The organism is Saccharopolyspora sp. NPDC045941, assembly GCF_056431445.1.
This window is the reverse complement of record NZ_JBWKKU010000012.1, coordinates 1-82,947: the sequence shown is the minus strand read 5'-3', so window position 1 is coordinate 82,947 and position 82,947 is coordinate 1. Positions and strand designations below refer to the sequence as shown.

Genomic DNA, 82,947 nt, shown 5'->3' with positions numbered 1-82,947 from the left:
GGGGCACAACCTGGGGGGGTGCGAAACCCCCCCGTCGTCGGCGGGGAAGGAAAAGTTTTGTTGCGGGGCGAAAACCCCCCCACCGCGGGTTCGCCCCCCCGCCCCCCCCCCCCGCGACCATTTCGCCATCACCAGCCGGGCGCCGAGCCGACGCCCGTCGGGCGCGAGCATGGGAACCTTCCTGTCATTCCGGGCGCGAGCTTGGGAACCTTCCTGTCACCGGATTCCAGGAGGTCGGGTCTTGGTTGCGCAGGCGGGCCGGTGTCTGGCTTGTGATCTCTCCAGCGGCGCAGTCGGCCTCCCGGGCGGGAGATCTCCACGAGACGGCTTCCTGGGTGGTGGAGCACTGCGTGGGTCCGTTGGGCATTGGCACGCTGCTGGTCAAGCCGTTCCGCCACGTGCTGCATATCGCGGAGCTGACCGAAGAGGAGAGCGCCGAGCTCGGTCCGCTGCTGCGGCGCGTGTCTGCAGCGGTCGAAGACGTCGTGCGCCCGGAGCAGGTCTACGTCTGCCTGTGATCGCATTCCGGAGGCGTGCCGGGACACATCCACTTCGTCGTGCAGCCCGCCACCTGCGACCTGATGGAACGGTTCGGCGGCTACGGGCCCGCACTGCAGATGGCGATGTTCACCGAAGGCGACATCCCGGACGAAGCAGAGGTCGAAGCGATCTGCGCCCAACTCAGAGCGGCGCTGCACCCTTCGGCTTCCTGACGCAGGCCCTTGCTGCCGGCTGCGCAGCCAGATGGGTCCGCCCGGGCCTGGAGTGACAGGAAGGTTCCCTTGCTCCCGTCGGGCGGGCCGTTTCGGTTCCTGCGGTGACAGGAAGGTTCCCTTGCACCGCTCCCGTGGCCGGCGGGAGCGGGCCGCGACCGAGCGTCTGATTTCACCTCCACTTCACTTTTGCGAGCGTTTACTTGCATTCGAAAAATGCGAGTGTTTGCTCGCATGTTCTTCCGAGTTGGTAACGACACCGCCAGCAGCCAAGAGAGGGACTTCTCGCGATGCTTGATTCGGGCAACAGTCCGCCCCCCGAACCCGCGTTGGCGCGCCTCGGCCGATTCGTGATCTGGCGCCGGTGGTGGACCCTCGCGGTCAGCCTGGTCATGTTCGCCGTGGCACTGGTCGGTGCCTCCGGCGCGATGAGCGCGCTTTCGCTGTCCCGCTTCGAATCGCCGGGCAGCGAGTCGCTGGTCGCCGCCGACGTGCTGGACCGCGAGTTCGGCACCGGCGGGCCGAACATGTCACTGCTGGTCACCGCCAAGAACGGAAACGTGGACGATCCGGTCGTCGCCGCGGCAGGTCGGGCGCTGACCGACGAACTGGCCGCCCGTCCGGAAGTGGCCGAGGCCGACTCCTACTGGTCCCGCGGGGCCAGTCCGTCGCTGCGGAGCGCCGACGGACGGCAGGCCCTGGTGTTGGCACGGGTTCCGGGCGACGCGACGCAGACCCGCGGCATCCTCCGCAACCTCTCACCGCAGTTCACCCGCGACACCGTGGACATCGCGGTCGAGGTCGGTGGCCGAGAGGAGGTCTTCCGGCAGGTCGGCGCGCAGGCTGGGCAGGACTTCATCCGGGCCGAAGCGCTGATCTTCCCGCTCGTGTTCGTGCTGCTGGTGCTGGTGTTCCGCGGATTCGTCGCGGCTCTGCTGACGCTCGGAATCGGAGTGTTCGCGATGGTCGCCACCATGGCGGCGTTGCGCGTCACGGCCGCCTTCACCGAAGTCTCCACGTTCGCGCTCAACATCACCCTCGCGATGGGATTGGGGCTGGGAGTCGACTATTGCCTGTTCGTGATCAACCGGTTCCGGGAACGTCTCAGCAGCGGCGACACCCAGCACGACGCGATCATCCACAGTGTGCAGACCGCCGGGCGAACGGTGCTGTTCAGCGGGCTGACCGTCGCGATCTCGCTGCTGGGGCTGCTGTTGTTCCCGTTCCCCTTCCTGCGGTCCTTCGCCTACGCGGGGTTCTTCGTCGTGCTGTTCAGCGCCATCGGGGTGCTCTTCACCCTCCCGGCCGCGCTGGCCCTTGTCGGACGTGCGATAGGCGGAGGCATGCTGCGGCGTCGCCGCCCCGGGCCGAGTCGCGCCGGCTTCTGGCACCGCACGGCCCTGATCGTGATGCGCCGACCAGTCGCCTTCGGCGGCGCCGTCATCGTCATCCTGTTGGTGCTGGGATCACCGATCCTCGGACTGCGGTTCGGCCTGCCGGACGACCGAGTGCTGCCGCCCAGCGCATCGAGCCGGCAGGTGTCCGAGCGAATCCGGGCCAACTTCGGGGTCGAGGAGTCCGACGCGATCCACCTCGTCGCCCCGTCCGCCGGTGACCCAAGTGGACTGCGGCCGCAGGTCGAGGGTTATGCGACCGCGCTGTCCCGGCTGGAAGGGGTGGTGCAGGTCGATACCATGGCTGGCCGGTTCGTCGATGGGCAGCGCGCGGCCGGTGTGCCGGCCGAATTCGACCGGTTCACCAGCGGCACCGGAACGTGGCTTTCAGTCGTGCCCAGCACCGCGATCCTGGAGGCGGACCCGCTGGGCTTCGTGCAGGACGTCCGCGACGTCCCCGCGCCGTTCGCCGTGCAGGTGGGCGGTTATCCCGCCGAACTCGCGGACTTCCGGGCGGCGCTGCTCGACAGGGTGCCGCTGGCGTTGCTGGTGATCTTCGGGGTCACGTTCATCATCCTGTTCCTGATGACCGGCAGCCTGGTGCTGCCGCTGAAGGCGACAGTGCTGAACCTGCTGAGCCTGTCGGTCATGTTCGGTGCGCTGGTCTGGATGTTCCAGGAAGGGAACCTGTCCGACGTCTTCGGCTTCACCGCCACCGGAACGCTCGAAACCAGCATTCCGATCCTGATGTTCTGCATCGCGTACGGGCTGTCCATGGACTACGAGGTGTTCATGATGTCCCGGATCAAGGAGGAGTACGACCGGACTGGTGACAACGAATCGGCTGTCGCGGTGGCGATCGAACGCAGCGCACCGCTGATCACCGCTGCCGCAGCGATCTTGGCGGTGTCCTTCGCGATGTACGCGTCTTCGGGCGTGCTCTTCCTGAAAATGCTCGGGCTCGGCCTGGCGTTGGCGGTGCTGGTCGATGCCACGTTGATCCGGGCTGTCCTGGTGCCCGCGTTCATGCGGCTCGCCGGAAACGCCAACTGGTGGGCCCCCGCACCGCTGAAGCGAATCCACGCCCGGTTCGGCATCAGCGAAGCAAGCCCATCGCAGTCGCCGACCGCGCAATCCCTGGCCGGAACGCGCTAGCGCCCGACCATCGGCGCTCGCTCCACAGCTGTGCGGGCGGGCGCCGTGACAGGAAGGTTCCCTTCCTGTCACGGGTTCAGCAGCGCATGACCGGCGAAATCTCCGCGCGACCTTTTGAAGCTGGAGTGCGTGGCCCGGGGCAGATCAGTCGCCGACCAGCGGTGCCAGGGAGGCGTGGAAGATCCGCTTGAGTTCGCGGACGACCGATGCTCGCTCGTCTCCGGTCGACGTGATGATCAGGGGCAGGACGCCGCGGAACGCTCCGGTCAGCACCCGCGCGGCGCGCACCCTCTGATCCTCCGGCAGCTCCGGGGCGCGCGCGGCGAAGATCGTGCTCAGCCGGTCGATCACCGCTTCGCGGATGTGCAGGGGTTTCGTCGCCACCTCGTCCGGGGTGTTGAACAGGGCTTGGAAGCCCGGGTTCGACAAGTTGAAATCGATCATCGGGTCCAGCATCGCGTCGATCAGCTCGGCGAGCGGGAGGCCGGCGTTCTCCACGGTCAAGGCGGTGCGGTGCGCCTCCTGCAACTGGCGGAGGTACCGCTCGGCAAGGGCGCGGGCGATCTCCTCCTTGTTCGGGAAGAACTGATAGAGCGAGCCGGGGGAGGACCCGGCGCGAGCCGCGATCGCGTTCGTGGTCGCGGCGGCGAAGCCGACCTCGCTGAACACCTCGGCGGCGGCGTCCAACAGCAACTCGATGCGCCGTTCGCCTCTTGCTTGCCTGCGACGCTGCGGCGGCCGATCCGCCATCCCTGCCACCTCCTCCGCGCGGCCGCCACCAGCCCCGGCGAAGATGCGACCGTTCGTTCACATTCTCCGCGGACGGTATCCGGTCCGCGGTGGTAGGGGCGGCTGGGAACCTTCCTGCCGCCCCTCGGGTGCTGGATGCGAGGAAGGGAACCTTCCTGTCACGCGGCCCTTCGTGCGTGGAGGTGACAGGAAGGTTCCCATGCTCGCACCGCCCCAACCCCCATCCGGGCGCAACTGATCGTTCGGCAAGCCCCACACCCATTGACTGTGACAGTGTTGGTGTCACACTCTGGGTGGAGCACCTGCCGCAATGAGGAGGCACGCCACACATGTCCGAGGCGTTCGTCTACGACGCGATCCGCACACCACGCGGTCGCGGCAAGAAAACCGGGTCGCTGCACGGGGTGAAGCCGATCAGCCTGGTGGTGGGCCTGATCCAGGAGCTGCAGCGCCGCCACCCGGACCTGGACCCCGCGCTGATCGACGACGTCGTGCTCGGCGTGGTCTCGCCCGTCGCCGACCAGGGCGGCGACATCGCCAAGACCGCCGCGCTGGCCGCGGGCCTGCCCGACACCGTCAGCGGCGTGCAGATCAACCGCTTCTGCGCGTCCGGCCTGGAGGCCGTCAACATCGCCGCCCAGAAGGTGCGTTCCGGCTGGGAGGACGCCGTGCTCGCCGGCGGCGTCGAATCCATGTCCCGGGTATCGATGGGCTCCGACGGCGGAGCCTGGGCGATGGACCCCGAAACGAACTTCGCCACCTCCTTCGTGCCGCAGGGCATCGGCGCCGACCTGATCGCCACCATCGAAGGCTTCGACCGGTCTACTGTGGACGCCTATGCCGCCGAATCGCAGACCCGCGCCGCCAAGGCCTGGGCCGACGGCCGCTTCGCCCGCTCCGTGGTCCCGGTGACCGACCGAAACGGCGGCACCGTCCTCGACCGCGACGAACACATCCGCGCCAACACCACGGCCGACAGCCTCGGCGGGCTGAAGTCGTCCTTCGCCGACATCGGCGAGCTCGGCGGATTCGACGCCGTCGCGCTGCAGAAGTACCACTGGGTGGAGCGCATCGACCACGTCCACACGGCCGGCAACTCCTCCGGCATCGTCGACGGCGCCGCGCTGGCGCTGATCGGCAGCGAATCCCTCGGCGAACGCACCGGGCTGCGCCCCCGCGCCCGGATCGTCGCCGCGGCGCTCAGCGGCGCCGATCCGACGATCATGCTGACCGGCCCCGGCCCGGCGGTCCGCAAGGCACTGGCCAAGGCCGACCTGAGCATCGACCAGATCGACCTGATCGAGATCAACGAGGCCTTCGCCGCGGTCCCGCTGAAGTTCATGAAGGAATTCGGCGTCGCCCACGACAAGGTCAACGTCAACGGCGGGGCCATCGCCATGGGCCACCCGCTGGGCGCCACCGGGGCGATGATCCTGGGCACCCTCATCGATGAGCTGGAACGCCGCAACCAGCGCTACGGCCTGGCCACGCTGTGCATCGGCGGCGGCATGGGGATCGCGACTGTCGTCGAACGGATCGGCTGAAGGACACATCACACATGAGCGAGCAGAACACCATCCGCTGGGAGTCCGACGCCGACGGCATCGTCGTGCTGACCCTGGACGACCCGCAGCAGCAGGCCAACACCATGAACGAGCGCTACCAGCGCTCCATGGACGAAACCCTGCAGCGCCTGGAAGCCGAGCGCGACAACATCACCGGCGTCGTCCTCACCTCCGCGAAGAGCACCTTCTTCGCCGGCGGTGACCTGCGCGAGCTGGTCCAGGCCCGCCCCGGCGACGCCGAACGGGTCGCCGAAACCACCACCGGAGTCAAGCGGCAGCTCCGCCGCCTCGAAACCCTCGGCGTGCCGGTGGTCGCCGCGCTCAACGGCACCGCCCTCGGCGGCGGCCTGGAGATTGCGCTGGCCTGCCACCACCGCATCGCGCTGAAGGACCCCAAGGCCCGCTTCGGTTTCCCCGAGGTCACCCTCGGCCTGCTGCCCGGCGCCGGCGGCGTGGTCCGCACGGTCCGCCTGCTCGGCATCGCCGACGCCCTGCTGAACGTGCTGCTGCAGGGCCAGCGGCTGCGCCCGGAGAAGGCCGCGGAGATCGGCATCGTCGACGAGCTCGTCGACACGCCGGAGCAGCTGATCGCGGTCGCCAAGGACTGGATCAAGGCCAACCCCGAGGCGGCACAGCCCTGGGACCGGCCGGGACACAAGATTCCCGGTGGCACGCCGTCGAACCCGAAGTTCGCCGCGAACCTCCCGGCGTTCCCCGCCAACCTCCGCAAGCAGCTCAAGGGCGCGCCACTGCCCGCCCCGCGCAACATTCTCGCCGCCGCGGTGGAAGGCGCGCAGGTCGACTTCGACACCGCGCTCGCCGTCGAGGGCCGCTACTTCGTGGAGCTGGTCTGCGGCCAGACCGCCAAGAACATGAGCAAGGCGTTCTTCTTCGACCTCCAGCACATCAACTCCGGCGGCAGCCGCCCGGCCGGCGAACCCGAATGGCGCGCGAAGAAGGTCGCGGTGCTCGGTGGCGGGATGATGGGCGCGGGCATCGCCTACGTGTGCGCCAAGGCCGGCATGCAGGTCGTGCTCAAGGACATCTCGCTCGCGGCGGCCGAGAAGGGAAAGGACTACTCGGCGAAGCTGCTGGAGAAGGCCATTGCCAAGGGGCGTTCGACGCAGGCCAAGGCGGATGAGCTGCTGGCCCGGATCACGCCCACCGACCAGATCGACCCGCTGACCGGCTGCGACCTGGTCATCGAGGCCGTCTTCGAGGACACGAAGATCAAGCACCAGGTGTACTCGGAAGTGCAGGAGGTCATCGACGGCGACGCGCTGATCGCCTCCAACACCTCCACGCTGCCGATCACCGACCTCGCCGAGGGCGTGCGCCGCCGCGAGGACTTCATCGGCCTGCACTTCTTCTCCCCGGTCGACAAGATGCCGCTGGTCGAGATCATCTGCGGTCAGCACACCAGCGACCGGGCCTTGGCGCGCGCGTTCGACGTGGTGCAGCAGATCAACAAGACGCCGATCGTGGTCAACGACAGCCGCGGCTTCTTCACCAGCCGCGTCATCGGCACGTTCGTCAACGAGGGCGTCTCGATGCTCGCCGAAGGCGTGCACCCGGCGTCCATCGAGCAGGCCTCCGCGCAGGCCGGATTCCCGGCGCCCGTCCTGCAGCTGTTCGACGAGCTGACCTTGACGCTGCCGCGCAAGATCCGCGACGAGACCAGGCGCGCCGTCGAGGCCGCCGGCGGGACCTGGACGCCGCACCCGGCCGAGCTGGTGCTGGACCGCATGGTCGACGAGTTCGACCGCAAGGGCCGCTCCAGCGGCGCCGGCTTCTACGACTACGTCGACGGCAAGCGGGTCGGGCTGTGGCCGGGACTGGCCGAGCACTTCGGCGCGGCCGAGCGCGATCCGTCCGAGGTGAGCCTGACCGACCTCAAGGAGCGGATGCTGTTCGTGGAGGCGCTGGAAACGGTCAAGTGCCTCGACGAGGGCGTGCTGCGGTCGGTGCCGGACGCCAACATCGGCTCGATCTTCGGCATCGGGTTCCCCGCCTGGACCGGCGGAGTCGTGCAGTACATGAACGGCTACTCGGGCGGGCTGGCCGGATTCGTCGCGCGCTGCCGGGAACTGGCGGAACGCTACGGCGAGCGGTTCGAGCCGCCGGCCTCCCTGGTCCGCCGCGCAGAGGCGGGGGAGCCGTTCGACCTCGGCGAACCCGACGGGGACATCGTCGCCGCCACTGCGGCGTGACGCGCGAGGCTTCGTAGCCGTCGAACTCGCGGACGTGAAAAAGCGCCGGGCCAATGAGGGCCCGGCGCCTTTCGGCTGGTCCTGCTCAGCGCTTGGGGTGGTCGATGATCGGCGCGTTGACGCAGTTGTTGATCTGCGGCGACAGGATCGGGACCACGATGGCGGCGACGGCAACGTTGTTGCCGCACAACTGCACCGGAACGGCGCTGACGTTGTTGTCGTCCAGCAGGTTGATGCCGTTGTTGTTCGCGCTGTCGGCGAAGGCCGGGGAGGCGATGGCCATCATCGCAGCGGCGGCTGCGGCAACACCAGCAATACGAGCACCGGTACGCACTGTGCTTCTCCTTAGGTGACTGAACATTGCGGGTTCATCCCATGCGGTGACCGGGAAAACGCGGGAACAGGCCCCGTGCAACGGCGACCGCGCGGCAGAGTTTGCGCCATTCCCGCAGGCGAAGTCGAACCGCTCCGGGCGTGTTCCGGCAAGTTCCCACGATGGAGTGAGAAATCCATTGTGGAGCGTTGCTTGTTCGTTGTGCGGACACGAAAAAGTGGTCCCGGAACGATTTCCGGGACCACTTGATCAGATCGTGCTCAGCGCAGCGTGCGGGCCACGTCGCCGATCGACGGGAGCTGACCGGTGATCCGGTGCACCGGAGCATTCGGAAGGCCGCCGGTGACCTGCTGCGCGACGTCCCTCGCGCCACCGCCGAGGCCGCTGTTGAGCTCCGACGTCACCGGGGTCTTCTCGATCGCAGGCACGAGCTTCTCGGGCTGCGGCAGGGCGACCTGCTTGCCGGAGTTCTGCAGCGGGTTGCGCTGCAGAGCGGGGGCGACCGCGCCGACCGGGTTGGCCAGCGGTTCCGTCGCGTAGCCCTGGGCCGCGGTCAGGTCGACCGCGGTGTCCAGCGTGGACGTGCCCTGGTGTCCGGGCTCGCGCGGTCCCACCTCGGCGTCCAGCAGCGTGGCTTCCGGAATGCGTGCGGAGGCCACACCGAGGTGGCCCGGGGTCACCGAGCCGCCGATGGTCGGACGGGTCTTCGTCATCTGCTCGACGCGGGTGGTCTCGGCGAAGACGTGGCCGAGCACGCGGTTCGGCTTGCCGGGCGCGAGCACCGGACGGCCGTCCCGCAGCTCACCGCCAATCCCGTGGCCGGTGGTGGTGATGTCCGCGCCCACCTTCTTGACCAGGTTCGGGGTGTTCGCGTACAGCTGGGTGTCCGCGCACGGAGCCTTCGTCGGGATGTACCCGGGCCCGTTCTGCATCTGGCAGGCGTTCAACGGGGCGAGGACCCCGACGTTGTCCGGAACGGACGACAGGTCCGGCTTCGGGAGGTCGGTGCTCTCCGCGGCAGAGGCGGCACCGGTTCCGACAGCGGCGAACCCCGCGGCCACAACGGCTGCCTTTACTGTGCGCGTGGTCCAGGGGCGCAAACTGTTCTCCTTGGGTCTGACGTGTTGGCACGGCTGACTCGGTATCGGAGAACGTTCGGTGGATCTTGACCCCCAATTCTCGACCACCGCCCGAACGAGTGAAGTTCGAGAGGTGCGACCCGCTGCTCAGGTCGGAACCGAGGCCCCTGCTGTCTCGGCATTCCGACCCCCGCGATCTCGCGCCGACAACACACTCGCGGCGCTCCAGCTCAGGGACGGATGACAGAAAGGTTCCCATGCTTCAAAGGTGCGGGGGTGCGCTCGGCGTGAGGTGACAGGAAGGTTCCCATGCTCCAAAGGCGCAGCCCTGCGACCGGCGTGGAGTGACAGGAAGGTTCCCATGCTCCAACCGGCGCCCCAGGGTCGTCGGCGGCTGGGCCGCCTTGAGGGCGGGTGGTGTCAGGGGACTGGGGTGAGGCTCGGGGCGAACAGCGCCATCAGGTGTCCGGTGGCTTGTTCGGCGGTGATTTCCGGGCGGCGGTCCCGCCACAGGGCGAGGCGTTCGCAGGCGCCGATGATCGCCTCCGCGAACGCCTCCAGCTGCACCGGATCGAGGTCGGGGCGCGCGGCGCCCATCAGTCCCGAGGTGAACTCCATCTGCTGCATGCGGATCGATTCCAGCTCGCTGCTCACCGATGAGCTCGGCACCGCGGACTCGTTGCGCAGCAGCGCCCAGGCCTGGGCGTGATCGTCGCTGAACTTGAAGAACGCCAGCAGGCAGTCGTGCAGCAGTTGCTCGGGGGTGGCTGCGCCGGCCGCCGCGACCGTGGTCGCTTCCAGCAGCTCGCGCTTGGCCCGTTGCAAGCAGGCGAGCAGCAATCCCTCCTTGGAACCGAAGTACTCGTAGAGCATCGGCTTGGACAGGCCGACCCGTGCCGCGATGTCGTCCATGGACGTGCCCTGGTAGCCGTCCGCCGCGAACACCTGCTCGGCGACGGCGAGGATCTGGCGTTCCCGTTCGGCTCGGGGCATCCGCTTGCGTCCGGTGGTCGGTGCCTGCTGCGTCTCCACGGAAACACCCTACCGCAAGTAACCTACTCGTAGTAAGCTACTCCCGGGTAGTCAGTCGTTCCGGTGTCGGAGGAGGACCTGATGGTGCAACGGCAAACGCAGGACCAACGCAAATACCGGACCTCGGTGATCATCGTCGGGACCGGCTTCTCCGGGCTCGGGATGGCGATCCGGCTCAAGCAGGCCGGGATCAGCGACTTCATCGTGCTGGAGAAGTCCGCCGACCTCGGCGGCACCTGGCGGGACAACACCTACCCGGGCTGCGCCTGCGACGTGCCGTCCCTGATGTACTCGTTCTCCTTCGAGCAGAACCCGTCCTGGTCCCGGATGTTCGCCAGGCAGGGCGAGATCTCCGACTACCTGCAGCACTGCGCGGACAAGTACCGGGTCCGCGACCACATCCACTACGGCGTCGAGTTCACCGGCGCCGAGTACGACGAGGACGCCAGCACCTGGACGGTGTCCACTGCGGACGGAACCGAGTACGAAGGCCGCGCGCTGGTGTCCGGCGTCGGCGCATTACACATCCCGAGCTACCCGGAACTGCCCGGCGTGGAAGGCTTCGAGGGCGAGGTGTTCCACTCCGCTGAGTGGAACCACGACATCGACCTGGCGGGCAAGCGGGTCGCGGTGATCGGCACCGGGGCGAGCGCCATCCAGTTCGTGCCGCGCATCGCCAAGGAAGTGGCGCAGCTGCACCTGTTCCAGCGCACCCCGCCGTGGATCCAGCCCAAGCCCGACCGGCCCATCCCGGAGTCGGTGCAGCGCCTGTTCCGCAACGTCCCGCTGGTCCAGCGGGCGGCCCGCGCGGCGCTGTACTGGACCCTCGAAGCGCGCTACTTCGCGGTGTTCAACCGCCGCCTCGGCAAGTTCGCCGAGCAGCTGTCCAAGCGGTACATCCGCAAGGCCGTCAAGGATCCGAAGGTGCGCGCCGCGGTGACCCCGGCCTACGCCATGGGCTGCAAGCGGATCCTGCTCTCCAGCGATTACTACCCGGCGCTCAACAGGTCCAACGTGGACCTCGTGACCAGCGGGGTGGCCGAGGTCCGGTCGCGATCCGTGGTCACCGGCGACGGCGAGGAGCACGAGGTCGATGCGATCATCTACGGCACCGGCTTCCACGTCACCGACGCGTTCGACCACCTGAGCATCGTCGGCCGCGACGGGCGCAAGCTGCAGGACGCCTGGCGCAACGGGATGGAGGCCTACCTCGGCATGACCGTCTCCGGCTTCCCGAACCTGTTCTTCCTGCTGGGGCCCAACACCGGGCTCGGGCACAACTCCGTGGTGTTCATGATCGAGTCGCAGATCAACTACGTGCTCAGCTGCCTGCGGCCGATCTGCCGCGACGAGATCGGGCAGATCGACGTGCGGAAGTCGGTGCAGGACGCCTTCAACGCCGAGATCCAGGCCGAACTGGCCGACGAGGTGTGGTCGGCCGGCGGGTGCCGGAGCTGGTACCTCGACGAGAACGGCGTGAACCGCACGATCTGGCCCGGATTCACCTGGAAGTACTGGCAGCGCACCCGGAAGGCCGACCTCGCGGACTACGAGACGACCGCAGGCCAATCCCGTTGAAGCTTCGCACGGGCGTTCGATATAGTGGTGGCGTCACTGTCTAACAGCCCCGAAGGGGCTCACCCTTGAGCAAGGGGTGGCGATGTCACCGCTGTCGTCCGATGAGCTGCGCGGAATCCGCGAAGAGCTGAACGCCGGAACCACGCCGACGGTGTGGTTCACCGGTTCGGCCGTGGGCGTCCAGGAGGGCCGCTCCGGCAAGGTCGTCGCGCTCGGCGAACCGGCCGAGGGCGACTTCATCCAGGTCCGCCCGGCAGGTTCGAAGGACGTGCTGTCCTTCTCGGCCGCGGAGGTCACGAAGGTCAAACCACCCCGCAAGAAGGCGGCGCCACCCGAGCCGCCGGCGAAACCCGCCGCGAAGCCACGCCCTGCCACCCCGGCACCGGCTCCGGCTGCGGCGAAGCCACCGGCGGCGCAGGAGAAGCCCGCCGCTGCGGTGAAGCCTGCTGCTCCGGCGAAGCCCAAGGCCGCCGCGGCTCCGGCCGCTGCGTCGGCGAAGCCGGCTGCGGAGTCGGCGGCACGCCGCAAACCACGACAGGCGAAGCCGATCGGCGGGGCGACGGTGACGCTGACGGCGGACCAGGACGGCCAGTGGAGCGTCGAGGTCAGCGCCGGTAAGAAGCGCGTCGTGCGCCCGACACCCGTCGCAGCGAACGCGGTTGCGCAAGCGGCGAAGGCGCTGCACGACGACGTCGCGGCAGCGGTGGAACCGCTGATCGACGCCGCTCGCGAGCAGCAGCGCCTGCGCGTCGAGCAACTTCGTTCGGAGCTCGCCGCGGCGCAGGCGGCGCTCGACGAACTCGGGGACTGAGTCCCACTGCGCTGAGCCGGATTTCCGTGTCCGAAGCTCGCCAGCATCTGTCGTCGCGCTCCGATTCACTCATGTCAGGCATCAGGCCGGGACATGGTGAAGAGGAGCTCGATGACCGAAACGTTGTCGCGGCGGCGCGGCTCCAGCGGGCAGCTCACCGCGTTGCTGGGTGGGATGTTCCTCGGCAACGTGGACGTGGCCATCGTCAACGTGGCCGCGCCGTCGGTCCGCGATGACCTGGCCGCCTCGGGTGCCGAGCTGGAGCTGATCGTCTCCGGGTACGCGCTCAGCTTCGCGGTGCTGCTGATCACCAGCGCGCGGTTGGGCGAGATGCGCGGTTACCGGCGGATTTTCCTCCTCGGTCTGGCGGTCTTCACTCTCGCGTCGCTGGGCTGCGGGCTCGCGCCAACACCCTTTCTGCTGGTGTGCGCACGGATCGTGCAGGGCGCCGGGGCGGCGTTGATGACTTCGCAGGTGCTGACCGGAATCCAGCTGAACTTCCGGGACGACGAACGCACCCGCGCGCTGGGCTTTTACGCGGTGACCCTCGCGGGCAGTGCGGTGATCGGGCAGGTGCTCGGCGGTCTGCTGGTCTCCGCGGACCTGTTCGGCACCGGGTGGCGTCCTGTCTTCCTGATCAACGTGCCCATCGGCGCGGCCCTGTTCATGACCGCCTGGTTCGTCCTGCCCACGGACCGGGGACGCACGGAGCGGCTGGACCTGACAGGAGCGGCGGTCTTGGCCGCGGCGCTCGCGTTGTTCATCGGCCCGATGATCCTGGGGCGGGAGATGGGCTGGCCGATGTGGATGCAGTTGTGCTTGGCGGCCAGCCCGCCCGCGTTCGCGCTGTTCGTCGTGGTCGAACGTCGTGCCGCGCGGCCACTGGTCGAGCTGGGCCTGCTGCGGCGGGCACCGGTGGTGTGGGCGATGGTCGCGCAGACCACAGTGCGGGCCACGTACTTCGCGCTGCTGTTCGTGCTGGCGCTCCACCTCCAGCAAGGGTTGGGGGAGAGCGCGACCTATTCCGGGCTGGTCCTGGTGTCCTGGGTGGCCGCTTTCGGCGTCTCGGGCCCGCTGCTCGGCCGGATTCCCGCACGCTTGAGGAGATCGGCGGCACCGGCCGGGAATCTGCTGCTCGCTGCTGCTTTCGCCGGGATCGGCTCGGGCCGGTGGTGGGCCGCCACGGCCAACGGGCCCCTGCTGATCGTCCTGCTCGGTCTCGGCGGGCTGGGGTACGGGGCGGCGTTCAGCGCCACGCTCGACCACCTGACGAGCGTCGTCGAAACCCGCCACGCACCGGACGTGAGCGGACTGTTCAACACCACGTTGCAGATCGGCGGTGCCGTGGGCGTCGCCGCCTTCGGCGCGATCTACCTGGATCTGGCGCCGGCGAGTGGACCGGAGGCGGTGACCGCCTTCAGCACGGTCGCCTTCGCACTAGCCGCCGCGGCGCTGGCCGCAGCGGCATGTGCCCAGCTCGCGATCCGGACCACCAAACCCCGGCAACCGCCGGAAACCTGATGCGAGCATGGGAACCTTCCTGTCACGCACCAGCCGGGCAGGCACTGTGACCAGGGGATTTCCAGAGGCAGTCGGTATCGAACGAACGGCGCTCGCCGCCGCGCGGGAACGCAGCCGGCGAGCGCCGCCAGTCGTGTGCCGGGTTCGTCAGTTCTCGATGTCGGTGGTGGCGGTCATGGTCTGCTTGCCGCGGTCGGTGGGCGGGATGCGGTCGTAGGCGGCGGGGTCGAGGTGCTCGACCTGGCCGCTGGCGACCGATGAGAGGATCCCGTCGAGTCCGATGTAGACGGCTCGGGTCAGCATCGCGCGATGCTGCTCGCCCAGCGTCTGCGTCTGGCCGCGCACCTCGAACAGCACCGCGCCGCTGCCGTTGAGCTGGAACGTGCCGAGACCCGTGCCCGGCAGGTTGGTGTCCTGCGGGTAGAGCGTGATGTTGCCGAATTCCGGATTGCGGTTGGCCGCGGCCTGCAACGCGTTGTACGCGGCCACGTTGAGCCGCTTGGAGTACTCCGGCCGGAAGGTGTCGGCGAACTCGGCGTACGCGGCGCCCTCCGGGGTCGCGGGGTCGGCGACGAACTTGCCGGACAGGCTCAAGGTCACGAACCGGTCGGTAACCGGAACCGTGTAGCAGGCGCCCTGGTGGTGCAGGTCGATGTAGGTGTCGACCGCGCCGAACTCGGCCTGCAGCGAGCGGTAGACATCGCGCACCGACTGCGTCTCCGGGCTGATGAACCAGCCCGGCCGGTCGCTGCTGCCGGGGAAGTCCTGCGGCTGCGGCTGGTAGTCGAGGTCTGGGTTGTAGTCCCGGTTGACGTCGAAGCCGGGCCGCTGCGAGTAGTCGTCGCCCTGTCGGGACTCGGTGTAGTAGTTCCAGGACGGCGGCGCGGTCGCCAGCTGCGGGAAGCGCGCCTGCACCTCCTGCCACGTCATGTCGTTGCCGCGGCGATCGAGCGCGGCTCCGTCCGGGTTGATCTTCGGCATCGCGACCACGGTGAGCTGCTCGCGGATCTGCTTGGCCCGGCTGGAATCCGAGGTGCCCAGGAAGTCGAGCAGGTCCAGCACCGCATCCGGCCCGGTCTTCTCGTTGCCGTGGATCTCGGCGGTGACGAGCACGACCTTCGGACCGGTACCGACGCGCGCGAGGAGCATGTCGCGGCCCCGGTTGGATTCGCCGACGGTTTCCACCGCGACGCGACCCGCGCTCACCCGCTCGATCCGGTCGAGCTCGACGAGGACCTCGTCGTAGCTGGTGAACTCGCTGATCGGGTTCTCCCGGGGCTCCTCGCTGCACGGCGGCGGGGCCGCCATCGTCAGCGGTGCGGTGGCCGCTGCGGGAACGAACGCCGATCCCGCGACCACGGCCGCCAGCGCCAGTGCTCGCATCCGATTCATGCAGAAACTCCTCGCCGTCGCAGTGACGGCCCAAGCCAAACCGATCTAGGCGAAAGCCACAATCGGCCATGAGTGCGCATCTCGGACTTCTTGGACCGGATGGACAAAGCATGGTCGCGCGGCCTATCAAGAACTCGTGCGAGTCTCGGTTGAATCCCCCGCCAAGGACAGGGCGGCGTTGCAGCACCGGTCTTTTCGGCTTCTCCTGGTAGCGACCGTCGGTGGTTTCGCCGGGTATGTGCTGCTGATGCCGGTCCTCCCGCTGTGGGCGGTCGCGGGCGGTGCGGGCGAGGTCGCGGCCGGGGCGACCAACGCCGTCTTCATGCTCGTGACGGTGCTGACCCAGCTGGGCATGCCATGGCTGCTCAAGCGCATCGACCACCGAATCGCTTTCGCGCTGGGCACGATGCTGATCGGCTTGCCCACCCCGCTGTACGCGCTGTCCAGCGAGCTGTGGCTGCTGCTCGGCGTCTCCTGCTTGCGAGGAGTCGGCTTCGGGCTTCTCACCGTGACCGGCGCCGCCCTGGTGGCAGAGCTCGTGCCCGCTGCGCAACGCGGCCGGGCGGCTGGGCTCTACGGGTTGTCGATCGGGCTGCCGAACGTCCTCTTCCTGCCCGCCGGCGTGTGGCTGACGCAGACGATCGGCTTCGTCCCGCTGTTCTGGATCGCCGGGGCACTACCGGTGGCTGCGACCGCGGCGGCGCTGGGCATGTCGCGCGTGCGGGCCAAGGCGGTGGAGCGGTCCGGCACCTCGGCGTTCCCGCTGGCGCTGCTGCCGTCGTGGACCGTCATGACCACGGCCGCGATCGCAGCGGGCGGGCTCACGGCGTTCCTGCCGCTGGCCATCGCAGGATCGGTGGCCCCGGCGGCGTTGCTGGCCTTCGGCGTCGCCACGATGCTCGGCCGGTGGGCCGCCGGACAGCTCGGCGACCGGCTCGGGCCCCACCGGGTTCTGGTGCCCGCCGTGCTGCTGGCTGCCCTGGGCACGGGCCTGCTCGCGGTCGCGGCGTGGGGCGCGGACCCGGTGGCCCTGGCTGGCGCGGCCGCCTTCGGGGCCGGATTCGGCGCGGTGCAGAACATCACCCTGGTCGTGATGTTCGAGCGCACGGCGTCCGGCGTGGCCAGCACCGCCTGGAACATCGCCTACGACGCCGGCCAAGGCCTCGGCTCGATCGGCTTCGGCGCCCTGGTCACGTTGTCCGGCTATCCGGTGACCTTCGCCGTCGCGGCGATCCTCATCGCCATCGGCACGCCCCTGGCCGCCTCCCACCGCCGGCGGGGTTGAGAGCAAGGGAACCTTTCTGTCACCCAACCCCCTCCCACTCCGCCGGTCGGAAAGCCGCAGCATGGGAACCTTCCTGTCACTCGCCGCGAGAGCCGGGCGGTGGTGGTGACAGAAATGTTCCCTTCCTGTCACCACGCGTAAGACCCGTGGTGTGTGGTTGGACACATTTCGTGGAATTTCAGCCGGCCGAATCGCGCTTCAGCGGATCGGCGAATCCGGCCCCGGGTGATCGGGGCGAACAGCCCGTGACGACACCGGGCCACCCGGTCGCTCGGGACCGCCTAGAATTCGGGGTGTGTTCCGCAGCCTGTTGACCCCGCGTTGGCTGCTTCTGCACGCGCTTTTCGTCGTGGCCGCGGTCGCCACCGGCTTCCTTGCCGTGTGGCAGTGGGACCGCGCGCACGAAGCAGGGGGAAGTTTCCAGAACCTCGGCTACGCCTTGCAGTGGCCGCTGTTCGGCGTGTTCACGATCTTCCTGTGGGTCCGGCTGATGCGCATGGAAGCGCACCGGGATCGGGACGAGGCGGAGCCGGAAACTGCGGAGACCGTGGCTCAGGAAGATGTCGCGCCGCAGGTCGAGGCCCAGTCGGCCGCACGCCGGAAGCGGCCCCTGGTGCCGCCGCCGGCGGCGCCGGTCGGTGCCGACGATGATCCGGAACTCGCCGCCTACAACCAGTACCTGGCCGACCTGAACAGATCGGATCGCCGCGCTAGTTGAACGTGATGTTGCCCTCGATGGTGCGCGCCTGGATCAGGTTCTTGACCTCGCCGCGGTTCACGTTGACCACCGCGTTGTCGGAGGCCGAGATCTCCTCGTGCACCTCGGCACCCTCGGTGCGCAGCTCCTCCGCGAACTCGGCGTCCTCCGCGCAAACCTGGTCCAGCCGTTCGGCCAGTGCCTTCACGTGCGGCTGGCCCGCCGAATCCTGTTCGGCGGCTTCGAGCGCGGCCCTCGTCTCCGGATCGTTCTGAGACCTCCGGCGCAGGAGGTCGCGGACCTTCTCCAACGCCTGCTTTCCGGCAGCGCCGAGCGCGGTGGCGGCTTGCCCAGCGAGCGCCGTGGCCAGCGAATCCAGGAACGGGTCGGTCATTTCTCCTCCGCGGTGATCGACTCCGGTGGTCACCAAGTGTAGTGATCCGGGCCAGGTGCGTGGGGCTGTCGGCGGAGACTCGGCCGTTCGGTGCAATGCCGCGCGGATCGGCGGATGTGATATCAACGAATCGACTGACAGCTAGGGAGAAGCGGGCGTCGGCCGATGCCGACGGGACGCTCCCGGGCCGATCGTTGGACGAGCGGGGGCGGGCCCCAGGTGGGCCCTGCGATCGGCGGTCGAGTCGGGTGGACATTTGGTGATTGGGGCTGGCGTGCGCGGCGGCGTGCTGTTGAAGATGTTCGGACTGTGCGTCCTGGCCGGTGTGCTGGTGGCGGCGTTGTTGCTGCCGATGGCGACCGGGGCCGGGGCGATGGTCAACCAGACGAGCGACGCCATGTCGAAGATGTCGGGTTCCCTGGCGAGGCGCGACATGCCGCAGGTGTCCACCATCATGGACAAGGACGGCGAACCGATCGCGTACTTCTTCGACCAGTACCGCATCGAAACGCCGCCGGATCAGGTCTCGGACACCATGAAGGCCGCGATCACCGCGGTCGAGGACAAGCGCTTCTGGGACCACGGCGGCGTGGACTGGCACGGCACCATGCGCGCGCTGGCGACCAACGTCAGCAGCGGCGAGGCGGCGCAGGGCGCGTCCACGATCACCCAGCAGTACGTGAAGAACTACCTCGTGCACGTCGCGGCGGACTCCGAGGTGGAGGCCGAGAAGGCCAAGGAATCGACGATCGCCCGAAAGCTCCGCGAGGCGAAGATCGCCGTCGAACTCGAACACACCATGACCAAGGAGGAGATCCTCACCGGATACCTCAACGTGGTGCCGTTCGGAAACCAGACCTTCGGCGTCGGCGCGGCCGCCCAGACCTACTTCGGCACCACGTCCGACAAGCTGACCATCGCCCAGGCCGCGCTGCTCGCGGCGATCGTCAACCAGCCCGGTTCGCTGAACCCCAACAGCAACCCGCAAGACGCGATGCAGCGCCGCAACCTCGTGATCGACCTGATGGCGGACCCGAACAACAACATCCGCATCACCAAGGAAGACGCGGAGCGGGCCAAGCAGGAACCGCTCGGCGTGATGTCGCCGCTCGGCCGGCCGCCGAACGGCTGCGCCGGCGTCGGTGACGGTGCCACCGACGGCTTCTTCTGCACCTACGTCACGGACTACCTGAACCGGCTCGGCATCGACAAGGACAAGCTGAAGACCGGCGGCTACACCATCCGCACGACGCTCGACCGCAAGGCCACCGACGCGGCCAAGGCCGCCGCCGAAGCCCAGGTGCCGACCCAGACCGATGGCATCGCCAACGCGATGGCGATGGTCGAGCCCGGCAAGGACAAGCACAAGGTGCGGGCGCTGGTCGCCAACCGCGACTACGGCAACGACGCGAGCAAGGGCCAGACGGCGTACGACATCGTCAGCCGGGTGCAGCCCTTCGGTGCAGGCTCGGTCTACAAGGTGTTCACCGCGGCCTCCGCGATCGAGCAGGGCATGAGCGTCTACGACACGATCGACGTGCCACCGTCCTACACCTCCCGCGTGTACAAGAACGGCACCGCGCCGTACACCGTCTCCAACGCCGACGGCGTGCAGCCGGGGCCGAGGACGCTGCAGATGGCGTTGGCCACGTCGCCGAACACGGCGTTCGTGGCACTGTCGGAAAGGGCCGGCCTCAACAACGTTGTGGACATGGCCTCGCGCCTCGGGTTGCGGGTCGGCATGAACGGGGTCAACTCCAGCGGCCTTCCCCTGAAAGCCGATGGCTCGAACGGCCCGTCCCAGGCCGACATGATCAAGAAGGGCAACCGGGGCGCATTCACCCTCGGTTACACCCCGACGAGCGTGCTGGAGCTGTCCAACGTCGGGGCGACGATCATGAGCGGCGGCGTCTACTGCCCGCCGACGCCGATCGAGGAGATCAAAGACCGGCACGGCAACCCGCTGCAGCTCAACGAGGCCGCATGCGAGCAGGCGGTGTCCCCGCAGGTGGCGGCGGCCCTCGCGCAGGGCATGAGCAAGGACGACACCGACGGCACATCGCGCCAGGCAGCGCAGAGCGTCGGCTGGAATCGGCCCATGATCGGCAAGACCGGGACGACCCAGGCGCACCAGTCGGCAGCGTTCCTCGCTGCGACTCCCCAGATGTCCGGTGCGGTCCTGACCTACGCCGACGGCAGCACCCCCCAGGGGATCTGCGACGGCGGCGGTGACGCGCCCCCGTACTTGTGCGGGAAGAACGGCGGCAACATCTACGGCGGCAAGGTGCCGGCCCGGACATGGTTCGCCGCGATGACGAAGGTCCACGAAGGCCTGCCACCGGCGCCGCTGCCCAGTTGACCTGGCACTGCTCAGTCCTGAAGCCCGTGCTCACGCCGTGAGCACGGGCTTTTTCATGTCGTGAAAACGGGAATTTTCCGTTCAAAAGAAGAATTGTCCGCAGTGGTACCGCCATCGGTGTTCCGCTTCCGAAGAATTGCGTGACGGTGATTACGTGGTGTCCAAAATGGCCGCCTCGATATATTTGACCCGAATGTGGCTCTGGGGCTCTTTGGATTCCGCTGAGGGGATTGCGCTGCATGCTGGGATTCATTTGGAAAAACGGGAATTCGCGCGCTGGTTCTGATGCTGACCGTGCTCGGCTTTATGGGTGCAATGCTCGGAATCGCCAATGCTGCCGGAATAACCTGCCGGGATATCGGAAACGGATTGCTGTGCTCGAACCGGATCGGTAATCACCACTTCGACGTCTGGTACGACAAGCGCGCCGGGGATTGTCGACGTCATGCTCGGATGGCGGAACATGGACGGTGGTATCACGCCCCACAACGAGTGGTTCACGCTCCGCCCCGGCCAGCGCGCCTTCCACTCGTTCCCCGGTGGGCCCGGTGCGAACTGGTGCGCCTACGCGAACCTGTTCTCCCGGCCGACCAGCGCCCCCGGCGCGACACCGCAGAATTTCTACGGCGCACTGGATTGTCCGTGAGTTGATCTTCTCGCCCGCTGACCGAAACGGTTTCGGTCAGCGGCGAGAACTCGCGCATCCTGTTCCACTCCGCTGCGATCAGCAGATTTCGGCTCATGTTCGATCTGCGGTCCGGCGGAGTTCTTCGTGCTGCGTAAAAAATCGGAATGGAGTTGAGGAGTGTTCCGAAGACGGATCTGCGCAGGAGTGCTTGCCGTGCTGTTGCCGGCCGTGCTGATGCCGACGACGCAGGCCTTTTCTTCTCCGCCAGGTGTCGCGGAAGCGGCACCTGGCGGGCAATCGGGTGTCGGCAGACCGGAGCCGCCTCCGCAAGTGGCTCCGGAGAAGCGCGACGAACTGCTCTCCGAACGATGGCGTTCCTCCGCGGACATCGGGTGGGCCGCCGTTCCCGGCGGAATCGGCCGAGCCGGTCGAGATCGCCGCCGAGGTGCTGGCTACCGGCGCCCGGCTCGACTTCGGCGTGGCGCCGGAATCAGATCACGGCCCGGATGGAAGCGAGCCTTCTCCCGGACTCGACCTGACCGAAGTGGACAGCGGCGTGCAGAGCGCAGCGGACCCGACCGCAGTTGCGCGGTGGTGCGCAACGAATCCGCGGACGCAGGTGTACCAGCCCACCAAGCGCCAGGTGGAGTGGGCGGCCAACCAGGCGGTGCAGCACAACCTGTTCCCGCCGCGGCCCGCCAACTGGAAGCAGTCGGGACTGCCGACGTGGACGCCGCAAGCGATGTTCCCGGCCGTCCCCTTGGAAGGCGGTGGCGAGGTTCCGGCGCAGATCATGCTCGGCGTGCTCACCCAGGAATCGAACATGGCGCAGGCCAGCTGGCACGCCCTGCCCGGTGTGACCGGCAATCCGCTGATCGGTAACTACTACGGGACCGAGGTCTACGACGAGGACCCGGGCAACGACTGGGACGTCGACTTCGCCGAGGCCGACTGCGGCTACGGCATGGCGCAGGTCACCGACCACATGCGCCGGGCGGGCCACGAACGGCTGGGAGACCTCCCGGCGTGGCCGGCCGACAAGCAGCGCGCGGTCGCGCTGGACTACGCCACGAACCTGGCTGCCGGCCTGCAGATCCTGCAGCAGAAGTGGAACGCCACGCGTTCGGCGGGGATGGTCGTCAACAACGGCGACCCCTCGAAGATCGAGAACTGGTTCTACGCCCTGTGGGCCTACAACAGCGGCTTCTACCCGCAGGGCAGCGACCCGAGCGGCCAATGGGGCGTGGGCTGGTTCAACAACCCGGTGAATCCCCGCTATCCCGTCGACCGGAATCCGTTCCTGGAGTTCACCTACCACGACGCGTCGCATCCGCAGGACTGGCCGTACCCGGAGAAGGTGATCGGCTGGGCCGGGCATCCGCTGGCCGACGCGGACGGCGCCGGATACCGGGCCGCGTGGTGGAACGACGGACCCGCACCCGGCGCGGAGAACCGCGAGACGGCGAAGCCACCGGTGGAGCTGTTCTGCGACGCGCGCAACTCGTGCGACCCCGCCGCCGCCGAAGCATGCCTGCGCGCGGACTTCAAGTGCTGGTTCCACTAGCCGGCGACCTGGAAGGCGGACTGCGGCTACAGCTGCGGCAACGAATTCATCAGGTTCGACACCACCTACCCGGAACAGCCCGACGGCAACAAATATCCGCCCGCCTGCGATCTCGACGGGCTGCCGCCCAACGCACTGATCGTCGATGACGTGCCGGATTCGGTGCCGCCGGTGCGGACCACGGACCGCCACGGCAACAAATGCGTCCGCCCGCACACCAACAGCGGCACGTTCGCCCTGAACTTCGCCACCGATGCCCAGGGGCGCTATCCGTCCAAGGTGGACTTCCACCAGATCGGCGGCGGGTTCGGCGGGCACTTCTGGTTCGCCCAGACCCGCCAGCCCGGCGCGTGGGGCGGCAAGATGGACGTCACCGGAACCTGGACGCTGGACCGGCCGCACACGGGGCCGATGAAGATCATGGTCGCGCTGCCCGACCACAACCTGGCCGATTACCGGGTGAACGCTCGGCCGGGCGAGCGGTCCCGCGTGACGAAGCAACCCGGCGAGGGCAACCGATGGGTGTCCATCGGGCGGAGCCCGGCCCGGCGGATGCGATGCTGCAGTACAGCAACCGGATCCGCGGCGATGCCAGAATCGCGCCGGGCATCGGCGTCCTGATCGAGGACATCCGCAAGATGTTCTTCGCCCGGGACGGCTTGAACGGAGTCGAGACATCGCTGTTCGCCGTGCGCCGCCGATCTGGCAAGAGCTCCGCTTCGACGCGTGCGCCGATGGGACGGTCCGGAAAGTCGATCCCCATTCGCCGATATTGCGGGCGAGCCTGATGCCCGACCAGTACCTCTACCACAACAACACGGCCATCAGCCGCGACGGCGTTCGCACCGGGAGCAACGGTCCGGTTCTGAAGGGAGATTTCTTCCGCTTCAGCAACCTTCCCGAGACATCATCGGAAACGCCCTGGGGGCAATGCCAGCCGATCAGTCCCAATCGGTTCGGAAATCCGTGGGCCATCAACCCCGATCTCGTATTGAAACCGAAGGACTACGAGTTCAGGAGGTTCTGCTCGGATGGGACGTTCGATACAGACCCCGCGCACAGTTGGTGACTCGTGATCATTCCTGCGCTCGTACTCATCCTCGGGGTGGCGGCGCTATGGGTGGGAGTCGCGTTGGCCCCGCTGAAGCGCGTGGTGACGAGGGTCGTGTTCCTCGCCGTCCACATCGCCGTGATCACGCTTTTCGCCTGGGGCGTGTGGGGTGCTCGAGACTGGTCGGTGTACGTGTTCCTCGGCATCGCTCTGTGGCCCGGTTCGGCCGTCAGCGCGATCCGCATCCTGCGGGCGATCGTCCGAAAGGAGTGAGGTCGATGAGCTGTCGCGTGTGATCCGTCACCGGCGATGTACGCAAGGGGCTCCCGTCGTTTCGTGCGACGGGCGCCCCTTACCTGCAGGGCCCGGCTCTCAGCGAGGTTTTGGCAAACTGGCGAAGTGAGCACTGACCAGGACCGAGTGGATGTCCGCGGCGTTGTCAGTTTCGTCGCAATCGCCTATTTGCCGGCGTGGCTGCTGACCCTGCCGCTCTGGTTGACCGGTGAAGGACTGTCGTGGAGTTGGGCGCCCCTCGTCCTCTTCCTCATGATGTTCATGCCGGCGGTGGCGGCATTGGTGGTCACCAAGTGGATCAGCTCGCGGCCGAAGGTGCTTCGAGGGCTGGGAATCACCAACCCCGGCGGCATCAAGAAGTGGTGGCCCTACGCGCTGATCGCCTGGCTGGGGCCGCCGCTGGTGGCGACCTTCGCGCTGATGGTGGGCTACCTGCTCGGGGTGTACCAGGCCGATTGGACGGGTTTCTCCGGGCTGGCCGAGCAGTTCGGTGGCACCGTGGTGGGCGCGGAACCCGAGACGTCGCCCGGGATGCTCGCGCTCACGCAGATCGCCGCGGTCTTCGGGCTGGGCTGGCTGCAGGTCATCCCCGCGCTGGGTGAAGAACTGGGCTGGCGGGGCTACCTCACGCAGGCGCTGCTGCCCCTCGGACAGCCCGGCGCGTTCCTGACGACCGGCGTGCTGTGGGGCCTGTGGCACGCACCGGTCCTGATCCTCGGCTACAACTACCCGACGCTGCCGATCGTGGTGGCGTTCATCATGATGGTGTGCTTCTGCACCCTGGTGGGAACGCTGCTGGGCTGGCTCAGACTCGCGTCGCGCAGCGTCTGGCCGGCGGTCATCGCGCACGGATTCCTCAACGCGGCGGCCGGTTTGGGCATGGTCTTCAGCATGGCCGGGCACCCGGTCGACAACGCGTCGACGGGGCTCCTCGGATGGAGCGGGTGGATCGTGCTCGCTCTGCTCATCCTGGTGCTCTTCATACTCGGGAAGCTCCCGGTGCGGTTCCCGGTGAAGGCGACCGGGATCTCCCGAGGAGTCAACCGCCGCACCCGCCGCTGACGGGTTTCGGTGCGAGCATGGGAACCTTCCTGTCACTCGCACCTGAGCCGCAGGCCGGTCGCGGGACTCCGAATGCTTCAACACCGCTTTCCACAGGGGTGGAAGCATGGGGGCATGACGAGTCTGCTGCCCTCCACCCAGAGAGCCCTCCTGCGTCGCCTGGCCGTGGAGCAGAGTGAAAATCGTGTTCCCTCGCTGATCGCGGGGCTGATCCGCGACGGCGAGACGATCTGGGTGGACAGCCGTGGGCAGGTCGGCGGCCGGCCCTCCACAACGGACACCCAGTACCGGGTCGGTTCGATCACGAAGACCTTCGTCGCCGTGCTCGTGATGCGCTTGCGCGACGAAGGCCGCCTCGACCTCGCCGACAAACTCGACGACTACATCCCGGGCACCTCGATCGGCAAGCGGAGCATCGGTGAAATCCTTTCGCAATCAAGCGGCTTGACCGCGGAACCCGCCGGGCAGTGGTGGGAGCGAACCCCAGGCGGCAGTGCCGATGAACTCGTGGCCAGCATCGACGAAACCGCGCTGCGCCCGACGCCTCGCCACGGCTTCCACTACTCCAACGTCGGTTTCGGTGTGCTGGGGGAGCTGGTGTCGCGGCTGCGCGGAGCCCCTTGGGGCGAGGTGCTGCAGCGCGAGATCCTCGAGCCGCTCGAGATGAAGCGCACCACGCTCAGCCCGGTCGCGCCGCACGCGGAGGGATTCGCCGTGCACCCGTGGGCGGACGTGGTGCTTCCCGAGCCCGCCGAGGACGCGGGAGCAATGGCCCCTGCCGGCCAGCTTTGGTCGACCTTCGACGACATGGCTCGATGGGCGCGTTTCGTGATCGGCGACAGCGGCGAGGTACTGCACCCGGACACCGTCGCCGAGATGCGATCCCCGGCGTCGGTCGACGACGGCGCCGAATGGCGAGGCGGTTACGGGCTCGGGCTGCAGCTGCTGCGGCACGGCGGACGTCGGCTCGCCGGTCATTCAGGATCGATGCCCGGATTCCTGGCATCCGTCTGGGCAGACCCCGCCGAGAACACCGGGGTGATCTTCATGGCCAACACCACGGCGGGCGTCACGGGGCTGTTCGCGACCGACCTGCTGGACCTGCTCGCGAAGCACGAGCCCCGAATCCCGGCCCCGTGGGAACCCCGCGGCGACGCGGACCTGCGGCTCCTGGAGCTCACCGGCCAGTGGTACTGGGGGCCGACCCCCTACGTGTTGCGGGTGCGCCGCGACGGTCTGCTCGACCTCTCGCCGTGGCAGGGGCGCGGGCGGGCATCCCGATTCCGCGCCAACCCGGATGGCACCTGGACCGGGCTGGACGGCTACTACTCGGGTGAAATCCTGCGCGTGGGGCGCAACGACGACGGTGTGCCCACCCACCTCGACCTGAACACGTTCATCTTCACCCGCACGCCATACGCCCCCGACGCCCCGGTGCCCGGCGGTGTGGCCGGCTGGCGCCCGGCCAAGTAACCCGCGGCTGGCGTTGAAAGCATGGGAACCTTCCTGTCAGAGCGGTGACAGGAAGGTTCCCATGCTTCAGCCTTCGATCTGCCAACTCGGATGGGAGCCCGGGCGTTGTGGCAGGCGAGGCGCAGCCGCAGGACCGGCCAAAACAGCGTGAGGCATGCTGACTGGTATGCCCGCAGACTTGCCCGTCACCAGCCGCTGGACGATCCCTGCGCTCGAGCTCTCGGAGCGCTTCTCGCGGTCCTCCGGCCCTGGAGGGCAGGGCGTCAACACAACGGACTCGCGGGTCGAACTGTCCTTCGACCTCGCGCGCTCGACGTCGCTCCCCGAAGCTCTGCGGGACCGTGCTGTGGAACGCCTCGCCCACCGACTCGTCGACGGCGTGCTCACGATCGCAGCCTCCGAGAATCGCGCGCAGCTCGCCAACCGACAGGCCGCTCGGGAACGGATGGCCAGGCTGCTCGCCGAGGCAGTTACCCCGCCTGCCCCGAAGCGTCGGCCCACCAAACCGACCAAGGGTTCGCAGCAACGTCGGCTCGCTGGTAAGAAGCGGCGTGCGGAGGTAAAACGGCAGCGCCGTCGAGGTGATCCCGGCGACGCCTGACGTGTGCTGCGAGTGTGCGCGGCTAGCCTCGGAAGAAGACGAACGCAGAAGGGACATTGCTGATGCGCACGGCATGGGTCTTGCCGGGTGGCTCCACCTTCGGGGCGATCCAGGCTGGCCTGGTTACGGCATTGTTCGAGGCCGGTATCGAACCCGACCTGCTCGTCGGGACCTCTGCAGGCTCGCTGAACGCGGCATGGCTCGCCGGCGACCCAACACCGCGCGGGGCGGCGAAGCTCCGCGAGCTGTGGATGTCGATGCGGCGCACAGATGTCTTCCCGATCCAGCCCAGCCGGATACTCGCAGGGAAGATCGGGCTGTCGAACCACGTCATGGGAAATCACGGGTTGGCGCGCTGGCTGCACAACAACCTGCCGTTCCGCCGGTTGGAAGACGCGCAGATCCCGGTGACCGTGACCGCAACGGATCTGGACTCCGGCGATCCGGTGTACTTCGAGAGCGGCCCTGCGCTTCCTCCGCTGGTGGCTTCGTGCTCGATTCCCGGCATGTTCCCGCCGGTGAGGGTGGGGGACCGCTGGCTGGTGGACGGTGGCCCAGCGGCGTTCATGCCGATCAGTCGCGCCGTCGAGTGCGGGGCGGAGCGCGTTTACGTGCTGCCGTGCGGAGGCACCGAGCCTTTCGAGTTCAGCCAGCGCAGGCGGGGGATCGGTTCGATCGCGACCTGGCCGCCGCCGAAGACGCCACCGCGATCGGTCGGCGGGGTGAACGGTGCGGCGCTCGGCGCGGCGATGGTGTCCGCGGCACGGCTCGACCTGCAGTTGAACGCGACGCGCTGTGAGCTCTACGTTGTGCCGGCCCCGTCGGTGGTCGGTCTCTCACCGTATTCCTTCGCGCACACCGAGGCCCTGATCAACGCCTCATGGGAGATCGCCAAGAAGTGGTGCCCGACGGCCAAGCCGGTGCCGTCCGGCCCCGTCGACATCGGTGGAAACCCGATCGCAAGCGGCCGGTTCGGGGTCTCCGAATCCGCGCCCAGCACCAACTGACCAGACGCTGAAAGCATGGGAACTTTCCTGTCACCGTGGCAGGAAAGTTCCCATGCTTTCGTTGGTCAGGCCCGAATCGGGGCTTCTTCGGGCAGCTCGTCCACGGCGAGTCGCTCCGACGGTGTGGTTGCCGGGCGGGCGAGCGTCACCGCGACGTTGACCAGGACGTTCGCGGCGAGTCCGAGCAGACCAGCGTTGATGCCGAGCCACGGGTCGTTTCCAGTGAGGACGAGCAATGCGACGACCACCACCCCGGCAGCGAGCCCGGAGGCGGCCGCCGCAGTCGACATGCGCTTCCAAAGCAAGCTGATGAGTACCACCGGCAGGAGTTGCGCGAGTCCTTGATACGAGAGGACCGACAATTGCACCAGGCTGCTCGGTGAAATGAACGTGAAGAGCAGTGCCACCAACCCGACGACGAACGTGACCAGCTGAGACAGCTGCTTCTGGTGCGGCGCTGTCCGGGGATGCACGCCCAGGACGGACCGTCCCCACATCGTGCCGATCACGAGCATGAAGACGGCCATCGGAACGATCGACGACAACGCCCCGGCGACCCCGACGAGCCCGACGAGCCAAGCCGGCATCGAGTCGACGACGAGCTTGAACATCGCCAGATTGGAATCGTCGAGCCCCGGGACGACGAACACCGCGGCCAAGCCCAGCAGGATCGGAACGAACAGCAACACCTGGTAGAAGGGCATGATGATCGCGTTGCGGCGTAATACGCCCGGATTCTTGGCACCCAGATAACCGGCCACAGTGGTCGGAAAGATCGTGTAGACGACACCGTTGAGCAGCCCCGTTGTGGCGAACCACAGCATGCCCAAGGACTCCTTGCCGTGGCCCGGCAGCACGAGCCATTCGGGGCGTTCCGAAACGAGCCGGTCAAGCATCGGGCCGAGGCCGCCGAAGTAGTGCACCGGCACGTAGACGAAAACGACCAACAGCGTGATGATCACCAGGCTGTCCTTGAGGATGGACACCCAGGCGCTACCGCGCAGGCCGGAGAAGATGATGAATGCCTCGGTCACCACGAACGCGATGATGTATCCGGCTCCCAGGCCGATCGTGCCGTAGCTGATCGTCGAAACGACGACACCCATTCCTGTGATCTGGAGCTGGATGTACGGCAGCAGGAACACCGTGGTGAGGATCGCCACCGCGGCCCCTAACCACGGCGAGTTGAAACGGTATGCGGTGATGTCGGTGATGTTGTGGAGATTGTTGCGGTGGGCGTAGTTCCACAGGATCGGCCCGACGACGTATCCGACGGCGAAGCCGATCGCGAGATAAGCCAGCAGGTAGAACACCGGCATCCCGTAGTTGTAGGACCAGCCGGCGGCGCCGAGGTAGCTGAAGCTCGTGTACGTTTCGCCCGCCATGAGCACGAAGATCAGTACGACACCGAGGCTTCGGCCACCAACCGACCACTCAGCGAGGTTCGTGCGATCGCGGCCACGCAGCGAAAGCAAGCCCAGGGCGACCGCGGCGAGCATGAACAAGGCGAAGATGCCCACCGACACCGCAGCATTGGTGCTCATTCGTCATCACCTCGCGTACGCTGCCGGTCGCTTCGCCACAGCGGATCTTTGCGGGCGGCAAGCCAGATGCACGCCGGTGTCAGCAAAGTCGCGATCAGCATCCAGAACATGAAGAACGGCAGCCCCAGAACAACCGGCTCGATCCGGTTGTAAAGCGGAAGCGCTAGCAGGTAGAGCACGACGGGACCCAACAGCCACCACAGTGATTTTCGTTTCTTGAGCACATATCCCTCCGGCCGTTGAATCCGACTCAGCGAGGGAACCTTCGAGGCGGGGGTGACAGGAAGGTTCCCATGCTCTCCAATCAGGACAGGGCGCTGCGCCCGGCTATGGCGTCGCGGTCGTTGTTGGCCGTAGCCCAGGCCGTCGCTTCGCGAGTCATGACGGATCCTCCCCGTCGCGCCAGACCGCCTGGCCGCCGACCCACGTTTCGTGGATGTGGACATCCGGCAAATGCTTCGGATCCACTTCAAGGGGATCGTCGGACAGCACGACGAAGTCCGCCAGGTTGCCGACCTCAAGTCGCCCCTTGAACGAGGCCTCACCAGCGGCATGAGCCGAACCGATGGTGTAGATCGCGAGGGCTTCCCGTGCACTGATCTGCTGCGACGCTCCAAGGACTCGCCCAGCAGTTCGCCCTGCTGTGGAGAGCCGTGTGACGCAGCTGGCAAGTCCGAGCAAGGGCTCGAAGGGCCCGCATGGGAAGTCGCTCGAGCCGGCCACAGCGACACCCGCATCCACCAGGCTGCGGTGCGCGAACATCCGCTCCAACCGGTCCGCGCCGTAGTAGTCGAGGAGCTTGTCGCCGTGGAAAGCCACATAGCTGCCGAACGGAACCGCGATGGCATCCAGGGCCTTCATCCGGGCCAGAATCTCCGCATCCACCATGCTGCAGTGTTCGATCCGGTGCGCGGTCTTGATTGTCGGGTGTGCCGCCCGTGCCTGTTCGAGGGCATTGAGAACGAGCTTGATCGCCTGGTCGCCGTTGGCGTGGATCGCAAGCCGCGAACCTGCAGCGTGCACGCGGAACGCCAGCTCGTTGAGCTCATCGGTATCCACCGTCTGAATACCGTGATCATCGGTGCCTTCGAAAGGTTGCTCGACCAGGCAGGTGCCACCGGCGACAGCACCGTCCGCGAACGCCTTGACACCTCCGATCCGGAGCCAGTTGTCGCCGAAACCAGTGCGCAGCCCGGCAGCGTGGAACGTGTCGACATGCCGGTAGGTGAGTAGCGCGTTGACCCTCGTCGTGAGCTCGCCGCGCTGATGAGCCTCCTGCAGCAGCGACAGCTCGGTCGGGCCGACCATCGCGTCGCCGACGCTCGTGATTCCCGCGGCGTTCAGCACCCGGAGAGTGCCTTTCAACCGCGCCAATGCCGCTTTGCGGTCCTGATCGTGCAGTACCGGGCGCCCTCGTGACAGTGACGGGTACGCCAGGTCGAACAACGCCTGTTCGTGCACCACCCCGGTGAGGTGACCTGCAGCGTCTCTGGTGAGCTGGCCGCCGGGTGGCGCGACGCTGTCGTCGGACAGCCCCGCTGCGGCGAGGCCTGCCGAGTTCAGCACACCCCAGTGCGCACCGATGTTGATCAAAAGCACCGGGTGGGCATCGGTGACCTCGTCGAGATCAGACCGAGTCAGAGGCGTGCCGCCGGTGGACCGTCCGTGATCGTAGCGCGTCCCGAGCAGCCACTGTCCAGGAGGTGTGTCGCGAGCGCGGATCCTGAGCATCTCAAGAAGATCCGCCCGGGAGCTGGCCGCGGACACATCGACGCCCCGCTGGTTCGCGGCAGTCATGGTCGGATGCTGGTGGGCGTCGTTGAAGCCAGGAACGATCGTTGTGTCCCCGAAGTCGACGACGTCGGCTCCGGGCATGCGGCGGCGCAGGTCACCGAGGTCACCGACATCGACGACCCACTCGCCCTGGATAGCCAGAGCAGGCCGAGCCGTGTTCACATACGGCTCGTCGGCCATGGTGACGATCCGGTGGGCAGTGACCAGGACCGGTGGTTGTCCAGCGCTCGCCACAGCACCTCCCACGACAGCGGTCGATGCCTGGCATGCTGCCTCGGAAACCCGTCGAGCACCAGCCCCAAGACCAACGTCGTAGATCTTCAGGCCGCCTCCCGCTCGTGATGACCCGCCGGCGGTGCGGCACGCGACGGAAATCCCGGGAACGGCGTGGTCGTGCCCCTGAATGCGCGGAGAATCGCACGCGGCACCGCTGTTCCTCGCCTGCTGCCGAGCTCCATCTCGGCGATCAGGTCTTCCAACCTGCAGCGGTTCCTGTGCTGCATCGCCTCGACCAGGAGGGCTTCGGTCACTGCCCAGGTCTGCCAAGTGCGGGCGCCATCCATGACGGCACGCACCGGTGGTGCGACAGGAATGCCGTCGACGAGAACGGGTTCCGGTAGACGGGTGGTCCGTTCGAAGTTCGTTCCGGGATAGCTCTGGATCTTCCGGCTGTGCGGGATCAGGACGTGAATGTCCGCATCTTCCGGAGGAGTTCCCAGCCCGAGGAGGCGAGCGGCTTGGAGGCCGGTGATCACAGCATCGGGTCCGGCACGCAACAGTGCCGCGTTGATGCGATCTTTGACCGTCGGCGGCCCCGGCACGACGAGTAGAACACCGGGAGCGAGTCGCATCCAAGGACCGCCGGGGCGGGCCCGGCGATAGGACGTCGACTGCGAGACTCCGAGCTTCTCCAGTTCGACGACGCGGAATACCCGCCGGCCGTTGGACGGCAGGACTGAGTTCGTGGTGATCGTTGTACGCATGCGGAGCACTATCCCGGGAGCGGAGGCCGGGGCATTTGATTTTGCCTACCTTCGGCCCCGTGTCGGGCTCGACCATTCCACGTACGCTTCCACGCCTCGTCGAGCATGGGAACTTTCCTGTCATCCGGTGAAAGGAAAGTTCCCATGCTTCCCATTCTGCGGCTCGGTCGCAGGGGCGAATTCCGACGAAGTCAACAGCTCGCGCCAAGGTAGTTCTCAGCTTCGCGCGGCACGGTTGACGGCATGACAGCAGCTGGTTCCGGCGGATCGCCGGAGTACGGAGATGGCACGCAACACACGCCGGGGCCGGAAACCGCTCCCACTGCATCATTCGGCCCCGCGCCTGGACCGCTGCCGGGCGAAGCGAGCACCTACCCGGCCAATCCTCGAACAGGTGAGCCACGACGTTGGAAAGGCGTGGTCGCGGCCGCGCTGATCGCTGGAGTGGTCGGAGGGGGTGTGGGGGTCGGAGGCGGGATGCTCATTGCTGACGGTGGAGGCGCCAACTCCGCGATCACCCAGCGCGATCCTGTCACCGGCACCCAGGTCAACGCACAGGCCGGCACCGTGCAGTTCGCCGCGGGCAAAGCGTCATCGAGCACAGTGGACATCGCCGTTCGCGGAGCCCGAAGCGGTTCGGAAGGGACCGGCGTGGTGCTCACTCCGGATGGCTATGTGCTGACCAACAACCACGTGATCGGTTCAGGCGGCGAGATCACGGTCACCTTGCCCGATGGGACAACGCGGACCGCGAGCGTCGTGGGCACTTCGCCCTCCTACGACCTGGCGGTGATCAAACTCAACGGCGCCAGCGGGCTCACACCTGCGGAGCTCGGCAAATCTTCGACGCTGGCGGTCGGGCAGCCCGTCGTCGCGATCGGCTCCCCGCTGGGGCTGGAAGGAACGGTGACCTCAGGCATCGTCAGCGCCCTGAACCGAACTGTCGATGTGCAGGGGGAGAACGGTCGGCCCGTCATCTACAACGGTATTCAGACCGATGCTTCGATCAACTCCGGCAACTCGGGCGGCCCGCTGGTGAACCTGGACGGCCAAGTGATCGGCATCAACACCAGCATCGTGTCCAACAGCAAGGCGTCCGGAAACATCGGATTGGGATTCGCGATCCCGATCGACACGGCAAGCCGTGTCGCCAACGAGCTCATCAGCGGTGGGGTGGCGACGAAGCCTCAACTTGGTGTCACCGGTACAAACGGCCAGTCGGGCGCGCCGACCATAAGTTCCGTCGTTCCCGGTTCTGCCGCGGACAAGGCGGGGCTCAAAGCAGGGGAGACGATCGCCAAGGTCGGCAACCGGGCTGTCAGCAGCTTCTCGGACCTGGTGGCCCAGATCAGCTCCAACGCACCTGGCTCGAAGATCAACCTCACGGTGGCGGACTCCGCCGGTGGCAACCAGCGGCAGGTCGAGGTGACCTTGGGTAGCGAACAGGACAAGGCCGCTGAAACAGTCGACGATTCGTTGTTCCAGCAGCAGACCCCCAACCCCTACACCTCGCCGAACGGTGGGCTGCAGGGCGACAGGTAGGCGTGGGGAAGGGGACTTTCGTGCGGACGTGACAGGAAGGTTCCCATGCTGCAACGGCTTAAGCGGTGCGGCGAATCCACCACTGCATGGCGTACGCGACCAGCCTGATCAGCGCCTGCTTGGTGGATTCGCGGTTTCGCGCGTCGCAGGTCACGATCGGGACGTCGGGCGGAATCGCGATGGCCTCGCGCACCTCCTCGACCCGGTGCAGCAAGGTTCCGTCGAAGCAGTTGAGCCCCACGATGTAGGGCAGCCGCCGGTCTTCGAAGAAGTCGATGGCCGAGAAGCAGTCCGCGAGGCGCCGGGTGTCGACGAGCACCACGGCGCCGATCGCGCCCCGGACCAGGTCGTCCCACATGAACCAGAAGCGTTGCTGGCCGGGGGTGCCGAACAGGTAGAGGATCAGATCCGAATCCAGCGACAGCCGGCCGAAGTCCATGGCGACCGTCGTGGTGCTCTTGTTCGGGGTCGCGTGCAGGTCGTCGATGCCCTTGCTGGCCTCGGTCATCACGGCTTCGGTGGTCAGCGGCACGATCTCCGACACCGAACCCACGAATGTCGTTTTGCCGACTCCGAAGCCACCCGCGACGACGATCTTCGCCGAGGTCGCGGTCGTGGACCGACCGGTGTGCACAGGTCGGGGTCGCGTTTCAGGAGTCATGTCTGCCCACCTCAGTAATCGAGTCAAGCTGGCGTCTTGCGGTTGCGCGCACCTCCACGAGACCCGCGCTGCGGAGTTCAAAGGCGGCGAAGCCCACTCAGAACCCTCTCCATCAGCAACAAGTGCGACGTGCTGCCGTTTTCGTTCACTGTCTGGTGCACGGTCAGGAGGCCGATGTCGGCCATGTCGCCGAGCAAGACCTTCGCCACGCCGAGCGGAACGTCGAGCAGGGCAGCGACCTCGGCCACCGAACGCGGGTGCCGACACAGTTCGGCGATGGAATGGTGTTCGAGCCGCTGCAGCCGCGCCGGGTGGCACGACTCGCTGGTGGACACCAGGGTTTCCAGTTCCAGACGGTGATTCGATCGCGTGCGCCCGCCGGTCCAGGCATACGGCCGGATGTAGGTCGCTGCGATTTCGGGCTCCTGAGGGCTGGCTTCCTCGGGTGCCGACATGGCCGGCGCTTCAGCCGGTTCGGCCGACGGCCAAGGCGGATCCGCCGCAGGTTGTGGAGGGCCCTGCGGCTCCGGTTCGTCGCGCGCACGCTTGCGGCGTCGCCCGCGGCGGCCACTGTCGAGGGTGAACCGGTTGAAGACCTCGGCCATGGCGTCAGCTTCGGGCGACTCTCGGTCGTCCCATCGGTGCCGCCCGGACGCGTCCGGACCTGTGCTCATGCCGTCCTCACACCGACTGACCGGTCATCACACGATTCGTTCCCTGCAACTGGGAGCGCAGTTCCGGGGTCAGGATCTGGCCGACTCGTTCCACCAGCAAGGCCATCTCGTAGGCGATCAGACCCATGTCGCAATGTGGCGCGGCCAGGACCGTCAGGCACGAACCGTCGCTGATCGCCATCTGCAGCATGAGGCCGCGTTCCATTTCGACCACGGTCTCGTTCACGGTCCCGGCTTCGAAGCAGCGCGCCGCGCCCTGGGTGAGGCTGAGCAGCCCCGATGCGACCGCTGCGAGTTGGTCGGCCCGGTCGGTGGGCAGTTTCGCGGACGCGGTCAGCAGCAGCCCGTCGGCTGAGACGACCACGGCGTGCGCCACGCCCGGGACTCGTTCGGTGAAGTCCGTGACCAGCCAGCCGAACTGGTTCGGCTGGGAATTGTGGGCGTTCATCGGCCCTCCTGTCCTCTGCACTGATTCGGGTTGTCACGGGCGCTAGTCGGCCGAGTGCGAGTCGCGGAGGCTGTGCTTGCCTTCGCGGACCCCGCGCTGGAAGCTGGCCAGCCGTCCACGCATCACGTCCGCATCGCGGCGCGGCTTGACGTCCGGCTCAGTGGCCGTTCCCGGGACCAGTTGGGCTCTCGGGGTTCGCCGGGGAAGCCCGGCAGTCGTGTAGTCGGCGGTTTCCTGGTCGAGCAGCGACTCGGGGTCCGGGACGCCGTTGGTGCCGTTGTTGGCGTGCGGATATGGGTCAGGCTGCACGGCTCCCGTCGGCGCGGCGCTGTTGCGCGAGGTCAGCTGCTGGCGGTGGCGGCCACGTCGAACACCGGCCTGGAAGCTCGCCAGCCGGCCGCGGGCGGCGTGCGGATCGCGGGGCGGGCGCGCGCGCCCGCCCGACTCCGTGTCGGCGCTGCCGGCCACCAGGTTCGCCTGCGGAACTCGAAGCGGAAGACCCGCCGCGGTGTAGTCGGAAGGTTCTGCCGCCGCGACTTCCTCGGCCCGCTGCCGGGCCTGGTCATTCGCGAAGGTCCACGAGCTCTGGCCACCATGGCCGTTGGTCCGGGCGGGCTGAGAGGAAGGGAACCTTCCTGTCGCCGGTGGCAGGAAAGTTCCCTTGCCGTCACCCTCCGCCAAGGGGGCGGGCCATTGGATGGCGGGGCGGGTGGCGTCGTTTGGGGTCGCCTGGAACCACGCGGACGCGAGATCGTCGAAGATCGGCGTCGGGGCCTTCGCGCCGTTGTGGTGCTCGGCGGCCTGTACGGGCTCGCGGGGGATCTCTTCGGTGTTGAAGGCGTCTGCGGGCGGCACCTGCGGCGCGCCGTTGCCCGGGGAGCGGAACAGGTGGAAGCCGTTGCGCACCAATTGGCGCTGGCCGGCCGCGTCCTCTTCGGCCGCCTCCCAGTCGAACTCCTCCACCAGCGTGTCGGCGGTGCGGATGTTGGGCACTATGCCGTTGGTCCGCTGGACCGGTGCCGAGGGCGCGGCGTCCACCAGCAGTTCCGGCCCGAGGCCGACCGCGACGCACAACCCGGTTGTTTCCGGGCCGGGGCGCAGCTCCACCCGGATGCCGTGGCGGGCGGCGAGCCGGCCGACCACGAAAAGGCCCATGCGCCGGGATGTCGACGACTTGATCTCCTCGTCGCCGGTCAGCCGCTGGTTCACGGCCACGAGCTCGTCCTGCGACATGCCGATGCCGCGGTCGAGGATGTCGATGCCCAGCGACCCGTCGCCGCGCCGCTGCCCGGAGACGACGACCTGAGTTTCCGGCGCCGAGAAGTTCGCCGCGTTGTCGAGCAGTTCCGCCAGCAGCCGCACCAGGTCGCTCGCGGCGTATCCGACGATCTTGACGTCCGGCAGCGGCTGGACGATCACCCGCGGGTAGTGCTCGATCTCCGACACCGCGGCCCGGATCAGGTCCGCGGGCGACGTCGGCTGCGTGAACCGCCGGGCGGGGTCTGCACCCGAGAGCACCATGAGGTTCTCGTTGTTGCGGCGCATCCGGGTGGCCAGGTGGTCCAGCTGGAACAGGGTCGCCAGCTGGTCGGGGTCTTCCTCGTCGCGTTCGAGCTGCTCGAACAGCCGCAGCTGCCGCTCCAGCAGGCCCTGGCTGCGCCGCGACACGTTGATGAACGAGTCGCTGTAGCTGCGGCGGAGTTCGGCCTGCTCGGTGGCGAGGTTGACGGCCTGGATGTGCACGTCGTCGAACGCCCGCGCCACATCGCCGATCTCGTCGGCGGTCTCCACCGGCACCCGCTCGACGCGGGGGCGGGTGGCGTGACCGGCGCGGATGTCGGCGACCGCCTGCGACAGCTGGTAGTTAGCGGTGTCCAGCGCACTGCGCCGCAGGACGTCGAGCGACCCGAGCAGGTGCCGGGCGACCACGACGACGACCGCGCCGGCGGCCAGCAGAGCCGACAGCAGGATCACCGACTCCAGCCCCGCCATGTTGCTCGCGTTGTCCTGCAGTGAGAACGCGGTGTCGTGCAGCTGCTGATCCAGGTGGTCTTGAAGCGCGTTGAGCTCGCCATGAGCCGTCCGGGACTGGTCCTTCCACACCGCTGCCGACACCAGTGCCGTGGAGAGCCGCGACTTCGTGTTGTCGCGCTCGGCCATCGCCAGCTGCACCGAGGTTTCCCTCGCCGGGACCTCGGGCTTCGCGTACAGCTGGTCGTAGCGCATCCGCTGCTGAGGGGTGGCGGCCGCGCGGAACTCCTTGACCGCCGAGGTGCGGCGGGATTCGCTGGCCGCGAGCCGGGCCAGGTTGTCGGTGCTGAAACCGCCGCGGGTCAGCCCGGTGAGCACCAGGGCCTGCTGGAGCTGCATTTCCTCGCTGATCTGCCCCAGCTCGTGCGCGGTGGTGGCCGTGGACACGAGTTGCGACGACGAGATCTGGCTGATCAGCGTGCGGTCGAGCGCCATCAGCACGCCGATGAGCTCGGTGTAGGTGTTGATCGTCACCCCGGGATCGGCGTGACCGCCCAGCACCTGCTGTCGGACCGGCGCGAGCGCGGTGAGACGCCGGTCGGTTTCCTGCCGGGCGAACCGGACCGCCTCGCTGTCCGGGGTGGCCCGCAGCCGCTGGCGCATGTCGTCCAGGGCCCGGTCCGTGGCGGTGAAGCGCTCCTGCACCTCCGGAGCGGAAACCGGCCCGCGCACCAGGAACTCGGCGGCCTTGCTGCGTTCCTGCTGCAGGCCGTCGGTGGCCGCGCGCACCGCGCTGCCGGTCGAGACCAGCCGGTCCAGCTTGGCGTATTCGTCGGCCTGGTTGATCTGGCTGCGGATCTGCAGCACGCCGAGCGCCAGGGCGAAGATCACCGGAACGAGCACGACGGCGGCGATCTTGGTGGGTAGTTTCCAGTTGCGCCACGTGGTGATCCGCTCGGCGACCTTCGGTGTGGTGCTGGACCACCTGGACGCCCGGGGCGCGTTCGCGGCCGGATTTTCGAGTCCGCTGCTCACGACGCAGTCCTTTCCCGCGCAGTCGAGGTGTTCACCGACGGCGCGTTCGTGTGGTGGGCAGCCTGGGCCCGTCTGTGGTGTGCGCGGCAGGTTCTTGCAGGGCTGGCGGCGCTGCGTGCGGCCGGTTTTCGCCGGTGGCCGGTGCTGTCGTCGATACCGGCGTCCGGAGCCTGCGATGTCGGGGGTGATCGCGGCCGCACCGGATTCGTCTTCGCCGGGTGTCGGTTTTGAGAACCCTACCGCAATGAAATGATCTTCCTCTGTTCTCGAATTCGGCTGGCTGACCTGCTGATTCCATGTCGATGGAGATCATTTTCGCTGGGGTGACGGTTGATCTTGACAATCACGAACACTGATCGTGTTCGGCTGGGCGATCTTCAGAAGTGCTTTTGTCGCCCGATAGGTAGATGTTGGGGCTACGAATGACTTTTTCGTTGCAGAGCCGCGCCGAGATTTCGCCCGGTCGACCGTCCTGCGCGTCGAGTGCCTAGTTGACCTGCTGAAAGTTGCCGTGGCTCAGGGATTTTCGGTTTGCCGAGGGCGGTTTCGGTGGCGCCGCACATGGGGTCGGCACGGCAAAACGACCACATACCGTGATCGGTGAATTCATCAATGTGTGTGCTGTGTCGCTGCGCATGTCGGTGCTGCGGCATTCGCTGGCTAGACTTCCGAATCGGTTGGCAGCGCGGGCAGCGCGGTTCGCCGACGCCCTGGATCCGAGAACTCTCGATTAAGCCGGATCGAATGAGAGCCAGGGCGCTCGGCCACGGAGCACTGGGGAACTCCGAAGCATCGGCCGAAACCACGTCGATGCAGCTCGACTGCTTGGAAGGACGCATGCCCAACGCAACCCAGCCACCGCCGCCGCGAACGCCCGGGGGCGAGCCCGCGACGCCGGCAACCTTCGGCCAGATCGACAAACCGGCACCCCGCGCCCACCGGCCGGCGCCGGACTACACCGCCATCGCGCGAAGCCCCGAATTCCTCGATCTCCGAGCCAGGCTGCGCCGCTTCGTCTTCCCGATGACCGCGGTGTTCCTCCTCTGGTACCTCGGATACGTCGTCCTCGCCGCCTACCTGCCGGATTTCATGAGCATCCGGCTCTTCGGCGAGGTCAACGTCGGCCTGGTCATGGGCATCGGCCAGTTCGTGACCACGATCCTGATCACCGCCCTCTACCTCAAGTACGCGGCGCGCCAGATCGATCCGCGCGTCGTGGCGCTGTACCGGGAAGCGACCGGGGAGGACCCGCGATGATCAACGCCAACCCGGTGCTCAACATGAGCATCTTCGGGGTGTTCGTGCTGCTCACCCTGTACATGGTCTACCGCGTGAGCAGCTCCGGCACGGCCACCGACTACTTCGCCGCAGGAGGCCGGTTCACCGGTGCGCAGAACGGCATCGCGCTCTCCGGGGACTTCCTGTCGGCGGCGTCGTTCCTCGGGATCGCCGGGGCGATCGCGGTGCACGGCTACGACGGGTTCCTCTACTCGATCGGCTTCCTCGTGGGCTGGCTGGTGAACCTGTTGCTGGTCGCCGAGCTCCTGCGCAACACGGGCCGCTTCACGATGGGCGATGTACTGAGCTTCCGGATGCGGCAACGCCCGGTCCGCGCGGCCGCCGCAGTGTCCACATTGGTGATCTCCTTCGTCTACATGATCGCCCAGATGGCCGGCGCGGGCAGCCTGGTGGCACTGCTGCTCGACGTGCACAGCTCGGGCGGTCAGGCGCTGGTGATCGGCGGCGTGGGCCTGGTGATGATCGTCTACGTGCTGGTCGGCGGCATGAAGGGAACCACCTGGGTGCAGATCATCAAGGCGGCCATGCTCATGCTGTGCGCGGCCATGATGACCCTGTTCCTGATGGGCAAGTTCGGCTTCAGCCTGACCTCGCTGCTGCAGCACGCGGCGGAGCAGAACCCGTTGGGGGACCGGATCTTCTCGCCCGGTGCGAAGTACGGCCAGAGCGAAGTGACCAAGCTGGACTTCGTGTCGCTGTCCCTGGCCTTGGTGCTGGGCGTCGCCGGGCTGCCGCACGTGCTGATGCGGTTCTACACCGTGCCCAACGCTCTGCAGGCGCGGCGTTCCGTGGTCTGGGCAACCTGCACGATGGCGTTGTTCTACCTGTGCACGCTCGTGATCGGCTACGGAGCGGGAGCGGTCAACGGCACCGAGGCGATCCTCTCGGCTCCCGGTGGCGAGAACTCGGCCGCGCCGCTGCTGGCGTACCGCGTCGGAGGCACGGTGTTGCTGGGCGTCGTCGCAGCGGTCGCCTTCGCTACCATCCTCGCCGTTGTCGCCGGGCTGACGCTGACCGCGTCCGCCTCCTTCGCCCACGACGTCTACGCCAACATCGTGAAGCGCGGCAAGGCGGATCCCGACTCGGAGGTGCGGGTCGCCCGCCTGACGGCGCTCGTGATCGGTGCCGCGTCGATCCTCGGCGGCATCCTCGTCAACGGGCAGAACATCGCGTTCCTGGTGGCGCTCGCGTTCGCGTTCGCGGCTTCGGCGAACCTGTCGACGCTGCTGTTCTCGCTGTTCTGGCGGCGGTTCAACACCCGCGGCACGCTGTGGGGGATCTACGGCGGGCTGATCTCGTGCACGGTTCTGGTCGTCTTCTCGCCGGTGGTCTCGGGATCGCCGGACTCGATCCTGCCGGGCGTGGACTTCGCGTGGTTCCCGCTGAGCAACCCCGGGATCGTGTCGATCCCGATCTCGTTCCTGTGCGGCTACATCGGCACGCTGCTCGGAGGAGGCCAAGTGAGCGAGAAGCGAACCGCAGAGATGGAAGTCCGTGCCCTCACCGGCATCGGCTCGTCCTGACGTGGAGCATGGGAACCTTCCTGTCACTTTTGACAGGAAGGTTCCCATGCTCGCGCCGGGGCGATCGCAACCTCAGGCGAACCAGCCCATCACGCGATCCCAGAAAGACGCAGTCTGCTCAGGGGTATGGGCGTCGTGATGGTGTGTGGTGGCTGAAGTCGTGGCCGCAGGCCGCTGCCCCTCAAGGGCGCTGGTCTGTGCGGTTCCCTTCTGGCCGAAGACCACGTCGGAGCAGGAGTAGAAGGCCTCGGGGCTGTCAGTGCGCTGCCAGATCGTGTAGCACGTGCTGACCTGTCTTGCCCTCGGGGATCTTCGCGGCGATCGAGTACCCTTCCGCGGTTTCCGGCGGGCTGTCGACATCCGCGACCATCACCAGATCGCCCCAAGCCAGCGGCTTCGACGAGTCCCAGCCGTCCTTGGTGATGAAGACTGGAACCCGCCCTGGTGCTTGGCAGTGGCCTTGAATTCGAGGTCGACGTCGCCGGTCTGCAGCTGAGTGGTCGGCCATGCCGTGGCCGGGGCGTCGAAACCCGAGTACATCGGATTGTTGGCGCTGCAGAACTTCGCATCCGGGATCAGTTCCTGGTGCCGGCCGTTGGCGTCGCCGATCCGGTTGCTCATCCAGTCGTAGATCGGGGCGGAACCGTTCTCAGTGACGACTCCCTTGCATCCCTCCGAGTCGGGGCCCTCGGCTCCTTCTAGAAAGCAGGTGTAGGCGCGGCCGGCAGGTGCCTGCATGTCGCCGTGGGCGAAGGCGGCCTGCGGGGCAAGCAGGGCGCCGATGACGGACAAGCCACCAAGAGCAGCGGCTGCGGCTGGCTTGTGGCACACGTTCACGTCGAGTCTCCTCGTTGTCCGCCGGTGAAGACGTCGGCCGCGAGCGGCGCGCATCGATCACCGGTGCATCGTTTCGGGGTGAACAGATGCTGACTCGGCAGACGAGGCGAGTCCACTGTGAAAATTCTATTCGTGCTTAGTGAAAATTATTGGTTCGCCGATCGTCTTTGCAGGTGAGGGGCAGTGTGCTGCTGTCTGAAATGAATGTGTAAAGGAATCTGACATAGGCGATAAACGAGTCTTAATCGGGACTTCGGGGAATCTGCGGGTCGAATTTTCGATGCGGACCTTTTTCGATTCTTAATTTTCCCTGAAGTGAAACGATGCCGCGAGTCGCCCAATGGCGGGCAAGTGCGCCTGCCGGGGGTTGTGGCAGAAAGGTTCCCATGCAGCGGCCTGCTAGCTCGTGTGGCTCCAGGGGGTCTAGGAGTTGGAGCATGGGAACCTTCCTGTCACTGGCGCGACAGTCCTCGGGTCTCTTCAGTGCGGGATCGGGATCTCGAAGTGGACGGAATGGCTGTGCTGCTCGTCGCCACGCGCGTCGTAGATCTCCTTCGCCACCGCGCGCCAGAAAGGCTCGGCGCCTTCGATCGCCGGGTTGGTGTGCAGGTAGATCGCGGAGTAACCTGCTGTGTCGGCGACGAAGTCGCAAGCCATCGCGACCAAAGCGCGTGCAAGACCGTGCCGGCGGTGTGCCCTGGCGACGTAAACCCTGAACAGTTGAGCGGTCTCGCCGCTCGGGTAGCGGTCGGCGATCCACTGTGGATGCGGCGGACTGCTGGGGCCGTTGGACCGCACCGCCGTTGTTGCCGCGACCTCGCCGTCGCGGACCGCGACGTACAGGGCGTGCCGAGGATTCTGCAGATACGTGGGCTCGATGTTGACGACGTCCGAGTGCCATTTCGAGTCGTAACCGTGCCCGAACTCGTTGTAGAAGGTGTCGAGCATGACCTTCCGTGCGCCATCAACGTCGGATGGCCTGGCGGCGCGGACGGTGTACTCGCCGATGCGGTGTTCGATGTTGTGCTGCATCGCGTCCTCTCCGGGCGGTCGGTGATGCATGTTCGTTCGTTCCTGGGCGGCAGGAAGATTCCCTTGCTGCGGCTCTGGGCCACCCAGTGCCGTACCAGTAGGGCAATGATAATCATTTTCAACCTGACCGCAGGCGGTAGCCCCCGTTTGAGCTGGGATGTCGGGGTTGATTGGCAGGAAAGTTCCCATGCTGTCGCCCGCCACGGCGGGTTGACGGTGGTTGGGGGCGAGATTACGTTGGACGGCTGTTGTGGTCAGACCGTATGTCCAGTGAGGGGTTTGATGAATCTCCACGCGTTGCTGGGCGAGCGGACGCGGGATCGTGGGCCGGTCCGAGTCGGCGTGATCGGGGCGGGGAAGTTCGCCTCGATGTTTTTCACCCAGGCGTTGAGCACCGAAACCATGCACGTCGTCGGCATCGCCGACCTCTCGCCGGAACGAGCTCGGGCCGCGTTGCAGCGAACCGGCTGGCCCGCCGAGCGCTACGCGGCCGCTAGCTTCGGCGAGGCATTCCGCAGCGGTAGCACGCATGTCACCGACGATGCCGACGCGTTGATCGATGCTCCGGGGCTGGAGGTGGTCCTGGAGATCACCGGCGACCCCATGGCAGGTGTGCGCCACGCGGTTCGCGCGATCGACGCCGGTCGGCACGTCGTCATGGTCAACGTCGAGGCCGACTGCATGGTGGGGCCGCTGCTCGCGGAGCGGGCTCGCGCGGCAGGGGTGGTCTACTCGATGGCCTACGGCGACCAGCCCGCCCTGATCTGCGAGCTCGTCGATTGGGCTCGCACAGCGGGTTTCGACGTGGTGGCCGCGGGCAAGGGAACGAAGTACCTGCCCGAGTACCACGAATCGACTCCGGACACGGTGTGGGAGCATTACGGCTTCACACGGGAACAGCTGGATCGCGGGGACTTCAACCCGAAGATGTTCAACTCGTTCCTGGACGGTACGAAATCGGCCATCGAGATGGCGGCCGTCGCCAACGGCACCGGATTGGTGCCGCAGGACGAAGGTCTGCTCTTCCCGCCCTGCGGAGTCGACGACCTGTCAACGGTGTTCCGGCCCGCCGAGATCGGGGGCCGGCTGACCCGCCGGGGCACCGTCGAGATCGCCTCCAGCCTCCACCACGACGGCACCGACGTCGCGCGAGACCTGCGCTGGGGCGTCTACGTCACCTTCGAAGCGCGCACCGACTATGCGGTCCAGTGCTTCGCCGAATACGGCGTGCGCACGGATGAGACCGGGCGCTACGGCTCGCTCTACCGGCCATACCACATGATCGGACTGGAACTGGGCATTAGCATCGCTTCGGCCGCCGTGCGCGGAGAGGCGACCGGGTGCCCGACGGCCTTCCGAGGAGACGTCGTCTCCGTTGCAAAACGTGCGCTGAAGGCCGGGGAAGTCCTCGACGGCGAGGGTGGCTACATGGTTCACGGCAAGCTCGCCCCGGCAGAGATGTCGCTGAAGGTCGGTGCGTTGCCGATGGGATTGGCCAGCGGCGTCAAGCTGCGCAACGACATTCCCCAGGGCGGTGTCGTCGGCTGGGATGACGTCGAAGTGGATGACTCGGCGCTGGCGGTGCAGTTGCGGCGTGAGCTGGAACGAACGATGCGCGGATGACGGCGGGCAGGGGCGAGCTGCGCCCGTAGAGTGGGGCGGTCTCCGGGAGCATCGCAGGAAAATCGAGGAGGAGCGTGAGTTCCGCAAGCCAGAGCTCGTGGGAACCGGTGCGCAAGGTGCGCACCTACGAGCAGGTCATGGCGCAGATCGAGCAGCGCATGCTGGACGGGTTGCTCGCACCCGGTGACAGGCTGCCCAGCGAACGCGAACTTTCGCAGCTCCTCGGCGTCAGCCGCCCGTCGCTGCGTGAGGCGCTGCGCGTGCTTGAGGCGCTAGGCATCGTCGAAGTTCGGCCTGGCCGCGGGCCCGAAGGCGGGACAGTGTTCGTCGGTCACCCCGGTGAAGGGTTCGCTATCCTGCTGAAGATGCAGTTGGCGCTCGGGCACTTCGGCGGCACCGATGTGCTCCGGACTCGCCTGATGCTGGAGGAGTGGGCGGTCGCCGACGCGGCGCGCAACGCTACCGGCGAGGACCACAACGCGCTGCGGAGCATCCTGGACCAGATGGACGCGGCCGATCTGACCGCCCGCGACTTCAACCGCCTGGACACCGAGTTCCACGTGCAGATCGCTGAATCCACCGGAAACTCGCTGGCTTCCTACCTGATGAGTTCGCTGCGCACAGCGATCCAGCGCCAGATGATCGACGCTTACGAGCAGCTGGCCGATTGGCGAGCGACTGCGAAGACGGTGCGCAGCGAGCACCGGAACATCTTGCGGGCCATTGAGGAGCACGACGCCCTGCGGGCCGTCGAACTCGTTCGCGACCACATCAACGACTTCTACGAGACCGGATCTTTTACCGGCGGTCGCTGATCGCCGGCTCGAACCTGCTGAAGCGGGCGACGTCTTTCAATCCGTGAACTTCGGTCCCGCTCGGATCCCTGGCGCCGAGCAACAGGCGGAGCAGGAAGACCCAGATCACGGCCAGCATCGGAGCCACGACGATCTGGATGTGCGTGGCGGCCCCGGTGAGCTGGAATCCCCAGCTGAACAGGGCAGCCATGACCAAACCGAGCCCAACCTGGACGAAGCGTTGGCCCAACGCCGGCAGGAGACCGGCGACGAACAGGACCAGTGCGATCGAGACCCAGCTCGACACCTCGGCCATCAGGCGCGGCACCGCGACGGCCAGCACCATCGTCGGCGCGAGCACGGCGAGCAGTCGCAAATCGGGGCGCAACGCGCCGCCGGATGCCGCCATGAAGCAGAACATGGCGGTGAGCGCGGCCAACGTCGTCGCCGCGCCGAGCCCCGCCATCGCGCCCATCCCGGCCGCTCCGCCGACGATGACCGCCATCATCAGCAGCAACCCGAGCCGCTTGCCTGCACTCACCGAGGCCTCGCAACCGCCATGGCCCCACCTTATCGACGGCGGCCACAGTGGACAGCTTCAGCAGCGGACGCCACGTCGCGCATCAGGCATTGCCGAGGTGCAGCATGGGAACCTTCCTGTCACCTGGGCGGAAATGTCCTGTTTGGGCTGGAGTATGGGAACCTTCCTGTCAGGCATGGAACATCTCGTCGGCCGTCAGATCCATCCGAAGTGGACCGATTCAGTCGGCCGACTCGTCCTGGGATGGTTCGACGAGCGAATGTTCCAGCTTGGCGAGAAAGCCGGTCAAGGATGAGCGTTCGGTCGCGGTGAGTGCGCTGATCAACTGCGACTCGTGTTCGAGCAGTTCGCGCACGGTGGTTTCGATGAGGCGGTGGCCAGCGTCGGTCAGCCGGACGGCGACCGCTCGGCGCGAGGCCGTGGACGGTGATCGCGAGACCAGCCCGGCTTGTTCTGCCCGGGCGATTCGCTGGGAGACCGCGCCCGGGGTGACCAGTGTCCGGCGGGTGATCTCGCGGGTCGTGAGCTCGTATGGCGGGCCTGCGCGGCGGATCACGCTGAGGAGGTCGAGTGTGGACGGATCGATCCCGAGCCTGCTCAGGGTGCGCCGCCGTTCGTCGGCGAGGACTTTGGCGATTCGCCAGATCGGCGTGATGACCCCGATGGAATCGGTGTCCACGCCGGGAAGTTCGCGTTGCCATGCTCCTGCGATGTTCGCCGTGGGCCACGTGGCGGCCTGGTTGAGCGGATAGTCACCGGCTCCTGGGGTGTTGGACATCTGCCGCCTTCCGAGTTACGTTTAACGCTAAACGTATCAGTTGAGGAGCTTTCAGTGAAGCGCATCGTGCTCGTAACCGGAGGTAGTACGGGAATCGGCAAGGCGGTTGCGGCCAGATTCCGTGCCGAAGGTCACACCGTGATCATCACCGGCCGCAACGCGGAGCGGCTGGCAGCCACCGCGGGTGAGATCGACGTCCGGTCGATCGCCTGCGACGCGACCGATCCCCGGCAGGTGGCGGACCTGGCCGACCGGCTCGGAGAGCATCTCGACGTGCTGGTCAACATGGCCGGCGGCAACACTGACCTGCAGCGGTCCGGGGAGCCGGAAGGTCTCGAGGAGGTGATGGCCGCGTGGCGGGAGAACCTGGACGCCAACCTGCTCAGCGCCGTCGCGACCACGACGGCCGTGCTCGACAAGCTCCGGCCGGGCGGCGCCATCATCAACATCGGTTCCATCGGCGCCGAATACGCCTCTACGTCTTACGGGGCGGCGAAGGCGGCGCTGGCGGCCTGGAACGCGGGCCTGTCCGCGCAGGTGGGGCCGAAGGGGCTGACGGCAAATCTGATCGCGCCCGGCTACATCGAGGCAACCGAGTTCTTCCACGGGCAACTCGGCGAGCAGAAGCGAGCCGCCCTGATCGACGCCACCCACAACGGCCGTGCGGGACGTCCGAGCGACATCGCCGAAACGGTGCACTTCCTGGCGTCCGAAGGTGCAGGCCACATCACCGGGCAGACCCTGCACGTGAACGGCGGCGCTTACACCACCAGATGAGCGCCGCGTCGATGTTGCTTGCCGCATAACGAAATCGGGTCCTGGTGAGTGAAACTCGCCAGGACCCGATTTCGGTGCGCCCTCGACAGGACTCGAACCTGTGACACCTGCCTCCGGAGGGCAGTGCTCTATCCGCTGAGCTACGAGGGCTTGTCGCTGCGGACGATCGTTAGCTTAGCGCACCCGGCGGGCACTCTTCGACGGGGGTCAGTTTGCCGCTGTCCCGCAGTTCACCGCGTCTTCGTGGCGAGGTTGGAGCACGGGAACTTTCCTGTCGCCGATGACAGGAAAGTTCCCATGCTCGCATCCCGGCAAGCGGGAGGGCCTGACTTGACGCGTGCACTCATGCATACTTCACTATGTATCGGAGAGAGACGACTGAGGAGGACGGTCGATGGGTCAGGGGCATGGGCACGGCTCGGCCGCCGATGCGGTCAGCGCATCCGGTCGCTACGTGCGGCGGTTGGCCGCATCGTTCGCGATCTTGCTCGCGTTCTTCGTCCTGGAAGCGGTGGTCGGGTTCCTCACGTCATCGCTGGCGCTGCTCTCCGACGCCGGGCACATGCTCACCGACGTGCTCGGCGTCGGCATGGCGCTGGCCGCGATCACCGCCGCCCGGCGACCGGTCGAGGGCAAGCGGACCTTCGGCCTCTACCGGATGGAAGTGCTCGCCGCGCTCGCCAACGCCGTGCTGCTGTTCGGCGTCGCGGGCTACATCCTCTACGAGTCCATCGCCCGGTTCCAGGAGCCGCCGGAGGTCGCCGGCGTGCCGATGATGCTGACCGCTGCCGCAGGGCTGGCCGCCAACCTCGTCGTCTTCGCGCTGCTGCGGCGCGGCGCGAACGAGAGCCTGAACGTGCGCGGCGCCTACCTCGAGGTGCTCGCGGACACCATCGGCTCCGTCGGCGTGTTGATCGGTGGCGCGGTGACCTGGGCGTTCGGTTGGTACCTGGCCGACCCGATCGTCGCGGTCGCTGTCGGCCTGTTCGTGCTGCCGCGCACCTGGAAGCTGGCGCGGCAGGCGCTGCGGATCCTCGTCCAGCAGGCGCCGGAAGGGGTGGACCTGCAGGAGCTGCGGGCCGATCTCGCCGCGCTGCCGTCGGTCACCGAGGTGCACGACCTGCACGTGTGGACCCTCACCTCGGGCATGGAGGTCGCCTCCGCCCACCTCACCACCGGAGCCGGCGCCGACCACGGCGGCGTGCTGGTGGCGGCCCAGCGAGTCCTGGCCGAGCGCTACCAGATCGACCACGCGACCCTGCAGGTCGAGCCCGCCGAATGCGCTCAGCGCTGCCGGGCTTTGACCTGGTGAGGGCCGCCGGGTGACAGGAAGGTTCCCATGCTCGCGCCTCAGCGCAGCGGCTGGGCGCCTCGTTCGGCGAGCATCGAGCGCATGAGGTCGCTCTCGCTGCGCTGGGAGCCGAGCATGTTCTTCCCCAGCTCGCGGACCGCCGGGACCGACGCGTGCGTCGCCCCGTAGTCCGCCATCGGCGCGCCGCCCTCGTGGTGGCGGAGCATCAGCTGCAGGAAGTAGACGTCGAACTCCGGCCCGCGCAGCGACTGCAGCCGCGACATCTCCGCACTGGTCGCCATGCCGGGCATCAGCCCGCCGGACTCCGACTGCGCGGCCGCCGGGGCGCTGTGCTGGTGGCCGCCGTCCTCCGTCATCCACGTCATCAGCGGGCCGACGGCCTGCGCGGACTGGCCCCACAGGCTGAGCCAGCCCTGCATTCGGCCGATCTGGTCGCGCTGGTTGGTCTCGATGTCGAACGCCAGCTGGCGCACGGCGACGTCGGCGGCGTGCTCCCGCGCGAGCGTCGCCATCGTCACCGCCTGCTGGTGATGCACGGACATGTCCTGCGCGAAGCCGACGTCCACCGCCGTCGGCTGCGGTTCGGCGCTGTCGAAGGACGGCACCCGGATCAGCAGACCGAGCGCCGCCCCCAGCAGCAGGAGGACGACCGCCGCCGCGACGGCCACGAAGATGCGGACCGGCAGCGGCCGCCGTGCCTCAGCCGACACGGGTCACTGGCCCATCTCGCCGGTGGCGGCGCTGGCGCCGCGGCCGTCCATCGGGATCGCGTCCGGGCCGGGCGGGGTCGGGTCGAACTTCGGCGGGTTGTTCGTGTCGAACGCGCCCGGGTAGGCCTGGCAGGAGCCGCCGATCTCCGGGTAGACGCCGTTGTTGTTCAGCCGCAGCGCGGTGATGAACTGGTCGATGCGCTGGTCGTCGGCGTTGTCGACCTTGAGCTGGTGGCCCCAGGACTGCAGCGAGATCGCGCTGTCCAGGCCCGGGTACGGCGACATCATCGTGTAGGGCTTGCCGTCGACGCGGGCCTTGAGCCGCTCCAGGCCGGGCTCGCCGACCCGATCCGGGTTGTAGGCGATCCACACCGCGCCGTGCTCCAGCGAGTGCACCATGTTCTCGGTGCGCACCGCCTCCGGGTAGACCACGCCGGTGCAGTCGGCCCAGATGCCGTCGTGCGGGCCGCCGAACGACGGCGTGTGGTCGTAAGCCACCCGCTGGTCCGGGCGGACGTGGATCTGCCCCGGGTAGTCGACGACGGTGACGCCGGGGATGGTCTTCGACGGGTCCGGGTTCTGCGGCGACGGCTTGAACGCCTCGGTGGCCTTCTCCGCTTCGGCCTGGGCCTGCCGGATCGACTCCTGTCCCGACCACCGGCTGTACGCGTACCCGAAGATCACGGCCGCGAAAACCACCACGACGGTGACGCCGGAGATCAGCATCCAGGGGATCGACCGCTGGTGCACCACGGCGCCGCGCACCGCTTTGCTCTTCCTGTTCGCCATGCTCTTCGCAAACCTCGTCTCGCCGAGAACCACCGGGGGATCCGGCCCGTCAGTGTAGAGATTCCGGGCGCCGCGGGTGGCCGTGCGTCCAATGCTCGCCACCACGTTCTCACACCAGAGTGACGAGTTGATCACACGGCGTGTTATCTCCTGCTCGCTCGTCCCCAACCCGTTGGCTGAGCAGCGCGGACGCTTCCTTAGACTGCATAAGGTGACTCCCGCCGCGCTCGCAGAACTGGTCCGCAACACCGCCGTCGAGGTCCTCTCCGCCAGGGACCTGGACACTTCCGTGCTGCCCGAGGCGGTGACGGTCGAGCGACCCCGCAACCCCGAGCACGGTGACTACGCCACGAACGTGGCCATGCAGGTCGCCAAGAAGGTCGGCGTGTCGCCGCGCGATCTCGCGGGCTGGCTCGCCGACGCGCTGACCGGGCTGGACGCCATCGACTCCGTCGACGTCGCCGGGCCCGGCTTCCTGAACCTCCGGCTCGCCGCCGACGCGCAGGGCCAGATCGTGCGCGAGGTGCTCACCAAGTCCGCCGGTTACGGCCGCGGCGAGCTCTACACGGCGCTGAAGGTCAACCTCGAGTTCGTCTCCGCCAACCCGACCGGCCCGATCCACCTGGGCGGCACCCGGTGGGCCGCGGTCGGCGACGCGCTCGGCCGGGTGCTGGCCGCGCAGGGCGCCGAGGTGACCCGCGAGTACTACTTCAACGACGCGGGCGCGCAGATCGACCGGTTCGTGCGGTCGATGATCGCCGCCGCGAAGGGCGAGCCCGCGCCGGAGGACGGCTACGGCGGCGACTACATCGCCGACATCGCCGCGGCCGTGCTCAAAGCCGAGCCGAACGCCCTGGAGCTGCCCGAGGCGGAGGGGCACGAGGCGTTCCGCCGCGTCGGCGTGGGGCTGATGTTCGACGAGATCAAGCAGAGCCTGCACGAGTTCGGCACCGACTTCGACGTGTTCTTCCACGAGGACTCGTTGCACACCTCCGGCGCGGTCGCCGCGTGCGTCGAGGAGATGAAGCAGTCCGGCCACGTGTACTTCGCCGACGGCGCCTGGTGGCTGCGCTCCACCGAGTACGGCGACGACAAGGACCGGGTGCTGATCAAGAGCGACGGCGCGCCCGCCTACATCGCCGGCGACGTCGCCTACCTGCGGGACAAGCGCGGCCGCGGCTTCGACCTGTGCATCTACATGCTGGGCGCCGACCACCACGGCTACATCGCCCGGCTGAAGGCCGCCGCCGCGGCGCTGGGCGATGACCCGGCCGTCGTCGAGGTGCTCATCGGGCAGATGGTGAACCTGGTGCGCGACGGCAAGCCGGTGCGGATGAGCAAGCGCGCGGGCACCGTCGTGACCCTGGAGGACCTCGTCGACGCCGTGGGCGTGGACGCGGCCCGCTACTCGCTGATCCGGTCCTCCGCGGACTCCGCGGTGGACATCGACCTGGACCTGATCAGCAAGCGCACCAACGAGAACCCGGTCTTCTACGTGCAGTACGCGCACGCCCGGCTGTCCTCGTTGCAGCGCAACGCCGCCTCGCTCGGCATCGAGCGCGGACCGGTGGACGAAGCCGACCTGTCGCTGCTCACCCACGAACGTGAGGGCGACCTGATCCGCACCCTGGGCGAGTTCCCGCGCGTGGTGCTGTCGGCCGCCCAGCTGCGGGAACCGCACCGGGTGGCCCGCTACCTGGAGGACGTGGCCGCCGCGTACCACAAGTTCTACGACGCGTGCCGCGTGCTGCAGCCCGGTGACGACCAGGCGAGCCCGTTGACCATCGCCCGGCTGCAGCTGTGCGAGGCGACCCGCCAGGTCCTCGCCAACGGCCTCGGCCTGCTCGGGGTCAGCGCCCCGGACAAGATGTAGGGCGCACGCGAGCAGATGAATGCAACAACGGCCTGCCCATCGGCAGGTCGCGCGAAGGAGCTGTAAATGCGCGCCCATCCCGCCGGGCCGCGGCACGCCGATGTCGTGCTGCCCGGCAACACCGCGGGACCCCTCCCGGTGACCGCGGACGAAGTCGACCTGCTGCACCCGAACGTCTGGCCGCGCAACTGCGAGCGCGGCGCCGACGGCGTCGTCCGGCTCGCCGGCATCGACGTCCGCGAGCTCGTCGAACGCTTCGGCACGCCGCTGTTCGTGCTCGACGAGGACGATTTCCGGTCGCGTTGCCGCGACTACGCCGAGGCGTTCGGCGACCCGGCCGCCGTGCACTACGCGTCCAAGGCGTTCCTGTGCACCGAGGTCGCCAAGTGGGTCGCCGAGGAGGGCTTGAGCCTGGACGTGTGCAGCGGCGGCGAGCTGGCCGTGGCGCTGCGCGCCGGGTTCCCCGCCGAGCGGATCACGTTCCACGGCAACAACAAGTCCGTCGCCGAGCTGGCCGCCGCCGTCGAGGCCGGGGTCGGCTCCGTGGTGCTGGACTCGTTCCACGAGATCGCCCGGCTGGACCACATCGCCACGGAGCGCGGCGTCCGTCAGCACGTACTGGTGCGCATCACGGTCGGCGTTGAAGCGCACACCCACGAGTTCATCGCGACCGCGCACGAGGACCAGAAGTTCGGCTTCTCACTGGCCAACGGGCAGGCCGCCGAGGCGGTGCACCGGGTGCTCAAGGCCGATTCGCTGGTGCTGTCCGGCCTGCACAGCCACATCGGCTCGCAGATCTTCGACGTGGACGGCTTCGAGCTGGCCGCGCACCGGGTGGTCCGGCTGCTCGCCGAGCTTCGCGAGGAGCACGGCGCCGAGGCGCTGGCCAGCGCGTCCACTGTGGATCTCGGTGGCGGGCTGGGCATCGCCTACACCGCCGACGACGATCCGCTGCCGCCCGAGCAGCTGGCGATCCGGCTGCACGAGATCGTCGGCAAGGAAGCCGACAACGCGGGCATCCCCGTGCCCAAGATCGCCGTCGAGCCCGGCCGCGCGATCGTCGGCCCCGGCATGGTGACCGTCTACGAGGTCGGCACCATCAAGGACGTGGCGCTCGGCGGCGACGCGCACCGCAAGTACGTCAGCGTGGACGGCGGCATGAGCGACAACATCCGCACCTCGCTCTACGACGCCGTCTACGACTGCCGGCTGGTGTCCCGCACCGCCGAGGCGCCCGCCGTGCTGTCCCGCATCGTGGGCAAACACTGTGAGTCCGGTGACGTAGTGGTGCGCGACTGCTGGTTGCCGGAGGACATTGCTCCAGGAGACCTGTTGGCAGTCGCCGCCACCGGCGCCTACTGCTATGTGATGGCCAGCAACTACAACCGCCTGCCCAAGCCGCCCGTCGTTGCGGTTCGAGATGGTCAGGCGCGGTTGCTGCTGCGCAGGGAGACCGAGGACGACCTGCTCCGGCTGGAGGTGTGAGTGAGCCAGGACCGTGAACCGATCAGGGTCGCACTCTTGGGGTGCGGGACCGTCGGGACCGAGGTGCTGCGCCTGTTGCAGGACCAACCGGATGAATTCGCCGCGCGGACCGGCGCGCCGATGCTGGTCACCGGGGTGGCGGTGCGCCGCCCGCACAAGCATCCCGACGTGCCCCAGCACCTGCTGACCACCGACGCGCACGCGTTGGTCGAAGGCGACGTCGACGTCATCGTGGAGCTGATCGGTGGTATCGAGCCCGCGCGCTCGCTGCTGCTGACCGCGCTGAAGTCGGGCAAGTCGGTGGTGACCGCGAACAAGGCGCTGCTCGCCGAGCACGGCTCCGAGCTGTACGCGGCGGCGGACGCCTCGGGCGCCGACATCTACTTCGAGGCGGCCGTGGCGGGCGCGATCCCGCTGCTGCGCCCGCTGCGCGAGTCGCTGGCCGGGGACCGGATCAACCGGGTCATGGGCATCGTCAACGGCACCACGAACTACATCCTGTCCGCGATGGACTCCACCGGCGCCGGCTACTCCGAGACGCTGGACGAGGCCGGGCGGCTGGGTTATGCCGAGGCGGATCCGACCGCGGACGTGGACGGCTTCGACGCGGCGGCGAAGGCCGCGATCCTGGCGTCGCTGGCCTTCCACACCCGGGTGACCGCCAGCGACGTCCACCGGGAGGGCATCTCGGCCGTGACGCCCGGCGACATCGCCGCCGCCCGCACCCTGGATCGCACGGTGAAGCTGCTGGCGATCTGCGAGCGGGTGGTCGACGAGGACGGCACCGAGTCGGTGTCCGCTCGCGTGCACCCGGCGATGATCCCGCGCAGCCACCCGCTGGCCGGCGTCGGCGACGCCTTCAACGCGGTGTTCGTCGAGGCGGAGGCCGCGGGGCAGCTGATGTTCTACGGTCAGGGCGCGGGGGGAGCGCCGACTGCCAGCGCGGTGCTCGGCGATCTCGTCGCGGTCGCGCGCAACCTGGTCGTGGCGGGCCGGGGGCCCCGGGAGTCGGCGCACGCGCAGCTGCCGATGCGCCCGATGGGCAAGACCCCCACCCGCTACCACATCAGCCTCGACGTGGCCGACAAACCGGGCGTGCTCTCGCAGGTCGCGGCCATGTTCAACGAGCACGATGTGAGCATTTCGGTGGTGCGTCAGCAGGGCCGGGGCGCGGAGGCCAGCCTCGTGGTGGTCACCCACACGGCCCCCGACGCGGCACTCAAGTCCACAGTGGACAAGATCGCGCAGTTACCAGTGGTGCGCGAGGTGGTCAGCGTGATGCGCGTGGAAGGTGAATCGACGTGACGAACATCCAGGGTGCGCCGGTGCGGTCCGGCGCCGGATGGCCCGGCCTGATCGAGGCGTACCGGGACCGGGTTCCGGTCCCGGACAGGGCGCGCATCGTGACCCTCCAGGAGGGCAACACCCCGCTGGTGCCCGCCCACCACCTCTCCGAGCTCACCGGCTGCACCGTCTACCTGAAGGTCGAGGGCGCCAACCCCACCGGGTCGTTCAAGGACCGCGGCATGACCGTGGCCATCACGCACGCCCTGGCCGAGGGCAGCAAGGCCGTCATCTGCGCCTCCACCGGCAACACCTCGGCGTCGGCCGCGGCCTACGCCGCCCGCGCCGGGCTGACCTCGGCGGTGCTCGTGCCGCAGGGCAAGATCGCGCTGGGCAAGCTCGCCCAGGCGGTCGTACACGGCGCGAAGATCCTGCAGGTCCAGGGCAACTTCGACGACTGCCTGGAGCTGGCCCGCAAGACCTCCGCCGAGCACCCGGTGACCCTGGTCAACTCGGTGAACCCGGTCCGGCTGGAGGGCCAGAAGACCGCGTCGTTCGAGATCTGCGACGTGCTCGGCCAGGCGCCCGACGTGCACTGCCTGCCGGTCGGCAACGCCGGCAACATCACGGCCTACTGGAAGGGCTACACCGAGTACGCCGGTGACGGCGTCATCGAGCGGACGCCCCGCATGTTCGGCTTCCAGGCCGCCGGTGCCGCGCCGCTGGTGCACGGCCAGCCGATCGCGCAGCCGGAGACCATCGCGACCGCCATCCGGGTCGGCAGCCCGGCGTCGTGGGCGGGCGCGGTGCGCGCGAGGGACGAGTCCGGCGGACTGTTCGACGCGGTGACCGACGAGCAGATCCTCGCCGCCTACCGGACGCTGGCCTCGCGGGAAGGCGTTTTCGTCGAGCCCGCCTCGGCGTCCAGCGTCGCCGGGCTGCTCGTCACCGCCGCCGACGGCCGCCTTCCGGCGGGCTCGGTCGTGGTGTGCACGGTCACCGGCCACGGCCTGAAGGACCCGGACACCGCGTTGTCCGGCATGGTCGAGGTGGAGCCGCTGCCGGTGGACCCGGGCGCGGTCGCCACCGCGCTGGAACTGGCATGACCGCATTGCCGGTGTCGGCCGTTCGGGTGACGGTGCCCGCTTCGACCGCGAACCTCGGCTCCGGGTTCGACGCCCTGGGCATGGCCTTGTCGTTGTACGACAAGGTTTCCGTCCAGGTCGTCGACGGCGCCGCGGGCACCGCCGAGGTGTCGGTGGAGGGGCAGGGCGCCGCCGCCCTGCCCACCGACGAGCGCCACCTCGTGGTGCGGGTCATCCACAAGGCGTTGGCCGAACTGGGTTTCCCGGCGCCCGCGCTGCGGTTGCACTGCCAGAACGCGATTCCGCACTCCCGCGGGCTGGGTTCCTCGGCGGCGGCCATCGTCGCCGGGGTCGCCGCCGCCTTCGGGCTCGCCGGATTCGACTTGCGGGACAAGGAAAACGCCGACCGCGCGCTGCAGATGGCCGCGGTCCGCGAGGGGCACGCGGACAACGCCGCGGCGAGCCTGCTCGGCGGTTTCGTCGTCGCCTGGCAGGATTCCGGGCGCTTCCACGCGGTCCGGATGGATCCGCACCCGGACGTGTCACCGATCGTCCTTGTCCCCCAAGCGGAGTCGTCGACGCACACCACCCGAGGCCTGCTGCCCGAGCGGGTTCCGCACGCCGACGCCGCTTTCGCGGCCGGGCGTGCGGCGTTGGCGGTGCACGCCGTCACCAGCGATCCCGCGTTGCTGCTGGCCGCCACCGACGACCGGCTGCACCAGGACTACCGCGAGCCGGCGTGGCCGGAGACCATCGCGCTGGTCCGCCGGTTGCGCTCGGCCGGCGTCGCCGCCGCCGTGTCCGGTGCGGGACCGACCGTACTGGCGTTCCCGCCGGGCGGGGAGCTTCCCGCCGGCATTGCGCCGAACGGCTTCGACGAGCTGCGCCTTCCGGTCGATCGGGCCGGCGTGCGGGTCGAGTCGCAGGCATGACCCGAGGCCGTGAACGGGGCCGGAAAAGCCCTGTTCACGGCCCCGGAGCAAGCGCATTCGCGGCGAGTGGTACAAAGGAAGTGTCACCGGTCGCCAACAGCGACAGCAGCTGGCCGGCTACCGATGACGTGATCGGAGCGGGCGGCCACACGCCCAGGGGGGTTGTTGCACCCGAACTACGGGGCGTCTACCCTCAAGGTCAATCAGTCACCGCGCCCAGGGCGCCGGTGCCGTGCCCGGGACATCGTTTTCCGGGACGCATCTCCCGCTGTGAATTGAACTCCACCCGCCACGGGTGAAGATCAACTTAGCGGGTTCGGCGATCGCGGTGACCGAGGCAGGAGTTCTCAACTCAATCGAGTTCGCTTCGGGACGATCGGCGGTGCGCATCCGTTGCCGATGTCGGGGTGGGGGCCTTAAGTTCCACGGTGTGGCCCCCGAGGTGACCATGACGCCGACTCGATGTCCCGTAGCTTCCCGGTTCACCACCGGGGCACGAAGTTGAGCCGGGGGTTCCTGGAATGAGGCGGCAGCAGGGCGTGCATCGGCACGTGTGGATCGGAGTGGATGCGTCGCACATGGACCACGCGAGCCGGGTACCTCCCACCGCCCGGTGCTGCTGGTTCCCGAGCCATCGCCGAAATAGGTCGCGCCGCGCGCGGAGCTGACCACGCCGGCGAGAGGGCTGGTAGCACACACCGGCCGCCCGCACTCCAGAGCGGGCGGGCAATCCGCTGGGTCGCGTAGGAGGCGCGGTCCGGTCAGGAAGGACATTCGTGAGCAACACCGAACTGTTGAGCAGCGAGGCGACCAACGCCTCTTCGGCTGGCCAGCAGGAATCCGAGGCCAACGGAACCCCGCGGCGACGCGGCGGACTCTCCGGCATGGTCCTTGCCGAACTGCGCCAACTCGCGGGGGAACTGGGGATCGAGACTGGTGGCCTGCGCAAGGGCGATTTGATCGCCGCCATCAAGGAGAAGCAGGGCGGCACCACGGCGCCGAAGACCCGCTCCACCAAGAAGAGCCCGGCTCGCGCCGAGGAAGCCCCGGCCGCCAAGGCCCACCAGCCGGCGCTGGACGAGACCGAGACCGAGGCCGCCCCGCGCGAGACCGCGGCCGAGTCCGGCGCCAACGGGGCTCCCACCCGCGGCCGCGGCCGCCGCGCGCAGGCCGCCGAGCCGGCCGCCGGCGGCGAGGACGACGGCCGTCGCGGTGGCAACCGCCGGCGCCGCTCGTCCGGGCGGGCCGGTGCGGCCGCCGAATCGGGCGGCGACGAGCAGCGCGAGCGCAAGTCGGACGGCCGTGACAACCGTCAGGAGCGCCAGGAGCGGGACAACCGCCAGGAGCAGCGCGGCAACCGGCAGGACCGGGACCGCGACAACCGGCAGGACCGGGACAACCGGCAGGACCGGGACCGCGACAACCGGCAGCAGGACGACGATGACGACGAGGGTGGTCGTCGGGGTCGTGGCCGCCGGTTCCGCGACCGCCGCCGCAACCGCGGCCGCGGCGAGGGTGGCGGCGGCGAGCCGGAGGTCCGCGAGGACGACGTGCTGCTGCCGGTGGCCGGCATCCTGGACGTGCTGGAGAACTACGCCTTCGTGCGCACCTCCGGCTACCTGGCGGGCCCGAACGACGTCTACGTGTCGCTGTCGCTGGTCCGCAAGTACGGGCTGCGCCGCGGCGACGCCATCAAGGGCGTCATCCGGCAGCCGCGGGAGGGCGAGCAGCAGCGGCAGAAGTTCAACCCGCTCGTGCGGGTCGACTCCATCAACGGCCTGGAGCCGGACGCGTCGAAGAACCGCCCCGAGTTCCACAAGCTGACCCCGCTCTACCCGAACGAGCGGCTGCGCCTCGAAACCGAGCCGCACAACCTGACCGGCCGGATCATCGACCTGGTGATGCCCGTCGGCAAGGGGCAGCGCGCGCTGATCGTCTCGCCGCCGAAGGCCGGTAAGACGATGGTGCTGCAGGCGATCGCCAACGCGATCACCACCAACAACCCCGAGTGCCACCTGATGGTCGTCCTCGCCGACGAGCGTCCGGAAGAGGTCACCGACATGCAGCGCTCGGTGAAGGGTGAGGTCATCGCCTCCACCTTCGACCGGCCGCCGTCGGACCACACCACGGTCGCCGAGCTGTCCATCGAGCGGGCCAAGCGGCTCGTCGAGATGGGCCACGACGTGGTCGTCCTGCTGGACTCGATCACCCGGCTGGGCCGCGCCTACAACCTGGCGGCCCCGGCATCCGGGCGAATCCTGTCCGGTGGTGTGGACTCCACGGCGCTGTACCCGCCGAAGCGGTTCCTCGGTGCGGCCCGCAACATCGAGAACGGCGGTTCGCTGACCATCTTCGCCACGGCGCTGGTGGAGACCGGATCCACGATGGACACGGTCATCTTCGAGGAGTTCAAGGGCACCGGTAACGCGGAGCTGAAGCTGGACCGCAAGCTCGCGGACAAGCGGCTGTTCCCGGCGGTGGACGTGGACTCCTCCAGCACCCGCAAGGACGAGATCCTGCTCTCGCCCGACGAGCTGGCCGTCACCCACAAGCTGCGCCGGGTGCTCGCCGCGCTCGACGCGCAGCAGGCACTGGAACTCCTGCAGGACCGGCTGCGCAAGACGCGCACCAACATCGAGTTCCTGATGCAGGTCGCCAAGACCACCCCGGGCAAGGACGACGACTGACGGTTCCGACCGCCAGCCCGGTTCCTCGACCGACGGCAGGGCCCGCACCGACCCCGGTGCGGGCCCTGCCGCATTTCCGGGCGCGGAACGCGAGCATGGGAACCTTCCTGCCACCGCGGTGACAGGAAAGTTCCCATGCTCGCACCGGCGGAGCGTCAGGCCCGGGCGCACTCGGGGGCGTCGCGGTCGCGGTGGGCGCGGACCAGCAGGGTGGCCAGCAGCGCGGCGGCGACCGGGCCGATGGCGAGCGCGGCGAAGACCGGCATCCGCAGCCCGTCCAGGGCGAGGCCGCAGGTCACCATCAGCAGCGGGTAGCCGAACCGCAGGCGGCGCTGCCACCCGGAGGTCCAGCGGACGTGGTTGGCGCTGAGCACGGTCAGCCCGGCGGCGAAGCCGAACAGCAGCGGGGCGGAGAGGTCCAGGTCCTGTTCGAAGCTCACGTGCCGCACGAGCAACACGTTGAGCAGGGCGGCGACGCCGGCTGCGCTGCAGAGGAAGAGCAGGGGGAGGGAAACCCACGACCGCACCGTGAGCTTTCCCAGGACCGAACAGAGCAGCACGCGTAGAGGATGAACGGCGGACCACCCCGGATGCACCCTCGGCCCGGGGCCGCTCGGCAGGCGGTCCCTCTGGTGCGTTGGACGGTTGCCCGGGGGCCACTGGAATACCGGACGGGCACCCTGCGTTGCAGGTCACGAGCCCTGGTCTGGCAGAATGCAGGGTTGATCCGGCACCGGTTCACCGCGCGGCAGCGGCCGCGTGGACCCGGCGGCCAAGTAGAGAGGACAAGCCGTTGAAGAGTGGCATCCACCCCGAGTACGTGGTGACGCAGGTCAACTGTGGTTGCGGCAACAGCTTCACGACTCGTAGCACCCGCAAGACCGGCCAGATCACCGTCGAGGTCTGCTCGAACTGCCACCCGTTCTACACGGGCAAGCAGAAGATCCTGGACACCGGCGGTCGCGTGGCTCGCTTCGAGGCCCGCTACGGCAAGCGCCAGAAGACGCAGAAGTAGCTGCACCGACGGCGCCCGTCCCACGCGAACAGCGCGGGACGGGCGCCGTCGCCGCGTTTGGTGTCCGAACGTCCGCAGCAAGTGAAGAGGGTCGCCAGTGGAGACATCGAAGCTCGAAGGGCTGCTCGCCGAGTACGTGGAGCTGGAGCAGCGGCTGGCCGATCCCGGCGTGCACGCCGACCAGACGAACGCCCGCAAGCTCGGCCGCCGCTACGCCGAGCTCACCCCGGTCGTGCGCACCGCGCGGGAGCTCGACCAGACGCGGTCCGACCTGGACACCGCCCGTGAGTTCGCCGCCGAGGACGCCACCTTCGCGGAGGAGGCAGACCGGCTCGCCGAGGCGATCCCGCCGCTTGAGGCGAAGCTCACCGAACTGCTGCTGCCCCGCGACCCGCACGACGGCTCCGACGTGCTGCTGGAGGTCAAGTCCGGCGAGGGCGGCGAGGAGTCCGCGCTGTTCGCCGGCGACCTGCTGCGCATGTACCTGCGGTTCGCGGAGCGCCAGGGCTGGCGGGCCGAGGTGCTGGACAAGACCGAATCCGACCTCGGCGGCTACAAGGACGCCACGGTCGCGATCAAGGCCAAGGCCGGCGACACCAGTCCCGACGGGGTGTGGTCGCGGCTGAAGTTCGAGGGTGGCGTGCACCGCGTGCAGCGGGTGCCGGTCACCGAGTCGCAGGGCCGGGTGCACACCTCGGCCGCGGGCGTCCTCGTCTACCCCGAGCCGGAGGAGGTCGAGGTCGAGGTCGACGAGAAGGACCTGCGCATCGACGTCTACCGGTCGTCCGGGCCCGGCGGGCAGAGCGTGAACACCACCGACTCGGCGGTGCGGATCACCCACCTGCCGACCGGCATCGTGGTGTCCTGCCAGAACGAGAAGTCGCAGCTGCAGAACAAGCACCGCGCCATCCAGGTCCTCAAGGCCCGGCTGCAGGCCCACGCCGAGGAGGAGGCCGAGCGGGAGGCCGCGGAGGCCCGGCGCAGCCAGGTGCGCACAGTGGACCGTTCGGAGCGCATCCGCACCTACAACTTCCCGGAGAACCGCATCTCCGACCACCGGGTGAACTACAAGGCCTACAACCTGGACCAGGTCCTGGACGGCGATCTGGAAGCGGTTGTCGCCGCCCTGCTCGCCGCCGACAGGAAAGAACGACTCGCGCTTTAAGCTGAACGCGTGACGCGACAGCCCCTGCGCCTGGCCATCCTCGAGGCGGAACGCATCCTCGCCGCTGCGGGCGTGGCGAGCCCGCGTACCGATGCGGAGCTGCTGGCCGCGCACCTGCTCGGCGTCGAACGCACCAAGCTGATGATGGTGCCGCTGGTGGATCCGCCGGTGGTCCAGGCGTTGCACGAGCTGGTGCGCCGCCGGGCCGCGCGGGTGCCGCTGCAGCACCTCACCGGCAACGCCTCGCTCGGCAACGTGACGCTCAGCGTCGGGCCAGGGGTGTTCGTGCCCCGCCCGGAGACGGAGCTGCTGCTCGCGTGGGGCCTGTCGACGCTGGAGGGCGTGGACCGGCCGGTCGTGGTGGACCTCTGCACCGGGTCCGGGGCGCTGGCGCTGGCGATGGCCAACGCCCGCCCGGACGCCACCGTGCACGCGGTGGAGAAGGAACCCGCCGCGCTGGCCTGGGCGCGCCGCAATGCCGACCAGCAGGCGCAGGCCGGTGACAACCCGATCCACTTGTACGCGGGCGATGTCACCGACCCGATGGTGTTCATGGAGCTGGAGGGCCTGGTCGACCTGGTCCTCTGCAACCCGCCCTACGTGCCGGAGGGCACCCCGGTGCCGCCGGAGGTCCGCAACCACGATCCGCACGAGGCGGTGTTCGGCGGCCGCGACGGCCTCGACGTGGTCCGGCACGTCATCGGCTGCGCGGCGCGGCTGCTGCGTCCCGGCGGCGGGGTGGCCATCGAGCACGACGACACCCACGGCGGTTCGGTGCCCGCCCTGCTGCGCGCCCGCCGCGTCCTCGAAGACGTGCAGGAGCACACCGACCTGGCCGGCCGCCCCCGCTTCGCCACCGCCCGCCGCACCCCGCCGCCGACGCCCTGACCTGCGGTTTGACAGGAAGGTTCCCATGCTCCCACCACCCCGAAGGGGTCAGTGGGAGTTGACGAACTCGCGGAGCAGGGCGTTGAACTCGTTGGGCTTCTCGCGGTTCGGCCAGTGGCCGGCGCCGGAGATCACCCGCAGCGTCGCGCCCGGGATCGCGTCCGCGGCGTCGCGGGCCGCCGACACCGGCACGATGGCGTCGCGTTCGCCGTGGATCACCATCACCGGGCAGTGGATGCGGTCCAGGTGCGGGAGGTGGTTGATCCGCATCGCCCGCCGGTCGACGGCGTCGGCGTGCCAGTCGGCGAACACCGAGCCCCGGGCGCCCGCCTCGGCGACGACCTCGTCGACAATGGACTCCAGGTCCGGCACGGTCTGCGCGCCCGCGAAGAAGCCCCGTGTCAGCACCAGGCGGGCGAAGGATCGGTTGAGCCGCAACAACTTCGCGGCCAGCGGGCCGGCGAAGCGGGTGCGCAGCAGCGCGTAGGTCAGGAAGTGGTGCGGCATCTTGTGCTGCATGCCGGTGCTGTCCACGAGCACCAGTCCGCGGACCCGCTGCGGATTGCGCAGCGCGAAACCGGCCGCGATGCTGCCGCCCATCGACAGGCCGACCAGGACGGCGTCCGGCACCCGCCAGGCGTCCAGCAGCCAGCGCAGCACCTCTTCGAAGGTGCGCTGGTTCGCGCTGCCGTGCCACGGCATGCTGCCGCCCTGGCCGGGCAGATCCGGCGCGAACACCCGGTGGTCGGCGGCCAGCACGCCGATCGCGTGCCGCCAGGCCAGCATCGCGTTGTCCGGCCCGCCGCCGTGCAGCAGGACGATCGCCGGACCGCTGGACCCCGCCCGGTAGAAGCGGATCTTCCCGGCCGGGAACTCGATCTGGTCGACCTCGACACCCTGGGGTGGGGCGGTCATTCGCTCTCCTCGCATTTCGTCGCAGTTCCGTGCCCGCTTCCGGCAGACGCCCGAGCGCCACCGGCGTTGCCCGGCGCGGGCACACCCAACGGATCTCGGTCGAGCGCCCGGGTGTTACTCGGGACGAATATTCCCGGACGGGGATCGACGGCACCACTCGAACGGGTCGAACGGGGGGCGTGCCAGGATTCGGGTGTGAGCACCGTCTATGACTGCACCAGTCCGGACAGCCGCGAAGAGGGCCTGGCCGCCGCGGCCAACACGGTTCGCGCGGGCGGGCTGGTCGTGCTGCCCACCGACACCGTCTACGGCATCGGCGCGGACGCCTTCGACGCCAACGCAGTGCACGCCCTGCTCGCCGCCAAGGGGCGCGGCCCGGACATGCCGGTGCCGGTGCTGGTCGGCTCCTGGTCCACTGTGGATGGGCTGGTGATGTCGGTCCCGCAGCAGGCGCGGGCGCTGATCGAGGCGTTCTGGCCCGGCGGGCTGTCGCTGGTGCTGCCGCAGGCGCCGTCGCTGTCCTGGGACCTCGGCAACACCCGGGGCACGGTGAACCTGCGGATGCCGCTGCACCCGGTGGCCCTGGACCTGCTGCGCGAGGTCGGCCCGATGGCCGTCTCCAGCGCCAACCGCACCGGCCGGCCGCCGGCCGCCAGCGCCGGCGAGGCGCGCGAGCAGCTCGGCGACTCGGTGCAGATCTACCTGGACGGCGGCCCGTCCGGGGAACCGGTGGCCTCCACCATCGTCGACCTCACCCAGGGCACGCCCCGGGTGCTGCGGGAGGGCGCGGTGAGCCTCGCCGACCTGTCCGAGGTGCTCGGTGAGGACCTCGAAGCGGACCGGTGAAACCAGTCCGGGCGCGGGCCGATAGCGTTGGCTCCGCCAGCCGCAACGTGAACAGCGATGAGGAGCGCCGGGTTTGAGCAATCCGTTCTGGGGGCTGAAGTTCGAATTCACGCGGGCCTCGGCCCCGCGCGGGTGAGCCACCGGTATGGACAACGCGCCATCATGGGCTCCTCAAGGGCTTCCCGCCCGTGAGTACCTGCTCGTCATGCTCACCGCCGCGGCGGCGACCTTCCTGCTGACCGGGCTGGTCCGGCTGCTGGCCTTCCGGGTCGGCGCCGTCGCATATCCGCGGCAGCGCGACGTGCACGTCAAGCCGATGCCGCGGATGGGCGGGGTCGCGATGTTCGGCGGGGTGCTGGTGGCCATGTTCCTGGCCGCCAACCTGCCCACGCTGTCGCGCGGGTTCACCTATTCCAACGACATCCTGGCGGTGGTCATCGCCGGCGGGCTGATCGTCCTCGTCGGCGCGCTGGACGACCGCTTCGAGCTGGATTCCCTGACGAAGCTCGCCGGGCAGGTCACCGCGGCCGGGATCCTGGTGCTCTTCGGCGTCCAGTGGTTCGTGTTCTGGGTGCCGTGGGGCGGCACCGAGGGCAACCTGGGGCAGCTCATGGTGCTGGGCAGCAACCAGGGGCAGCTGCTGACGGTGCTGCTGGTCGTGGCGATGATCAACGCGATGAACTTCGTGGACGGGCTGGACGGCCTGGCCTCCGGCATCGGCCTGGTGTCGGCCACCGCGACGTTCGTGTTCTGCCTCGCGGTGCTGGACCGGCAGAACGGCGATGTCAACGCCTACCCGCCGGCGCTGATCGCGGCCGCGATCGCCGGCGCCTGCCTGGGCTTCCTGCCGCACAACTTCCAGCCTGCCAAGATCTTCATGGGCGACTCGGGTTCGATGCTGATCGGCCTGATGCTGGCCTCCGCGACCACGTCCGCGTCCGGCCGGATGGACTACGCCCACCTGAACCCCACCGACACCATCGCGCTGCTGTCGCCGCTGCTGGTCGTCGCGGCGGTGCTGTTCGTGCCGCTGCTGGACCTCATCATGGCCGTGGTGCGCCGCACCCGGGCGGGCAAGAGCCCGTTCCACGCCGACAAGATGCACCTGCACCACCGGCTGCTGGAAATCGGGCATTCGCAGCGCCGCGCGGTGCTGCTGATCTACCTGTGGGCGGCCGTCATCGCCTTCGGCGCGGTGTCGTTGACGCTGTTCAACGCGGTGGCTGTGGCGTGGGTCGTAGGCTTGGGGGTGTTGCTGGCCGCTATCATTTCGGTGATTCCGCGTATGCGCACCCGAGCCGATCGAGAGTCCCGATGAGCGAAGCGACCGACACGCCGAACCCCGCCGAGCCGGCCGAGCCCGCTGTGAACCCGCACGCCGAGATCGTGCGCCGGCTCGCCGCGGCGATGCTGCGCACCGCCTTGTGGCCGGGTGTGGCGACGGTGGCCATCGGAGCGGTCGTGGCGACCGTGCTGGTCGGCGTGCCCGGCCTGGTCGGGGCGCTGATCGGCGGCGTTGTGGCGTTCGCCTCGTCGCTGCTGACGATCTGGCTGATGCGGTTCACCGGCGGCATGAGCCCGCACTTCGTGATGGTCGCCGCGCTCGGCGGCTACGTCGGGAAGATGATCGTGCTGCTGGTGGTGATGACGCTGCTCGGCGGCGTCGACGCGATCCACCGGGAATCGTTGGCGTTCACCATGCTGGCCACCGTGATGGTGTGGGCGGGCGCCGAGGTGGTGGCGTTCAAGCGCACCAAGATTCCCACGATCGTGCCGGGAAGCTGATTCCTCTCGACGCGGTTTCCAGGCGCCCGGCCGCTGCGCCGGACAGGTGGAGGCGGACCACATGTCGGGAGACTACTTACCCGCTGGTATCGTCCCGCCGCAGAAGCCTTCCCTGCACAGCGCGGGTCCAAGGGGCGCACGGAGGCCCCTCGATCCCACCGGGTGGGGAGGGCCCCTCCGCGTGCCAGATCGCGTATCAGGTACGTTAAGTGCAAAACGTGACGATTCCCCCGGCAGAGTGAAGTTCACCGGGAGAACCGGAAGGAGCCCAGTTGGGCGCGCTGATGCTGGCCGAGGGCGGAACATTCCAACCGCCGGGTGCCGATAGCTTTATCCTTCCGCCGATCTTCGGCGGAGTCACCAAGCCGATGGTCCTCGTCGTTCTCTCGGCGATCATCGTGGCCGCGTACTTCGTGATCGCCACCCGGAACCTGAAGCTCGTTCCGGGCAAGGGGCAGTTCGTCGCGGAGTTCGTCTACGAGTTCAGCCGCAACAAGATCGCGCGGGAACACATCGGGGCCAAGGATTTCCGTCCGTTCGTGCCGCTGATCTTCGCGCTGTTCACGTTCATCCTGGTGAACAACATCTTCGGCATCATCCCGATCATCCAGTTCCCCACGATGTCGCGCATCGGCTTCCCGCTCGCGCTGGCCGCCGTGGTGTACCTGGTGTTCCACGGTGTCGGTTTCGCGCGGCACGGATTCCTGGGCTACTTCAAGCACATCATGTTCCCGCCCGGGGTGCCGAAGCCGATCTACATCCTGCTGTCGCCGATCGAGCTCTTCCAGAAGTTCATCGCGCAGCCGGCCGCGCTGGCGATCCGAGTGTTCGCAGCGATGTTCGCCGGTCACCTGATCCTGCTGGTGTTCACGCTCGGTGGCGAGTTCCTGCTGCTCGAGGCCGGGGCCGCGCTGAAGCCGGTCTCGCTCGTCGGGTTCGCCTTCGCCGTCGCGCTGACCTTCGTCGAGGCCCTGATCCAGGTGCTGCAGGCGTACATCTTCGCGCTGCTGACCGCGAGCTTCATCGGTGCGGCGTTGTCCGAAGGCCACTGAACAAGAGACTTCGTTCCCAACAAAGGACCTGTCGATCCGCGCCGAGAAGCGGACCGAGTGAAAGGTAGTGACAGTGAGCAACATCGTTCTCGCGCAGGCCGCCGAAGCCGCGGGCAGCATCAACCCCGGTCTGGCCGCGATCGGTTACGGCCTGGGCGCCATCGGCCCCGGTATCGGTGTCGGCCTGATCTGGGCCGCCGTCATCAACGGCACCGCCCGCCAGCCGGAGGCCCAGGGCCAGCTGCAGGGCATCGCCTGGATCTCCTTCGTTCTGGTCGAGGTGCTGGCGCTGATCGGCCTGGTCGTCTACTTCATCGCGTCCGCTGCCTGATAACGGCTCAACGCGTTGGGAGACGTTGTGGTGAAGACGCAGATGCTGCTGGCCGCGGAAGGCGAGCACAACCCGATCATCCCGGAACCCGCGGAGATCGTGGTCGGTCTGATCGCGTTCCTGCTGCTGCTGTTCGTGCTGTGGAAGTACGCGGTCCCGCGCTTCGAGAAGATCTACGAGGAGCGCAGCGAGCGGATCGAAGGCGGTATCGCCAAGGCCGAGGCCGCGCAGGCCGAAGCCCAGCGGACGCTGGAGCAGTACAAGTCGCAGCTGGCCGAGGCCCGCGCGGAAGCGGCCCGGATCCGCGATGACGCCCGCGCCGAAGGCCAGCAGATCCTGGAAGAGATGCGCGCCCAGGCGCAGACCGAGTCCGAGCGGATCATCAACCAGGGCCAGACCCAGTTGGCGCACCAGCGGGCTCAGATCGTCGCCGAGCTGCGGTCGGACCTCGGCCGCCAGGCGGTCGAGCTGGCCGGCCGGATCGTCGGCGAGTCCCTGGAGGACGAGGCCCGTCGGCGGGGCACCGTCGACCGGTTCCTCGACGAGCTGGAGGCCGCCTCGGCCCCGGCGTCGTCCGAATCGGCCAAGGCCTAACCGAGTGAAAGGCGCTGAGAGTTGAGCACCCTCGTGAACGCCGCGAGCCGTGAGGCGCTGGCAGCCACCGAGCTGCAGCTGCTGCAGGCCACCGATGGGGCCCAGGCCGCGGAGATCACCGGGCTCGCCGACGAGCTGTTCGGCGTGGCCGCCCTGCTGGGCCGCGAGTCCACGCTGCGGCGGGCGCTCGCCGACGCCTCCACCGACCCGCGGTCCAGGGAAGACCTGGCCCGCGGGCTGTTGGCGGACAAGCTCGGCGCGCGGGCGCTGCCCGTGGTCGTCGAGGCCGTCCGGGCCCGTTGGTCCAGCCCGAAGGACCTGGTCGACGGGCTGGAGCGGTTGGGCCGCACCGCGCTGCTGGTGCAGGCCGAGCGGGCCGGCCGGCTCGACGCAGTCGAGGACGAGCTGTTCCGGCTGGGTCGCATCATCGGCTCCCAGGTGGACCTGGAGCGGTTGCTGTCGGACCCGACCGGCGACGAGGCGGGCAAGTACGCCGTCGTCGACCAGCTCATCGAGAGCAAGGTCGAGCCGGTGACCCTGGACCTGGTCCGCCAGCTGGTGGCCCGGCCGCGCGGCCGGCGGGTCAGCGAGGGGCTGGAAGAGCTGGCCGAGCTGTCGGCGAAGCGCCGCGAGCGCTCGGTGGCGCACGTCCGGTCCGCGATCCCGCTCAGCGATGAGCAGCAGCAGCGGCTGTCGCGCACGCTGCAGCGGATCTACTCGCGGCCGATCGCCCTGCACCTGGAGGTCGACTCCGCGGTCGAGGGCGGGCTGCTGATCCGGATCGGCGACGAGGTCATCGACGGCAGCATCACGGGACGCCTGCAGTCCCTGCGGCGCGACCTCGCCGACTAAGACCACGGGCCGTAGGCCCGGGAAACCGGTGCGGCGCCCAAACCAACTCCCTTCCAAGAACTAACCGAGGGCAGGAACGAGACATGGCGGAGCTGACGATCTCGTCGGACGAGATCCGCAGTGCGATCGAGAAGTACGTCTCCAGCTACTCCCCGGAGGTCAGCCGCGAGGAGGTCGGGGTCGTCACTGATACCGGTGACGGCATCGCCCATGTCGAGGGTCTGCCTTCGGTGATGACCGAGGAGCTGCTGGAGTTCCCGGGCGGCATCTACGGTGTCGCGATGAACCTGGAAGCTCAGGAGATCGGTGCGGTCATCCTGGGTGAGTCCGAGAAGATCGAGGAAGGCCAGGAGGTCAAGCGGACCGGCAAGGTCATGTCGGTGCCGGTCGGCGACGGCTTCCTCGGCCGCGTGGTCGACCCGCTGGGCGCCCCGATCGACGGGCTCGGCGACATCGTCGCCGAGGAGCAGCGTCCCCTGGAGCTGCAGGCCGCGACGGTCGTGCAGCGGCAGGGCGTGGGCGAGCCGCTGCAGACCGGTATCAAGGCCATCGACTCGATGACCCCGATCGGCCGCGGCCAGCGCCAGCTGATCATCGGCGACCGCAAGACCGGCAAGACCACGGTCGCGGTCGACACGATCATCAACCAGAAGAGCAACTGGGACAGCGGCGACCCGCAGAAGCAGGTCCGCTGCATCTACGTCGCGATCGGCCAGAAGGGCTCCACGATCGCCGGCGTGAAGCGGTCCCTCGAGGACGCCGGGGCGATGGAGTACACCACCATCGTCGCCGCGCCGGCCTCCGACTCGCCGGGTCTGAAGTGGCTGGCCCCGTACGCCGGTTCGGCCATCGGCCAGCACTGGATGTACCAGGGCAAGCACGTCCTGATCGTCTTCGACGACCTGACCAAGCAGGCCGAGGCCTACCGGGCGATCTCGCTGCTGCTGCGCCGCCCGCCGGGCCGCGAGGCCTACCCGGGCGACGTGTTCTACCTGCACTCGCGTCTGCTGGAGCGCTGCGCGAAGCTCTCCGACGAGATGGGCGCCGGTTCGATGACGGGTCTGCCGATCATCGAGACCAAGGCCAACGACGTGTCGGCCTACATCCCGACCAACGTCATCTCCATCACCGACGGCCAGTGCTTCCTGCAGTCCGACCTGTTCAACTCGGGTCAGCGCCCGGCCATCGACGTCGGTATCTCGGTGTCGCGCGTCGGTGGTTCCGCGCAGATCAAGGCGATGCGGAAGGTCACCGGGTCGCTGAAGATCGACCTGGCGCAGTTCCGCGAGCTGGAGGCGTTCTCCGCGTTCGCCTCCGACCTGGACGCCGCGTCGAAGGCGCAGCTGGAGCGCGGTGCCCGCCTGATGGAGATCCTCAAGCAGGGTCAGGGCGCGCCGCTGCCGGTCGAGGAAGAGGTCGTGTCGCTGTTCCTGGGTACGCAGGGGCACCTCGACTCGGTTCCGGTCGCCGACGTGCGCCGCTTCGAGTCCGAGTTCCTGGCGCACCTGCGGCGCACCCACGAGTCCGTGCTGAAGGACATCGTCGAGACCAAGCAGCTCTCCGACGACGGTGTCAAGTTCATCGTGGAGTCGGTGGAGGACTTCAAGAAGCAGTTCACCTCGTCCGACGGTTCCTCGGTCTCGCCGGGAGAGCAGCCGGAAGCCGAGGCGCTGGCGGCTGACGAGTTGGGCCAGGAGACCGTGAAGGTCAACCGCCCCGCCCCGAAGAAGTGACCGGATAGCCATGGCTCAACTTCGGGAACTGCGAAACCGCATCCGGTCGGTCAAATCGACCCGGAAGATCACCAAGGCGCAGGAGCTGATCGCTACCTCGCGCATCATGAAGGCGCAGGCCAGGGTCGAGGCGTCTCGCCCGTACGCGGACGAGATCACCAACGTCCTGACCGCGCTGGCCGACGTGAGCACGCTGGACCACCCGCTGCTGACCGAACGCTCCAACCCGAAGCGCGCCGGCGTGCTGATCGTGACCAGCGACCGGGGCTTCTGCGGTGGCTACAACGCCAACGCGATCAAGGCGGCGGAGGAGCTGCAGTCGCTGCTGCGCGAGCAGGGCAAGACCCCCGTGCTGTTCGTCATCGGCCGCAAGGGCGAGGCGTACTACCGCTTCCGGCAGCGCAAGGTCGAGGCGAGCTGGACCGGTTTCACGGACCGGCCCGCTTACACCGACGCCGCCGAGGTGGGCGAGACGCTGGTCAAGGCATTCCTGGCGGGTGCCGACGACTACCTCGACGACGGGGGCACGGACGGTACGCTGGGTGTGGATGAGCTGCACTTGGTGCACACCGAGTTCGTCTCCATGCTCACCCAGAAGCCGACGGTCAAGCGGATCGCGCCGCTTGAGGTCGAGTACGCCGAAGAGCCTGCGAAGACCCTCAAGTCGACGTACGAGTTCGAACCGGACGCGGAGGCCCTGCTCCGGGCCCTGCTGCCGAAGTACATCAAGACCCGCCTGTTCGCCGGTCTGCTGGATGCGGCGGCGTCTGAGCACGCTGCCCGCCGGACGGCTATGAAGTCGGCGACGGACAACGCGGACGAATTGATCCGCAACCTCAGCCGTGAGGCCAACCAGGCTCGCCAGGCCCAGATCACCCAAGAAATCAGCGAGATCGTCGGTGGTGTCGAGGCGCTCTCGTCAGCAGGAAGTGAGTGACATGACCGCTACTGCCACTAGCACTGCTACGGGCACTGGCCGCGTCGTCCGGGTTCTCGGCCCGGTCGTGGACGTCGAGTTTCCGCGAGACCAGGTGCCGGACCTCTACAACGCGCTCTCCGTGGACATCACCGCGGAAGCCATGGCCAAGACGCTGACGCTGGAGGTCGCCCAGCACCTGGGTGACAGCGTCGTGCGGACGATCTCGATGCAGCCGACCCAGGGCCTGGTGCGCGGCGTGGCCGTGACCGACTCCGGCGCGGGCATCTCGGTGCCGGTCGGCGACGTCGTCAAGGGCCACGTGTTCAACGCCTTGGGCCACTGCCTCGACGAGCCGGGCTACGGCTCGGACGCCGAGCGCTGGACGATCCACCGCAAGGCACCGGCCTTCGACAAGCTCGAGGGCCGGACCGAGATGCTGGAGACCGGCATCAAGGTGATCGACCTGCTCACCCCGTACGTGCAGGGTGGCAAGATCGGTCTGTTCGGTGGCGCCGGTGTCGGCAAGACCGTTCTGATCCAGGAGATGATCCGGCGGGTCGCCAAGAACTTCGGTGGCACCTCGGTGTTCGCCGGTGTCGGTGAGCGCACCCGTGAGGGCAACGACCTCTGGGTGGAGATGGCGGAGTCCGGCGTGCTCGCCGACACCGCGCTGGTCTTCGGTCAGATGGACGAGCCGCCGGGCACCCGTATGCGGGTCGCGCTGTCCGCGCTGACGATGGCGGAGTACTTCCGCGACGTGCAGAACCAGGACGTGCTGCTGTTCATCGACAACATCTTCCGGTTCACCCAGGCCGGCCAGGAGGTTTCGACCCTGCTGGGCCGGATGCCGTCCGCGGTGGGTTACCAGCCGACGCTGGCCGACGAGATGGGTGAGCTGCAGGAGCGGATCACCTCGACGCAGGGTCGCTCGATCACCTCGATGCAGGCGATCTACGTGCCCGCGGACGACTACACCGACCCGGCCCCGGCGACGACCTTCGCCCACCTGGACGCGACGACCGAGCTTTCCCGGCCGATCTCGCAGAAGGGCATCTACCCGGCGGTGGACCCGCTGTCGTCCAGCTCCACCATCCTCGACCCGGCCATCGTCGGTGAGGAGCACTACCGGGTGGCGCACGAGGTCAAGCGGATCCTGCAGAAGTACAAGGAACTGCAGGACATCATCGCCATCCTCGGTATGGACGAACTGTCCGAAGAGGACAAGGTGACGGTGCAGCGGGCGCGTCGCATCGAGCGCTACCTGTCGCAGAACTTCTTCGTGGCCAAGCAGTTCACCGGCCAGGAGGGCTCCTTCGTTCCGCTGAAGGAGACCATCGAGGCGTTCGACAAGCTCTGCAAGGGCGACTTCGACCACTACCCGGAGCAGGCGTTCCTGTCCATCGGTGGTCTCGACGACCTGGAGCAGGCGTACAAGAAGCTCACCGAGAAGTGAGCGCCGGGCCCCGCTGAAGGGGCCGGCAGACCGGCAACGGGGTCGGGGTCCGCGTGGACCCCGACCCCGCTTGCGAAAGCACCACTACAAGGCATTATCAGCCCGGCCAGTCACGATCGCCCTGGTGGCACCGGATAGACTGCGGGCACACACCCGACAAAGGAGACGCGCGTGGCCAACATGTCCGTCCAACTGGTCGCCGTCGAGCGCCGCCTGTGGTCCGGGGAGGCGACCGCGGTGGTCGCGCAGACCACCGAGGGAGAGATCGGCGTCCTGCCCGGGCACGAGCCGCTGCTCGGCGAGCTGATCGAGGGTGGTGTGGTGCGCATCACCACCACCGAGAAGGAGACCGTCACGGCCGCGGTGCACGGTGGTTTCCTGTCGGTCACCGCGGACGGGGTGAGCGTGCTGGCGGAGTCTGCGGAGCTCGCCTCCGAGATCGACGTGGAGCAGGCCCGCGCGGACGTCAAGAGCGCCGACGAACAGGCCCGAGCGCGGGCCTTGAGCCGATTGCGAGCGGCCGGCCACTCGGCCTGATCCGGGCCGCGCATGGGTTCCCCGGTCTTGTTGCTGGCAGTGGCCTTCGGGCTGCTGGTGATCGCTGCCCTGGTAATCGGGGCGCTCGCGTGGCGGCGGCTGCGGGAACTGCGCGTCGGGGGCATCGACGTGGCGTTGCGCGCCAGCAAGGACGGCGGTGGCCGCGGCTGGCACTTGGGTGTCGCGCACTACCGGGGCGAGGAGTTCGCCTGGTACCGCGTGCTCAGCCTGCGGTCCGGGCCGAACTGGGTGATCAACCGCCGGGACGTGGAGATCGCGCGGCGCCGCGAGCCGTCGATGGCCGAGGCCTATGCGATGCCGTCCGGATCGACGGTCCTCGACCTGACCGGCCCGGAGCTGGAGCTGGCGATGAACACCGACGCCCTGACCGGCTTCCTGTCCTGGCTCGAATCGGCCCCACCGGGCCGGTCGGTGCCCTGGGCATCCTGAAACGACCAGCGGGGTCCGTTACCGGGCCCCGCTTTTTCGTGCGCTGACAGCCTGGGAACTTTCCTGTCACCCAGGTGGCAGGAAGGTTCCCATGCTCACATCCGGCGACCGAGCTCGGCGCAGATGTCGTGCAGGAGCTGCTGGAAGACGTCGGTGAGCGGGGCGTGCCGGGTGCTGGTGGGCACGGCGGCGTGGATGCGGCGGTGCAGCCCGGACGCGAGCGGCCGGTGCACGGTGCCGGCGGCCTCGCCGATGGCGAGGCGGGGGATGAACGAGACCGCGACACCGGCCGAGACCACCGCTTCGGCGACGGCGTAGGACTCGAACTCGAAAGCCACCTTCGGGGTGACGCCCTCGGCTCGGGCGGCGGCCTCCAGTTGCCGCCGGTTCGGCAGGCTGCGCGGCGCGCAGGCCCAGGTGTCGTCGCGGAAGTCGTGGAGCCGCGGCTCGGCCCGCTCGACGAGCGGGTGGTCGCTGGGCAGCACGGCGTGGACGGGATCGTCCAGGAGGTGCACGAGGCGCACGCCGGGCGGGACGTCGAGCGGCTCGTCGTACTCGCCGACCAGCGCCAAGTCGAGCTGGTGCGCGGCGACCCGATCGATGCCTTCAGCGGGGCCCAGGTCCACCACGGAGAGTTCCGCCCCCGGGTGCCGGTGGCGGAGCGCGGCGAGCGTCTCCGGCAGCAGTGCGAGCCCGGCGGTGGGGAAGGCGCCGAGGCGCAGCCGGTTGCGGTGCTCGTCGCGGAATCGTGCGGCGTCGGCCGTTGCGTCGTCGAGCGCGGCGGCGATGCGCTCGGCCTGTTCGGCGAGCCGGATTCCCAGCGGGGTCAGGCGCACGCCGTGAGCGTGCCGCTCGACGAGCTGGGCGCCGACCTCGGTCTCCAGCCGGGCCAGCTGCTGAGACACGGCCGGGGGAGTCCGGCGGAGCTGTTCGGCGGCGCGGGTGACGCTGCCCTGCTCCCGGAGGGCCAGCAGCACCAGCAGGCGTGACGGGTCGAGCATGAAGGTTTACTTTACGCTTCCCGAAGTTCCGTAACTGGAAGTGAATCAGCGCGCGGAGAAGACTTGGCGCTGTGACCGAGCAAGCCAGTTTCACGATCGAACCCGAACCCATCGACAGCCCTGAGGCCCAGCTGGCCCTGGGCCGCTACATCGAGGAGCTCAACGGCCGGTTCCCGGACGGGTTCGACACCAGTCGCGCCGCCCCGCCGGCGAAGGACGACTTCACGCCGCCGGTGGGGGACTTCCTGGTGGTTCGCGCCGAGGGCCGGGTGCTCGGTTGCGGCGCGGTGCGCACCGGGGGTGGCATCGCCGAGATCCGGCGGATGTGGATCGCGCCGGAGCTGCGCGGCAGGGGCGCGGGGCGAGCCTTGCTCGCGGCGCTGGAGGAGCGCGCGCGACGTCTTGGGTGCTCGCTGATCCGCCTGGACACCGCTACCGAGCTGCACGAGGCCCGCGCGCTCTACGACTCGGCCGGCTACCAGGAGGTTCCGGCGTACAACGACAACCAGTACGCCAAGCACTGGTTCGCGAAACCGGTGTCCTGACCAGGGCTCTAAGCTGCGGGAATGCGCATCGAGCCGGTCGAGTACGACCACCCCGACGCCAAGAGGTTGATCGACGAGCTCCAGCGGGAGTACGTCGTGCGCTACGGCGAGGAAGACCTGACGCCGGTGGACCCCGTCGAGTTCCGGTCGCCCGGTGGCCTGTTCCTGCTCGGCTACGTCGACGCCCGTGCGGTCGCGTCCGGCGGGTGGCGGGTCCAGGCCGGCGACGGGCCCGGTTTCCGGGACGGCGACGCCGAGCTCAAGCGGATGTACATCGCTCCCGATGCGCGCGGGAACGGGTTGGCGCGGCGGATGCTCGCCGAACTGGAGAACACCGCCGCGCTGGCCGGCCGCAAGCGCATCGTGCTGGAGACCGGCATCCGGCAGCCGGAGGCGATCGGCCTCTACGCCTCCTCCGGCTACACCGAGATCGAGAAGTTCGGGGTGTACCGCGACGACCCGCTGAGCAGGTGCTTCGGCAAGGATCTCTAGGCGTTGCCGCCCGGGCGCCAGAGCACGTCGCCGTCCGGGTTCGCCACCCGGGCGAGGATGAACAGCAGGTCCGAGAGCCGGTTCAGGTACTTGGCGGGCAGCGGCGAGGTGCGCTCGCCGTCGGCTTCCTGCAGCGCCCACGCGGACCGCTCTGCGCGCCGGGCCACGCACCGGGCCTGGTGCAGCAGCGCGCCGCCGGGGGTGCCGCCGGGGAGGATGAAGGAGTCCAGCTTGCCCAGGCGCGCGTTGAACTCGTCGCACCAGCCTTCGAGGCGGTCGACGTAGGCCTGGGTGATGCGCAGCGGCGGGTACTTCGGGCTTTCGGCGACCGGGGTGGAGAGGTCCGCGCCCACATCGAAGAGGTCGTTCTGCACCGCCCGCAGCACCTCGACGACGTCGTCGGAGAGCTGCGCGGTGGCCAACGCCACGCCGAGCACGGAGTTCGTCTCGTCCACGTCCGCGTAGGCGATGAGCCGCGGATCGGTCTTGTGCACCTTGGAGTTGTCCGACAACCGCGTCGTGCCCGAGTCGCCGGCCCGCGTGTAGATCTTCGTCAGGTGGACAGCCATGCCGTCAGCCTAGGCGGAGGCGGCCGTGCCCCGTCGGGCGTGACAGGAAGGTTCCCATGCTCCAGTTCTGCGGGGCTGGAGTGACAGGAAGGTTCCCATGCTCGCTCGATGCAACCCGCTCCGATGGCGGTGGGGGGTGGGCCGTAACCTCGATGCTCGTGAGTGAGCACTTCCGGGTACACGGCGGGGCGCGCCTCGTCGGCGAGGTCGACGTCGTCGGGGCGAAGAACAGCGTGCTGAAGCTGATGGCCGCGGCGCTGCTGGCGGAGGGCACGACGACGATCGTCAACTGCCCGGAGATCCTCGACGTTCCGCTGATGGCCGACGTGCTGCGCAGCCTCGGCTGCGAGGTGTCGATCGACGGCGGCACCGTGCACATCACGACTCCGGCGGCGATCAGCCACGAGGCCATTTCACCGTCGATGGGCAAGCTGCGCGCGTCGGTGTGCGTGCTGGGGCCGCTGGTCGCCCGGTGCCGCCGTGCCGTCGTGACGCTGCCCGGCGGCGACGCGATCGGTTCCCGCCCGCTGGACATGCACCAGAACGGGCTGCGGCAGCTCGGTGCGACCAGCCACATCGAGCACGGCGCGGTGGTGGCCGAGGCGGAGAACCTGCGCGGCGCGCAGATCTGGCTGGACTTCCCCAGCGTGGGCGCGACCGAGAACATCCTGATGGCCGCCGTGCTGGCCGAAGGCACCACCGTGATCGACAACGCGGCGCGGGAGCCGGAGATCGTCGACCTCTGCGTGATGCTGCAGCAGATGGGCGCCAAGATCGAAGGTGCCGGCACCTCCACGCTGACGGTGCACGGGGTGTCCTCGCTCAAGGCGGTCGAGCACCGCGTGATCGGGGACCGGATCGTCGGCGCGACCTGGGCGTTCGCCGCCGCTGCGACCCGCGGCGACATCATGGTGCGCGGTGTCGATCCGCGGCACGTGAACCTGGTGCTGGAGAAGCTGCGCAGCGCCGGGGCGGAGGTCACCACGTCCGAGGAGAGCTTCCGCGTGGTGATGCACGACCGCCCGCACGCGGTGGACTTCGTGACGCTGCCGTACCCGGGTTTCCCGACGGACCTGCAGCCGATGGCGCTGGCGTTGTCGTCGGTCGCCGATGGTACCTCGATGATCACCGAGAACCTGTTCGAGTCCAGGTTCCGCTTCATCGAGGAGCTGGTCCGGATGGGCGCCGACGCCCGCACCGACGGGCACCACGCGGTGGTGCGCGGCCTGGAGCGGCTGTCCAGCGCCCCGGTGTGGGCGACCGACATCCGCGCCGGGGTGGGCCTGGTGCTCGCCGGGCTGTGCGCGGACGGTTCGACCGAGGTGTGGGACGTGTTCCACATCGACCGCGGCTACCCGAACTTCGTGGAGAACCTGCGCGGCCTGGGCGCCGAGATCGAACGCGTGACCGACTGAGCTGCAGTTCACCCGTTCGGGCCGGACCATGGGCGAGAACCTGCTCCCGGGTTGAAGGGGCGATGGTCATGGCGAGCAGAGGGTGGACGCGAAGAGATTTCCTGAAGGGCTCCTGCGTCGCGGCGGGCGCACTCGTGCTGGGCGGGTGTGCGCGCACCGGCGGGGGCGGGGCAGGCGGTGATCCGCTCGAAGCGGCCCGCAGCTCCGGCACCATCCAGGTCGGCATCGCAGGCGAGGCGCCCTACGGCTTCACCGACGCGGCCGGCCGGGTCACCGGTGAGGCGCCGGAGGTGGCGCGCGCGGTGTTCCGGGGCCTGGGCGTCAACGACGTGCAGGCTACGCAGGTCGACTTCAACCAGCTGATCCCGGCGCTGAACGCGGGCAAGTTCAGCGTGGTCGCGGCGGGCATGTTCATCACCCCGGAACGCTGCAAGAACGCGGCGTTCTCGATCCCGGACTACCTGGCGCCGACGTCGTTCCTGGTGCCGAGGGGCAATCCGGAGGGAGTCGCCACGTTCGAAGACGTGGTGCGGAAGAAGCTGCAGCTCGCGGTGCTCAGCGGCGCGGTGGAGAAGGACTACGCGCAGCGGCTGGGCGTGCCCGGCTCGCAGTTGCAGGTCTTCGACACGCAGAACGCGCTGCTGCAGGCGGTGCTCAACAAGCGCGCCTACTGCGCCGCGTTGACGAACATCTCGCTCAACGACGTGGTGAAGAAGAACCCGGGCGCGCCGGTCGAGGTCACCAAGGGCTTCACGCCGGTGATCAACGGCAAGGCCGAGGTGCAGGCGGGTGCGTTCGTGTTCCGCTCGTCGGACACCGCGCTGCGCGGCGCGTTCAACACCGAGTTGAAGAAGCTGCACGACAACGGCGAGTGGGTCCGCATCACCGAGCCGTTCGGCTTCACCAGCGACAACCTGCCACCGGCCGATGTGACCACGGACGCTCTGTGCGCCGGTAGCTGACCCCGGCAACGGGAGGCGACATGTCCGGGAACGTCTCGCACTTCGTCTCGGTCCTGCTGCAAGGCGCGCCGCCGACGGTGATCGCGACGCTGTGCGGCATCGCGCTGTGCGTCGTGCTGTCGCTCGCGGCCGGCCTCGGCATGCTGTCGCCGTGGCGGTGGGTGCGTGTCATCGCCCGCAGCTACGTCGAAGTCTGGCGCGGCACATCCGAAGTGGTGCAGCTGTTCTGGATCTTCTTCGCCCTGCCGCTGCTGGTCGGCTTCGAGCTGCTGCCTCTGTGGGCGGGCATCCTCGTGCTCGGCCTGAACCACGGTGCGTACGGCGGCGAGATCGTGCGGGGCGCGGTGCGGGCGGTGCCGAAGGAACAGCACGAGTGCGCGGTCGCGCTGAGCTTCGGCCCGGCGCAGCGGATGTGGCGGGTGATCCTGCCGCAGGCGGTGGTGGAGATGATCCCGCCGTTCAACAACCTGTTCATCCAGCTGCTGAAGAGCAGCGCGCTGCTGTCGCTGATCTTCGTGCACGACATCACCTACCAGGGCCGGGACGTCCTCGAACCGAACTTCACCGGCCAGACCACGCTGATCTACCTGCTGATGCTGGCGCTGTACCTGGTGCTGGCGCTGCTGATCACGGCGGTGATGCGGGTGCTGGAGAAGCGGGCCGCGGCGGCCGTGGGCCGCGAGCCCGTCGCGCCGTCGAAGGCGCTCGGCCGAGCCGAAGGCGGGGCGGTCTAGTTGATCTGGGACTGGGAGTTCACCGGACGGATCATCCCGGACATCCTGCGCGGTCTGGTGGTGACGTTCGAGGCGACGCTGCTGGGTTCGATCGTGGCCTTCGCGCTCGGCCTCGTCCTGGCGCTGCTGCGGCGATCCCGGATCCGGCTGGTCAGCGGGGCGGTCTGGGTGCTCATCGAGTTCGTCCGAAGCACGCCGCTGCTGGTGCAGCTGTACTTCCTGTTCAACGTGCTGCCCGGGATCGGCCTGAGGTTCTCCTCGCTGACCACCGGCGTGATCGGCCTCGGCGTGCACTACGCCTGCTACACCGCCGAGGTCTACCGAGCCGGGATCGAGGGCGTACCGCGAGGCCAGTGGGAGGCTGCGGCGGCGTTGAGCCTGCCCACCCGCCGGGTGTGGACGAGCGTGATCCTGCCGCAGGCGATCCCGCGGGTGCTGCCGGCGCTGGGCAACTACACGATTTCGATGTTCAAGGAAACGCCGCTGCTGCTGGCGATCGGGGTACTCGACCTGGTGGGGGCGGCGCAGGAAGCCGGAGCGGAGGCCTACCGGTACGTCGAGCCGCTGACCTTGGCGGGCATCTGCTTCCTGCTGCTCAGCTACCCGTCGTCGCTGCTGGTGCGGAGGTTGGAGAGCCGTGTCGGGATCTGATGCGGGCCACGACATGATCCGGTTCGACCGCGTGGTCAAGCGGTTCGGCGACAACGTGGTGCTGGACGAGCTGGACTTCGCGGTGCGGCCGGGCGAGCGGGTCACGCTGATCGGGCCCAGCGGATCGGGCAAGACGACGATCCTGCGGCTGTTGATGACGCTGGAACGGGTCGACGGCGGCACCATCCACGTCGGCGAGGACTGCCTGACCCACGTGCGGCGGGGAGGGCGGCTGGTGCCCGCCGACGAGAAGCACCTGAGGAAGGTGCGCAGGCGGATCGGCATGGTGTTCCAGCAGTTCAACCTGTTCCCGAACATGCGGGTGCTGCGCAACATCACCGAAGCACCGGTCCACGTGCTCGGTCGGTCCACTGAGGACGCCGAGCGGCGGGCGCGGGAACTGCTGGACGTGGTGGGCCTGGCGGACAAGATCGACGCCTATCCCACGCAGCTTTCCGGTGGCCAGCAGCAGCGGGTGGCGATCGCGCGAGCGCTGGCGATGAGCCCGGACGTGCTGCTGCTGGACGAGATCACTTCGGCTCTGGATCCGGAGCTGGCCGCCGAGGTGCTGGACGTGCTGCGAGATCTGGCGCGCACCAGCGACATCACGATGCTGTGCGTGACGCACGCGATGAAGTTCGCCCGCGACGTCTCGCACCGGGTGCTGATGTTCGACGCGGGCAAGATCGTCGAGGACAAGCCGCCCGCCGAGCTGTTCGAGAATCCGGAGCAGGAGCGCACCCGGGCGTTCCTGCGATCGGTGCTCGACGAGGCCTGACCGGTACCTGTCGGAACCGGCGGTTAAGGTCCGCGGCAGGTTCCGGAGCAGTCGGGAGGACGCGGATGACCACGTCGACGAAGGTCGGCCGATTGATGGCCTTCACCGCGAAGCCGGGCAAGGGCGGTGACCTCGCGGCTGCGATGCTGCAGGTCGCGGAGGGTCTCCGGCAGGTGCCCGGCTGCGAGCTCTACGTCATCAGCCAGGATTCCGGCGACCCGGACACGGTCCGGGTGGTCGAGGCGTGGGCGGACGAGGCGAGCGCGGACGCCGCGCTGGCGGCAGCGGCCAACACCACCGGCCCGGTCAGCATCGAAGCGGTGCTGGGAATGCTGGCGAAGCCACCGGAACGCATCGACCTGACCACGCTCGGCGGCGTGGGGCTGTGACGCCTGACCGGCGGCAGGTCAGGCCGGGTTCCGGCGTTCGTGCAGGAGAAGCAGGGTGTAGGCGGCGATCGACTGCGCATCGGTGATCTCGCCTGCGGCGATCATCGCCTCGAACTCGGTCCGGGAGAACCAGGCGGCACGCATGTCCTGCTCCTCCAGCTCGCGCTCGTGTTCGCCGGAGGTGAGCCCGGTGGCCAGGAACGCCCGGCCTCGCTGGCTGGTGAGCCCGGGAGCCACATCGAGGACGCCGATGTCGACGAGCTTCTCGGCCCGCAGACCGGTTTCCTCGCGCAGCTCCCGCGCGGCCAGCTCGGTGGGCGCGACATCGAGCCGGTCCGGGGCGGTGCCCTGCGGGAATTCCCAACGCCGCAAGCCCAACGGGTAGCGAAACTGCTCCACGAGGTGGAGCCGATCGCCGTCGAGCGGGATCACCAAGGCGTAGTTGGGCTTGTCGACCACGCCGTATATCCCGTCCGAGCCGTCGGCCCGGCGAATGCCGTCCTCGCGAACGGTCATCCACGAGTTGGCGTAAACCTCGCGGCTGCTCGTCTGCTGCATGAGCCCATGATGCCGCACGCAGGACCCCAGCGGCCCGGATCAACCAGAGGGCGCGCTCGCCTGACCACGCGACGACGCCAGGTGCCGGTCAACGATCGCGCGGTGTTGGGCGGGCAGTGCTCTGCCGCCTGGTCTGGGTGTTCGTCTGGGGTCCACTGTGGGCGGTGGGATGAACTCGGGTCTCCCGTCGCGCATGGCGATGTCCCAGCGTTGGTTGTGGAGCGTGCGGTGGTGGTGGCCGCAGAGCATCACCATGTTGTTCAGGTCGGTGGCTCCGCCGTCGACCCAGTGCCGAACGTGGTGCGCTTCCGGTGTCCCTGGCGGCCGGTCACACTCCGGGAACGCGCACACGCCAT

The 82,947-nt window shown here is 68.4% G+C and carries 83 protein-coding genes, 1 tRNA gene and 1 pseudogene; 56 read left to right on the top strand and 29 right to left on the bottom strand.

What is annotated here, in order from left to right; all coding sequences use genetic code 11:
* Nucleotides 1-350: 350 nt before the first annotated feature.
* The 3 genes from AC07FN_RS12060 to AC07FN_RS12050 all read left to right on the top strand — a co-directional run bounded on the left by AC07FN_RS12060 (nt 351) and on the right by AC07FN_RS12050 (nt 3,262).
* A complete protein-coding gene (locus tag AC07FN_RS12060) occupies nt 351-518 on the top strand; it encodes an HIT family protein (RefSeq protein WP_478395644.1) in 168 nt (55 codons plus the stop codon).
* 15 nt (nt 519-533) lie between these two features.
* Nucleotides 534-713 (top strand): hypothetical protein, encoded by a 180-nt coding sequence (locus AC07FN_RS12055; RefSeq protein WP_478395643.1) that lies wholly within the window; start codon nt 534-536, stop codon nt 711-713.
* Nucleotides 714-1,063: 350 nt separating this feature from the next.
* Nucleotides 1,064-3,262 (top strand): MMPL family transporter, encoded by a 2,199-nt coding sequence (locus AC07FN_RS12050; RefSeq protein ID WP_478395642.1) that lies wholly within the window; start codon nt 1,064-1,066, stop codon nt 3,260-3,262.
* Nucleotides 3,263-3,406: 144 nt separating this feature from the next.
* Here the strand turns inward: AC07FN_RS12050 and AC07FN_RS12045 are convergent, their stop codons facing one another.
* Nucleotides 3,407-4,012 carry a TetR/AcrR family transcriptional regulator gene (locus AC07FN_RS12045; protein ID WP_478395641.1) on the bottom strand — a complete coding sequence of 202 codons (606 nt, stop codon included), beginning with the start codon at nt 4,010-4,012 and terminating at the stop codon, nt 3,407-3,409.
* Nucleotides 4,013-4,341: 329 nt separating this feature from the next.
* Between AC07FN_RS12045 and AC07FN_RS12040 the strand changes: the two genes are divergently transcribed.
* Both AC07FN_RS12040 and AC07FN_RS12035 read left to right on the top strand, forming a co-directional pair.
* Nucleotides 4,342-5,556 carry an acetyl-CoA C-acetyltransferase gene (locus AC07FN_RS12040; protein WP_478395640.1) on the top strand — a complete coding sequence of 405 codons (1,215 nt, stop codon included), beginning with the start codon at nt 4,342-4,344 and terminating at the stop codon, nt 5,554-5,556.
* A 14-nt stretch (nt 5,557-5,570) separates the two neighbouring features.
* Nucleotides 5,571-7,787 carry a 3-hydroxyacyl-CoA dehydrogenase NAD-binding domain-containing protein gene (locus tag AC07FN_RS12035; protein ID WP_478395639.1) on the top strand — a complete coding sequence of 739 codons (2,217 nt, stop codon included), beginning with the start codon at nt 5,571-5,573 and terminating at the stop codon, nt 7,785-7,787.
* Between the two features lie 85 nt (nt 7,788-7,872).
* On the opposite strand, the gene AC07FN_RS12030 is transcribed toward AC07FN_RS12035, so the two are convergent.
* From AC07FN_RS12030 to AC07FN_RS12020, 3 genes are all read right to left on the bottom strand, one after another.
* A complete protein-coding gene (locus AC07FN_RS12030) occupies nt 7,873-8,121 on the bottom strand; it encodes a hypothetical protein (RefSeq protein ID WP_452616640.1) in 249 nt (82 codons plus the stop codon).
* Nucleotides 8,122-8,381: 260 nt separating this feature from the next.
* The gene (locus AC07FN_RS12025) at nt 8,382-9,182 is read right to left on the bottom strand and encodes a hypothetical protein (protein WP_478395638.1); all 801 of its coding nucleotides are present in this window, start codon (nt 9,180-9,182) and stop codon (nt 8,382-8,384) included.
* 438 nt (nt 9,183-9,620) lie between these two features.
* Nucleotides 9,621-10,232, bottom strand: coding sequence for a TetR/AcrR family transcriptional regulator (locus tag AC07FN_RS12020; RefSeq protein ID WP_358574540.1), 612 nt, complete (start codon nt 10,230-10,232; stop codon nt 9,621-9,623).
* A gap of 81 nt (nt 10,233-10,313) precedes the next feature.
* On the opposite strand from AC07FN_RS12020, the gene AC07FN_RS12015 reads away from it, so the two are divergent.
* From AC07FN_RS12015 to AC07FN_RS12005, 3 genes are all read left to right on the top strand, one after another.
* On the top strand, nt 10,314-11,810 hold the full coding sequence (locus AC07FN_RS12015) for a flavin-containing monooxygenase (RefSeq protein ID WP_478395637.1): 1,497 nt from the start codon (nt 10,314-10,316) through the stop codon (nt 11,808-11,810).
* Nucleotides 11,811-11,892: 82 nt separating this feature from the next.
* Nucleotides 11,893-12,621: a DUF6319 family protein gene (locus AC07FN_RS12010; RefSeq protein ID WP_478395636.1), complete on the top strand. Its 729-nt coding sequence runs from the start codon at nt 11,893-11,895 to the stop codon at nt 12,619-12,621.
* Between the two features lie 111 nt (nt 12,622-12,732).
* The gene (locus tag AC07FN_RS12005; RefSeq protein WP_478395635.1) at nt 12,733-14,142 is read left to right on the top strand and encodes an MFS transporter; all 1,410 of its coding nucleotides are present in this window, start codon (nt 12,733-12,735) and stop codon (nt 14,140-14,142) included.
* A gap of 147 nt (nt 14,143-14,289) precedes the next feature.
* Here the strand turns inward: AC07FN_RS12005 and AC07FN_RS12000 are convergent, their stop codons facing one another.
* Complete coding sequence (locus AC07FN_RS12000) at nt 14,290-15,534, bottom strand: M14 family zinc carboxypeptidase (protein WP_478395634.1); 1,245 nt, start codon at nt 15,532-15,534, stop codon at nt 14,290-14,292.
* 136 nt (nt 15,535-15,670) lie between these two features.
* Between AC07FN_RS12000 and AC07FN_RS11995 the strand changes: the two genes are divergently transcribed.
* Nucleotides 15,671-16,819: an MFS transporter gene (locus AC07FN_RS11995; protein ID WP_478395633.1), complete on the top strand. Its 1,149-nt coding sequence runs from the start codon at nt 15,671-15,673 to the stop codon at nt 16,817-16,819.
* 295 nt (nt 16,820-17,114) lie between these two features.
* Nucleotides 17,115-17,537, top strand: a complete 423-nt coding sequence (locus AC07FN_RS11990; RefSeq protein ID WP_478395632.1) for a hypothetical protein — start codon at nt 17,115-17,117, stop codon at nt 17,535-17,537.
* Here AC07FN_RS11990 and AC07FN_RS11985 read toward each other — a convergent pair.
* Nucleotides 17,530-17,910: a hypothetical protein gene (locus AC07FN_RS11985; RefSeq protein WP_478395631.1), complete on the bottom strand. Its 381-nt coding sequence runs from the start codon at nt 17,908-17,910 to the stop codon at nt 17,530-17,532. The genes AC07FN_RS11990 and AC07FN_RS11985 overlap by 8 nt on opposite strands.
* 298 nt (nt 17,911-18,208) lie before the next feature.
* Here AC07FN_RS11985 and AC07FN_RS11980 point away from each other — a divergent pair, with 298 nt between their 5' ends.
* Nucleotides 18,209-20,269: a transglycosylase domain-containing protein gene (locus AC07FN_RS11980; RefSeq protein WP_478395713.1), complete on the top strand. Its 2,061-nt coding sequence runs from the start codon at nt 18,209-18,211 to the stop codon at nt 20,267-20,269.
* Between the two features lie 249 nt (nt 20,270-20,518).
* Here AC07FN_RS11980 and AC07FN_RS11975 read toward each other — a convergent pair whose 3' ends face one another.
* Entirely contained in the window at nt 20,519-20,716 is a 198-nt protein-coding gene (locus tag AC07FN_RS11975) for a hypothetical protein (protein WP_478395630.1), read from the bottom strand.
* Between AC07FN_RS11975 and AC07FN_RS11970 the strand changes: the two genes are divergently transcribed.
* The 9 genes from AC07FN_RS11970 to AC07FN_RS11930 all read left to right on the top strand — a co-directional run bounded on the left by AC07FN_RS11970 (nt 20,715) and on the right by AC07FN_RS11930 (nt 27,949).
* Nucleotides 20,715-20,915 carry a hypothetical protein gene (locus tag AC07FN_RS11970; RefSeq protein WP_478395629.1) on the top strand — a complete coding sequence of 67 codons (201 nt, stop codon included), beginning with the start codon at nt 20,715-20,717 and terminating at the stop codon, nt 20,913-20,915. The genes AC07FN_RS11975 and AC07FN_RS11970 overlap by 2 nt on opposite strands.
* A 250-nt stretch (nt 20,916-21,165) precedes the next feature.
* A complete protein-coding gene (locus AC07FN_RS11965; protein WP_478395628.1) occupies nt 21,166-22,461 on the top strand; it encodes a hypothetical protein in 1,296 nt (431 codons plus the stop codon).
* 150 nt (nt 22,462-22,611) lie between these two features.
* Nucleotides 22,612-23,082, top strand: coding sequence for a hypothetical protein (locus tag AC07FN_RS11960; RefSeq protein ID WP_478395627.1), 471 nt, complete (start codon nt 22,612-22,614; stop codon nt 23,080-23,082).
* Nucleotides 23,083-23,248: 166 nt separating this feature from the next.
* Nucleotides 23,249-23,530 carry a hypothetical protein gene (locus AC07FN_RS11955; RefSeq protein ID WP_478395626.1) on the top strand — a complete coding sequence of 94 codons (282 nt, stop codon included), beginning with the start codon at nt 23,249-23,251 and terminating at the stop codon, nt 23,528-23,530.
* Between the two features lie 3 nt (nt 23,531-23,533).
* Nucleotides 23,534-23,785 (top strand): hypothetical protein, encoded by a 252-nt coding sequence (locus AC07FN_RS11950; RefSeq protein ID WP_478395625.1) that lies wholly within the window; start codon nt 23,534-23,536, stop codon nt 23,783-23,785.
* 126 nt (nt 23,786-23,911) lie between these two features.
* Entirely contained in the window at nt 23,912-24,868 is a 957-nt protein-coding gene (locus tag AC07FN_RS11945) for a CPBP family intramembrane glutamic endopeptidase (RefSeq protein ID WP_478395624.1), read from the top strand.
* A gap of 114 nt (nt 24,869-24,982) precedes the next feature.
* Nucleotides 24,983-26,341 carry a serine hydrolase domain-containing protein gene (locus tag AC07FN_RS11940; RefSeq protein ID WP_478395623.1) on the top strand — a complete coding sequence of 453 codons (1,359 nt, stop codon included), beginning with the start codon at nt 24,983-24,985 and terminating at the stop codon, nt 26,339-26,341.
* 166 nt (nt 26,342-26,507) lie between these two features.
* Nucleotides 26,508-26,942 (top strand): alternative ribosome rescue aminoacyl-tRNA hydrolase ArfB, encoded by a 435-nt coding sequence (gene arfB / locus AC07FN_RS11935; protein WP_452616626.1) that lies wholly within the window; start codon nt 26,508-26,510, stop codon nt 26,940-26,942.
* Nucleotides 26,943-27,004: 62 nt separating this feature from the next.
* The gene (locus AC07FN_RS11930; RefSeq protein WP_478395622.1) at nt 27,005-27,949 is read left to right on the top strand and encodes a patatin-like phospholipase family protein; all 945 of its coding nucleotides are present in this window, start codon (nt 27,005-27,007) and stop codon (nt 27,947-27,949) included.
* A 65-nt stretch (nt 27,950-28,014) separates the two neighbouring features.
* Here AC07FN_RS11930 and AC07FN_RS11925 read toward each other — a convergent pair whose 3' ends face one another.
* From AC07FN_RS11925 to AC07FN_RS11910, 4 genes are all read right to left on the bottom strand, one after another.
* The gene (locus tag AC07FN_RS11925) at nt 28,015-29,493 is read right to left on the bottom strand and encodes a sodium:solute symporter family protein (protein ID WP_478395621.1); all 1,479 of its coding nucleotides are present in this window, start codon (nt 29,491-29,493) and stop codon (nt 28,015-28,017) included.
* A complete protein-coding gene (locus AC07FN_RS11920) occupies nt 29,490-29,717 on the bottom strand; it encodes a DUF3311 domain-containing protein (protein WP_478395620.1) in 228 nt (75 codons plus the stop codon). Before AC07FN_RS11920 ends, AC07FN_RS11925 begins: the two co-directional genes overlap by 4 nt.
* A 154-nt stretch (nt 29,718-29,871) precedes the next feature.
* A complete protein-coding gene (locus AC07FN_RS11915; protein ID WP_478395619.1) occupies nt 29,872-31,467 on the bottom strand; it encodes an amidohydrolase in 1,596 nt (531 codons plus the stop codon).
* Nucleotides 31,468-31,607: 140 nt separating this feature from the next.
* A complete protein-coding gene (locus AC07FN_RS11910) occupies nt 31,608-32,279 on the bottom strand; it encodes a hypothetical protein (RefSeq protein ID WP_478395618.1) in 672 nt (223 codons plus the stop codon).
* Nucleotides 32,280-32,747: 468 nt separating this feature from the next.
* On the opposite strand from AC07FN_RS11910, the gene AC07FN_RS11905 reads away from it, so the two are divergent.
* Entirely contained in the window at nt 32,748-33,812 is a 1,065-nt protein-coding gene (locus tag AC07FN_RS11905; protein ID WP_478395617.1) for a S1C family serine protease, read from the top strand.
* A 58-nt stretch (nt 33,813-33,870) separates the two neighbouring features.
* Here AC07FN_RS11905 and AC07FN_RS11900 read toward each other — a convergent pair whose 3' ends face one another.
* The 4 genes from AC07FN_RS11900 to AC07FN_RS11885 form a co-directional block, all read right to left on the bottom strand.
* Nucleotides 33,871-34,473, bottom strand: a complete 603-nt coding sequence (locus tag AC07FN_RS11900) for a GTP-binding protein (protein ID WP_478395616.1) — start codon at nt 34,471-34,473, stop codon at nt 33,871-33,873.
* 77 nt (nt 34,474-34,550) lie between these two features.
* Nucleotides 34,551-35,078: a DUF742 domain-containing protein gene (locus tag AC07FN_RS11895; protein WP_452618193.1), complete on the bottom strand. Its 528-nt coding sequence runs from the start codon at nt 35,076-35,078 to the stop codon at nt 34,551-34,553.
* 76 nt (nt 35,079-35,154) lie between these two features.
* Nucleotides 35,155-35,595, bottom strand: coding sequence for a roadblock/LC7 domain-containing protein (locus AC07FN_RS11890; RefSeq protein ID WP_093270958.1), 441 nt, complete (start codon nt 35,593-35,595; stop codon nt 35,155-35,157).
* 42 nt (nt 35,596-35,637) lie between these two features.
* A complete protein-coding gene (locus AC07FN_RS11885; RefSeq protein ID WP_478395615.1) occupies nt 35,638-38,601 on the bottom strand; it encodes a sensor histidine kinase in 2,964 nt (987 codons plus the stop codon).
* 837 nt (nt 38,602-39,438) lie between these two features.
* Here AC07FN_RS11885 and AC07FN_RS11880 point away from each other — a divergent pair.
* Nucleotides 39,439-39,858 (top strand): DUF485 domain-containing protein, encoded by a 420-nt coding sequence (locus AC07FN_RS11880; RefSeq protein ID WP_452618195.1) that lies wholly within the window; start codon nt 39,439-39,441, stop codon nt 39,856-39,858.
* Complete coding sequence (locus AC07FN_RS11875; RefSeq protein WP_478395614.1) at nt 39,855-41,423, top strand: solute symporter family protein; 1,569 nt, start codon at nt 39,855-39,857, stop codon at nt 41,421-41,423. The genes AC07FN_RS11880 and AC07FN_RS11875 overlap by 4 nt, the downstream gene beginning before the upstream one ends.
* Nucleotides 41,424-41,495: 72 nt before the next feature.
* Here AC07FN_RS11875 and AC07FN_RS11870 read toward each other — a convergent pair whose 3' ends face one another.
* The 3 genes and pseudogenes from AC07FN_RS11870 to AC07FN_RS11860 form a co-directional block, all read right to left on the bottom strand.
* Entirely contained in the window at nt 41,496-41,783 is a 288-nt protein-coding gene (locus tag AC07FN_RS11870; RefSeq protein WP_478395613.1) for a lytic polysaccharide monooxygenase, read from the bottom strand.
* Nucleotides 41,680-42,161 (bottom strand): annotated as a pseudogene (locus tag AC07FN_RS11865) (lytic polysaccharide monooxygenase). Before AC07FN_RS11865 ends, AC07FN_RS11870 begins: the two are co-directional and overlap by 104 nt.
* A gap of 579 nt (nt 42,162-42,740) precedes the next feature.
* Nucleotides 42,741-43,292, bottom strand: coding sequence for a GNAT family N-acetyltransferase (locus AC07FN_RS11860; protein ID WP_478395612.1), 552 nt, complete (start codon nt 43,290-43,292; stop codon nt 42,741-42,743).
* Here AC07FN_RS11860 and AC07FN_RS11855 point away from each other — a divergent pair.
* Together AC07FN_RS11855 and AC07FN_RS11850 are read left to right on the top strand one after the other, a co-directional pair.
* Complete coding sequence (locus tag AC07FN_RS11855; RefSeq protein ID WP_478395611.1) at nt 43,272-44,915, top strand: NAD(P)H-dependent oxidoreductase; 1,644 nt, start codon at nt 43,272-43,274, stop codon at nt 44,913-44,915. The genes AC07FN_RS11860 and AC07FN_RS11855 overlap by 21 nt on opposite strands.
* Before the next feature lie 74 nt (nt 44,916-44,989).
* Nucleotides 44,990-45,730 carry a FadR/GntR family transcriptional regulator gene (locus AC07FN_RS11850; RefSeq protein WP_478395610.1) on the top strand — a complete coding sequence of 247 codons (741 nt, stop codon included), beginning with the start codon at nt 44,990-44,992 and terminating at the stop codon, nt 45,728-45,730.
* On the opposite strand, the gene AC07FN_RS11845 is transcribed toward AC07FN_RS11850, so the two are convergent.
* Together AC07FN_RS11845 and AC07FN_RS11840 are read right to left on the bottom strand one after the other, a co-directional pair.
* Entirely contained in the window at nt 45,714-46,250 is a 537-nt protein-coding gene (locus AC07FN_RS11845; RefSeq protein WP_478395609.1) for a hypothetical protein, read from the bottom strand. The two genes, AC07FN_RS11850 and AC07FN_RS11845, sit on opposite strands and share 17 nt — an antisense overlap.
* 220 nt (nt 46,251-46,470) lie before the next feature.
* Nucleotides 46,471-47,028 (bottom strand): MarR family winged helix-turn-helix transcriptional regulator, encoded by a 558-nt coding sequence (locus AC07FN_RS11840; RefSeq protein ID WP_478395608.1) that lies wholly within the window; start codon nt 47,026-47,028, stop codon nt 46,471-46,473.
* A gap of 54 nt (nt 47,029-47,082) precedes the next feature.
* Between AC07FN_RS11840 and AC07FN_RS11835 the strand changes: the two genes are divergently transcribed.
* Nucleotides 47,083-47,805, top strand: coding sequence for an SDR family NAD(P)-dependent oxidoreductase (locus tag AC07FN_RS11835; protein ID WP_478395607.1), 723 nt, complete (start codon nt 47,083-47,085; stop codon nt 47,803-47,805).
* 77 nt (nt 47,806-47,882) lie between these two features.
* On the opposite strand, the gene AC07FN_RS11830 is transcribed toward AC07FN_RS11835, so the two are convergent.
* Nucleotides 47,883-47,955 (bottom strand) — tRNA-Arg (locus AC07FN_RS11830).
* 244 nt (nt 47,956-48,199) lie between these two features.
* Here AC07FN_RS11830 and AC07FN_RS11825 point away from each other — a divergent pair.
* Entirely contained in the window at nt 48,200-49,117 is a 918-nt protein-coding gene (locus tag AC07FN_RS11825; protein WP_452618205.1) for a cation diffusion facilitator family transporter, read from the top strand.
* Nucleotides 49,118-49,155: 38 nt separating this feature from the next.
* On the opposite strand, the gene AC07FN_RS11820 is transcribed toward AC07FN_RS11825, so the two are convergent.
* On the bottom strand, nt 49,156-49,827 hold the full coding sequence (locus AC07FN_RS11820; RefSeq protein WP_478395606.1) for a DUF305 domain-containing protein: 672 nt from the start codon (nt 49,825-49,827) through the stop codon (nt 49,156-49,158).
* 3 nt (nt 49,828-49,830) lie between these two features.
* The gene (locus tag AC07FN_RS11815) at nt 49,831-50,616 is read right to left on the bottom strand and encodes a DUF3105 domain-containing protein (RefSeq protein ID WP_358574583.1); all 786 of its coding nucleotides are present in this window, start codon (nt 50,614-50,616) and stop codon (nt 49,831-49,833) included.
* Between the two features lie 211 nt (nt 50,617-50,827).
* On the opposite strand from AC07FN_RS11815, the gene argS reads away from it, so the two are divergent.
* The 6 genes from argS to rho all read left to right on the top strand — a co-directional run bounded on the left by argS (nt 50,828) and on the right by rho (nt 59,962).
* Complete coding sequence (gene argS, locus AC07FN_RS11810) at nt 50,828-52,489, top strand: arginine--tRNA ligase (protein ID WP_478395605.1); 1,662 nt, start codon at nt 50,828-50,830, stop codon at nt 52,487-52,489.
* A gap of 66 nt (nt 52,490-52,555) precedes the next feature.
* Complete coding sequence (gene lysA, locus AC07FN_RS11805) at nt 52,556-53,974, top strand: diaminopimelate decarboxylase (RefSeq protein ID WP_478395604.1); 1,419 nt, start codon at nt 52,556-52,558, stop codon at nt 53,972-53,974.
* Nucleotides 53,975-55,279, top strand: a complete 1,305-nt coding sequence (locus AC07FN_RS11800) for a homoserine dehydrogenase (RefSeq protein ID WP_478395603.1) — start codon at nt 53,975-53,977, stop codon at nt 55,277-55,279. It abuts the gene before it with no gap.
* A gap of 20 nt (nt 55,280-55,299) precedes the next feature.
* Nucleotides 55,300-56,364, top strand: coding sequence for a threonine synthase (gene thrC / locus AC07FN_RS11795; RefSeq protein ID WP_478395712.1), 1,065 nt, complete (start codon nt 55,300-55,302; stop codon nt 56,362-56,364).
* Nucleotides 56,361-57,275 carry a homoserine kinase gene (gene thrB, locus AC07FN_RS11790; protein WP_478395602.1) on the top strand — a complete coding sequence of 305 codons (915 nt, stop codon included), beginning with the start codon at nt 56,361-56,363 and terminating at the stop codon, nt 57,273-57,275. Before thrC ends, thrB begins: the two co-directional genes overlap by 4 nt.
* A 776-nt stretch (nt 57,276-58,051) precedes the next feature.
* Complete coding sequence (gene rho, locus AC07FN_RS11785; protein WP_478395601.1) at nt 58,052-59,962, top strand: transcription termination factor Rho; 1,911 nt, start codon at nt 58,052-58,054, stop codon at nt 59,960-59,962.
* Between the two features lie 155 nt (nt 59,963-60,117).
* On the opposite strand, the gene AC07FN_RS11780 is transcribed toward rho, so the two are convergent.
* Nucleotides 60,118-60,522, bottom strand: coding sequence for a hypothetical protein (locus tag AC07FN_RS11780; RefSeq protein ID WP_478395600.1), 405 nt, complete (start codon nt 60,520-60,522; stop codon nt 60,118-60,120).
* 233 nt (nt 60,523-60,755) lie between these two features.
* Here AC07FN_RS11780 and rpmE point away from each other — a divergent pair, with 233 nt between their 5' ends.
* The 3 genes from rpmE to prmC all read left to right on the top strand — a co-directional run bounded on the left by rpmE (nt 60,756) and on the right by prmC (nt 63,030).
* Nucleotides 60,756-60,977 (top strand): 50S ribosomal protein L31, encoded by a 222-nt coding sequence (gene rpmE / locus AC07FN_RS11775; RefSeq protein ID WP_093271061.1) that lies wholly within the window; start codon nt 60,756-60,758, stop codon nt 60,975-60,977.
* A gap of 97 nt (nt 60,978-61,074) precedes the next feature.
* Entirely contained in the window at nt 61,075-62,142 is a 1,068-nt protein-coding gene (prfA, locus tag AC07FN_RS11770; RefSeq protein ID WP_478395599.1) for a peptide chain release factor 1, read from the top strand.
* Between the two features lie 9 nt (nt 62,143-62,151).
* A complete protein-coding gene (gene prmC, locus AC07FN_RS11765) occupies nt 62,152-63,030 on the top strand; it encodes a peptide chain release factor N(5)-glutamine methyltransferase (RefSeq protein WP_478395598.1) in 879 nt (292 codons plus the stop codon).
* A gap of 48 nt (nt 63,031-63,078) precedes the next feature.
* On the opposite strand, the gene AC07FN_RS11760 is transcribed toward prmC, so the two are convergent.
* Nucleotides 63,079-63,945 carry an alpha/beta fold hydrolase gene (locus AC07FN_RS11760; protein WP_478395597.1) on the bottom strand — a complete coding sequence of 289 codons (867 nt, stop codon included), beginning with the start codon at nt 63,943-63,945 and terminating at the stop codon, nt 63,079-63,081.
* A 195-nt stretch (nt 63,946-64,140) separates the two neighbouring features.
* Between AC07FN_RS11760 and AC07FN_RS11755 the strand changes: the two genes are divergently transcribed.
* The 12 genes from AC07FN_RS11755 to AC07FN_RS11700 all read left to right on the top strand — a co-directional run bounded on the left by AC07FN_RS11755 (nt 64,141) and on the right by AC07FN_RS11700 (nt 74,497).
* Nucleotides 64,141-64,791: an L-threonylcarbamoyladenylate synthase gene (locus AC07FN_RS11755; RefSeq protein ID WP_452618216.1), complete on the top strand. Its 651-nt coding sequence runs from the start codon at nt 64,141-64,143 to the stop codon at nt 64,789-64,791.
* Between the two features lie 145 nt (nt 64,792-64,936).
* Nucleotides 64,937-66,109: a glycosyltransferase family 4 protein gene (locus AC07FN_RS11750; protein WP_478395596.1), complete on the top strand. Its 1,173-nt coding sequence runs from the start codon at nt 64,937-64,939 to the stop codon at nt 66,107-66,109.
* Nucleotides 66,106-66,576, top strand: a complete 471-nt coding sequence (locus tag AC07FN_RS11745; RefSeq protein WP_452618218.1) for a Cg1360 family ATP-synthase-associated protein — start codon at nt 66,106-66,108, stop codon at nt 66,574-66,576. The genes AC07FN_RS11750 and AC07FN_RS11745 overlap by 4 nt, the downstream gene beginning before the upstream one ends.
* A 272-nt stretch (nt 66,577-66,848) precedes the next feature.
* Nucleotides 66,849-67,628 carry a F0F1 ATP synthase subunit A gene (gene atpB, locus AC07FN_RS11740; protein WP_358574598.1) on the top strand — a complete coding sequence of 260 codons (780 nt, stop codon included), beginning with the start codon at nt 66,849-66,851 and terminating at the stop codon, nt 67,626-67,628.
* 73 nt (nt 67,629-67,701) lie between these two features.
* The gene (locus AC07FN_RS11735) at nt 67,702-67,959 is read left to right on the top strand and encodes an ATP synthase subunit c family protein (protein WP_358306140.1); all 258 of its coding nucleotides are present in this window, start codon (nt 67,702-67,704) and stop codon (nt 67,957-67,959) included.
* Nucleotides 67,960-67,989: 30 nt separating this feature from the next.
* A complete protein-coding gene (locus AC07FN_RS11730) occupies nt 67,990-68,553 on the top strand; it encodes a F0F1 ATP synthase subunit B (RefSeq protein ID WP_478395711.1) in 564 nt (187 codons plus the stop codon).
* Nucleotides 68,554-68,574: 21 nt separating this feature from the next.
* Complete coding sequence (locus AC07FN_RS11725) at nt 68,575-69,405, top strand: F0F1 ATP synthase subunit delta (protein WP_478395595.1); 831 nt, start codon at nt 68,575-68,577, stop codon at nt 69,403-69,405.
* 83 nt (nt 69,406-69,488) lie between these two features.
* Entirely contained in the window at nt 69,489-71,138 is a 1,650-nt protein-coding gene (atpA, locus tag AC07FN_RS11720; protein ID WP_478395594.1) for a F0F1 ATP synthase subunit alpha, read from the top strand.
* Between the two features lie 10 nt (nt 71,139-71,148).
* Nucleotides 71,149-72,075: a F0F1 ATP synthase subunit gamma gene (locus tag AC07FN_RS11715; RefSeq protein WP_478395593.1), complete on the top strand. Its 927-nt coding sequence runs from the start codon at nt 71,149-71,151 to the stop codon at nt 72,073-72,075.
* Nucleotide 72,076: 1 nt separating this feature from the next.
* Nucleotides 72,077-73,510, top strand: coding sequence for a F0F1 ATP synthase subunit beta (atpD, locus tag AC07FN_RS11710; protein ID WP_478395592.1), 1,434 nt, complete (start codon nt 72,077-72,079; stop codon nt 73,508-73,510).
* Between the two features lie 171 nt (nt 73,511-73,681).
* Nucleotides 73,682-74,047: a F0F1 ATP synthase subunit epsilon gene (locus AC07FN_RS11705; RefSeq protein WP_478395591.1), complete on the top strand. Its 366-nt coding sequence runs from the start codon at nt 73,682-73,684 to the stop codon at nt 74,045-74,047.
* A 12-nt stretch (nt 74,048-74,059) separates the two neighbouring features.
* Nucleotides 74,060-74,497 (top strand): DUF2550 domain-containing protein, encoded by a 438-nt coding sequence (locus AC07FN_RS11700; RefSeq protein ID WP_452618222.1) that lies wholly within the window; start codon nt 74,060-74,062, stop codon nt 74,495-74,497.
* Nucleotides 74,498-74,592: 95 nt separating this feature from the next.
* Here AC07FN_RS11700 and AC07FN_RS11695 read toward each other — a convergent pair whose 3' ends face one another.
* A complete protein-coding gene (locus AC07FN_RS11695) occupies nt 74,593-75,498 on the bottom strand; it encodes a LysR family transcriptional regulator (RefSeq protein WP_478395590.1) in 906 nt (301 codons plus the stop codon).
* Between the two features lie 71 nt (nt 75,499-75,569).
* Here AC07FN_RS11695 and AC07FN_RS11690 point away from each other — a divergent pair, with 71 nt between their 5' ends.
* Together AC07FN_RS11690 and AC07FN_RS11685 are read left to right on the top strand one after the other, a co-directional pair.
* Nucleotides 75,570-76,043, top strand: a complete 474-nt coding sequence (locus AC07FN_RS11690; protein WP_478395589.1) for a GNAT family N-acetyltransferase — start codon at nt 75,570-75,572, stop codon at nt 76,041-76,043.
* A 21-nt stretch (nt 76,044-76,064) separates the two neighbouring features.
* On the top strand, nt 76,065-76,535 hold the full coding sequence (locus AC07FN_RS11685) for a GNAT family N-acetyltransferase (protein ID WP_478395588.1): 471 nt from the start codon (nt 76,065-76,067) through the stop codon (nt 76,533-76,535).
* On the opposite strand, the gene AC07FN_RS11680 is transcribed toward AC07FN_RS11685, so the two are convergent.
* Entirely contained in the window at nt 76,532-77,104 is a 573-nt protein-coding gene (locus tag AC07FN_RS11680; protein WP_452618226.1) for a cob(I)yrinic acid a,c-diamide adenosyltransferase, read from the bottom strand. The genes AC07FN_RS11685 and AC07FN_RS11680 overlap by 4 nt on opposite strands.
* Nucleotides 77,105-77,262: 158 nt before the next feature.
* Between AC07FN_RS11680 and murA the strand changes: the two genes are divergently transcribed.
* The 6 genes from murA to AC07FN_RS11650 all read left to right on the top strand — a co-directional run bounded on the left by murA (nt 77,263) and on the right by AC07FN_RS11650 (nt 82,033).
* Entirely contained in the window at nt 77,263-78,519 is a 1,257-nt protein-coding gene (murA, locus tag AC07FN_RS11675; protein WP_478395587.1) for a UDP-N-acetylglucosamine 1-carboxyvinyltransferase, read from the top strand.
* A gap of 68 nt (nt 78,520-78,587) precedes the next feature.
* Nucleotides 78,588-79,481, top strand: a complete 894-nt coding sequence (gene ehuB, locus AC07FN_RS11670) for an ectoine/hydroxyectoine ABC transporter substrate-binding protein EhuB (protein WP_478395586.1) — start codon at nt 78,588-78,590, stop codon at nt 79,479-79,481.
* 20 nt (nt 79,482-79,501) lie between these two features.
* Nucleotides 79,502-80,215 (top strand): ectoine/hydroxyectoine ABC transporter permease subunit EhuC, encoded by a 714-nt coding sequence (ehuC, locus tag AC07FN_RS11665; protein ID WP_478395585.1) that lies wholly within the window; start codon nt 79,502-79,504, stop codon nt 80,213-80,215.
* Nucleotides 80,216-80,866: an ectoine/hydroxyectoine ABC transporter permease subunit EhuD gene (gene ehuD, locus AC07FN_RS11660; RefSeq protein ID WP_478395584.1), complete on the top strand. Its 651-nt coding sequence runs from the start codon at nt 80,216-80,218 to the stop codon at nt 80,864-80,866.
* 13 nt (nt 80,867-80,879) lie between these two features.
* Nucleotides 80,880-81,644: an ectoine/hydroxyectoine ABC transporter ATP-binding protein EhuA gene (gene ehuA, locus AC07FN_RS11655; protein WP_093271119.1), complete on the top strand. Its 765-nt coding sequence runs from the start codon at nt 80,880-80,882 to the stop codon at nt 81,642-81,644.
* A gap of 65 nt (nt 81,645-81,709) precedes the next feature.
* Nucleotides 81,710-82,033: a putative quinol monooxygenase gene (locus tag AC07FN_RS11650; protein ID WP_478395583.1), complete on the top strand. Its 324-nt coding sequence runs from the start codon at nt 81,710-81,712 to the stop codon at nt 82,031-82,033.
* A gap of 18 nt (nt 82,034-82,051) precedes the next feature.
* Here the strand turns inward: AC07FN_RS11650 and AC07FN_RS11645 are convergent, their stop codons facing one another.
* Nucleotides 82,052-82,591, bottom strand: coding sequence for an NUDIX domain-containing protein (locus tag AC07FN_RS11645; RefSeq protein WP_478395582.1), 540 nt, complete (start codon nt 82,589-82,591; stop codon nt 82,052-82,054).
* A 39-nt stretch (nt 82,592-82,630) separates the two neighbouring features.
* A partial coding sequence (locus AC07FN_RS11640) for an HNH endonuclease signature motif containing protein (protein ID WP_478395581.1) occupies nt 82,631-82,947 on the bottom strand: 317 nt, incomplete at its 5' end.

What these genes read in the sequence shown, in the direction of transcription:
- AC07FN_RS12045 (WP_478395641.1), bottom strand. Translation starts at nt 4,012, where the DNA reads ATGGCGGATCGGCCGCCGCAGCGTCGCAGGCAAGCAAGAGGCGAACGG.
- AC07FN_RS12040 (WP_478395640.1), top strand. Translation starts at nt 4,342, where the DNA reads ATGTCCGAGGCGTTCGTCTACGACGCGATCCGCACACCACGCGGTCGC.
- AC07FN_RS12035 (WP_478395639.1), top strand. Translation starts at nt 5,571, where the DNA reads ATGAGCGAGCAGAACACCATCCGCTGGGAGTCCGACGCCGACGGCATC.
- AC07FN_RS12015 (WP_478395637.1), top strand. Translation starts at nt 10,314, where the DNA reads ATGGTGCAACGGCAAACGCAGGACCAACGCAAATACCGGACCTCGGTG.
- AC07FN_RS12010 (WP_478395636.1), top strand. Translation starts at nt 11,893, where the DNA reads ATGTCACCGCTGTCGTCCGATGAGCTGCGCGGAATCCGCGAAGAGCTG.
- AC07FN_RS12005 (WP_478395635.1), top strand. Translation starts at nt 12,733, where the DNA reads ATGACCGAAACGTTGTCGCGGCGGCGCGGCTCCAGCGGGCAGCTCACC.
- AC07FN_RS12000 (WP_478395634.1), bottom strand. Translation starts at nt 15,534, where the DNA reads ATGAATCGGATGCGAGCACTGGCGCTGGCGGCCGTGGTCGCGGGATCG.
- AC07FN_RS11985 (WP_478395631.1), bottom strand. Translation starts at nt 17,910, where the DNA reads ATGACCGACCCGTTCCTGGATTCGCTGGCCACGGCGCTCGCTGGGCAA.
- AC07FN_RS11980 (WP_478395713.1), top strand. Translation starts at nt 18,209, where the DNA reads ATGTTCGGACTGTGCGTCCTGGCCGGTGTGCTGGTGGCGGCGTTGTTG.
- AC07FN_RS11970 (WP_478395629.1), top strand. Translation starts at nt 20,715, where the DNA reads ATGCTCGGATGGCGGAACATGGACGGTGGTATCACGCCCCACAACGAG.
- AC07FN_RS11975 (WP_478395630.1), bottom strand. Translation starts at nt 20,716, where the DNA reads ATGACGTCGACAATCCCCGGCGCGCTTGTCGTACCAGACGTCGAAGTG.
- AC07FN_RS11955 (WP_478395626.1), top strand. Translation starts at nt 23,249, where the DNA reads ATGCCCGACCAGTACCTCTACCACAACAACACGGCCATCAGCCGCGAC.
- AC07FN_RS11940 (WP_478395623.1), top strand. Translation starts at nt 24,983, where the DNA reads ATGACGAGTCTGCTGCCCTCCACCCAGAGAGCCCTCCTGCGTCGCCTG.
- arfB (WP_452616626.1), top strand. Translation starts at nt 26,508, where the DNA reads ATGCCCGCAGACTTGCCCGTCACCAGCCGCTGGACGATCCCTGCGCTC.
- AC07FN_RS11930 (WP_478395622.1), top strand. Translation starts at nt 27,005, where the DNA reads ATGCGCACGGCATGGGTCTTGCCGGGTGGCTCCACCTTCGGGGCGATC.
- AC07FN_RS11925 (WP_478395621.1), bottom strand. Translation starts at nt 29,493, where the DNA reads ATGAGCACCAATGCTGCGGTGTCGGTGGGCATCTTCGCCTTGTTCATG.
- AC07FN_RS11915 (WP_478395619.1), bottom strand. Translation starts at nt 31,467, where the DNA reads ATGGCCGACGAGCCGTATGTGAACACGGCTCGGCCTGCTCTGGCTATC.
- AC07FN_RS11905 (WP_478395617.1), top strand. Translation starts at nt 32,748, where the DNA reads ATGCTCATTGCTGACGGTGGAGGCGCCAACTCCGCGATCACCCAGCGC.
- AC07FN_RS11900 (WP_478395616.1), bottom strand. Translation starts at nt 34,473, where the DNA reads ATGACTCCTGAAACGCGACCCCGACCTGTGCACACCGGTCGGTCCACG.
- AC07FN_RS11895 (WP_452618193.1), bottom strand. Translation starts at nt 35,078, where the DNA reads ATGGCCGAGGTCTTCAACCGGTTCACCCTCGACAGTGGCCGCCGCGGG.
- AC07FN_RS11890 (WP_093270958.1), bottom strand. Translation starts at nt 35,595, where the DNA reads ATGAACGCCCACAATTCCCAGCCGAACCAGTTCGGCTGGCTGGTCACG.
- AC07FN_RS11880 (WP_452618195.1), top strand. Translation starts at nt 39,439, where the DNA reads ATGCCCAACGCAACCCAGCCACCGCCGCCGCGAACGCCCGGGGGCGAG.
- AC07FN_RS11875 (WP_478395614.1), top strand. Translation starts at nt 39,855, where the DNA reads ATGATCAACGCCAACCCGGTGCTCAACATGAGCATCTTCGGGGTGTTC.
- AC07FN_RS11870 (WP_478395613.1), bottom strand. Translation starts at nt 41,783, where the DNA reads ATGTCGACAGCCCGCCGGAAACCGCGGAAGGGTACTCGATCGCCGCGA.
- AC07FN_RS11860 (WP_478395612.1), bottom strand. Translation starts at nt 43,292, where the DNA reads ATGCAGCACAACATCGAACACCGCATCGGCGAGTACACCGTCCGCGCC.
- AC07FN_RS11840 (WP_478395608.1), bottom strand. Translation starts at nt 47,028, where the DNA reads ATGTCCAACACCCCAGGAGCCGGTGACTATCCGCTCAACCAGGCCGCC.
- AC07FN_RS11825 (WP_452618205.1), top strand. Translation starts at nt 48,200, where the DNA reads ATGGGTCAGGGGCATGGGCACGGCTCGGCCGCCGATGCGGTCAGCGCA.
- AC07FN_RS11815 (WP_358574583.1), bottom strand. Translation starts at nt 50,616, where the DNA reads ATGGCGAACAGGAAGAGCAAAGCGGTGCGCGGCGCCGTGGTGCACCAG.
- lysA (WP_478395604.1), top strand. Translation starts at nt 52,556, where the DNA reads ATGCGCGCCCATCCCGCCGGGCCGCGGCACGCCGATGTCGTGCTGCCC.
- thrB (WP_478395602.1), top strand. Translation starts at nt 56,361, where the DNA reads ATGACCGCATTGCCGGTGTCGGCCGTTCGGGTGACGGTGCCCGCTTCG.
- AC07FN_RS11760 (WP_478395597.1), bottom strand. Translation starts at nt 63,945, where the DNA reads ATGACCGCCCCACCCCAGGGTGTCGAGGTCGACCAGATCGAGTTCCCG.
- AC07FN_RS11750 (WP_478395596.1), top strand. Translation starts at nt 64,937, where the DNA reads ATGGACAACGCGCCATCATGGGCTCCTCAAGGGCTTCCCGCCCGTGAG.
- AC07FN_RS11745 (WP_452618218.1), top strand. Translation starts at nt 66,106, where the DNA reads ATGAGCGAAGCGACCGACACGCCGAACCCCGCCGAGCCGGCCGAGCCC.
- atpA (WP_478395594.1), top strand. Translation starts at nt 69,489, where the DNA reads ATGGCGGAGCTGACGATCTCGTCGGACGAGATCCGCAGTGCGATCGAG.
- AC07FN_RS11715 (WP_478395593.1), top strand. Translation starts at nt 71,149, where the DNA reads ATGGCTCAACTTCGGGAACTGCGAAACCGCATCCGGTCGGTCAAATCG.
- atpD (WP_478395592.1), top strand. Translation starts at nt 72,077, where the DNA reads ATGACCGCTACTGCCACTAGCACTGCTACGGGCACTGGCCGCGTCGTC.
- AC07FN_RS11700 (WP_452618222.1), top strand. Translation starts at nt 74,060, where the DNA reads ATGGGTTCCCCGGTCTTGTTGCTGGCAGTGGCCTTCGGGCTGCTGGTG.
- AC07FN_RS11695 (WP_478395590.1), bottom strand. Translation starts at nt 75,498, where the DNA reads ATGCTCGACCCGTCACGCCTGCTGGTGCTGCTGGCCCTCCGGGAGCAG.
- AC07FN_RS11685 (WP_478395588.1), top strand. Translation starts at nt 76,065, where the DNA reads ATGCGCATCGAGCCGGTCGAGTACGACCACCCCGACGCCAAGAGGTTG.
- AC07FN_RS11680 (WP_452618226.1), bottom strand. Translation starts at nt 77,104, where the DNA reads ATGGCTGTCCACCTGACGAAGATCTACACGCGGGCCGGCGACTCGGGC.
- ehuB (WP_478395586.1), top strand. Translation starts at nt 78,588, where the DNA reads ATGGCGAGCAGAGGGTGGACGCGAAGAGATTTCCTGAAGGGCTCCTGC.
- ehuC (WP_478395585.1), top strand. Translation starts at nt 79,502, where the DNA reads ATGTCCGGGAACGTCTCGCACTTCGTCTCGGTCCTGCTGCAAGGCGCG.
- ehuA (WP_093271119.1), top strand. Translation starts at nt 80,880, where the DNA reads ATGATCCGGTTCGACCGCGTGGTCAAGCGGTTCGGCGACAACGTGGTG.
- AC07FN_RS11650 (WP_478395583.1), top strand. Translation starts at nt 81,710, where the DNA reads ATGACCACGTCGACGAAGGTCGGCCGATTGATGGCCTTCACCGCGAAG.
- AC07FN_RS11645 (WP_478395582.1), bottom strand. Translation starts at nt 82,591, where the DNA reads ATGCAGCAGACGAGCAGCCGCGAGGTTTACGCCAACTCGTGGATGACC.